83 protein-coding genes (1 of these 83 running past the window's edge) are annotated in these 91,996 nt (G+C 68.5%); 34 read left to right on the plus strand and 49 right to left on the minus strand.

Going from position 1 to position 91,996, the window contains the following annotated elements; all coding sequences use genetic code 11:
- From V9K99_RS39495 to gcvT, 3 genes are all read right to left on the minus strand, one after another.
- Positions 1-587: the 5' portion of an ABC transporter permease gene (locus tag V9K99_RS39495; protein WP_337009718.1), read on the minus strand. 421 nt of this gene lie to the left of the window's left edge; the window shows 587 of its 1,008 coding nt (coding positions 1-587); the start codon lies at positions 585-587; its stop codon lies beyond the left edge, outside the window.
- A gap of 349 nt (positions 588-936) precedes the next feature.
- Positions 937-3,798 carry an AfsR/SARP family transcriptional regulator gene (locus tag V9K99_RS39500; RefSeq protein WP_337009720.1) on the minus strand — a complete coding sequence of 954 codons (2,862 nt, stop codon included), beginning with the start codon at positions 3,796-3,798 and terminating at the stop codon, positions 937-939.
- Between the two features lie 149 nt (positions 3,799-3,947).
- Complete coding sequence (gene gcvT / locus V9K99_RS39505; protein ID WP_337009722.1) at positions 3,948-5,066, minus strand: glycine cleavage system aminomethyltransferase GcvT; 1,119 nt, start codon at positions 5,064-5,066, stop codon at positions 3,948-3,950.
- Between the two features lie 97 nt (positions 5,067-5,163).
- Between gcvT and V9K99_RS39510 the strand changes: the two genes are divergently transcribed.
- Positions 5,164-6,660 carry a leucyl aminopeptidase gene (locus V9K99_RS39510; RefSeq protein WP_337009724.1) on the plus strand — a complete coding sequence of 499 codons (1,497 nt, stop codon included), beginning with the start codon at positions 5,164-5,166 and terminating at the stop codon, positions 6,658-6,660.
- On the opposite strand, the gene V9K99_RS39515 is transcribed toward V9K99_RS39510, so the two are convergent.
- Entirely contained in the window at positions 6,649-6,978 is a 330-nt protein-coding gene (locus tag V9K99_RS39515; protein WP_337009726.1) for a cupin domain-containing protein, read from the minus strand. The genes V9K99_RS39510 and V9K99_RS39515 overlap by 12 nt on opposite strands.
- Before the next feature lie 3 nt (positions 6,979-6,981).
- Complete coding sequence (locus tag V9K99_RS39520) at positions 6,982-7,659, minus strand: DUF2848 domain-containing protein (protein WP_337009728.1); 678 nt, start codon at positions 7,657-7,659, stop codon at positions 6,982-6,984.
- A gap of 93 nt (positions 7,660-7,752) precedes the next feature.
- Here V9K99_RS39520 and V9K99_RS39525 point away from each other — a divergent pair, with 93 nt between their 5' ends.
- Positions 7,753-9,054, plus strand: a complete 1,302-nt coding sequence (locus tag V9K99_RS39525) for an MFS transporter (protein WP_337009730.1) — start codon at positions 7,753-7,755, stop codon at positions 9,052-9,054.
- Here V9K99_RS39525 and V9K99_RS39530 read toward each other — a convergent pair.
- Entirely contained in the window at positions 9,041-9,679 is a 639-nt protein-coding gene (locus V9K99_RS39530) for a GntR family transcriptional regulator (protein WP_337009732.1), read from the minus strand. The two genes, V9K99_RS39525 and V9K99_RS39530, sit on opposite strands and share 14 nt — an antisense overlap.
- A 29-nt stretch (positions 9,680-9,708) precedes the next feature.
- On the opposite strand from V9K99_RS39530, the gene V9K99_RS39535 reads away from it, so the two are divergent.
- Positions 9,709-10,479 carry a carbon-nitrogen hydrolase family protein gene (locus tag V9K99_RS39535; RefSeq protein ID WP_337009734.1) on the plus strand — a complete coding sequence of 257 codons (771 nt, stop codon included), beginning with the start codon at positions 9,709-9,711 and terminating at the stop codon, positions 10,477-10,479.
- Here the strand turns inward: V9K99_RS39535 and V9K99_RS39540 are convergent.
- Positions 10,476-10,793 (minus strand): hypothetical protein, encoded by a 318-nt coding sequence (locus V9K99_RS39540; protein ID WP_132207099.1) that lies wholly within the window; start codon positions 10,791-10,793, stop codon positions 10,476-10,478. The two genes, V9K99_RS39535 and V9K99_RS39540, sit on opposite strands and share 4 nt — an antisense overlap.
- 315 nt (positions 10,794-11,108) lie before the next feature.
- On the opposite strand from V9K99_RS39540, the gene lpdA reads away from it, so the two are divergent.
- The 3 genes from lpdA to V9K99_RS39555 all read left to right on the plus strand — a co-directional run bounded on the left by lpdA (position 11,109) and on the right by V9K99_RS39555 (position 15,536).
- The gene (gene lpdA / locus V9K99_RS39545) at positions 11,109-12,488 is read left to right on the plus strand and encodes a dihydrolipoyl dehydrogenase (protein WP_337009739.1); all 1,380 of its coding nucleotides are present in this window, start codon (positions 11,109-11,111) and stop codon (positions 12,486-12,488) included.
- Positions 12,489-12,620: 132 nt separating this feature from the next.
- Positions 12,621-14,537, plus strand: a complete 1,917-nt coding sequence (sucB, locus tag V9K99_RS39550; protein ID WP_337009741.1) for a 2-oxoglutarate dehydrogenase, E2 component, dihydrolipoamide succinyltransferase — start codon at positions 12,621-12,623, stop codon at positions 14,535-14,537.
- A gap of 108 nt (positions 14,538-14,645) precedes the next feature.
- A complete protein-coding gene (locus V9K99_RS39555; protein WP_337009743.1) occupies positions 14,646-15,536 on the plus strand; it encodes a TIGR01777 family oxidoreductase in 891 nt (296 codons plus the stop codon).
- Positions 15,537-15,837: 301 nt separating this feature from the next.
- Here the strand turns inward: V9K99_RS39555 and V9K99_RS39560 are convergent, their stop codons facing one another.
- The gene (locus V9K99_RS39560) at positions 15,838-17,451 is read right to left on the minus strand and encodes a protein kinase domain-containing protein (protein WP_337009745.1); all 1,614 of its coding nucleotides are present in this window, start codon (positions 17,449-17,451) and stop codon (positions 15,838-15,840) included.
- Positions 17,452-17,583: 132 nt separating this feature from the next.
- Here V9K99_RS39560 and lipB point away from each other — a divergent pair, with 132 nt between their 5' ends.
- Entirely contained in the window at positions 17,584-18,297 is a 714-nt protein-coding gene (gene lipB, locus V9K99_RS39565; RefSeq protein ID WP_337009747.1) for a lipoyl(octanoyl) transferase LipB, read from the plus strand.
- 125 nt (positions 18,298-18,422) lie between these two features.
- Positions 18,423-19,781, plus strand: coding sequence for a hypothetical protein (locus tag V9K99_RS39570; RefSeq protein ID WP_337009749.1), 1,359 nt, complete (start codon positions 18,423-18,425; stop codon positions 19,779-19,781).
- A gap of 3 nt (positions 19,782-19,784) precedes the next feature.
- Here V9K99_RS39570 and V9K99_RS39575 read toward each other — a convergent pair whose 3' ends face one another.
- The 5 genes from V9K99_RS39575 to V9K99_RS39595 all read right to left on the minus strand — a co-directional run bounded on the left by V9K99_RS39575 (position 19,785) and on the right by V9K99_RS39595 (position 24,256).
- Positions 19,785-20,750, minus strand: coding sequence for a LysR family transcriptional regulator (locus tag V9K99_RS39575; RefSeq protein WP_337009751.1), 966 nt, complete (start codon positions 20,748-20,750; stop codon positions 19,785-19,787).
- 375 nt (positions 20,751-21,125) lie between these two features.
- Positions 21,126-22,289, minus strand: coding sequence for an ABC transporter permease (locus tag V9K99_RS39580; RefSeq protein ID WP_337009753.1), 1,164 nt, complete (start codon positions 22,287-22,289; stop codon positions 21,126-21,128).
- The gene (locus V9K99_RS39585; RefSeq protein WP_337009755.1) at positions 22,286-23,167 is read right to left on the minus strand and encodes an ABC transporter ATP-binding protein; all 882 of its coding nucleotides are present in this window, start codon (positions 23,165-23,167) and stop codon (positions 22,286-22,288) included. The genes V9K99_RS39580 and V9K99_RS39585 overlap by 4 nt, the downstream gene beginning before the upstream one ends.
- 157 nt (positions 23,168-23,324) lie before the next feature.
- Positions 23,325-23,531 carry a hypothetical protein gene (locus V9K99_RS39590; protein ID WP_337009757.1) on the minus strand — a complete coding sequence of 69 codons (207 nt, stop codon included), beginning with the start codon at positions 23,529-23,531 and terminating at the stop codon, positions 23,325-23,327.
- Complete coding sequence (locus tag V9K99_RS39595) at positions 23,516-24,256, minus strand: SDR family oxidoreductase (RefSeq protein ID WP_337009759.1); 741 nt, start codon at positions 24,254-24,256, stop codon at positions 23,516-23,518. Before V9K99_RS39595 ends, V9K99_RS39590 begins: the two co-directional genes overlap by 16 nt.
- 167 nt (positions 24,257-24,423) lie before the next feature.
- Here V9K99_RS39595 and V9K99_RS39600 point away from each other — a divergent pair, with 167 nt between their 5' ends.
- The gene (locus tag V9K99_RS39600; RefSeq protein ID WP_337009761.1) at positions 24,424-25,575 is read left to right on the plus strand and encodes a low temperature requirement protein A; all 1,152 of its coding nucleotides are present in this window, start codon (positions 24,424-24,426) and stop codon (positions 25,573-25,575) included.
- On the opposite strand, the gene V9K99_RS39605 is transcribed toward V9K99_RS39600, so the two are convergent.
- Entirely contained in the window at positions 25,533-26,207 is a 675-nt protein-coding gene (locus V9K99_RS39605; RefSeq protein WP_337009762.1) for a response regulator transcription factor, read from the minus strand. The two genes, V9K99_RS39600 and V9K99_RS39605, sit on opposite strands and share 43 nt — an antisense overlap.
- A 76-nt stretch (positions 26,208-26,283) precedes the next feature.
- Positions 26,284-27,666 carry a sensor histidine kinase gene (locus tag V9K99_RS39610; protein ID WP_337009764.1) on the minus strand — a complete coding sequence of 461 codons (1,383 nt, stop codon included), beginning with the start codon at positions 27,664-27,666 and terminating at the stop codon, positions 26,284-26,286.
- Positions 27,667-27,723: 57 nt separating this feature from the next.
- Here V9K99_RS39610 and lipA point away from each other — a divergent pair, with 57 nt between their 5' ends.
- The 3 genes from lipA (at position 27,724) to V9K99_RS39625 (ending at position 30,838) form a co-directional block, all read left to right on the plus strand.
- On the plus strand, positions 27,724-28,668 hold the full coding sequence (lipA, locus tag V9K99_RS39615) for a lipoyl synthase (protein WP_337009767.1): 945 nt from the start codon (positions 27,724-27,726) through the stop codon (positions 28,666-28,668).
- A 30-nt stretch (positions 28,669-28,698) separates the two neighbouring features.
- On the plus strand, positions 28,699-29,394 hold the full coding sequence (locus tag V9K99_RS39620; RefSeq protein ID WP_337009769.1) for a DUF4191 domain-containing protein: 696 nt from the start codon (positions 28,699-28,701) through the stop codon (positions 29,392-29,394).
- 196 nt (positions 29,395-29,590) lie between these two features.
- Positions 29,591-30,838 (plus strand): cyclopropane-fatty-acyl-phospholipid synthase family protein, encoded by a 1,248-nt coding sequence (locus V9K99_RS39625; protein ID WP_337009771.1) that lies wholly within the window; start codon positions 29,591-29,593, stop codon positions 30,836-30,838.
- 15 nt (positions 30,839-30,853) lie between these two features.
- Here V9K99_RS39625 and V9K99_RS39630 read toward each other — a convergent pair whose 3' ends face one another.
- Complete coding sequence (locus V9K99_RS39630) at positions 30,854-31,318, minus strand: RDD family protein (protein ID WP_337009773.1); 465 nt, start codon at positions 31,316-31,318, stop codon at positions 30,854-30,856.
- Between the two features lie 201 nt (positions 31,319-31,519).
- Here V9K99_RS39630 and glnA (V9K99_RS39635) point away from each other — a divergent pair, with 201 nt between their 5' ends.
- The gene (gene glnA, locus V9K99_RS39635; protein WP_337009775.1) at positions 31,520-32,944 is read left to right on the plus strand and encodes a type I glutamate--ammonia ligase; all 1,425 of its coding nucleotides are present in this window, start codon (positions 31,520-31,522) and stop codon (positions 32,942-32,944) included.
- Between the two features lie 314 nt (positions 32,945-33,258).
- The gene (locus tag V9K99_RS39640) at positions 33,259-34,920 is read left to right on the plus strand and encodes a hypothetical protein (RefSeq protein WP_337009776.1); all 1,662 of its coding nucleotides are present in this window, start codon (positions 33,259-33,261) and stop codon (positions 34,918-34,920) included.
- Positions 34,921-34,977: 57 nt separating this feature from the next.
- On the opposite strand, the gene V9K99_RS39645 is transcribed toward V9K99_RS39640, so the two are convergent.
- Complete coding sequence (locus tag V9K99_RS39645; protein ID WP_337009778.1) at positions 34,978-35,487, minus strand: MmpS family transport accessory protein; 510 nt, start codon at positions 35,485-35,487, stop codon at positions 34,978-34,980.
- Between the two features lie 221 nt (positions 35,488-35,708).
- Between V9K99_RS39645 and V9K99_RS39650 the strand changes: the two genes are divergently transcribed.
- Complete coding sequence (locus tag V9K99_RS39650) at positions 35,709-36,773, plus strand: LLM class flavin-dependent oxidoreductase (protein WP_337009780.1); 1,065 nt, start codon at positions 35,709-35,711, stop codon at positions 36,771-36,773.
- A 148-nt stretch (positions 36,774-36,921) separates the two neighbouring features.
- Complete coding sequence (locus V9K99_RS39655) at positions 36,922-37,869, plus strand: hypothetical protein (protein WP_337009782.1); 948 nt, start codon at positions 36,922-36,924, stop codon at positions 37,867-37,869.
- Positions 37,870-37,879: 10 nt separating this feature from the next.
- On the opposite strand, the gene V9K99_RS39660 is transcribed toward V9K99_RS39655, so the two are convergent.
- Entirely contained in the window at positions 37,880-38,785 is a 906-nt protein-coding gene (locus V9K99_RS39660; RefSeq protein WP_337009784.1) for a hypothetical protein, read from the minus strand.
- Positions 38,786-38,825: 40 nt separating this feature from the next.
- Between V9K99_RS39660 and V9K99_RS39665 the strand changes: the two genes are divergently transcribed.
- On the plus strand, positions 38,826-39,131 hold the full coding sequence (locus V9K99_RS39665) for a pyrophosphatase (protein ID WP_337009786.1): 306 nt from the start codon (positions 38,826-38,828) through the stop codon (positions 39,129-39,131).
- A 9-nt stretch (positions 39,132-39,140) separates the two neighbouring features.
- Here V9K99_RS39665 and V9K99_RS39670 read toward each other — a convergent pair whose 3' ends face one another.
- Genes V9K99_RS39670 through V9K99_RS39680 form a run of 3 tightly spaced genes read right to left on the minus strand, consistent with a single transcriptional unit; the run spans position 39,141 to position 41,961 of the window.
- A complete protein-coding gene (locus tag V9K99_RS39670) occupies positions 39,141-40,691 on the minus strand; it encodes a DUF6297 family protein (protein WP_337009788.1) in 1,551 nt (516 codons plus the stop codon).
- Positions 40,688-41,329, minus strand: a complete 642-nt coding sequence (locus tag V9K99_RS39675; protein WP_337009790.1) for an ABC transporter ATP-binding protein — start codon at positions 41,327-41,329, stop codon at positions 40,688-40,690. The genes V9K99_RS39670 and V9K99_RS39675 overlap by 4 nt, the downstream gene beginning before the upstream one ends.
- Complete coding sequence (locus tag V9K99_RS39680; protein WP_337009792.1) at positions 41,326-41,961, minus strand: O-methyltransferase; 636 nt, start codon at positions 41,959-41,961, stop codon at positions 41,326-41,328. Before V9K99_RS39680 ends, V9K99_RS39675 begins: the two co-directional genes overlap by 4 nt.
- A gap of 91 nt (positions 41,962-42,052) precedes the next feature.
- Here V9K99_RS39680 and V9K99_RS39685 point away from each other — a divergent pair, with 91 nt between their 5' ends.
- Positions 42,053-43,033: a carbohydrate kinase family protein gene (locus tag V9K99_RS39685; protein WP_337009794.1), complete on the plus strand. Its 981-nt coding sequence runs from the start codon at positions 42,053-42,055 to the stop codon at positions 43,031-43,033.
- 916 nt (positions 43,034-43,949) lie between these two features.
- Here the strand turns inward: V9K99_RS39685 and V9K99_RS39690 are convergent.
- The 10 genes from V9K99_RS39690 to V9K99_RS39735 all read right to left on the minus strand — a co-directional run bounded on the left by V9K99_RS39690 (position 43,950) and on the right by V9K99_RS39735 (position 57,179).
- Positions 43,950-44,636, minus strand: a complete 687-nt coding sequence (locus tag V9K99_RS39690; protein ID WP_337009796.1) for a GntR family transcriptional regulator — start codon at positions 44,634-44,636, stop codon at positions 43,950-43,952.
- A gap of 63 nt (positions 44,637-44,699) precedes the next feature.
- Entirely contained in the window at positions 44,700-45,983 is a 1,284-nt protein-coding gene (locus V9K99_RS39695; protein WP_337009798.1) for an alpha/beta fold hydrolase, read from the minus strand.
- Entirely contained in the window at positions 45,980-46,804 is an 825-nt protein-coding gene (locus V9K99_RS39700; RefSeq protein ID WP_337009800.1) for an ATP-binding cassette domain-containing protein, read from the minus strand. Before V9K99_RS39700 ends, V9K99_RS39695 begins: the two co-directional genes overlap by 4 nt.
- On the minus strand, positions 46,801-47,604 hold the full coding sequence (locus tag V9K99_RS39705) for an ABC transporter ATP-binding protein (RefSeq protein WP_337009802.1): 804 nt from the start codon (positions 47,602-47,604) through the stop codon (positions 46,801-46,803). Before V9K99_RS39705 ends, V9K99_RS39700 begins: the two co-directional genes overlap by 4 nt.
- A complete protein-coding gene (locus V9K99_RS39710) occupies positions 47,601-48,584 on the minus strand; it encodes an ABC transporter permease (RefSeq protein WP_337009804.1) in 984 nt (327 codons plus the stop codon). The genes V9K99_RS39705 and V9K99_RS39710 overlap by 4 nt, the downstream gene beginning before the upstream one ends.
- Positions 48,581-49,537: an ABC transporter permease gene (locus V9K99_RS39715; protein WP_337009806.1), complete on the minus strand. Its 957-nt coding sequence runs from the start codon at positions 49,535-49,537 to the stop codon at positions 48,581-48,583. The genes V9K99_RS39710 and V9K99_RS39715 overlap by 4 nt, the downstream gene beginning before the upstream one ends.
- 3 nt (positions 49,538-49,540) lie before the next feature.
- Positions 49,541-51,235, minus strand: a complete 1,695-nt coding sequence (locus V9K99_RS39720; RefSeq protein WP_337009808.1) for an ABC transporter substrate-binding protein — start codon at positions 51,233-51,235, stop codon at positions 49,541-49,543.
- Positions 51,236-51,252: 17 nt separating this feature from the next.
- Positions 51,253-53,136 (minus strand): glycoside hydrolase family 127 protein, encoded by a 1,884-nt coding sequence (locus V9K99_RS39725; protein ID WP_337009810.1) that lies wholly within the window; start codon positions 53,134-53,136, stop codon positions 51,253-51,255.
- A gap of 105 nt (positions 53,137-53,241) precedes the next feature.
- Entirely contained in the window at positions 53,242-55,767 is a 2,526-nt protein-coding gene (locus tag V9K99_RS39730; protein WP_337009812.1) for a polynucleotide kinase-phosphatase, read from the minus strand.
- Positions 55,767-57,179: a 3' terminal RNA ribose 2'-O-methyltransferase Hen1 gene (locus V9K99_RS39735; RefSeq protein WP_337009814.1), complete on the minus strand. Its 1,413-nt coding sequence runs from the start codon at positions 57,177-57,179 to the stop codon at positions 55,767-55,769. Before V9K99_RS39735 ends, V9K99_RS39730 begins: the two co-directional genes overlap by 1 nt.
- 283 nt (positions 57,180-57,462) lie before the next feature.
- Here V9K99_RS39735 and V9K99_RS39740 point away from each other — a divergent pair, with 283 nt between their 5' ends.
- Positions 57,463-57,789: a hypothetical protein gene (locus V9K99_RS39740; protein WP_337009816.1), complete on the plus strand. Its 327-nt coding sequence runs from the start codon at positions 57,463-57,465 to the stop codon at positions 57,787-57,789.
- Position 57,790: 1 nt separating this feature from the next.
- Here the strand turns inward: V9K99_RS39740 and folE are convergent, their stop codons facing one another.
- On the minus strand, positions 57,791-58,402 hold the full coding sequence (folE, locus tag V9K99_RS39745) for a GTP cyclohydrolase I FolE (RefSeq protein WP_337009818.1): 612 nt from the start codon (positions 58,400-58,402) through the stop codon (positions 57,791-57,793).
- Between the two features lie 74 nt (positions 58,403-58,476).
- Between folE and V9K99_RS39750 the strand changes: the two genes are divergently transcribed.
- Both V9K99_RS39750 and ybaK read left to right on the plus strand, forming a co-directional pair.
- Complete coding sequence (locus tag V9K99_RS39750; protein ID WP_337009820.1) at positions 58,477-59,157, plus strand: helix-turn-helix transcriptional regulator; 681 nt, start codon at positions 58,477-58,479, stop codon at positions 59,155-59,157.
- Complete coding sequence (gene ybaK / locus V9K99_RS39755) at positions 59,150-59,638, plus strand: Cys-tRNA(Pro) deacylase (RefSeq protein WP_337009822.1); 489 nt, start codon at positions 59,150-59,152, stop codon at positions 59,636-59,638. Before V9K99_RS39750 ends, ybaK begins: the two co-directional genes overlap by 8 nt.
- Before the next feature lie 15 nt (positions 59,639-59,653).
- Here the strand turns inward: ybaK and V9K99_RS39760 are convergent, their stop codons facing one another.
- The 3 genes from V9K99_RS39760 to V9K99_RS39770 are packed head-to-tail and all read right to left on the minus strand — an operon-like array spanning position 59,654 to position 62,605.
- Complete coding sequence (locus tag V9K99_RS39760) at positions 59,654-60,469, minus strand: ATP-binding cassette domain-containing protein (RefSeq protein ID WP_337009824.1); 816 nt, start codon at positions 60,467-60,469, stop codon at positions 59,654-59,656.
- A complete protein-coding gene (locus V9K99_RS39765; RefSeq protein ID WP_337009826.1) occupies positions 60,466-61,497 on the minus strand; it encodes an ABC transporter permease in 1,032 nt (343 codons plus the stop codon). Before V9K99_RS39765 ends, V9K99_RS39760 begins: the two co-directional genes overlap by 4 nt.
- Positions 61,498-61,528: 31 nt before the next feature.
- A complete protein-coding gene (locus V9K99_RS39770) occupies positions 61,529-62,605 on the minus strand; it encodes a substrate-binding domain-containing protein (protein WP_337009828.1) in 1,077 nt (358 codons plus the stop codon).
- Between the two features lie 114 nt (positions 62,606-62,719).
- Here V9K99_RS39770 and V9K99_RS39775 point away from each other — a divergent pair, with 114 nt between their 5' ends.
- On the plus strand, positions 62,720-63,784 hold the full coding sequence (locus tag V9K99_RS39775) for a LacI family DNA-binding transcriptional regulator (protein ID WP_337009830.1): 1,065 nt from the start codon (positions 62,720-62,722) through the stop codon (positions 63,782-63,784).
- Here V9K99_RS39775 and V9K99_RS39780 read toward each other — a convergent pair.
- On the minus strand, positions 63,774-65,849 hold the full coding sequence (locus tag V9K99_RS39780) for a phosphocholine-specific phospholipase C (RefSeq protein ID WP_337009832.1): 2,076 nt from the start codon (positions 65,847-65,849) through the stop codon (positions 63,774-63,776). The genes V9K99_RS39775 and V9K99_RS39780 overlap by 11 nt on opposite strands.
- Positions 65,850-65,903: 54 nt before the next feature.
- On the minus strand, positions 65,904-66,983 hold the full coding sequence (locus tag V9K99_RS39785) for a 3-deoxy-7-phosphoheptulonate synthase (RefSeq protein ID WP_337009834.1): 1,080 nt from the start codon (positions 66,981-66,983) through the stop codon (positions 65,904-65,906).
- Positions 66,984-67,322: 339 nt separating this feature from the next.
- Here V9K99_RS39785 and V9K99_RS39790 point away from each other — a divergent pair, with 339 nt between their 5' ends.
- From V9K99_RS39790 to V9K99_RS39810, 5 genes are all read left to right on the plus strand, one after another.
- A complete protein-coding gene (locus tag V9K99_RS39790) occupies positions 67,323-67,652 on the plus strand; it encodes a hypothetical protein (RefSeq protein ID WP_337009836.1) in 330 nt (109 codons plus the stop codon).
- Between the two features lie 3 nt (positions 67,653-67,655).
- Positions 67,656-68,210, plus strand: coding sequence for a histidine phosphatase family protein (locus V9K99_RS39795; RefSeq protein ID WP_442914763.1), 555 nt, complete (start codon positions 67,656-67,658; stop codon positions 68,208-68,210).
- Entirely contained in the window at positions 68,203-68,601 is a 399-nt protein-coding gene (crcB, locus tag V9K99_RS39800) for a fluoride efflux transporter CrcB (protein ID WP_337009840.1), read from the plus strand. Before V9K99_RS39795 ends, crcB (V9K99_RS39800) begins: the two co-directional genes overlap by 8 nt.
- On the plus strand, positions 68,598-68,960 hold the full coding sequence (gene crcB / locus V9K99_RS39805; protein WP_337009842.1) for a fluoride efflux transporter CrcB: 363 nt from the start codon (positions 68,598-68,600) through the stop codon (positions 68,958-68,960). Before crcB (V9K99_RS39800) ends, crcB (V9K99_RS39805) begins: the two co-directional genes overlap by 4 nt.
- 201 nt (positions 68,961-69,161) lie before the next feature.
- On the plus strand, positions 69,162-69,452 hold the full coding sequence (locus V9K99_RS39810; protein WP_337009844.1) for a WhiB family transcriptional regulator: 291 nt from the start codon (positions 69,162-69,164) through the stop codon (positions 69,450-69,452).
- Positions 69,453-69,511: 59 nt separating this feature from the next.
- On the opposite strand, the gene V9K99_RS39815 is transcribed toward V9K99_RS39810, so the two are convergent.
- The 6 genes from V9K99_RS39815 to V9K99_RS42840 form a co-directional block, all read right to left on the minus strand.
- A complete protein-coding gene (locus V9K99_RS39815; RefSeq protein WP_337009846.1) occupies positions 69,512-69,940 on the minus strand; it encodes a PLD nuclease N-terminal domain-containing protein in 429 nt (142 codons plus the stop codon).
- A gap of 71 nt (positions 69,941-70,011) precedes the next feature.
- Positions 70,012-70,890: an ABC transporter permease gene (locus V9K99_RS39820; protein ID WP_337009847.1), complete on the minus strand. Its 879-nt coding sequence runs from the start codon at positions 70,888-70,890 to the stop codon at positions 70,012-70,014.
- Positions 70,877-71,671 (minus strand): ABC transporter ATP-binding protein, encoded by a 795-nt coding sequence (locus V9K99_RS39825; RefSeq protein ID WP_337009849.1) that lies wholly within the window; start codon positions 71,669-71,671, stop codon positions 70,877-70,879. The genes V9K99_RS39820 and V9K99_RS39825 overlap by 14 nt, the downstream gene beginning before the upstream one ends.
- Positions 71,672-71,686: 15 nt before the next feature.
- Positions 71,687-72,739 carry an ABC transporter substrate-binding protein gene (locus tag V9K99_RS39830; protein ID WP_337009851.1) on the minus strand — a complete coding sequence of 351 codons (1,053 nt, stop codon included), beginning with the start codon at positions 72,737-72,739 and terminating at the stop codon, positions 71,687-71,689.
- 79 nt (positions 72,740-72,818) lie between these two features.
- A complete protein-coding gene (locus tag V9K99_RS39835; RefSeq protein ID WP_337009852.1) occupies positions 72,819-73,733 on the minus strand; it encodes a sulfite exporter TauE/SafE family protein in 915 nt (304 codons plus the stop codon).
- Between the two features lie 58 nt (positions 73,734-73,791).
- Positions 73,792-73,878 (minus strand): putative leader peptide, encoded by an 87-nt coding sequence (locus V9K99_RS42840; RefSeq protein WP_360521122.1) that lies wholly within the window; start codon positions 73,876-73,878, stop codon positions 73,792-73,794.
- Between the two features lie 164 nt (positions 73,879-74,042).
- On the opposite strand from V9K99_RS42840, the gene V9K99_RS39840 reads away from it, so the two are divergent.
- Positions 74,043-76,661 carry a family 78 glycoside hydrolase catalytic domain gene (locus V9K99_RS39840; RefSeq protein ID WP_337009854.1) on the plus strand — a complete coding sequence of 873 codons (2,619 nt, stop codon included), beginning with the start codon at positions 74,043-74,045 and terminating at the stop codon, positions 76,659-76,661.
- Here V9K99_RS39840 and trmB read toward each other — a convergent pair.
- Together trmB and V9K99_RS39850 are read right to left on the minus strand one after the other, a co-directional pair.
- Entirely contained in the window at positions 76,642-77,289 is a 648-nt protein-coding gene (gene trmB / locus V9K99_RS39845; RefSeq protein ID WP_337009856.1) for a tRNA (guanosine(46)-N7)-methyltransferase TrmB, read from the minus strand. The two genes, V9K99_RS39840 and trmB, sit on opposite strands and share 20 nt — an antisense overlap.
- 73 nt (positions 77,290-77,362) lie before the next feature.
- Positions 77,363-80,350: a bifunctional [glutamine synthetase] adenylyltransferase/[glutamine synthetase]-adenylyl-L-tyrosine phosphorylase gene (locus V9K99_RS39850; protein WP_337009858.1), complete on the minus strand. Its 2,988-nt coding sequence runs from the start codon at positions 80,348-80,350 to the stop codon at positions 77,363-77,365.
- 215 nt (positions 80,351-80,565) lie between these two features.
- Between V9K99_RS39850 and V9K99_RS39855 the strand changes: the two genes are divergently transcribed.
- Together V9K99_RS39855 and V9K99_RS39860 are read left to right on the plus strand one after the other, a co-directional pair.
- Positions 80,566-80,976 (plus strand): hypothetical protein, encoded by a 411-nt coding sequence (locus V9K99_RS39855; RefSeq protein ID WP_337009860.1) that lies wholly within the window; start codon positions 80,566-80,568, stop codon positions 80,974-80,976.
- 45 nt (positions 80,977-81,021) lie between these two features.
- Positions 81,022-81,642, plus strand: coding sequence for a peptidylprolyl isomerase (locus V9K99_RS39860; RefSeq protein ID WP_337009862.1), 621 nt, complete (start codon positions 81,022-81,024; stop codon positions 81,640-81,642).
- Between the two features lie 497 nt (positions 81,643-82,139).
- Here V9K99_RS39860 and glnA (V9K99_RS39865) read toward each other — a convergent pair whose 3' ends face one another.
- Positions 82,140-83,480 carry a type I glutamate--ammonia ligase gene (glnA, locus tag V9K99_RS39865; RefSeq protein WP_337009864.1) on the minus strand — a complete coding sequence of 447 codons (1,341 nt, stop codon included), beginning with the start codon at positions 83,478-83,480 and terminating at the stop codon, positions 82,140-82,142.
- A gap of 124 nt (positions 83,481-83,604) precedes the next feature.
- Here glnA (V9K99_RS39865) and V9K99_RS39870 point away from each other — a divergent pair, with 124 nt between their 5' ends.
- On the plus strand, positions 83,605-84,012 hold the full coding sequence (locus V9K99_RS39870; RefSeq protein WP_337009866.1) for a hypothetical protein: 408 nt from the start codon (positions 83,605-83,607) through the stop codon (positions 84,010-84,012).
- Here V9K99_RS39870 and V9K99_RS39875 read toward each other — a convergent pair.
- Positions 83,938-84,849: an HTTM domain-containing protein gene (locus V9K99_RS39875; protein WP_337009868.1), complete on the minus strand. Its 912-nt coding sequence runs from the start codon at positions 84,847-84,849 to the stop codon at positions 83,938-83,940. The genes V9K99_RS39870 and V9K99_RS39875 overlap by 75 nt on opposite strands.
- Complete coding sequence (locus V9K99_RS39880) at positions 84,846-85,328, minus strand: hypothetical protein (RefSeq protein ID WP_442914764.1); 483 nt, start codon at positions 85,326-85,328, stop codon at positions 84,846-84,848. Before V9K99_RS39880 ends, V9K99_RS39875 begins: the two co-directional genes overlap by 4 nt.
- Before the next feature lie 97 nt (positions 85,329-85,425).
- Here V9K99_RS39880 and V9K99_RS39885 point away from each other — a divergent pair, with 97 nt between their 5' ends.
- A complete protein-coding gene (locus V9K99_RS39885) occupies positions 85,426-86,061 on the plus strand; it encodes a peptidoglycan recognition protein family protein (protein WP_337009872.1) in 636 nt (211 codons plus the stop codon).
- Here the strand turns inward: V9K99_RS39885 and V9K99_RS39890 are convergent.
- Entirely contained in the window at positions 86,010-87,194 is a 1,185-nt protein-coding gene (locus tag V9K99_RS39890; protein ID WP_337009874.1) for a DUF418 domain-containing protein, read from the minus strand. The genes V9K99_RS39885 and V9K99_RS39890 overlap by 52 nt on opposite strands.
- 137 nt (positions 87,195-87,331) lie before the next feature.
- On the opposite strand from V9K99_RS39890, the gene V9K99_RS39895 reads away from it, so the two are divergent.
- Positions 87,332-89,194 (plus strand): NAD+ synthase, encoded by a 1,863-nt coding sequence (locus V9K99_RS39895; RefSeq protein ID WP_337009877.1) that lies wholly within the window; start codon positions 87,332-87,334, stop codon positions 89,192-89,194.
- A 148-nt stretch (positions 89,195-89,342) separates the two neighbouring features.
- On the plus strand, positions 89,343-91,397 hold the full coding sequence (panB, locus tag V9K99_RS39900; protein WP_337009879.1) for a 3-methyl-2-oxobutanoate hydroxymethyltransferase: 2,055 nt from the start codon (positions 89,343-89,345) through the stop codon (positions 91,395-91,397).
- The last annotated feature ends 599 nt before the right edge of the window (positions 91,398-91,996 follow it).

A 91,996-nucleotide genomic window follows, 5' to 3' on the forward strand; every position in this document is an offset into this window, starting at 1 on the left:
AACCGGGTCGACGCCTGTTGCTCCGGCGACAGGTTGAACGAACCGCCGCGCCACGACTCGACGATCGGAACCATCGCGATCGCGAACAGCAGGTACGGCAGGCTGAGGACGAAGTCGATGACCCACGAGATCACCCGGTCCACCCAGCCGCCGAGGAAGCCGGCCAGCAGACCCATCACGACCCCGACCACCGTGCCGAACAGGGTCGCGGTGAACGCGACGATCAACGACGGACGCGCGCCGTATACCCAGCGGGCGAAGTTGTCCCGGCCGGTCTTCGGCTCGACACCGAACCAGTGCGTGCCGGTCGGCCCGCTGATCGGGAAGCCGAACTCGTCGACCAGGTCGGTGTGGAACGTGCCGTAGTCCTGGCCTTCCAGCTTGGCCAGCAGCGGCGCGAACACGGCGAGCAGGATGAACAGCAGCACGACGACGGCGCAGGTGACCGCCACCTTGTCCTTGCGCAACCGGTCCATCGCGATCCGGGTCGGGGACTTGCCATGCGCAACCGCGGCTCCACGTACGGGTTCCGCCGACGCCGGGTGTTCCTCGACACCGACCGCCGAGTCCGGGGGACCAATTGTCATTCGCGCTCCGTCAGCTCTGTCAGCCAGATTCGGTTCGTATGATCCGGCAGCAATCGGGTGGATCGTGCCGGGCCTTTGCTGTGTGGAGGGCTTGCGTCAAATCCCCTTGACACCAGCGATCCCCCACAACCGCGCGCTAGCCTGCCTGACACTGTGACACCAAACCAGCGGTGCTAGGCAGCAGTGCACAAATCGTTACCGGAACGGGTACCGGACCGGAACATTTGACCGAAATCGTCACCCTTCGCGATCAATCCTTCGCAAAACGCGTCGGCACAGCACCGACAGTGGCCAATTTGTGCCACATTATGACGCTATGTGATGGAAGGACACATTCTGTGTCTGGTTGCTAACTGTGACCGGAACCCAGTCCGAGCACCCTCAGCTGGTGCTCCAGCTCCAGGACCGCGAAGGCATCCGAGGGGGCCTCGCGGATCGCGGTCTCGAGGATGTGACGGGCCTCCTCGGGCCGGCCTCGGGCGACGTTCAGCCGGGCCCGGCCGATCGCGTTCGCGCCTTCCCCCGACTCGTCCGGCCGCCGGACCAGCACCTCCGCCGCGCGCCGCAGCAGAGCTTCCGCACCGTCCAGGTCTCCGGTCACGATCATCAGCTGAGCCTCGGTGTTGTCGACGTGCGCGATCCCGAGTTCGTCACCGATCCGCTCCACGATCTCCCGCGCCTCGGCGAGCACAGCCGTCAGCTCGGGGACATGGGACGCACCGAGATCGGAATCGGCCAGCAACGCCTCGGACAGCAGCACCAGACGGATGGCGTGCAGCCGGGTTCCCGGCGGACTGAGCCGGGCGGCCTCCCGGCGACGCGCCTGGCTCTCGGCGACGCGGCCGACGGCGAACAGCCCTCCGCCCACCTGGTCCAAGGCCCTTGCCCGCGACGACTCGGCCTCAGGGTTCGCCTCGACCAGGGCGAGCATCTTTTCGCCCATCTGCAGCATCCCCTGGCCATCGCCTGTCGTGGAGACTGCCCATCCGACCTGGCCGAGCGCGGCGATCCGCAGCGCCACTGAACCCGAGCGTTCGGCTGACTCGAGTCCCCGATTCGCCTGCCGGAGCAGTTCGTCCGTCGATGCGTCACCCTGCGCCATCGCACCGAACAGACAGCGGTCGAGCTCGGCCTCCAGCTCCGCCTCACCGGCTCGAGCGGCGGCATCCCTGGCCGTCCGCATCACTTCCTGCCGGACCTCACGATCGTCGCGTACGGCGAGGTAGCCGGTGAACCGCAAGGCGAGCGTGCCGGCCAGGCGTGGCCAGTTCCGCACCGCCAGCCCGACGGCCGCGCGCACCACCGGTGCCTCGATGTCCAGCCACGTCGCTCCGGCCGCCGCCGCCGCGCCGGTCACCGGGAGGTCTGCGGCACGTCCACGGTCCAGATCGATGATCATCGATCCGTGGTCGACCTGCTCGTCGGCGATCGTCAGCAGGCCGAGCACGGTTTCGAGGTAACGCTGTTCGAGTTCGGTGTTGTCCGTCGTACCGGAAAGCTCGACGGCGAGTGCGCGGACCAGGCCGTGCATGCCGTAGCGGGGTGGCTGCGCGCGTCGGAGCTGGACGAGACCCAGTGAGATGAGGCCGTCGAAGACGCTCTGAGCGTGGCCCTCGGCCACGTCGAGCAGCGGCGCCGCGACCCAGGAGCCGAACTCGTCAGCACCGACCAGAGCGAGGCGGGCGAAGAGCTCCCGCGCTGGAGCCGACGCGACGCTGAGGGTGAGGTCAAGGCTGGCCCGCACGGCCCGGTCACCGGCCACCAGGTAATCCAGCCGCTGCGACTCATCAGCAAGCGTCTGTACGACGTCCGCGACGTCCTCACGAATCAGGGCCAGCCGGGCACCCACGATGCGCAACGCCAGCGGCAGTCCGGCGCAGTGTGGAACCACGTCCGCGACCATGGCTGCGCCGAGACCTGACAGAGCCCCCAGTAACTCAGCACTCGTCTCGTCCGGCAACGGCTGGAGCTCCCGGTGCGTGGCGTCCTCGAGACCGAGCATGGGCTGCCGCGAGGTGACGATCACGCCGCAGCGACCGCCCGCCGGCAGCAACGGCCGGAGCTGCCCCGCGTCGATCGCGTCATCGAACACCAACAGCACTGTCTTGTCCGCCAGCCGGCTCCGCAGCAGCGCTGACCGCTCCTCGACGCTCTCCGGGATCTCCGAGCCGTCGACGCCCAGCGACCGCAGCACCTGACCGAGAACCGTCCGGGGCTCGATCCTCCGCCCGCCGACGTCCTGCAGCCTGACGAACAACTGCCCGTCCGGATACTGCTCAGCCAACTGATGCGCCAACCGCACCGCCGCAGCCGACTTACCGGTCCCAGCCGCGCCGTATAGACAGACAACGGCCGGTACGCCGGAGGGCCGCCCTGGACTGAGTAGTACGTCGGCCAGTTCCCGCAGTACTTCGTCCCGCCCGACCAGAATGCTCACGTCGGCCGGAAGCTCCCGTGGCACCGCCGACGGGGCAGCCAGCTCCAGCGACGGATCCTGCCGAAGGATCGCGACCTGCAAGTCCCGCACCTCAGCACCCGGCTCGACGCCCAGCTCGTCATCGAGATGCCGCACCAGCTCGGCATACGCGGCCAGTGCATCAGCTTGGCGGCCGGATCGATATAAAGCCAGCATCGACGCGGCGGCGAACGTCTCCCGCGCCGGCTGGGCCACGGTCAGCCGCGCCAGCTCGGGCAACAGCTCCTGATGGTGGCCGAGGTCGAGCTCAGTGGTCAGCCGCAGCTCCTCGGCCGCCCATCGCGACTCCTCGAGGCCAGCGCACAACCTTCGCCGTACGTCTTCCGTGGTGACGTCAGCCAGCGCCGGGCCGCGCCACAGGGACAGCGCGTCGACCAGCAGCTTGCACCGGTGCTCGAGATCGTCCGTCCGCCGGGCCTGCGCGACCAGACCGTTGAACTGCTCGATATCCGTCCGGCCGGCCGGCGCCTGTACGGCATACCCCTCCGAACCACTGGTGAGGTGTACGTCGCCGGCCAGCACGGACCGCAGCCGGGACATATAAACCTGGAGAGCCCGCTTCGGGTTGTCCGGCATGGCCTCTGGCCACAGCAGGTCGATCAGCCGCTCGGCTGGCACTGCCTTCCCGGGCTCCAGCAGCAGTACGGCGAGGACCAACCGCTCCTGCCGTCGCTTCAGAGCTACCTGGATGCCACCGGACCAGATCTGCACTGGACCGAGCAGCCGGAACTCCACGGCGCCAGCATAGTGGTAAGCGTGCGGTAACAGCGGCGGCCGAGGATCCGGGCATCAATCGACTGATGCAAGGGGACCCGATGACGCGCCGAGGCTGGGACTGGGGCTGACAACGTGTGGGGGCAGCACAACCTGCCCCCACCGGTTTGTCAGCTCTCGCGGACGTGGACGGTGACGAACGGGGGCTTGACCACGTCGAAGGTCTCCTGGCGGCCGCGGATGTCGACGGTGACCTGATCGCCTTCCTTGATCGTCGCGTCGAGCAGCGCCAGCGCGACACCCTTTTTCAGCGTCGGCGAGAAGGTGCCGGAGGTGACCTCGCCGAGAGCGGTGCCGGACGTGTCGAGCACTGTCATGTGCGGGCGCGGGATGCCGCGACCGACCGCACGCAGACCGCGCAGGATCCGGGCCGGGCCGCGCTCCTTCTCCGCCCGCAGCGCCTCGTCGCCCCAGAAGTGCTCCTTCTTCCAGCCGACCGCCCAGCCGGACCGCGCCTGGACCGGCGTGATGTCCGGGGAGATGTCCTGACCGTGCAGCGGGTAGCCCATCTCGGTCCGCAGCGTGTCCCGCGCCCCCAGCCCGGCCGGCACGATCCCATACGGCGCTCCGGCCTCGAGCAACGCGTCGAACACCGCGACCGCGCCCTCGTTCGGTACGACGAGCTCGTACCCGCGCTCACCGGTGTAACCGGTCCGGCAGACGACGACCGGCGTACCGGAGAAGTCCGCCGTCGTGAACGACATGTAGTCGTGTCCGGTCGGCAGCCCGATCGCCTTCAGTACGTCGTCGCTGTTCGTGCCCTGGACGGCGAGGATCGCGTAGGCGTCGTGGGTGTTGGTCACCACCACGCCCTCCGGCGCGTCCGCCTGCAGCAGCCGGACCACCTCGGCGGTGTTGGCCGCGTTCGGGATCAGGAACACGTCGTCGTCGGCGTGCAGGTAGGCGATCAGGTCGTCGACCACTCCCCCGCGCTCGTTGCAGCACAGCGTGTACTGCGCCTGGCCCGGGCCGATCTTGCCCAGGTCGTTGGTCAGGCAGGAGTTCACGTACGCCGCCGCGCCCGGTCCCTTGACCGTCGCCTTGCCCAGGTGACTGACGTCGAAGACACCGACGGACGTCCGGACCGCGGTGTGCTCCGCGACCACTCCGCCGTACTCCAGTGGCATCTCCCAACCACCGAACTCGGCGAACTTGGCTCCGAGGGCGACATGGCGCTCGTGCAGCGGCGACTTCTTCAACTCCGGCGACGATGATGCAGACGTGGTCATGGAGCGGAACTTACCCGACGCGTAGCATGCGGAGGCAGCATTCACGTACCGTCACGACCGGCCGTCTGCCCGCCGGTCAAGGAGGACTGAGATTTTCGTGAGCACCATCACCCTGAGCAAGTCGGATGCGGCCGGTGTCCGAACCGACGCCGTGGTCATCGGCGTGGTCAAGGTCGGCGGCGGTGTCGCCCTGCCGGCCGGCACCGAGTCGCTGAACGCCGCGTACGGCGGGAAGCTGGTCGAGGTGCTGTCGGGTCTCGGCGCCACCGGCAAGGCCAGCGAGGTCACCAAGGTGCCCGGGCCGAATCCGGGCAAGTCGGCCAACCTGATCGCGGTCGGTCTCGGCGAGGCGCCCGACGGTGCACTGAAGACCGAGGACCTGCGGACCGCGGCCGGCACCGGCGTCCGGGCCGCCAAGACCACCCAGTCCGTCGCCTTCGCGCTGCCGACGCCGGATGCCGACTGCATCCGCGCGATCGCCGAGGGCGCCCTGCTCGGCCGCTACTCGTTCACGGCGTACAAGTCCGCCGAAGGCGCCACCGAGGCGCCCGGCACCCTGACGGTGCTGACCGACCTGTCCCGGAACAAGGAGGCCAAGGCCCAGCTCGAGCGGGCCGAGGTGACCGCCGCCGCGGTCCACCAGGTGCGCGACTGGGTGAACACGCCGCCCTCGGACCTGAACCCGGTCGACTTCGCCGCGCAGGCGGTCAAGCTGGGCAAGGAGTACGGCGTCAAGGTCGAGGTGATGGACGAGAAGGCCCTGGCCAAGGGCGGGTACGGCGGCATCCTCGGCGTCGGCCAGGGGTCGAGCAACCCGCCCCGGCTGATCCGGATCAGCTACACGCCGAAGAAGCCGGTCACCCACCTGGCCTTCGTCGGCAAGGGCATCACCTTCGACTCCGGCGGCCTGTCGCTGAAGACGGCCAGCGGGATGATCAGCATGAAGGCCGACATGGCCGGTGCCGCCGCGGTGATCGGCGCCACGCTCGCGATCGCCCGGCTCGGCCTGCCGGTCCAGGTGACCACGTACGCCGCGATGGCCGAGAACATGCCGTCCGGGTCGGCGGCCCGGCCGTCCGACGTGCTGACCATGTACGGCGGCAAGACCGTCGAGGTGCTGAACACCGACGCCGAGGGCCGGCTCGTCCTCGGTGACGCCCTGGTCCGGGCGTCCGAGGACCAGCCGGACCTGATCGTCGACGTGGCCACCCTGACCGGTGCCTGTGTCGTTGCCCTGGGCACCAAGGTGGCCGGCGCGTTCGCGAACACCGACACCGCCCGGGACCGGGTGGTGGACGCCGCCATCGCGGCCGGTGAGGCGATGTGGCCGCTGCCGATCCCGGCCGAGATGCTGGACAAGCTGAAGTCGCACTCGAAGGTCGCCGACCTGGCCAACATCACCGGCGAGCCGTGGGGCGGCGCGCTCGCCGCGGCCGCGTTCCTCGGCGACTTCGTTGCCGAGGGCATCGACTGGGTCCACCTCGACGTGGCCGGGCCGGCCTTCAACGAGGGCGGCGCGAGCGGTTACACCCCGGCCGGCGGCACCGGGTACGCCGTCCGCACCCTGGTGGAACTGGCCGCCTCAGCGAGCTGAGTAGCGGATCTCCAGCATCGTGCAACCGCCGGCCGTGACATACGGACCGTGCGGCATCCCCGGCGGCCGGCAGGCATAGTCGCCGGGGCCGAACGTCTGCCCGAGGGTGAGGTCGGTCAACTCACCTTCGAGCAGGTAGACCTCTTCGACGTACTCGTGCCTGATGACCTGGTCGCCCGTCGTCCCGGGCGCCCAGCGGGCGATTCTCGTCAGGGTGCCGTCGGCGGGATCCTCGCTGAGGATGCGTTGGGCGATCCCGTCGCCCGCGTCGGTCCAGGCCAGGTCTTGGGTGCTGAAGAACTCTCGCTCCTGTTTCATGAGTCAGTCCCACGCCGGGGCGAGTTCTTCGACCGTGTAGTGGATGCGGCTGGTGAGGCCGCGGGGATCGGTGAGCTCGACCCGCCAGGCGTCGGCGAACTGGTCGACACCGGCGATCATCGGGATCGTCCCGCTCAGCAACACCGTGCCCGGGACGATCCGGTCGCCGAGCTCCTTCAGCCAGTACGACGGCGGCAGCAACTGCGCGAGGGTGCCGTCCTGGATCAGCTGCTCGGTGTCGCCGTGCCGGACCCACGCCTTCAGCGTGAACCGGTCCAGTTCATCCTCGATCTCCGCAAGCGGCCAAGCCACGTCGCCGAGCACGTCCGGTGCGGACTGCTTGCTCCAGGCAACACCGTGCACCTCGAGCGCCCGGTCGGTGTGATCGCACGCGACCGTCAGCAGCACATCGTTCTCCCCCACGACCAGCGCCCACTCCGCCTCGCCGGACGTCTTCGCGTGCGCGACCTGCACAACCTCGGGGCGCCCGACGAGTGATGCGGACAGCGGGTACAGCGTGGGAATGCGGCGCGGCGCCGGTACGCCGAGCTCGGCCAACTCGTCCACGTGGTGCTGGACCTGCTCGGTGTCGCGGCCGGCGTACCCCGCGTTCAGGGCGTAGCGGACGGTGATCTCCCGCTCGCTGCCGTCGGGCAGGGTGAAGCGCAGGGTCTGGGTCATCGGTACGAGCCTCCGGAAATTTCTGCAATTGGCGCTTGCGTGAACACGTCGTATACAACGAGTATGGAGCATCCCCCCAAGGAGGTCCACCCGATGTCCAGCTCTCCCCCCGTTGTTGTCGGCGAGCGCCGTGGTCTGTACAAGGCGTTCGCCGCCAGCCTGTCCGGCACCTCGCTGGAGTGGTACGACTTCGCCGTCTACAGCTCCGCCGCCGCCCTCGTCTTCGGTGACCTGTTCTTCCCCGGCAGCGACCCGCTCACCGGTACGTTGCAGGCCTTCGCGACGTACGCGGTCGGGTACGTCGCCCGTCCGCTGGGCGGCATCTTCTTCGGCCGGCTCGGCGATGTGATCGGCCGCAAGCGGGTCCTGGTCGCCACGCTGCTGCTGATCGGCGTGGCCACGTTCTTCATCGGCCTGCTGCCGACACACGCACAGGCCGGAGCGATCGCACCGACGTTGCTGGTCGTACTGCGCTTCGCACAGGGCGTCGGCGTGGGCGGTGAATGGGGTGGAGCCGTTCTACTGAGTAGTGAGTTCAGCAAGGCGGGTGAGCGAGGCTTCTGGGCTTCAGCGGCTCAGGTCGGGCCGCCACTCGGCACGTTGATGGCGAACGGCGTACTCGCTGTTCTGGCCGGCGCTCTGTCCGAGGAGGCGTTCCTCAGCTGGGGTTGGCGGGTCGCCTTCCTGCTGTCCGCCGTACTCGTGGCCTTCGGTCTGCTGATCAGGACGAAGCTGGAGGAGACGCCGGTGTTCCGCGAGTTGGAGGCGCGTGGCGATCGGCCGACAGCACCGGTCTCGGAGGTACTGCGGACGCAGACCCGGCCGTTGATCGCGGCCATCCTGGCCAGGGTCGGGCCGGACGTGCTCTACGCGATGTTCGCGGTGTTCGTGCTCACCTATGCGACCAAGGAGTTGGGGATGAGTCGTGGGGAGGCCGTCACCGCCGTGCTGGTCGGCTCCGCGTTCCAGGTCGGGCTGATCCCCTTGTCCGGTTGGCTTTCGGACCGGTATGGACGTCGTACTGTCTATGCGATCGGTGCGGTCGGTGGAGCGCTGTGGTCGGTGGTGTTCTTCGCTATGGCGTCGTCGCTGGCGACTGTGCTGCCTGGTGTGGTGATCGGGCTGCTGTTCCACTCGTTGATGTACGGACCGCAGGCTGCCTTCGTGTCGGAGCAGTTCACCGCGCGGTTGCGGTACACGGGGAGTTCGCTGGCCTACACCTTCGCCGGCGTGATCGGCGGAGCGCTGGCGCCGCTGGCGTTCACGTACTTCCTGGCGAAGGCCGGCACCGGGTACGTGATCGCGGCGTACATCGTGGTGGCGTGCGTGATCACGCTGGTCGGCCTGCGGCTAGGCCAGGCCGTCGAGGATGACGTCGCGGTCAGCCCTGCATGAGCAGGGAGCCGGTGCTGTCGAGGTGGCTGAGGATCGCTTTCTCAGCCGCCTCCGGCTTGCCCGAAGCCAGGCCGTCGACGATGGCCTGGTGCTCGTCGAGCACCTCCTGCCGGCGGGTGGCGCTGCGCTGCAGGGCGACGACCCCGAGCAGCACGTGCTTGGCCCGAAGGTTGTCGTACAGCCGGCCGAGCACCGAGTTGCCGGCGGCATCGACCAGGAGAGCGTGGAACTGGCTGTCCAGCTCGATGAACTCCTTCGCATCACCGTTGTCGACAATCGACCGCTGCTGCTCGAGTACGGCGGACATCGCCGCGACCGGGGCGTCACCGGACGCGAGCGAGGTGGTCGCCGCCCAGGTCTCGATCACCCCGCGGGCCTGCATCATCTCCGCGATCTCCCGGCCCGGCACCGGCGCCACGAACGCACCCCGGTGCGGCACCAACTGGACCAGGTCCTCGGCTGCGAGCATCAGCAGTGCCTCGCGGACGGGGGTCCGGGAGATGCCGACCTCGGTCGCCACCGCCTGCTCGTTGATGAACGTCCCCGATACCGCGGGGTCGCTCAGGACCGTCCCGCGCAGGTATTGATAGGCGCGATCCCGGCCGGAGTCCCCACTCAATCGCATACTCAATGTATACAGCCTTGGAGGGTTAGATGACACTTTTGCGAGTCGCCGCCGCTCAGGTCACGGCCGGTCCGGATCCGGTCGCGAACCTGGCCACTGCGACGGACGCGGTACGTCGAGCCGCCGCCGACGGAGCGTCGTTGGTCGCGCTGCCCGAGGCCGTGCTGGCCTGCTTCGGCACCGACCTCGGCTCGGTCGCGGAACCACTCGACGGTCCGTTCGCGACCGGTCTGCGCAAGGTGGCCGCGGACCTCGGGGTCGTGGTCGTGGCCGGTCTGTTCGAGCCGGCCGACGACGGGCGGGTGCACAACACCTTGCTCGTCACCGGTCCGGGCGTGGAGACGTCGTACCGGAAGATCCATCTGTACGACGCCTTCGGATCGCGCGAGTCGGACACCGTTGCTCCGGGCAATGAGTTGGTCACGTTCGTCTTCCGGGACGTGACGATCGGGCTGGCGACGTGTTACGACCTTCGCTTCGCGGACCAGTTCACCGCACTCGGCCGGCTGGGTGCGGAGTTGATCGTCGTACCGGCGTCCTGGGGTGCGGGTCCGGGCAAGGAAGAGCAGTGGGACCTGCTGACGCGGGCGCGGGCAGCGGACGCGCAGGCCTGGTTGCTGGCCTGCGACCAGGCGTACGTACCGCCGGTCGGCACCGATCCGCTGGGCGTCGGGCGGAGCAGTCTGACCACTCCCCTCGGGCAGACGGCTGCTCGACTCGGCGCGGGCGCCGACATCCTGCACGCGACCGTCGACAGTTCTCTCGTCGAGACCGTGCGGGGGCGTGTCCCGATCCTCTAGGCCAGGCCGTTCTTCTTCATCCGGGCGTTGTACTCGCGCATGCGGGGCGGGTAGCCGACCACTGCGGCGTCGTACGACGGGATGCCCAGCCCGTTGGCGAACTTGTGCGCCCACTCGACCGACGGGACCCGGCGCCGGGTCCACTCGCCGTCGATGGCGACCAGCAGCAGGGTGTACTCCGTCACCGCCGTCCGTGGCTCGACGAAACCCTCGACGCCTTGGCGGGTTTGGGCGAACTCCCGCAGGTGTGCCTGGTCGGGATTGTCCGACCGGCGCATCGTGCCCGGCTTCTGCCGGCGACCGAACCACTTCATGGGGCAAGTGTCCCCTATCCGGGCAACTCTCCGCAGAAATCCTGCATAACGGTTGCCGGAGGGTACCAATTCCCTGCAGTCGCGAGCAGGTGCTCGGCGGAGTGCAGCGCAAGGCGGAGGGCGAGGCTCGGAGTGGGGTTCTCCGTGCCTCGCCCTCCAATGCCGCGATGTGCCCGCCGAGTGCCGCGCAGCACGCAGGGAATTGGGAGACGTGCCCTAGCCCGGGGGTGGCGTGCGGCGGCATCGGTGAAAAGATGACGCCGGGCCGCAACCGCGATCCGGGGCCGCCCGCCGACCAGACCCACGGAGGAACCTGTGACTGAGAGTGGTACGACGTACGACCTGGTGATTCTCGGTGGCGGCAGTGGTGGTTACGCCGCCGCACTGCGCGCCGCGACCCTCGGACTGTCCGTCGCCCTGGTGGAGAAGGACAAGGTCGGCGGCACCTGCCTGCACCGCGGCTGCATCCCCACCAAGGCGCTGCTGCACGCCGCCGAGGTGGCCGACTCGGCCCGCGAGGGTGAGCAGTTCGGTGTCCGGACGACGCTCGAGGGCGTCGACATGGGCGGTGTGAACAAGTACAAGGACGGCGTCGTCGACCGGCTCTTCAAGGGCCTCCAGGGTCAGCTCAAGGCCCGTGGCATCACCGTGATCGAGGGCGAGGGGCGGCTCACCTCCCCGACCACGGTCGAGGTGGGCGGTACGTCGTACACGGGTAAGAACGTCATCCTCGCGTCGGGTTCGTACTCGCGCTCGCTGCCTGGGCTGGAGCTGGACGGCCAGCGAGTGATCGCCAGTGAGCACGCGCTGACGCTGGACCGGGTGCCGGAGTCCGCAGTGGTGCTCGGCGGCGGCGTGATCGGCGTCGAGTTCGCCAGCGCGTGGACCTCGTTCGGCACCAAGGTGACCATCGTCGAGGCGCTGCCGCGTTTGGTCCCGGCCGAGGACGCCGACTGCAGCAAGACGCTGGAGCGGGCGTTCCGGAAGCGGAAGATCGCCTTCAAGACGGGTACGGCGTTCGAGTCGGTGTCGTCGACGGAGTCCGGGGTGCGCGTCACCGTCGCCGGTGGCGAGGTGATCGAGGCCGAGCTGCTGCTGGTCGCGGTCGGCCGCGGCCCGAACACGTCCGGCCTGGGGTACGAGGAGGTCGGAGTCGCGCTCGACCGGGGGTTCGTGACCGTCGACTCGACGCTTCAGACGAGCGTGCCGGGCGTCTATGCGGTCGGCGACATCGTGCCGGGGCTGCAGCTCGCGCACCGCGGGTTCCAGCAGGGCATCTTCGTCGCCGAGCACATCGCCGGACTGAACCCGACCCCGATCGACGAGGCCGGCATCCCGCGGGTGACCTACTCCGAGCCGGAGGTCGCGTCGGTCGGCCTGACCGAGGAGCAGGCCCGGGAGAAGTACGGCGACGTCGACATCCTCAACTACAACCTCGGCGGGAACGGCAAGAGCCAGATCCTGAAGACCGCCGGGTTCGTCAAGCTGGTCCGGGCCAAGGACGGCGCCGTCGTCGGCCTGCACATGGTCGGCTCGCGCGTCGGCGAACTGATCGGCGAGGCCCAGCTGATCTACAACTGGGAGGCGTACCCGGCCGACGTCGCGCCGCTCGTGCACGCCCACCCGACCCAGAACGAGGCCCTCGGCGAAGCCCACCTGGCCCTCGCCGGGAAGCCACTGCATTTCCATGATTGAGATGCTCGAGCGGACCGCTGGCCCGTCCGAGTAGGTTTGAGGCCGCCGGAGGAGCTCCTGACCCGGATCCTGCTCCCTCCGGCGGCACCGTAGGCTGACCTCGACCGATCAGACGAAGGAGCAACGACCGTCATGCCGACCTCTGTATCCCTGCCGGCCCTCGGGGAGAGCGTCACCGAAGGAACCGTCACCCGCTGGCTCAAGCAGGTCGGCGACACGGTTGCCGTCGACGAGCCCCTGCTGGAGGTCTCGACCGACAAGGTCGACACCGAGATCCCCTCGCCGGTGGCCGGCACCCTGCTCGAGATCAAGGCCGCCGAGGACGAGACTGTCGAGGTCGGCGCCGAACTCGCCGTGATCGGCGACGCCGGCGAAAGCTCCGGCTCCGCCCCAGCCGAGGCCCCCGCCGAGCAGGCCCCAGCTGAGCAGGCCGCGCCTGCCCAGGAGGCTCCCGCCGCCGAGGCTGCCCCGGCTCAGCAGGCTCCGGCCGCCGAAGCCGCACCGGCCCAGCAGGCCCCAGCCGCGGAAGCCGCACCCGCTCAGGACGCTCCAGCTTCTGCTCCGGCCGAAGCGGCCGCATCGGCACCCACCGGTGGTGGCTCGGGTACGCCGGTCACCCTTCCGGCACTGGGTGAGAGCGTCACCGAGGGAACAGTCACCCGCTGGCTCAAGCAGGTAGGCGACGACGTAGCAGTCGACGAGCCCCTCCTCGAGGTCTCCACCGACAAGGTAGACACCGAGATCCCCTCGCCGATCGCCGGCAAGCTCCTCGAAATCAAGGTCGCCGAAGACGAAACCGTCGAGGTAGGCGCCGAACTGGCCATCGTCGGCTCCGCCGACGCCGCCCCAGCCTCCGCCCCCGCGGCACCCGCCGAAGCTCCCGCTGCCGCCCCAGCCGCACAGGCCGCACCCGCCGAAGCTCCGGCCGCCCCCGCGGAGGCCCCGGCAGCCGCCCCGGCTCCGCAGGCTGCACCAGCCCCGGCCCAGGCTCCGGCCGCTGCCCCGGCTCAGGCTCCGGCCGCCGCTCAGGCTCCGGCCCCACAAGCCGCGCCCGCACAGGCCCCCGCCCCCTCCCAGGCACCCTCGGCCCCGGCGGCTTCCCCCAACGGCTCCTCCTCCGAGGGCCCGAACTACGTCACCCCGCTGGTCCGCAAGCTCGCCGCCGAGCACCAGGTCGACCTCAACGCCGTCCAGGGCACCGGCGTCGGCGGCCGGATCCGCAAGCAGGACGTCATCGCCGCCGCCGAGGCCCAGAAGGCCGCCGCGGCAGCAGCCCCCGCCGCGGCTCCGGCAGCTGCCTCCGCACCGGCCGCCGCCAAGCCGGCGACGATCAGCCCGCTGCGCGGCACCACCGAGAAGATGAGCCGGATCCGCAAGGCGATCGCCAGCCACATGGTCAACTCGCTGAAGGTCTCGGCCCAGCTGACCACCGTGGTCGAGGTCGACGTCACCGAGATCGCCAAGCTGCGGAACGCGAAGAAGGCCGAGTTCGAGGCCCGCGAGGGCGTCAAGCTGTCCTTCCTGCCGTTCTTCGCCCTGGCCGCGGTCGACGCGCTGAAGCAGTACCCGAAGCTGAACGCGTCGATCGACGACGAGGCCGGCGAGATCACCTACCACGCAGCCGAGCACCTCGGCATCGCCGTGGACGTGGAGAAGGGCCTGATGGTCCCGGTCGTGCACAACGCCGGCGACCTGAACATCGCGGGCCTGGCCAAGAAGATCGCCGACCTGGCCGAGCGCACCCGGACCAACAAGGTGCTCCCGGACGAGATGGCCGGCGGAACCTTCACCATCACCAACACCGGCAGCCGCGGCGCGCTGTTCGACACGCCGATCCTGAACCAGCCGCAGGTCGGCATGCTCGGGACCGGCGCCGTGGTCAAGCGCCCGGTCGTGATCACCCACCCGGAGCTCGGCGAGACGATCGCGATCCGGCAGATGGTGTACCTGGCGCTCACCTACGACCACCGCCTGGTCGACGGCGCCGACGCGGCCCGCTACCTGACCGCCGTCAAGCAGCGCCTCGAAGAGGCTCAGTTCGACGTCTGATCCGAACACCGGCGCCGGCGTCCGTCCACCTTTCCGTGACGGGCCCGGCGCCGTTTTCGTTTCCGCCCGGGCACAGCGTCGGCAGATGATCCTCAAGGAGCAAGCAGGATGAAGTACGTGCTGGCCGGCGCCTCCGGCTTCCTCGGTACGGCGCTCGCCCGCGACCTGACCGCCGACGGCCACGAGGTCGTCCGCCTGGTACGTCGTACGCCCACCAAGCCGGACGAAGTCCGCTGGGACCCGGCCCGCGGTGACCTCGATCCGGCCGCCCTCGGCGAGCCCGATGTCCTGGTCAACCTGGCCGGCGCGAACATCGGCCGCCCGTGGACCCCGACGTACCGGTCGGTGCTTCGCGAAAGCCGGGTCAGCACGACGAGCACCCTGGCGAACGCCGCCGCCCAGCTCGAGGGACGGCCGACGGTGATCACCCAGAGCGGCATCGGCGGATACGGCCTGGACTGCGGCGACCGCATCCTCACCGAAGACTCGGAACTCGGCGACGGCTTCCTCGCCGAGGTGGTCCGCGTCTGGGAAGGCGCCCTCGAACCGGCCCGCGCAGCCGGCTGCCGCGTCGCCTCCGTCCGCACCGGCGTCGTCCTCGACCGCAAGGCCCCGGCGTTCCAGTTGCTGGTCCTCCCCTTCCGCCTCGGTCTCGGCGGCCGCATGGGCCCCGGCACCCAGTACTTCCCGCTCCTCTCCCTCACCGATTGGCTCCGCGGCGTCCGCTTCATCGCCGAACACGACACCCTCAGCGGGCCGATCAACCTCGTCATCCCGCACCCGGCCACCAACCAGGAATTCACCGAGGCCGTCGCCACCGCCCTTCACCGCCCGGCGTTCGTCCCCATCCCGGCCTTCGCCATGAAGGCAGTCCTCGGCGAATTCGCCTGGGAGCTCCTCGGCAGCAACCGAGCCCTCCCCACCCGCCTCCAAGCCCAAGGCTTCACCTTCCACCACCCCACCGCCCAATCAGCCGTCTCCGCCGCCCTGACCTCCTGACTCACCGCGACCGACCAGGCCGGCGGCATCACGCAATGAGGGCCAGGCCGCCTGGTCTCACGGCCGCATCTTCGGAAGGAAATTGCCACCAGTTGGCACTGATCTTCCGAAAAGCAACCTCAGCTCCCGCGCGGCAGACGGAGTCTGGCCGGTACCGCGTTGGACGGGCAGGCACAGGTGATCGCCGCTCGGTTGCGGCGACAGGTGCGCCGCAGGCGCGACCAGGCCGAGCTCTGGCTGGGCGCAGCGGCTGCCAACTCGAGCGCTCCACGGGTTGGCACGTCAAGCGCACATCCGGCTGTCAGGCGGTGGTTATGGAGGCTATTCGCCAAGGGGTGGTGGTTGGGCGTGGATGGGATTTGGTGAGGGTGATTCGGCGGGTTGTGGGGGTGGCGGGTGGGAGGCGGGTTGTGGTGCCGGTGGGGTCCATGGCTTGGCCTGCTGTCAGGTGGTCGACTGTTCTGAGGACGACGGTTGACTGGGTTTGGCTTTCAACGGTGGTTTTGTCGATGCGGATCTTGAGGCCGCGGACACGGATCTGGTGTTTGCGGTAGGTCGTCAGGAGGGCTCGATCGGCTGTCCAGGGCTCGGAGCCGGGCACGTAGATGGTGTCGAGCAGGGCGAGATCGAGTGTCCAGAACGCTTGTGCGCGTTGGGTGTCGAGAGCTTGTAGCGTTCGCGTCCACTCCCCCGTGTCCACACGTGCCGGCTGCTTTGACGCGGTCGGGCGTTGTGGGGTTGGAGATTGTGATGGTTCGGTGCGGTCGGCGGCTGCCGCTGTTCCAGCTGGGTTGTCGAGGACACCGACTGTCAGCAGCCCGAGGATGAGCACGACCACCGCCCCGAATCCGACAGCGGCCAGCACGCCGTACGCCGGGTGAGCTGGGCGCATCGACCGCTTCCAGCGCGCGTTCCTTCGGTGCCACGGACGACGACGGCGCCGCGACGGCCTGCCCGGCGGCGTGGCGGCGGCCTGCGAGCCAGAGCTGACGGAGGTGCCTGAGGTGAGGCGCGTCAGGGGGTTGATGGGCGTGGGAGTCCGGCGGGTGACTTTGGGCAGGAAGGACTTGCGGCGTTTGCGTTTGGTGGTTGCGCGAGGTGGCTTGGGCGAGGGTGGTTGGGGCGGGGTGGGTTGAGGGGTGGCTGCGGTCGACGGTGTTGTTGGGAGTGGGGTCAGGGGCACGCGGGCGCGTTCGATCGGATCGTCTGTAGTTGGCGGCTTTGTGGTTGGGCGCGGGCGGGGTGGGGTCGTGGAGGTCGACCCGCTGCTCGTTGGGTCGCCACCTGTGCCTTTGGTGAAGGCGAGGTCGATGGGGATAGGGGTCGTGAGAGCCAGCAGCTCGTGAGGGTCGGTCGTGGCGAAGAGGTCAGGGGTGAAGACGGTGGGGTCGCCGCCTGACTGGTGGGCGACGGCGGCCAGGGCGGTCAGATCGTCAGTAGGTGTGGTGGGGCGCTCGTGGATGTGGAGCACCGCGTCGGTGAGGACGGGCCGCCCATCCGCGTCGAACATGATGTTGGCGGGAGTGACCCGGCCGTGGGCGAGGCCGGTGCGGTGGAGGTGATCGAGGGCTTCGGCGAGTGGGCTCAGGAGCGTGACGAGTTCGCCTGCGGTCAACGGTCCGCGGCGACTGAGTAATGCGGTCAGCGTGCCGGCGACGACGTACTGGCTGAACAGGAGCCACTCGGTGCCAGTCTCGCGGACCACCTGGAGGTGTGCGAGGTGGGGGTGGTCGATGCGTTGCAGGATGGTGAGGTCCTCACGGAGCTCCTCCGGGTGTGAGATCGCTGTGGTCGGGACGCGTTTGAGCACGGCGTTGCGGCCGGAAGCGCGGTCGCGAACGAGCCAGACAGTGCCGGCCGATCCGGACCCGAGCTTCCGGCGCAGGCTGTAGCCGGCGATGTCTTCGAGTGCCATGCCCTAGAGAGTGCACGAATCGCGACCACCGCCCCCGAAGTTATCCACAGGCCGCCGCGTGCGACCGGCGTACGACGGTGGGCTGTGGACGGCGGCGTACGACGGGTCGAAGGGCCGCATACACTCGGGGGCGTGAGGGACATCAGGTATGTGGAGGCCGGGTTCGGTGCCGGCGCGGTGGACTACGAGACCGCGTGGGCCGAGCAGCGGCGCCTGCACGCTGAAGTTGCCGAGGGCACCGGTGCGGACACGGTCATCCTGCTCGAGCACCCACCGGTGTACACGGCAGGCAAGCGGACCGAGCCGCACGAGCGGCCGGTCGACGGGACGCCGGTGGTGGACGTCGACCGCGGCGGGAAGATCACCTGGCACGGTCCGGGCCAGCTGGTGGGCTACCCGATCGTGAAACTCGCCTCACATGTGTACGTGGTCGACTACGTACGGCGGCTGGAGGAAGCGCTGATCGCGGTCTGCGCCGAGCTCGGCGTGAAGACCGGGCGGGTCAAGGGGCGCAGCGGGGTCTGGGTGGCGTCGGACGATCGCGGCCGGGAGCGGAAGATCGCGGCGATCGGGATCCGGGTCGCCCAGGGCGTGACGATGCACGGGTTCGCGCTGAACTGCGACAACGACCTGGGCTGGTTCGACCGGATCGTGCCGTGTGGCATCTCGGACGCCGATGTGACCACGCTCTCCAAGGAACTCGGGCGGGACGTGCCGGTGACGGAAGTGCTCGAGCCGGTACGGCGGCATGTCGACCGGATGCTGGCCTGGGACGAGTACGAGCGGACTCCGGACATCGGCCACGAGGAAGAGCCGACGGCGATTACTTACGGGCTGACCGTCTGAGACGTTGCTGCCCTGCCAGGAGGGGTTCGGCCAGGAAGCGTTTGCCTGTGGGCGCCCTCCGCGCCTTCTGACGGGTTGCGAAGTGTCTGCGGGGTGTGACGCCAAAACGTCGCTACCTTGGGGTTGTGTCCAAATTTCTTGGGTTCTTGCTCGGGGTAGCCGTCGCGCTGGCCGGGCCGGCGGTGTTCGGAGTTCTCGCTGCCCCGGGGGGTATCGAGCTCAATGCGAAGGGGATGGCGCTTGCCTTCGGCATCGGCGCGCTGATCTTCTGGACCGTGGTGTCGTACTTCTCCGGTGCCGGTGCGCTCGGTGCGTTCGCCGCGTTCGGCACGCTGATCTACTGCTGGCTTTGGATCCCGAACCGGACCACGAACTTCCTCAACGACGTGCCCGGGGTGACCACCGGGATGATCGAGGGGTCCAAGCAGTACACGCTGAACGGCGTCGTACCGATCCTCACGGTGATCTCGCTGGTCTACGCGATCCAGCTCATCGTGCAGAGTGTGCAGCGCCGGCGGCGCGAGCGCGCGGAGGCCGAGCGGCTGCAGCGCGAGCAGGAAGCCGCGCAGGCGCAGCAGGAGGCCGAGGCGGCCGCGCTCTACCCGGTTGCCGGGAGCACCTATCCGGCCGAGGGCGGCGGGTACGCCGGTTCGTTCGGGAACAGCAACCGGTACGACGATCTGTTCGACGAGGACCCGGAGCCGGTCCGGCCGCGGAGTCAGGCGGACGAGCAGACCTCGCAGTTCCCGGTCTCGGCGCCGGAACAGACCGCACAGTTCCCGGGTCCCGACGCAGCCGACGACGATGCCCAGGGCAACGACTACAGCGACGACACCGTGCTGGTGCCGACCGACCGCGACGAGACGACACAGGTACCGGTCGAGACCGACGAGACCGTGCAGGCGCAGACCGCTCCCCCACAGCCCGCCGCCGAAGAGCAGCCGACCGTCGCGGCAGAGCAGAAGCCGACGCCGCAAGAGCAGCCGACCGCCAAGCCGGATGACGAGCAGACCGTCGCTGCACCCGTCGCGACGGCCGGGCAGCCAACCGCCGAGCCCGATGACGAGCAGACCGTTGTCGCACCCGTTGGGGCGGACCAGCCGACAGTTGCCGCGCCGGTCGCGGCGGATGAGCAGCCGACCGTGGCAGCACCCGTTGAGCCTGCGGCCGCGGCTCCGGTGGAGACCGAGCAGCCGACTGTGGTGGCTGAGAAGCCGGACGAGCCTCGGCAGGAGAAGAAGGACGCTGACGGTGGTCAGCAGGCCATGGTGGCTGCGCCGGTGACGTACTCCAAGGACCAGGCTGCACCAGTGGTGGAGGCCAAGGAGCAGGCTGCACCCACGAAGGCGGCGGCGCCTGTGACTCAGGAGCAGATGGGGCAGCAGTATCGGGAGCGGATGGAGGACCCGGAGGACACCGGGGAGTTCTTCATCAGTGCGTTCGAGAACCCGAACCAGGTGAGCATCCGGCCGGCTGGAGCTTGAGCCTCACGCGACGTGCATGCGCTGGACCTGATCGCGGCGGGCGTGCTCGGCGAAGGCTTCGTCGTACGCCGCGGTCGCCATCTGCAGCACGTCCGAGGCCATCTGCGCCCGCGGCGACTCGGTACTCCAGGCCAGCATCAGCTTCCGGTGGATCGGGTCGCCGACCAGCGTGCGGGTGGTGACGTCGCTGGAGAGCATCCGGTACGACGTCGGTGAGATCAGCGCAACGCCCTGACCGCTGGTCACGAACCCCATCAGCACCGAGGTGTCCACCGAGTGGTGCTCCACCTTCGGCTGGAACCCGGCCTGCTCGCACGCGGCCCGGAACAGGACGTGGAACCCGCTGTCGTCCGGCGGCTCCCCGATCCACTCCTCCGCCGACAACGCGGACAGCTCGATCTCACCGCGATGCCGCGACGCGATTGCCAACGGGTGGTCGGCGGCCATCACGACGTACGCCGATTCGGACTCGACGACCGTGCAGAACTCGACCCCGCCCGGCAGCCGCAGCTCGAACCCGGGGAACTCCCGCAACAGCGCGAAATCGAGCCGGCCGCTCTCCAGCTGCTGCAGCAGCACGCTGGTGGACCACTCGACCTCGATGCTCACCTGCTCGATCTCACCGTGCTCGCGCAGCCGCGAAGCGATCCCGGACATCGGCGCGGTCGGGAATCCACCGAGCCGTACGGCGCTGGACTCGACCGCGGTCATCGCGGACACGGTCGCCGACAGGTGATCGACGTCGACCAGGATCGCCCGGGCGCGATCGACGGCGTAACGGCCGAGTGCGGTCGGGGTGACGCCGGTGCGGGAGCGTTCGAACAGCTCACCGCCGAACGCGGCCTCGATCCGCTTGAGCTGGGCGGTCAGGCTCGGCTGGCTGACCTTGAGCCAGCGGGCGGCCCGTCCCACGGACCCCGCTTCAGCCACCAGGACCACCACCCGCAGATGGCGCAGCTCGACGTTCATGCGTTGGATGGCGTGGAAGCCCCACTGTTGAGGGCGGCGAGGAACGCCATCTCCCTCCCTTCAGATTCTGTCGGTTGGGTCGGGTAGCGTCTTCACCGGTTGCGATAGCCAAGCAACCGGCAACTTGCAGGACCAGCAACAACCGCGGCCGGGCGGGCCGTGGCAGCGCGGGGAGCCTTCTTGCGCAGTAAGGCACGGCTGTGAACCGCGAACCTCAACCCGCAAGGGTTGGAATCCCCTGCCCTCAGGCGGTGGGAGGACGTCAAGCGTTGAGACCGTAGTCCAGATCAACGCACAGCACACAGGTATTGCACATTGCGGTTTCGTCACAGCCCGGCCGAATCCTGTAACGCTCGACCGGGCTGTGACGATGAATCACCCAGCCTCGAGGGCCAATGCCTCTCGGTAGCCGAGGCGGCGGCCGGTCTGGAGCAGCGTGCGCTCGTAGAGGCGGGCGCCGAGGCGGACGATCAGCACGGTCGCGGCGAGCAGGATCGCGATCGCCAGCAGCGGCTGCCAGATCGGCACCTTTTCGGTAAGCATCCGCCCCGGCATCGCCATCGACGACGCGACCGGCACGAACGACGCGATCGTCTTGGCGGACGACCCGGCGAACACCGAGAAGAAGAACGGGATCATCAGGATCATCTGGCCGGGCAGCGTGGTCGACCCGAGATCCTCCTGCCGGGTGGCCAGCGATCCGGCCACCGCCCACAGCCCGGCGAGCGCGACGAACCCGAGGACGAAGAGCACCACGAACCAGCCGGCCACCGGCGCGACCACCTGCAGGATGTCGAGCTGGTCGGTCGCGACCAGGCCGATCACCGACGCCCCCGCGATCACCACGATCTGCGAGAGCGCGAGCGCGGTGTTGCCGAGCACCTTGCCCCACAGCAGTGCCCGGATCGGTACGGCGGCGGCCAGGATCTCGACGACCCGGCTCTCCTTCTCCTGGACGACGCTCTGCGCGATCATCATGCCGAAGCCGAGCGCGGTCATGTAGAACACCAGCGCGAGCCCGATGTTGACGAAGTCGGCCACGACATCCGGCAACGGTCCCGGCTTCAGCAGCTCCAGCTGGACCTGCGTGCCAGCGCGAAGCTGCTCAGGCGTGAGACCGGCGCGCGCCGCGTTCTGCTCCATCCCGAGGTTGGCCGCGGCTTCGCGCAGTGCGCGCTCCAGTCCGGAGTCGACCCGGTCCTTGCCGAGGACGACGTACCCGTCGGTGCCGGGCAGTAGCGCCGCCTTGACGTCGCCAGCGGTGACGAGTTTCTCGGCCGCCGGGCGATCGGCCGCGCGGGTGACCTCGAAGCCGTCGTCGCTCTTCGCCTGCTGGACCACCTGAGCCCCGGCGTCGTCGATCACGGCGACCTTGTCGGGGCCGCCGTTCCCCGCGAGCAGCGCCGGGATGATCACCGCGGCCAGGACCAGGACGAGCATCACCGCGGTCGAGACGAGGAACGTCTTGTCCCGCAGCTTGGTGGTGATCTCGCGCTCTGCGATCAGCATCCAGGGACGGTCGAGAGTACGGTCGTTCATCGGGTCGCCTCCCGGAAGACGTCGCTCAGTGCCACTCGTTCGGGACCGAACTCGAGGACCGGCCCACGGGTGATCGACTGCTGGAGCACCTGCTGCGCCACCGCTTCGTCCTCGACGTCGAAGAGCGCCGTACCGCCGGCGACGTCGCGCACCTCGATGCCGCGCACGTCGCGCAACCAGCCCGCGTCGCCGTCGACCACCAGCTTGTAGGTCAGGGACGGCCCGGCGGCCAGGTCGGCAACGGGGCCGGCGGCAACGACCTTGCCGCGGGACAGTACGACGAGGTCGTCGCAGAGCCGCTCGACCAGGTCGAGCTGGTGGCTGGAGAACAGCACCGGAACCTCGGTCGTCACCTCTTCGCGGAGCAGGTCGACCATCGCGTCGACCGCGAGCGGGTCGAGACCGCTGAACGGCTCGTCCAGGACCAGCGCGATCGGCTCGTGCACCAGCGCCGCCGCGATCTGCACCCGCTGCTGGTTGCCGAGCGACAGCGTCTCCAGTACGTCGGTCGCCCGCTCACCGAGCCCGAGTCGCTCGAGCAGTTTGTCGACGCGCTCGCCCGCCCGGATCGGGTCGAGCCCGTGCAGCCGGCCGAAGAACACCAGTTGGTCGCGGATCTTCATCTTCGGGTACAGCCCGCGCTCCTCCGGCATGTAACCGAAGTCACGCCGGGTCGCCTGGGTCAGCGGCCCGTCGTTCCAGCGCACCTCGCCCGCGGTCGCGGCGAGGACGCCGAGGATGATCCGCATCGCCGTCGTCTTACCGGCGCCGTTGGCTCCGACGAACCCGGTCATCCGTCCCGGTACGACGTCGAAACTCACGTCGTCCAGCGCCAGCTGTTCCCCGAACCGCCGGGTCAATCCAGCCACGCTCAGCATCCGTCACCGTTCCATTCACCTCGGCCCCCTCGGCCAGGCCCACGCCTAACCGCTTTCAAAGTTAGTGAAACGGTGCCCACTCAGACGTCGGCCCCCAGGGTGATCACGCAGGTCATCCGTGCGGCGGACCTGGTCACCACCTGAGGGCCTGGCCTGGCTATTTCAAGGTGTCGGAGTCACCTTCCATCGCTTCGACCGCGCCGAGCAGGCTGCGCAGTCCGATCTCCTCCCGCTCGACGTCGGCCGGATCCTCGGTCCACTCGCTCGCCGGCAGTACGGCGTGACTGGACTGGACCATGGTCAGATCGGCCTCGACCTCGGTCTCGAGCTCATGCAGGAAGTCGCCGCTCACGACGGGTTCCACTCGCCGTAGTGGATCCGGCCGAGGGTGGCCTCGCCGGTCGGGACCAGCGAGTCCTCGACCAGTTCGGAGCCGAAGTAGGTCGCCTTCGGGTCGGTGATCACCTGGCGCGGGTCGCCGAGCTCGGCGAGTGCCTTCCGGAAGAACTCGTCCATCCGGTAACGGTCCGGCCCGGCGATGTCCTTGCGGCCGTTCAGCGGCTCGCCGACCGCGACCTTGGCGACCTGGTCGGCGACGTCGTCACCGGCCATCGGCTGCCAGGCCACCGGCGCGACGTGCACCCCGTCCGCCTGGGCCGAAGTGTCCGCGATGGCCTTGACGAACTCGAAGAACTGGGTCGCGTGCACCAGCGAGAACGGGACCCCGGACTCCTTGATCAGGTTCTCCTGGGCGATCTTGGCCGCGAAGTAGCCGTTGTCCGGCATCCGCTCGGTGCCCACGATCGACACCGCGACGTGGTGTCCGACCCCGGCCTCCTTCTCCGCGGCGAGCTGGTTCGAGGTGGACGTGGTGAAGAAGTCCATCACCGCCTGCGGCTCGAACGACGGCGAGTTCGATACGTCGACCACCACCGAGGCGCCCGCCACCGCCTCGGCCAGGCCCTCGCCGGTGAGGGTGTTCACCCCGGTGTTCGGCGACGCCGCGACGACCTCGTGTCCGTGCGCCTCGAACCGCCGTACCAGCTTCGAACCGATCAGCCCCGTGCCACCGATCACCACGATCTTCACAGCCACTCTCCTGTCCCCGGGCACCCCACTGGCGACCCGTCGCCAGCTAAGACAGGACAGCCCCCGGTCTTGTGACCGTCACAAATCGCGGGGCTGCGCTGTCTTGGCTGGAGACCGCACGACCGGGAGGACAAGGAACGTTGCCCACTAGCCGCTTCAGGATCCGGATGACGGCCCGGCCGATCGACGAGCCGCACCGGACCGCGAGCCCGCTGGAACTGCTGTTCGACCTCACCTTCGTGGTGGCGGTCGCCGCGGTGACGGCCGAGCTCGCGCACAGCATCGCCGACGGTCACCCCGGCGTGGTCGAGTTCCTGCAGGTGTTGTTCGCGATCTGGTGGGCCTGGATGAACTTCACCTGGTTCGCCTCGTCGTACGACACCGACGACGTCCCGTACCGGCTGCTCACGATGGTCCAGATGGCCGGTGTGCTGGTCTTGGCCGCCGGAGTCCCCGCTGCGGCGGCCGAGTCCGACTACAGGGCCGTTCTGTTCGGGTACCTGATCATGCGGATCGGTCTGGTCGGGCAGTGGCTACGCGCCGCCTACGAAGACCCGGACCGTCGTCGTACGGCGCTTCGCTACGCCAGTGGGATCGCGATCCTCCAGGTTGGGTGGCTGCTAGCGGTATTCCTCGCCGACCTGGCCCTGCCGTTGTTCGTCGTACTGGTCGTGCTGGAGCTCGCAGTACCGCTGTGGGCCGAGCGAGTCCGGCACACGAACTGGCATCCGCATCACATCGCCGAGCGGTACGGCCTGTTCGTGATCATCCTGCTCGGTGAGAGCGTGCTCGCCGCCAGCCGAGGCGTCCAGAAAGCCATCGCCGACGGTGAGGTCGGCAGCGCCTTCATCCTGGTGTCCGGCGCCGGACTGGTCCTGCTCTTCGCACTCTGGTGGCTGTACTTCCTGCACCCCGCCGGCGACGGCCTGAGCGAGCGCCGGGCCTACTCGTATCGGTGGGGCTACGGTCATTACCTCCTCTTCGCCGCCCTGGCCGCCGTCGGCGCCGGGCTCGAGGTCGCCGTCGAGGAGGCCGCCCATCACACAACCTCGACGGCCGTCGGCTATGCGGTCGCGATCCCGGTCGCGGTGTTCCTGCTCATGCTCTGGCTGGTGCACGCGCCGATCCTCGAGCCGCCGGTCACCAAGCCGGCCATGATCCTGGGCAGCGTCGCGCTCGTGCTGCTGTTGCCGTTGGTACTTCCGCCGGTCGCTGTCGTCGCGGCAGTCGCGGGCGTCGCCGTACTGATCGTCGCCGTCGTGCTCGCCCGCGGGAATCAGCTGGCGTCGTCGCCCGGGGTCACCAGGCCGCATTCGTAGGCGAAGACGACGGCCTGGACTCGGTCTCGCAGGCCGAGCTTGAGCAGCACCCGGGAGACGTGGGTCTTGACGGTGGCTTCGCCGACGTACAGCTGGTTGGCGATCTCGGTGTTGGTGAGGCCGCGGGCGATCAGGCCGAGGACCTCGCGTTCGCGGTCGGTCAGTTCCTCGAGCAGGTCGGGGCGATAGACGCGCTCGCCGCCACCGGTGAACCGCTTGATGACACGCCTGGTCACCTCAGGGGCGAGCAGGGCGTGACCGTGGTGCACCACTTGGATCGCGTCGACCAGGTCCTCCGGCGCCGTGTTCTTCAGCAGGAACCCGCTGGCCCCGGCGCCGAGTGACTCGAACAGGTAGTCGTCCCGGTCGAACGTGGTCAGGATGACGACCTTGCCGGCGTCCGCCGCGACGATCCGCTGGGTCGCGGTGATCCCGTCCATCCCGGGCATCTGGACATCCATCAGTACGACGTCCGGCCGCAGCGCGAGAGCGAGTTCGATCGCCTTCTCACCGTCCGATGCCTCACCGACCACCTCGATGTCCGGCTCGACCGACAGGATCATCCGGAACCCGGCCCGGACCAGATCCTGGTCGTCCACCAACAGCACGCGCATCGGGGCGGTCCCACTCATCGACGTCCTCGCTTCGCTCCGGGCGCCGATGAGGCACAAGTCAGACTGCGCTTGATGGTGAACTCGCTGCGCTCGTTCACTTGTCTCCTCCGGTCAAGGGGCGGTTCTGCGGGTCGAGCGGGATCCGGACGCGGACCCGGAAGCCGCCGACCGGGCGAGGGCCGATCTCGGTCTCGCCGCCGAGGAGACCGACCCTCTCACGGATCCCGACGTGGCCGAGCCGGCTCCCGACCGGCGCGTGCTTCGGCCGGCCGTCGTCGATCACCTCGAGCTCGACCGACTCACCGAGATAGCGCAGTGTGATGTGTGCGCTACGGGCGGTCGAGTGCCGTCGTACGTTGGTCAACGCCTCCTGGGCGATCCGGTAGACCGAGACCGAGACTGTCTCCGGCAGCTGGACCGGGTGGCCGATCTGGTGGAACCCGACCGACAGGCCCTCACCGTTCACGTCCGCGATGAGCGCGGGCAGCCGGTCGGCGCCGGCTTGCGGGGCCTTGCCGGCCGGGGACTCGAGGTCGAGGTCGGGATCGGCCGCGCGGAGCATGCCGAGGAGCTGGCGCATCTCGTTCACCGCGGTGCGGCTCGAGTCCTCGATCACGCTGAGCGCGTTCTTGGCGGCCTCCGGGTCGGTCTCCATCACTCGGCGGGCACCGCCGGCCTGGACGCCGATGCTGCTGATGTGGTGCGCCACGACGTCGTGCAGCTCACGCGAGATCCGGAGCCGCTCGTCGATCACCGCGCGCCGCGCGTTGGCCTGCTGCTGAGCGGCGAGCTCGATCGCCTGCTGCTCCAACTCGTACCGCTGCCGTGCGGTCCCCCACGCCGTACGTCCCCAGAAGTAGGCGCCGAAGAAGTAGAGCACGTTGAGCGCGAGCGTCAGCACGACGCCGGAGATGTACGGCGACAGCACGCCGTCGTTCGGGCCTTGCATCTCGTCGTTCCGCAAGGCCCGGATGAACCCGATCACGAGCCAGCTGAACATCCCGATGAAGACCACGCCGACAGTGGCCTTCATCAGCCGCCGGTCCCGCGCCCAGGCGACCGCCGCGTAGATCGCCATGAACTGGGTCGCCTGGGTGACCAGGTTGCTGGCGAAGGAGAAGGTCGCCCGTTCGCCGTTGACGACGAACAGGACGGACACCACGAGCAGTACCGGGATCGGCCAGCGGCGCCGGAAGCACAGCGGCAGCGCGACGGCCGCGCTCAGCACGTAGGGCTCGACGCCGCCGATGCCGAGATCGACCTGGTTCGGCGCCACGCCGCGGGCCAGCTCGGTGCCGATCACGCCCACGACCGCCATGCCCAGTCCGAGCAGGACGTCGTACTTCTGCTCCTTGGCCGTCGGTCCCGGCCTGACCCAGCCCCGGACGGTCGTCCCGGTCGCCGGCGGTGTGCCAGGTTCGGACACCGTTTCCTCCCCGGTACGACGTTCCGGCGGGGACTCGGCCGTGGTCGACATAGTCCATCAGCCTAAGGCCTGATCGCTGCTGTCCGAGGGACGCGTACCCTTGAGGGCGTGACGATCGCCCCAGAAGGACGGAAACTGCTCAGGCTCGAGGTGCGCAACGCGGAGACCCCGATCGAGCGCAAACCCGAGTGGATCAAGACCCGGGCGAAGATGGGCCCGGAATACCAGGCACTGCAGAAGCTGGTGAAATCCGAACAGCTGCACACGGTGTGCCAGGAAGCCGGTTGCCCGAACATCTTCGAATGCTGGGAGGACCGTGAGGCCACCTTCCTGATCGGTGGCGACCAGTGCACCCGGCGCTGTGACTTCTGCCAGATCGACACCGGCAAGCCGGAGGCGCTGGACCGCGACGAGCCGCGTCGGGTCGCCGAGTCGGTCCGGACCATGGGCCTGCGCTACGCGACCGTGACCGGCGTGGCCCGCGACGACCTCGACGACGGCGGCGCCTGGCTGTACGCCGAGACGATCCGCCAGATCCACGAGCTCAACCCGGGCACCGGCGTCGAGATGCTCGCGCCCGATTTCAACGCCGTACCCGAGCAACTGGCCGAGGTGTTCTCGTCAAAGCCCGAGGTGTTCGCGCACAACGTGGAGACGGTGCCGCGGATCTTCCGCCGGATCCGGCCCGGGTTCCGCTACGAGCGCTCCCTGAACGTGATCACCCAGGCCCGCGACTACGGCCTGGTGACCAAGTCAAACCTGATCCTCGGCATGGGCGAGACCCGCGAGGAGGTCAGCCAGGCGCTCCGCGACCTGTACGACGCCGGCTGCGAGATCATCACCATCACCCAGTACCTGCGCCCCTCGGTGCGGCACCACCCGGTCGAGCGGTGGGTCCGGCCCGAGGAGTTCGTGGAACTGAACGACGAGGCCGAGCAGATCGGCTTCGCCGGAGTCATGTCCGGGCCGCTCGTGCGTTCGTCGTACCGGGCCGGTCGGCTGTACCGTCAGGCTGTGGAGTCGCGGATGAACGCCGCGAACCAGACCGCGTAGGACCACAAGGGAACACGGACAAAGGTAGAGATGGCCAAGAACGACGCGCCCGCCGAGAAGACCAGCCGGCTCAAGCAGATCCGGTCGGCGTACCAGCTGACCAAGAAGTCCGACCCGAAGGTCGGACTGGTGCTCGCCGGGATCTTCCTCGGCATCGTCGCCGTGTTCGTCGCGCTCGCCATCCTGGTCGGGCCGTTGCTGGTCTGGCTGCCGCTGGGTATCGCGCTCGGCTTCCTGGCCGCCACCATCGTCTTCGGCCGCAAGGTGGAGAAGGCGGCGTACAGCCAGATCGAGGGCCAGGCCGGCGCGGCCGCGTCCGCGCTGCAGACGCTGCGCCGGGGCTGGAACGTGACGCCCGCGGTCGCGGTCACCAAGAATGCCGACATCGTGCACCGGGTGGTCGGCCGGCCGGGCATCGTGCTGGTCGGTGAGGGCCAGGCGAGCCGGGTGAAGAACCTGCTCCAGGCCGAAGGCAAGAAGCACACCCGGGTCGCGGGGGGCGCGCCGGTGATCCAGATCGTCGCCGGTCAGGGCGAGGACGAGATCGACATCCGCAAGCTGACCAAGCACGTGATGAAGCTGCCGGCCGCGCTGCAGCCGTCCGAGATCACCGACCTGCTGCAGCGGCTGAAGGCGCTGGACGCCGTCCGCCCGCAGGTGCCGATGCCGAAGGGCCCGGTCCCGTCGAGTCTCAAGGGTGCCCGGCAGGCCATGAAGGGCCGCTGAGGGGCGCTGAGCCCTCTCTCTGGGTGAGACGCCGGTAACCCGGCGGGCGCTCAGCAGTTGATCTGTCGTGACGTGGCACGAGTGTGCCTTCGTGTCGCGCTGTGGGGTGGGGGTCGGGCCTTAAGGTGCGACCAGGACAGATCGAGACACGAGGTAGACGTTTATGACGGATCTTTTGCCGAGGGTGCACCAGCCGGTGGCTGACACGTGGCCCTCGCTGGCCCGGCCGCGGTCGAACCCGGTCCGCCGGGCCGGCGCGATGGCCGCGATCCGTCTGATCGCCAAGGATCTGCCGGCCACGATCCACCTGGACAACAACCGCTCGTACGGCCTGGGCGGCCCGGCGATGCGGGTGCACCGGAGCGCCGCCTTCCTCGACCGGCTCGGCCAGGACGCCGGGTCCGGCTTCGGCGAGGCGTACCTGGCCGGCGACTGGGATCCCGAGCCGGGCACCGACCTGGCCGACCTGCTGGTCCCGTTCGCCGAGCGGTTCAGCAACGAGGAGACCCGGCACCTGCTGCCGAAGTGGGCCCAGTCGCTGCGCTGGCTGGTGACCCGGTCACAGCCGGGCGACCAGGAGAACGACCGGGCCGGCGCCCGGGAGAACGTCAGCCGCCACTACGACCTGAGCAACTCGATGTTCTCCGAGTTCCTCGACCCGACCCTGACCTACTCGGCCGCGTACTTCGGTGACGCTGCCACGGCCGACCTTGCGACCGCGTCGTACGACGAACTGACCCAAGCGCAGCTGAACAAGCTCGACTCGATTCTCGACGCGGCCGGGGTGGTGTCCGGATCGCGGGTGCTCGACATCGGCTGTGGCTGGGCGAGCCTCGCGATCCGCGCGGCCCAGCGTGGTGCCTGGGTCACCGCGATCACGATCGCGTCGCAGCAGGCGTTGCTGGCGCAGCGCAAGATCGCCGAGGCCGGGGTGAGCGACCGGGTACAGGTCGCGCTGCGCGACTACCGCGACCAGATCGGCGAGTTCGACGCCGTACTGAGTGTGGAGATGATCGAGGCGGTCGGCGAGAAGTACTGGCCGGTGTACTTCGACGCGATCGAGCGGCGACTCGCGCCCGGCGGGGTCGGCGTGGTGCAGGCGATCGTGATGCCGCACGAGCGGATGCTGGCCACCCGGAACACCTTCACCTGGGTGCAGAAGTACATCTTCCCCGGCGGCCTGATCCCGTCGATCAAGGTGATCGAGGACATCACCGCCGAGCACACCGGTCTACGCGTCGACGTGATCCGGCACCTCGGCGCCGACTACGCCCGGACGCTGCGGATCTGGCGCAACCGCTTCAACGATCGCTGGGACGCCATCGGCGACCTCGGTTTCGACCACACCTTCCGCCGGATGTGGGAGTTCTACCTCGCGTACTCTGAGGCCGGCTTCCGCACCAACTACCTCGACGACGTCCAGCTCCGCCTCACCAGGCGCTGACCCCGGTACGACGCTCTATCGGCGTACGACGACTGTGTTCGCTGCCCGGTCGTGCAGGCCTCGGCGGTCGCGGTCGTAGACGACGGCGGGGATGAGCAGGCAGATCAGCAGAGACCGGATCACGCCTGCGAGTAGGCCGGGCTGGGTCGTGTAACCGGCGCTGCCGGGGCGGACCGCGATGACCCGGATACCGCAGACCCGGTGACCGATCGTGCTGCCGGCCAGGCCGGTCAGGATCGCGGTCATCGCGAAGAAGGTGACCAGCTGGGCGGTGCTGTAATCGCTGCCGCCGGCCCACATCGGCTTGGACGTGATCGCGGACGCGACCAGGCCGGCGATCACCCAGTCCAGGAACAGCGCGAGCACCCGGCGGCCCCAGCCCGAGACCGAGCCCGGACCGTCCTCGGGCAGCCCCAGCCGATTGCCCGGAAACCGGAATTCTTCGGAGGGTCCTGTGCCGGGCTTTGCCGATGATGCCATGATGGCTAGCCTACGGAAGCGGCCACGGCCCCGGTCAGGTGGATCACAGCGACCCGCCGAGATCTCAGGGCGTAGCCGCCGTACACCAGTGGGTCAGCGCGGACACGCTGGGCGTAACATCCGCGAAACATCAGGGTCACGACCGAGTAATCGGGAGGACCTACGTTCAGATGAATCTCTGAGCCACCCCGAGGAGTACGTATGTTTTCCAGCGCTGAGGAGCTGCTCGCCTACGTCAAGGACGAGGGCATCGAAATCATCGATGTCCGGTTCTCTGACCTGCCGGGCATCATGCAGCACTTCACCGTCCCGGTGTCGTCGTTCGGCCCTGAGGTCTTCGAAGAGGGCCTGATGTTCGACGGTTCGTCGGTCCGCGGGTTCCAGCAGATCCACGAGTCCGACATGAAGCTGCTGCCCGACCCGACCACCGCCTTCCTCGACACGTTCCGTGGGACGAAGACGCTGGCGATCAACTTCTTCGTGCACGACCCGCTGACCGGCGAGGCCTACAGCCGCGACCCGCGCAACATCGCCCGCAAGGCGCAGGAGTACCTGAAGTCGACCGGGATCGCGGACACCGCGTTCTTCGCGCCCGAGGCCGAGTTCTACGTCTTCGACGACGTCCGGTTCGAGACCAAGTCGAACTCCGGCTACTACTCGATCGACTCGGTCGCCGGCGCCTGGAACACCGGCCGGGTCGAGGACGGCGGCAACCGCGGCTACAAGGTCCGCTACAAGGGCGGCTACTTCCCGGTCGCGCCGACCGACCACTTCGGCGACCTGCGCGACGACATCACGCTGAACCTGGAGAAGGCCGGCCTGCTGGTCGAGCGCGCCCACCACGAGGTCGGCACCGCGGGCCAGGCGGAGATCAACTTCCGCTTCGACGAGCTGCTGAAGACCGCGGACAACCTGCAGAAGTTCAAGTACATCGTCAAGAACACCGCCTGGGCGGCCGGCAAGACCGCGACCTTCATGCCGAAGCCGATCTTCGGTGACAACGGTTCGGGTATGCACTGCCACCAGTCGCTGTTCTCCAACGGCGAGGCGCTGTTCTACGACGAGGCCGGCTACGGCGGCCTGTCCGACGTGGCCCGCTGGTACATCGGCGGCCTGCTCAAGCACGCCCCGTCGCTGCTGGCCTTCACCAACCCGACGGTGAACTCCTACCACCGCCTGGTCCCGGGCTTCGAGGCGCCGGTCAACCTGGTCTACTCGCAGCGCAACCGGTCCGCCTGCATCCGGATCCCGATCACCGGGTCGAACCCGAAGGCGAAGCGGATCGAGTTCCGTTGCCCCGACCCGTCCGCCAACCCGTACCTGGCCTTCTCGGCCCAGCTGCTGGCCGGCCTGGACGGTATCCGCAACAAGATCGAGCCGGCCGACCCGGTCGACAAGGACCTGTACGAGCTGCCGCCGGAGGAGCACGCCGGTATCGCCCAGGTGCCGACCTCGCTGCCGGCCGTGATCGACTCGCTCGAGGCCGACCACGCCTTCCTGCTCGAGGGTGACGTGTTCACCTCCGACCTGATCGAGACCTGGGTCGACCTGAAGCGCGAGCAGGAGATCGCCCCGATCCAGCTCCGCCCGCACCCGCACGAGTTCGAGCTCTACTACGACGTCTGAGTTCCCGAACTCCCCGAGAGCCGCACCCACACCAGTGGGTGCGGCTCTCGCCGTTTCCATCCGGGCCACCGCACCAACGGGTGGAACCACTCCCGGCTGCCGAAATCCCCCGCCCGAACCCCAAGAGTTGCCGGTACGCCGTTCTGCTCATACCTCAACGAGTTCCGGCGCAGCTGTTGACCCGGCGTAGCGCTGATGCTACGGAGGTGAGTGGTACGTCGTCGACGCACCCGTGGCCGCTCCCGGGGTGCGACTGACTTGGGGGGGTCGCGTGGGGACCGGTCGCGCTCGCACGTGCACCGGAAGGAAGCCCAATGCGCAGCGTGTCATCGATCTCCGGCCACCGCCGAGGCCTTGCCGTCGCCATCAGCGTGGCGGTACTCGTCGCACCAGCACTATTCGTCAGCGGCGCCGCCGGCGCCGCCGAGCCGCCAGCACGCCAGGGTGATGCCAAACCCAGGGTGTCGAAGGTGGCCGCGTTCGACCGGACGAAGCCGTTGCGGGATCTCCCCGCGGTCTCGCCACGCACGACCGGCAAGGCGCCTACCGAGCGTGGCGCCGTCCCGCGCGACACCGGTTTCACCGGCGATGCCGCCGTACAGACCGTCGCAGCTCCAGGTGAGGCGCCGACGCTGATCCAGTCCTTCGAGGGGGTGCCGAACATCCAGCAGGTGTCACCGCCCGACCCCGTCGGAGACGTGGGGCCGAACCACTACGTCGAGATGGTCAACCTCAGCTTCGCGATCTACAACAAGTTCGGCACGAAGCTCTTCGGGCCGGCTGACCTCGGTACGTTGTGGCAGGGCTTCGCCGTACCGCATTGCTCGGACAGCGCGGGCGACCCGATCGTGCTGCACGACCAGTTCGCGGATCGCTGGATCCTCACCCAGTTCACCGCCCTCGGACCGAACTACTGGAACTGCATCGCGGTGTCGCAGACGTCCGACCCGTTGGGTGCCTACTTCCGGTACGCCGTGCCGACCGGGCTGAACTTCCCCGATTACCCCAAGTACGGCGTCTGGCCGGACGGCCTGTACATCAGCACCCGGGAGTTCGACCCGGACGACAACTTCGCGGGCAACGGCGCCTACGTCGTGAACAAGGACCAGTTGTACGCCGGCAACCCGAACGCGGCCGTGGTGAGCTTCCTGAACCCGCCTGGGACCACGCCCTGGCTGCAGGGCGACGGCCTGCTCCCGACTGACCTGGACGGCAACCAGCCGCCGCCCGCCGACACGCCCAACTTCTTCGTCGGTTCGATGGACGACGGAGCGCAGTACGGGGCGCCGTCCGATGCGCTGAATGTGTTCGAGTTCCACGTCGACTGGGCCACGCCGGCCGCGTCGACCTTCACCTTCACCGGATCGTTGCCGGTGGCACCGTTCGACTCGATCTTCCCGTGCCGCGGCAGCAACTCCCGCGCGTGTATCCCGCAGCCGGGAACCAAGAACCTCATCGACGTACTGTCGTATCGGCAGCGACCGATCTGGCGGCTGGCCTACCGCAACTTCGGCACGCATCAGGCCATGGTGACCAACCAATCCGTCGAGGCCCAGCCGAAGCTCGCCGGCACCCGCTGGTACGAGCTGCGCGACACCGGCTCCGGCTGGAGCGTTCACCAGCAGGGCACCTACTCCCCCGCGGACAAGGTGCACCGCTGGATGGGCAGCGTCGCGATGGACGAGAAGGGCAACATGGCGCTCGGTTACAGCGTCTCCAGCCAACAGGTGTTCCCCGGAGTCCGCTTCACCGGCCGCCTCGCCACAGCCCCACTCGGGACGATGCAGGCCGAGGCGAGCATGATCGCCGGCACCGGATCGCAGCTGGTCAGCAACCGTTGGGGCGACTACACCTCGATGAATGTCGACCCGGTCGATGACTGCACCTTCTGGTACGTCAACCAGTACTACCGCAACTCATCCAACAACGGCTGGCAGACAAGAATCGGATCCTTCGCCTTCCCCGGCTGCAGCTGACACAACGAGTCAGGCGGATCCATCAGCCACCACAGTGGATCCGCCTGCCCCGTCCGGTCAGGGCATGTAGTCGCAGGTGGCGATTGCGCCCGCACCGGATGCGGTGGCTGTCTTGGTGACCTTGCCGTCGACCATGATCATGCAGCTCACCGTGCCCTTCTGGCCGGCGCCGTTCTGGGCGATCACCTGGTAGATCGGGAACAGTCCCTTGATCTGCACGGACTTCGACCACGGCAGCTTCGTGGAGGCGATCTGCGCCGTCGCCGTATCGCCGTCCGTGGAGTAGACGACCGAGGCCGCCTTGCTCGTGCCGGTCACCTTGTACACGACCGTGTGCACTTCGTTGGCCTGCTTGTTCACCTCGTTGCCGACCAGGACGGCGACGGCCGTACACCCTCCGATGCCGAGGAAGGTCAGCACGCCGAGCACGATGAACACGTTCCGGACGGTGTGCGACTGCTTCGGCGGTTGCTGCGGCTGATACGGCGCCGGCGGCAGGAACTGCGGCTGAAACTGCGCCGGCTGCTGCGGGTACTGCCCCGGCGGCGGCTCCCAGTACTGGTTCATAGCTGAACTCCCCCTCCATGTGACCTTCGGGCGATCGTCGGCACCTGTAGTCCGCACGGCAGGTCGCACACTTCCCCGTGAGTCCCCCGCTCCCCCTTGCCGCTACATCGGGTTGCCGTCACGAAGCGTTACATCGGTCAAGGCTTGAGACGGCTCATGTCTAGTAAGTCAGGTGGAATACAGTCTTTTGGTCGCGTACCTCCGCCGGAAGGGTCTTGCTGATGAGTCTCGAGTTTCTCTGGTACATCCCGAATCAGGTCGAGGCCGGGCATCGGGGAGATGACGCGGTCGAGGGACACAACAGTCTGGAGCGGTTGACGGAGCTGGCTCGGTTGACCGAGGAGCATGGGTGGGGTGGGGCTCTCCTGGGGACGGGGTGGGGGCGGCCGGACACGTTCACGGTCGCTGCGGCGTTGGCCGCGCGTACGACGACCTTCCAGCCACTGATCGCGATCCGGCCCGGATACTGGCGGCCGGCGCACTTCGCGTCGGCGGCGAGCACGCTCGACCAGCTGACCGGCGGCCGCGTGCTGGTGAACATCGTGTCCGGGCAGGACAACCTGGCGGCGTACGGCGACAGCGAGGGCGACCAGCCGCAGCGGTACGCCCGCACGAAGCAGTTCCTCCAGCTGGTACGGCGGTTGTGGACCGAGGAGGACGTCACCTACCAGGGCGAGTACTTCTCGGTCGCCGGGTCCACGGTGGCGACGCGTCCCGTCGTACGCGAGGGAAGGCTTCACCCGCGGCTGTACTTCGGTGGTGCGTCCGATGCCGCTCAGCGGGTCGCGGCGACCGAGGCGGATGTGCAGCTGTTCTGGGGTGAGCCGCTGGACGGGGTCGCCGAACGCATCAGCACGCTGCGGCGACTGGAGGCCGAGTTGGGGCGTGAGCACGCGCCGCTCGAGTTCGGGCTGCGCATCACCACGCTCGTCCGCGACACCACCGAGGAGGCCTGGGCCGACGCGGAGGCGAAGGTCGCGAGGATGGCCGAGGCGCAGGGGTCCCGTGATCGCCGGTGGTTCAAGGCGGTCGGCCAGCAACGGCTGCTGGACCTGGCCGAGCGGGGCGAGGTGCTCGACGACAACCTCTACACCGCACCCGGCAAGTACGGCGGCGGAGGCGCCGGTACGACGTGGCTCGTCGGCTCGGCCGACGACGTCGCGAAGTCGCTCCGCAAGTACCAGGACCTCGGCATCACGCACTTCGTCCTCTCGGACACGCCGTACCGCGAAGAGATCATCCGCGTCGGCGACCAGCTCCTCCCACTGCTGCGGACCGAATCCTGACCCTCCGGCCGGTAGGGTGCTGCCTCTTGGGACGAACCTCGTGCGGCAGGGTGATTTCCCTTGACGATCGCATGCCGATTGTGATCGGTTGATTACCGAGCGCCAGCGCTGGGTAAGCGGTGCTCGTGAGGCATGTGAGGAGCAGGTAATGGTCACATATTTGCCGCGGTCTGCCTGGAACGCGCGGCCGCCGAACGGAGGGCCGGGCAACCTGACGGTCTCCAGCGTCCAGGGCGCGGTGATCCACTGGCCCGGGACCGGGACGACCACCGGTATTCACAGCCAGGCGGCGGTGGCGTCGGCGTTGCGTGGCTGGCAGAACTACCACATGGACGACCGCGGCTGGTCGGACATCGCCTACCAGATCGCGGTCGACCAGGCCGGCCGGGCCTGGACGCTGCGCGGACTGCGCACCCAATCCGGTGCCAACGGCAACAACGATCTCAACGAGCGGTACGGAGCGATCCTGCTGATCCTCGTCACCGGCGAGCAGCCGACCGCCGCCATGAAGGCCACCACCCGCGGAGTGATCGCCGACTTCCGCAGGATCTTTTCCCGCGGTACGGCGATCCGGCCGCACTCCGCGGTCCGGCCGGACGGTACCGACTGTCCCGGCCCGGCCGCCCGGGCCGCGATCGCCCGCGGCGACTTCACCCCATCTTCCTCGGAGGACGACATGACTCCCGCCCAGATGCAGGAACTGAAGAACTTCATCGAGGCCCGCAGCCAGGCCTACGCGCTCTGGGTGCACCGGCAGTTGCGCAAGGACCTGTCGGCGGTGGTGAAGGCCTACGCCCTCGACATCAAGAACTACGAGCGCCAGACCGACGCGGCCGACGCCCAGCGCGCCGCCGCCGCGGTCTGGGCGTCGGCCCCGGACAACTTCCCGAACAACACCGAACCAAAGCCCGTCGGAGACCCGGCGCCGGCGCCGGACCCCGCAGCGGAGCCCTACTTGCTGCTCCCCGAGCCCGAGCCGATGCCGGCCGTCGACACAACCCCCGACGGAAGCGCCCCCGCGGACGCAGCGACAACGGATGCGCAGCAGCCTGAGTCGGGTGCCGACCCCGAGCCCAACCCCGACCCGAAGCAGTAACAGCTGACCGTCAGCGCCCTGCGGCCTTGAGCACCCGCAGGGCGTTGAGGGTGATCATCTCGTTCGGCCCGCTGCGTCCCCAGTCGACGACTTCCGGCGTACGTTCGCTGCCCGGCGGATTCCACCACTGCGCCCCTGCATGCCAGCGACCGTCCGGTTTCCGCAGCTGCTCCAACTCGTCCAGCGCGTCGCCGGCACGCTCGTCCCGCACCAGTCCGAGCCGCGACAACACCAGCAGCGCTTGCAGGATGTCGTAGTGCCAGTACGGCGGATAGCTCGGCCGCAGCCACCTCTTGTTGATGACCTCGCCCGTCGACAGGCTGCGGAACACCCGGTGCTCCAGGAACAACTCCCCAGCCCGTACGGCGGCATCACGCGCAGCCGTGTCGCCGGTCGCCTCCGAGTACTCGTGCAGCCCCCACGCCGCCGCATGCGTCTCGTGGAACGACGAACGCCGGCCCGACGCCTTGCGGTCGCAGTTCCAGCCACCATCAGGCCACTGCCACTCCAGCAGCCCCTCCGCGAGCTGCTGCACGCGCGGATCACCGGCCATCCCCAGCCGACTGCACGCCCCGAGTGTGTTGCCCTCGATCGACCCACACCGCCGTACCAGTCCGTCGACAACATTCACGCCGTACCGCAGCGACCGCATCAACTCGGCCAGGTCGTACTCCGCGGCCGCCACCGCCCGCGGCTCCCCCGCCGGCACCTCCAACTCAACCAGCGCCACGATCCGCCAGTGCGCCCCGGTCCACTTCCGATAGGCCCGCTTGTCGTCACACGCCCCATCGAGCAAGGCCCGCACCTTGGGCCCCTTCAGCACATCCTCCGCATGTGGCCGGCCGAGCAGGTCCCGCCGAGTCATCCCCCGCACCGCCGGCTCCTCGGACTCCAGCAACCACGCCACCGCATCCATCCGTCCATTCTGTGTCGGTGGCTCCTGGTTGGGTAGCCGCGTGGACATCACAGAGCTGTCGGAGCGGTTGGAGAAGCTGTCGGTGCGGTACGGCGAAGTGCTCGGGTTCGAGCGTGATCCAGACTGGTTCCTGCTGAAGCTGCAGGAGGAGATGGGCGAGCTGACCCAGGCCTACCTCCAGCACACCGGCCGCGCCCGTGCCAAGGGCAGCACTCCTGATCAGATCCGCGCCGGCTTCCACCAGGAATTCGCCGACGTCTTCTGCCAGCTTCTCCTCTTCGCCCGCCACCACAACGTCGACCTCCCCGCAGAGATCGACCGCAAATGGCTCGCCCACGAGCTCTAGCGGCGGAGGTCAGTCGGTTTTGGGGCGGATGGCGAACATCACGGCCAGGACGAAGGCCGGGATGGCGAGGATCCAGGTTGAGCTGAGGCCGAGGAGGACCGGGGCCAGGCAGAGCAGGAGTAGGTCGAAGCCGCGGATGGGTTGGGAGAACATCCCGGGCGGGATGGCGCCCATGGGTGACGCGACCAGGGGGCCTGCGTACGACGGGGGTCGCGCGGAGGCTTGGCGGACGGCACCGGAGATGATGCCCGCGGCAACGGCGAAGGTGACCGCTCCGTTGCCCAGGGCAGGCAGCGCCAGGACGCACCAGAGCGCGGTGAAGCCGGCCGGGACGACGGCCATGATGACCCGGAGTTCGCGCAGGTCCATGCCGAGCGCGCGGACCAGGCCGGTGGACCGGCAGACCGACCTCAACCCGTCCATCAGCGGCCGGATCGCGACGAACCCGGCGAACCCGGCGGCGATGGGGACCAGGATGTCGAGTCCGGTTCCGGCGACGGCGTACGGTACGACGAGCAGCGCGAAGCCGATGATCAGCCGCCGCGGCCACCGAAGGATCCGGAGGAACTCGCGGTGCACGAGGGCCGCGCCACGCGAGCCGCGCCCCCGCCGAGAAGGCACCCGGCCCTTCAACCGCCAGTGCCGCCCGGCGACCACGTCGGCGAGCATGCTGATATCCAGACTGCTAGCTGCCCCAGCAAGACCGGCCAACAACTCCCCGCCGGCGATCACCGTGGTCCGCGTCAGCTTGTCGAGGGTCTGCGCGGTGACGATCACCATTGCCAGTACGACGACCAGCGAGACCAACCCGATCACCAACAGGCGGACCTGATCCGTCGACAGCAATGGCTCGGGCTGCACCTGTCCGAAGCTCAGCACCGGATAGCCGACGACGTCCTGCTGCCTGGCATCCGCTCGGGTGGCCAGCCAGACGGCCGGTACAGCGGCAACGATCAGTAGGAAGTCGGCGACCCGAAGCGTCCACTTCGAGCGCACGGCCGACTGCTGCGCCCACACCGTCACGCACGCGGCACACACCAGCAGTGACGCAGTCAGCACCGACGCCTCACCGATCGACCGCAACTGCGCGCCCAGTAGCGCCCACGCGATGACCGAGACGAGCGCACCGCCGACCGCAACGCTCGCGATCATCCACCAGTACGACGGCCGCAGCAGCGCCGAACGGTTCACCGGAGTGGCAAGCAACCAGAAACCCGCGGCACGCGACGTCGACACCGGCCCGACACTCAGCAGCACCCGCAGCGTCGTTGCCACCAGCAACGGCACGAGGATCCAGGGCAGGTAGTAGGCCAGATCCAGACAGGCCGTCGACGTACAGCGCGAGGCGTTTGCGTTCAGGTGGCGGACGACGTTGCCGCCGGTCGCGCCGAGCATGGCGAGGGTGAAGACGACCAGGTAGGCGTTCTCGAACGCCTGCCAGAACGAGCGGTCCGCGCGACGGCGCCGGGTCTTGCGCATCCAGGCCCGCAGCGCCCGCGGAGCCGGGATCGCACCGAAGTCGGCCGGATCGAAGACGACCGGCCCGTCGGTTGAGCTCATGGCAGCGGAGTCAGGGTGACGACGGAGTCGGCGACGGCTTCGACCAGGGCCGGGTCGTGGCTGGCGAAGAGGATCGCCGTACCGGACTTCTTCTCCTCGATCAGGCGGTCCGACAACCACTGCACGCCGCCGGTGTCCAGCCGCGCCTCGGGCTCGTCCAGCACCATCAGCGTGCGCGGCCGGACCAGCGCCGTCGCCAACGCGAGGCGACGGCGCTGACCCGAGGAGAGCGATCCGGGCAACTGGTCGGCCGCCGGCAGCAGGCCGATGTCGTCGAGCAGCGTGTCGACCAGATCCTCCGGCTCCGCGTTGCCGTGGGCACGGGCGAGCAGGTCGAGGTGTTCGGCCGCGGTCAGGTCCGGGAAGAAGTCGAGGTCGTCGAGCAGTGTGGCGACATCGCGTCGTACCGCGTCGGCACGCTCGTCGATCGGCAGGCCGTCGAGCAGGATCGTGCCCGCCGCCGGTTCGGCCGAGCCGACGATGCACTTGAGCACGGTCGTCTTGCCGGCGCCGTTCGGCCCGACCAGCGCGATCGCCTGACCGGCGGCCAGGGTGAAGGTCAGACCTTCGATCACCGGCCGGTCGCCGTACTTGTGCTGCAACTCCTTCACGCTCAACCGAGCCGCGGCCTTGCTCACTTCTTGCGGACCAGGGTGAGCCCGTCGCCGATACCGAGCATGACCACGTCGACCCGGTCGTCCTTCGCGATGTACGCGTTGAACTCCTTGCGGTCCGCCGGACCGTCCGGGTCGACCACCCGGCCGCCGGCCAGCGTGTTGTCGAACAGCAGCAGCCCGTTGGACCGCATCAGCGGCACCAACCGCTCGAAGTAGTCGATGTACCCCGGCTTGTCCGCGTCCACGAAGGCCAGGTCGAACGAGCCGTCCAGCGCGGCGGCCAGCTCGTGCCCGTCGCCGATCCGCAGCTCGATCTTCGCGTCGACGCCGGCCCGCTCCCAGTACTTGCGGCCGATCGAGGTCCACTCCTCGCTCGCGTCCAGGCAGATCAGCTGCCCGTCGGCCGGCAGCCCGCGGGAGATCGCCAGCGCGGAGAACCCGGTGAAGGTGCCGATCTCGACCGCGCGGCGGGCGGAGATCAGTCGGGTCAGCGTGGTCAGCAGCGCCGCCTGGTCGGCCGTGGTCAGCATCCCGGCCGCGTCCCCGAGCTGCTGGGTCTCGGCCACCAGCTCGGTCGCGATCTCGTCGAGCGGCATTCCGTGCGCGACCATGTAGTCGTGCAGTTCTTCGGTCACCTGTACCTGACTGCCCATGAATTCCGCCCTCCATGTATTAGATCGGTCGCCTGTAGTCTCTATGGGTTGCCCGAACGCCGCACAACCACCCCACCGAGGAGCACCCCGTATGCGCATCGCCGTCGCCGGATCGATCGCGACCGACATCCTGATGACGTTCCCGGGCCGGTTCAAGGACCAGTTCCTCGAGGAACAAATGCACAAGGTCTCCCTGTCGTTCCTGGTCGACGAGCTGGTCGTCCACCGCGGCGGCGTCGGCGCGAACATCTGCTACGGGATGGCCCAGCTCGGCCAGCCCTCGCTGCTGGTCGGCTCGGTCGGCGCCGACTTCGCCGAGTACGGCGCCGCCCTCACCGAAGCCGGCGTGGACGTGTCCCATGTGCGCGTGTGCGAGAACGTACACACCGCCCGGTTCACCTGTACGACGGACCTGGACGCGAACCAGATCGCCTCGTTCTACACCGGCGCGATGGCCGAGGCGCGCGAGCTCGACCTGGGCGCCATCCACGCCGCGTCCGGCGGGATCGACCTGGTGCTGATCGGCGCCGACGACCCCGACGGCATGCTGAAGCACACCGAGCTGGCCAAGGCCAACGGGATCGCGGTGGCCGCGGACCCGTCGCAGCAGCTGGCCCGGATGGAGGGCGAGGCGATCAGGCAGCTCATCGACGGCGCGGAGTACCTGTTCAGCAACGAGTACGAGGCCGGCCTGATGGTGCAGAAGACCGGCTGGAGCCACGAGGAGATCCTGCAGCGGGTCGGCGTCCGCGTCAGCACCCACGGCGGCGACGGCGTGGTGATCGAGAACGCCGACGGCATCTTGGCCAAGGTCCCGGCCGTCCCGGCCCCGAACCTGGTGGACCCCACCGGCGGCGGCGACGCCTTCCGGGCCGGCTACCTCACCGGCCGTGCGGCCGGCCTCGACCACGAAGCCGCCGCCCAGATCGGCTGCACCCTCGCCACCACGGTCCTCGAGACCGTCGGCACCCAGGAGTACACCCTCGACCGTCCGTCGTTCCTGGCCCGCCTCGCCTCCGCCTACGGCTCCCCCGCCGCAGCCGCCACCGCCCAGGCCCTCAACCTCAAGTAGCCGCTCACCACCGGTACGACGGTGCGGTTGGGGACTGTGGTTGTTACTTGTTCCGGTAAGGCGGGATGTAGTTGTCGCGAGCCGCAGTAAGACGGGACGTGATTGTCGCTGCTTCGGGCTGCTCGATCGTGCTGGAAGGACGCAGCTGTCCCGGAGCAGCTCACCCGAATGGTCACAGTCCCCCGGGTGGACACGGGAGCAGATCGTGGAGCCGGGGTGGCGTGGTGGCCGGTCGAGTTGGTGACCGGGGAGGGTTTTGTCGCGTCAGCGGGGTATATCCCTCCCCGATCCGGCGGTCAGGGGCCACGCGCCCGGCATCTGAGCGGATTCGTCCGCATCCCGGGACGCCCGCCCGGATCATCGAGGGCTGGGACAAGAAAACGGGACCTCGGACACCGCATCAGATGTCCGAGGCCCCCATTACCTGTCCCAACCCGCCTCCAACACCTGCATCGCCCAGCATCCGGACGAATCCGACCACCCACCGGACCACCCCGAATCCGTACACCGAGTCGTGGATTTCGGCTCCCCCGCGACCCGATCCACAACAAACATCCACGACTCGACACACCCCGCCAACCACACCGCACCCACCACCTCCCCGACCCACCCCAAACCACCCAAATCCCGTGCCCCGCACCGCATCCACACCGGCAACGCGACCACTCGGGTGAGCAGCTCCGGGACAGCTGCGTCCTTCCCTGGTCGGGGTGGTGTGGGTCAAGGGGCGAACTTGTTCGATCCGCGCAGCGGACGCCGAAGGCGCCCTTGACGCACACCACCCCGACTAGCACGATCACGCATCCCGGAGCCGCGCCACCACGTGCAGTCTTACCGAGCAACCGACCCACATCCGCCGTACTCGAGCACGCACCCACACATCCGCCCTACTCGGAGCACGGCTCCGCGCGGTGGTCTAGTCCTCGGGGTTGCGGGCCCACAGCCCGCGCACGTGGCCGATGTGGCGCCGCATGGCCTGCTCGGCTCCCTCGGCGTCGCGGGCCTCGACCAGGTCCATCAGCTCGTGATGCTCGGCGGCCGACTGCACCAGTCGGCCGCTCTCGACCAGCGGCGTGAGCCCGAGCAGCCGGGTTTGCGACCGCAGGTCCGACACGACGTCGACCAGCTTCTGGTTGCCCGAGTACGCCAGCAGGGTGACGTGGAAGACCCGGTCCGCCTCGATGTAGGCGATCAGGTCCCCCGCCTCGGCCGCCACCACGATCTCCTCGGCCAGCGCCCGCAGCCGGGGAAAGTCGTCGGCCGGGATCACCGGTACGACGTCCCGGATCGTCGGCGGCTCGATCAGCTGCCGCAGCGACGCCAGGTTGTCCAGGTCGGCGTCCGACATCTCGGTGACCCGGAAGCCCTTGTTCCGCAGCGAGATCACCAGACCCTCGCGGACCAGGTCCAGCATCGCCTCCCGCACCGGCGTGGCGGACACCCCGAACCGCGCCCCGAGCATCGGCGCCGAGTACACCTCTCCCGGAACCAGCTCGCCGGAGATCACCGCTGCCCGCAGCGCGTTGGCCACGCTGTCGCGCAGGTTCTCCCGTTGTTGCAGCCGCCGCACGCTCGGCAACGGCCCGATCGAATCGGCCGACATCCGCACCCTCCCTCGCCGCATCGTCGGGGCCCATTGTGAGGCACCCGCCTGGGAACAGACCGCTCAACCCGCCCGTACGCCGCCGCCCACCGACCGGACCAGCTCGGTCAGCCGGTTGAACACCCGCTCCGACGAGAGCCCGTCGTGTTCGTACTCGTTCGTCACCCACGCCTGCAGGTTCCCCACCCGCCCGGCGGTGTCCAGTTGCAGCCCGGAGTCGACGTACATGTCGTCGTAGTACACCGCCGCGGCCACCGGTACGTCGTTCGCCGCCAGCCGATCCAGGTCGTACAACGATGGCCACTGCTCGCGGGACGCCAGCGTCTCCACGGCAGCCTGGAAAGGACGCAGTACGCGGATCTCCGCGAACATCCAGGGGTACATCATCTCGCCGGTGAACAGCAGCGGCCGCGCGTCCTCGGCGAACTCCGGATGCAGCGCCCGCTCGGCCTCGGCCGCCCAGCCTGTGGCACCGTCCCCGGACCCGTAGATCGCCTCCTGCAACGCCGCGAACAACGGCCCGCCGGCGTACGACGACCGGTCCATCACCTGACTCAGGAACGTGTCCGACAGTTCGTCTCCGTCGAACGCCTCGTCGATCAGCCAGTGCATCCGCTCGTACCCGGGCTTCATCCCGAAATCGATCCCGAGCGACTGGAACCGCCGTACCGTCAGCCGATCACCATCCGGCAGGAGTACGTCGGAAGCCGCCAGCCGATCCGCGATCGCGCCGATCCGCTCCACGTTGTGCGGGTAGCGCCGGTAGAACTCGCGGTTCTTCGCGGCCACCCGGGGATACGTCCGCCGATAGACCTCCGACGCCGACGGATCGATCGAGGCCAGGCCGCCGGTGACGTAGCACGCCGTCAACGCCTCAGGCGCCTGCGAGAGATACGTCAGCGTGAGGAACCCGCCGTAGCTCTGGCCGAGCGTCGACCACTTGACGCCGCCGAAGACCGTCGTACGCAGGTACTCGGCGTCGCGCACGATCGAGTCACCCCGGAAGCACGCTAGGTAGTCGGCGCCCTCCTCGGCGGTGGCGAACGAGGCCATCCGCCGCCCGGAGATCGGCGTACTCCGACCTGTGCCCCTCTGGTCGAACAGGATCACCCGATAGGTCTTCAGGGCCTGCCCGATCCACCCCGACGGCTCGGTCGGCCGCGGCGACTTGCCACCGGGCCCGCCCTGCAGGAACAGCAGCAGTGGCAGGTCGTCGTCCCGCCGCACCGGGTCGACGAGCTCGCGGGCGAACACGCTGATCCGTTCCCCGTCGGCCGCAGACCAGTCCAGCGGCACGTCGACCGTGTGCTCCCGGACGTGCATCCCCGGGATCGTGTAGCTGATCATGAAGCCTCCTTTGCCCGACGCCGCCGATCCCACTCGGGATTGATCCGCGGTACCGCGGCCAGCAACGTCTTCGTGTAGTCGTCGCGGGGCGCACCGAACACCTGGTCCCGCGACCCCAGCTCCACGATTCTGCCCTTGTTCATCACCGCGACCCGCTGCGAGATCTGCCGTACGACGGCCAGGTCGTGTGCGATGAAGATGTAGCTGAACCCGCTCTCCCGCTGCAGCCGCATCAGCAACTCCAGCACCTGCGCCTGGATCGACACGTCGAGCGCCGACACCGCCTCGTCGCAGATCACCAGCTTCGGGTTCACCGCGAGTGCCCGGGCGATCCCGATCCGCTGTGCCTGACCGCCGGAGAACTGGGCCGGGTACCGCTGGCAGTGGTCCGGGTCCAGCCCAACCCGCGCCATCAGCTCCTGCGCGAACGCCCGCCGGCCACCGGGTGGCGCGATCCCTTGGTAGGTCAGCGGCGCGGTGATGATCCGCTCGACCGTGTACCGCGGGTTCAGCGACGAGAACGGATCCTGGAACACCACCTGCACGTTGTTCCGGAACCGGGCCAGTTCCTTGCCACTGGCATGTGTCACGTCCGCACCGTCGAACTCGACCGTCCCGCTGGTCGGCTCCAGCAACCGGGCCGCGATCCGCGCGGTGGTCGACTTCCCACTGCCCGACTCCCCCACGATCGCCAGCGTCTCGCCCAGCTCGACGTCGAAGCTGACCTTGTCCACCGCGGTGAACGCCGCCTTCCGCGACATCACCCCTTCGCCCCGGGTGACGAACTGCTTGGTCACCTCACGCACCTTGAGCAACGTCATACCGTCACCTCGTCGTCAATCCTCGGTACGGCGTCCAGCAGCGTCCGCGTGTAGTCATGTTGCGGATCCGAGAACACCTGCTCGGCCGTGCCGTACTCGACCGGGTCGCCGGCACACATCACCAGCACCCGTTTGGCGATCGAGCTGATCACCGCGAGGTCGTGGGTGATGAAGATCATCCCGGTTCCGGTGGTCGACTGCAGCTCGGCCATCAGCTCCAGGATCTGCGCCTGCACAGTGACGTCGAGGGCGGTCGTCGGCTCGTCCGCGATCAGCAGCGACGGCGAACAGCACAACGCCATCGCGATCATGATCCGTTGCCGTTGGCCACCAGAGAACTGGTGCGGATAATGGTCGACCCGCCGACCCGGATCAGGAATGCTGACCCGTTCCAGCGCCTCGATCGCCACCCGCCGGGCCGCTCGGCGCGAACCACCGCGATGCGCCCGGTACATCTCCTCGATCTGCAATCCCACTGTGTAATAGGGATTCAGCGACGACAACGGATCCTGGAACACCATCGAGATCAGGTTGCCGCGCACCGACTGCAGCTCCCGATCGGACTGCCCGAGCAACTCCGCGCCGTCCAGCCGGATGCTCCCGGTGGTCCGCGCGCCCCGCGGAAGCAGCCCGAGTACGGCGAGCGCAGTCATCGACTTGCCCGACCCGGACTCGCCCACGATGCCGAGCGTGTCGTCGCGACCGACCGTGAACGACACGTTCTTCACCACATCCACCGGCCCACGCCCGGTCGGCAGTGTGACCGTCAGGTCCTCCACCACGAACAGGTCATCGGTCATGACGAAACCACTCTCACTCTTGGGTCGAGGGCGGTGTAGACGAGGTCGACGACGACGTTGCCGATGACAACGAAGAACGCGGCCAGCAGCGTGACCGCCATGATCACCGGCTGGTCGTTCTTGGCGATCGAGTCGGCCGCCATCTTGCCGATCCCGTTCAGCCCGAACACGGTCTCGGTGATCAGCGCACCACCGAGCAGGCCGGCAAAGTCCATCCCGAAGATCGTGGTGATCGGGGTCAGGGCCGGCCGGAGTGCATGCCGGCGCAGGATCAGCGGCCGGCTCAGTCCTTTGGCCCGGGCGGTCCGGTAGTAGTTCTCGGACAGCGTGTCGATCACGTTCGATCGGGTCAACCGCGCGTACAGACAGGCATAACCGACGGCCAGGACGGTCCACGGCATGATGTACGACTCGAACCACAGCATCGGGTTGTCCGCGAATGCCGGCGCCGACGGAAACGGCAGCACCTGCAGCTTCACCACCAGCACGAACTGAAGCACCAGCGCCAGCACGTAGTTCGGCACACTCACCCCACCGAGAGCGAGTGCCATCGCCGTACGGTCCCACCACGTGCCCTGCTTGATCGCGCTGATCAGACCGCCGATCACACCGGCAAGCAGCCACAGTACGGCGGCGCCGACAGCGACCGTGATGCTGACCGGGAGCCGCGCGGTGATCATCGTCCACACCGACTCGTTGGTCTGGAAGCTGTAGCCCAGACACGGCGCCGAGCAGTGCACCGACCCGTAGTCACGGCCGACGAAGATGCCCTGCAGGAACTCCGAGAACTGGGTCAGGATCGGCTGGTTCAGACCGAGTACGTCGCGGATCGAGTCGATGCGTTCCGGCGTACAGGTCTTGCCACAGATCATCACCGCGGGATCCGGGGACAGCTTGAAGAAGATCAGGTAGGTGAACAGGCAGACCGCCAGCAGGATGAACACCACCCCGCCGAGCCGGCCGATGACATACCGGGTCATGCGGCCTCTCCTTGGTCGACGACCGAGCGGATCTTGTCGCCGAGAACGGTCAGCGAGAGCACGGTGAGGAACAGGAACGTACCGGGGATGGCGAAGAACATCGGGTCGACCGAGTACCAGCTCACCGAGCTCGAGATCATCTGGCCCCAGGACGCGGTCGGCGGCGAGACACCGACGCCGAGGAAGGACAGTCCGGCCTCGGTGCCGATGTAACCGGGGATGGCCAGCGTCGTCATCACGATGATCGAGCCGCGCAGGTTCGGCAGGATCTCCCGGAACACGACCTGGACGTCCTTCGCCCCGGAAGCCCGGGCCGCCTCGACGAACTCGCGGTTGGCCAGCGTCATCGTCTGGCCGCGGATCACCCGGGCCAGGTACGGCCAGCCGAACGCGCTGATCACGATCACCAGCAGCACCGGGCGGTTCCCGGCCGGCAGCGAGGACAGGATCGCGATCATGAAGATCAGCGCCGGGAACGCCATCAGGAAGTCCATCAGCCGCGAGATCACCTGGTCGACCCAGCCGCGGTAGAACCCGGCCAGCATGCCGAGCACGACCCCGAGGATCCCGGTCAGCAGGGTCGCCGACAGCGAGATCGTGATCGACACGCGAGCGCCGTACACGATCCGGGCGAACAGGTCACGGCCGTTCTGCGGCTCGACGCCGAACCAGTGGCTGCCGCTGATCCCGCCGAGCGCGCCGTGCGGTACGCCGCCGAGATCGGAGTTGACCGCCGCGGAGTCGAACTCGTACGGCCCCCAGCCGCTGAGCTTGGTGATCAGCGGCGCGGCGATCGCCATCAGGACCACGATCGCCAGGAACAGCAGGCACGCCAGCGCACCCTTGTCCCGGGTGATTCTGGTCAGGATCCGCCGGGTCGAAGTCGGGGGACCCCCGGCCGGAGCCGGGGTCCCCACTTCTTCGACCTCGAGCAGTGCCGGGGTCGCGGTCATCGGCTACTTCCCGGCGTCCGCGAGACCGACCGAGACCAGGTCGATCCCACCGGAGAACCCGTCGTGCAGGTAGGCACCGGCGATGTTGCTGCCGACCAGCATCAGCACCTTCTCGTACAGCAGCGGGACGACCGGGGCGAGCGCCATGATCTGCTTGTCCAGTTCGCCGTACGCCGCGTTCGCCGCGGTCACGTCGGTCAGCTTGGCGATCTCGTCGATCTTCGCGTTGACGCCCTTGTCGTTCAGCTGAGAGAGGTTCGAGTTGCCCTTGGCGGTGATGTTGCGGCCGTCGAACAGCGGCGGCAGGAAGGTCGCACCGGACGGCCAGTCCGGGCACCAGCCGGTGATCGCCATGTCCTTCTGCTGCGACGGCGTACCGATCACCTCGTAGTACGTCGAGGTGTCGATCGGGTTGATCTTGACGGTGATCTTCAGCGGCTCCAGCGCCTGCTGGATCGCCACCGCCATCGCCTGCATCTTCGGCTGGGTCCGGCTGTCGAGCGTCACGGTGAAGCCGTTCGCGACCCCTGCCTCGGTGAGCAGGGCACGGGCCTTCTCGATGTCACCCTTGTGGTCCGGGCTCGGGTACGGGTCGTAGTCCACCCGGCCGGCCACGGTCGGCGGCTGGATGCTGGTCGCGATGTCGGCGAGAGTCGAGCCGCCGACCGCGTCCCGCACGGTCTGCTTGTTCACCGCGAGGTTGATCGCCTGCCGGACGCGGACGTCGTTCAACGGCTTCTTCGTGGTGTTCAGACCCATGTACGTCGTACAGCCGCCGAGGCCGGACATCGTGCGCTGCTTGAGCTGCGGGGTCTGGATCCGGGCCACGCTGGCGGCCTGGATGGTGCCCGCGATCGCGTCGATGTCGGTGCCCTGGCCGGCGATCATCCGCTCGTCGATGGTGGCCGGGTCGAGACCGAAGGTCCACTGGAACGCGTCCGGGTTCGCCGACCGGACCTCATCGGTCTTCTTGTCCCACTTGTCGTTGCGGACCAGCTTCAGCGACGCACCCGGCTTGTACTCGGCCAGCTTGTACGGTCCGGACGAGATCGGCTTGCTGTCCAGCGAGTTCCCCGCGCCCTGGCCCTTCGGCACCGGTACGAAGGTGTTCTGCGCGACCACGCTGCCGAAGTCGGCGTACGGCTTCTTCAGGTGGAAGACGATGGTCTTCGCGTCCGGCGTCGCGATCGTCGGCAGGTCACCCGACTTGTACGGCCCCTGGTAGCTCGCCGGCGCGTCGATGATCTGCTTCGCGTACGGCGATCCGATCCCGAGCTCGGGGTCCCAGGCCCGGGACACGCCCCACTTCACGTCCGCACTGGTGATCGGCGCACCGGTCTCGAAGAACAGCCCGTCCTTCAGCGTGAAGGTCCAGGTCTTGCCGCCGTCGGACGGCTTGCCGGTGTCGGTCGCCAGGTCGGGGACGATCTTGGTGCCGTCGGCACCAGGTGCGGCGCCCTGGGTGGTCAGGGTGCGGTAGATCAGCCGATAGAAGTTGTTGACACCACCATCGAACCCGCGGGCCGGGTCGAGGTGGGAGAAACCCGCGTTCGCGAGCACCTGGAGTGTTCCGCCCTGCGCGGCCTTGCCGCCCGGACCGGCCGACGAGTCGGCGGCACCGGTCGTGCCGCCGCCGGAGCAGGCACTGAGCACCAGCACCCCGGAGAGCACGAGCCCCACCAGCATGGATCTCTTCATCTTTGCCTTCTCTTCTTTCAGTTCGCGGCGCGCAGCCACACACGCATGGCCAGGGCCTGACGGTTCCCCCAGAGGAAGTACGGGACGAACGTCGCCGGCACTTCGCTGATGGCGGTCTGGGGTTCGTGATCGGTGATCACGGGATAGAGCTCTTGAGGCGGTGTCGGCGCGACACCAGCCGTGACTTCGAGGACTACGGCTTCTGATACGCCATCCACCACTGCCTGCTGCTGTGTTGTCGCAGCAGCCACGGCAGCAGGCGTCAGCACCAGGTCGTCGACGGGTGCGAGTACGTCTTGTTGCTCAACGCAATAGACAAGCGGGCCCCGGGCAACTGCGATCGCACCACGGGTCGCATCCAAGTAGGGGTGGGATCCGTGCGCCCTCGGTGCCATCGGCAATGTCAGCCGAACGATGTCCCCGGCAACGAATCGCCGGCGCACGGTCGCCCAGCCGTCGTTCACCACCGCACCCTCGATCTCGGCTCCGGTGGACCACGCCGGGATCCGCAGCGCGATCGCCTGCTCGGTGTCCGGTGCATTGTCGACAGTGATGGTGACTTCGCCGTCCCACGGGTAGTTGGTCCGGACCGTGACGGCGAGTGTGTCGGTGCTGATGCGTGCATCGGCGTACAGACCGAGGTAGAGCGTGTCTGCGTTCTGCGCCGCGATGTGGTCCTGGAGTTCAGACATCCAGCGGACGATGTTCGGCGGGCAGCACGGGCAGCCGAACCACGACCGCCTGAGTGGCTCCCCGCCGCTCTCGGCTCCTGACCGCTGCTCGTGATCCGGCCGGCGCTGCAACGGGTTGTCGTAGAAGAACGCCGTACCGTCGGCCGAAAGCCCAACGGCATAAGCGTTGTAGAGCACGGTCTCGTAGACATCGAGGTACGACGCCTTGCCCGTCGCGAGGAACATCCGCCACGCCCACTGCATCGTCGCGATCGCGGCACACGTCTCCGTGTACGCACGCTCCGACGGCAGCTCGTACCGATCCCCGATCGCCTCATCGGAGTGCCGGCTCCCCAGTCCGCCGGTGAAGTACAGCTTGGTCGCGACCATGTCGTCCCACAGCCGCTCCAGCGCCGCGAGCAGCGTCGGGTCCCCGGTCTCGAGGTGCACGTCCGCGGCGCCGGCGGCGAGATACGCCATCCGTACGGCGTGACCGGTGACCGACGGGAGCTCGCGGAACGGTGCGTTGTCCTGGAAGTACTCGGCCGGGAAGATCGTGTGCTTCAGCTTCCCCTGGCCGCGGCGGTCGACGAACAACTGCGCCTGGGTGAGGTAGGCCTCGGTGCCGGTTTCTCGATACAACTCGACGAGCGCCATCTCGACCTCGGGATGCCCGTCGACGACCTCCTCACCGTCCTTGCCGTACTTCCGGACGACGAGATCCGCGAACCGGCCGGCGATTGTCAACAATCTGCCATCGCCCAGTTGACGATTCGCCGTGACGGCGGCCTGGATCAGGTGACCGAGGTTGTAGAGCTCGTGCCCCCAGCCGAGATCGGACCAGGGTTGCTTGGGCTGGTCCGGGTCCTGGAAGAAGGAGTTCAGGTAGCCGTCCTCGGCCTGCGCCTGCTCGAGCAGCCCGACCACCTCGTCGAAGAACTCCCGCGTCCCGGCCGGCGCATCGTCCCGGCCGATCTCGTAGGCGAGCCCTTCGAGCGTCTTGTAGAGATCGGTGTCGAGGAACGGGTAGCGCCCCCGGTACGCCCCGATCGACGGATCGGCCAGCCGCCGGAGATTCTCCAGGTTCCCTGCCTTCCGCAACTCCGCGATCGCGTGCGGAACCGTCGCCTCCCGATTCCGCCGCTGCCAGTCCGCCAGCAGCCCGCCGGTCAGCTCAACCGCACCCACGGGCACGACAGCCCCGCGCATCGCCCGCACCGCTCCACTCATCCACCGACTCCAGTACCGTGTGACATTGCACAGACCCTAAGTGCAATGTCACACCTTGCCAAGAGAAACCGAAAGACGTTTACACGCCGGACACAACTCCCCCGCTCAGAGGCGGGGGTCGACCGGTTCGGATTCGAGCGCCAGGACGGCGAAGACGCATTCGTGGATGCGCCAGAGGGGTTCGCCGCGGGCGGCTCGGTCGAGGGCCTCCAGGCCGAGGGCGTACTCGCGGAGGGCCAGCGATCGTTTGTGGCCGAGGTTGCGGTCGCGGAGGCGCTCGAAGTTGGCCGGCTCGGTGTAGTCCGGGCCGTAGATGAGCCGCAGGTACTCCTGCCCGCGCACCTTCAGCCCCGGTTGGGCCAGCCCCTTGGCCGTCCGCGTCAGGTTGGCGGCCGGCTTCACCACCATCCCCTCCCCTCCCGCGCCGGTGAGCTCCTCCCACCACGCGATCCCGGCGTCCCAGTTGCCGGCATCAACGAAGAGTCGCCGGGTCGGCGTGATCAGCGACGGTCCGGCGGCGACCAGACGGTCCGCGATCCCGAGGTGCCACGCGTGCGGCCTCTCCTGGTACGTCGTACCCTCCGAAGCCAGCACCTGGAACGGCGCCAGCCGAACGCCGTCGAGCCCGGCAGTCGGCCAGCAGTACCGCCGATAGGCCTCGGTGAACAGTGAGGCGTTCGTCGTACGACGCTTGATCCGGGCCAGCTGGTCACCCACGTCGAGCCCGGCCGCGAGGGCCGACTCCAGCGCTGCGGTTGCTGCTGGCAACGACGTACGAGAGGCCGCGCCGACGGCGGCGTACTGGTTCCGGAGCAGGTCCTCGGCCTTGGCGCTCCACGGCAGCAGCTCGGCGTCGAGCAGCAACCAGGAGGTGTCGAGCTCGTCGAAGATCCCGGCCTCGGCGACGACCGTCCGCAGCCGGAGCAGGAGTTCGTCAGTCAGGTCACCATCGAAGAACGACCGGCCGGTCCGCGTGTGGATCGCGCCGCGGCCAGCCAGGCCGAAGCGCTTCTCCGCGATGTCGTCGTCGCGCGTCAGCAGCACGACCGCGCGCGAGCCCATGTGCTTCTCCTCGCACACCAACTCGGTCACGCCCTGCCCGCGGTAGGTCTCGAAGGCCTGCAGCGGATGCTCGAGCAGCCCCGGTTCCGGGGACGTGGTGACCGGGCTCATCGTCGGCGGGAGATAGAGCAGGAAGCGCGGGTCGATCGCGAACCGGCTCATCACCTCCAGCGCGGCCCCGGCCTGCTCCGCGCGGATGCTGAGCCGGCCGTGCGTCGACGTCTCGATGACCCGCCGACCGGTGACGTCGGTGAGCTCGAGTACGTCGGGCTCACGCGCCGGCGCGGTTGCCACATGCAACGGTTTGGCCGGCGCGTAGTACTCCTCGGCCGCCTGCACCGAGACCAGCTCGCGCTCGGGATAGCGCAGCGCGGTGAGCGATCCGCCGAAGACGCAGCCGGTGTCGAGGCAGATCGTGTTGTTGATCCACTCCGGCTCTGGCGTCGGGGTGTGACCGTAGACGACCATCGCGCGACCGCGGTACTCGTTCGCCCACGGGTACCGCACCGGCAGCCCGAACTCGTCGGTCTCGCCGGTCGTCTCGCCGTACAGGCAGAAGGAACGGACCCGGCCGGACGCGCGGCCATGCATCCGCTCGACCAGGCCGGCGTGGGACACGACCAGCCGGCCGCCGTCGAAGACGTAGTGCGAGATCAGCCCGTCGATGAAGGTCTCGACGGTTTCGCGGAACTCCGGCGACTCGTCGGCCAGCTGTTCCAGCGTCGTCTCCAGCCCGTGGCTGACCTTGACGTTGCGGCCTCTGAGTGCCCTGAGCAACTTGTCCTCGTGGTTGCCGGGGACGCAGTACGCGTGGCCGTTGGCAACCATCCCCATGACGAGCCGCAGTACGCCGGGCGTGTCCGGCCCACGGTCGACCAGGTCACCGACGAACACAGCGCGACGCTCCGCGTGTACGGCGTCGATCGCCCGGCCGGCCTCGTCGCGGGTCACCACGTAACCGAGTTGCGTGAGCAGCGTCTCCAGCTCAGCCCGGCAGCCGTGGATGTCGCCGATGATGTCGAACGGGCCGGTCTGATCAGTCAGATCGTTGAACAGCCGGGTCCGTTCGATGCTGACGGCATCGATTTCCTCGACACTGTCGAGCACGTGCACGGTGCGGAAACCCTCGCGCTTGAGGCTGCGCAGACCGCGCTTCAGCTGCGACCGCTGCCGGGTGACCACCTTTGCACCGAACTGCCGGTCCGGCCGCTGTTCGTTGCGCTCGACACACACCCGCTCGGGCGGATCGAGAACGATTGCCACCGGCAACACGTCGTACGCACGGGCGAGCTCGACCAGCTCCTTGCGCGCCTCCGGCTGGACGTTGGTCGCGTCGATCACGGTGAGCCGACCGGCCGCCAGTCGCTTGCCGGCGATGAAGTTCAGCACCTCGAAGGCATCCTTGGACGCCGCCTGGTCGTTCTCGTCGTCGGACACCAGCCCACGACAGAAGTCGCTGGAGATCACCTCGGTCGCTTTGAAGTGCGTCCGAGCAAAGGTCGATTTCCCCGACCCACTCGCACCCACCAGCACCACCAGAGAAAGCGCCGGGATCTGAAGTGCGGTCATCAGCTCGCCACCTTCTCCCGGAGTTTGAAGAGCGCGAGTTGCGTCGGCGGACCCACTTCAGGATCCACCGGACCTACCGGACGAAACTCCACCGAATAGCCGTACGACTCAGACACCTGCGTCGCCCACTGCGTGAACTCCGCGCGGGTCCATTCGAAGCGGTGGTCGGGGTGACGGAAGTCGCCGGCGGGGAGCGACTCGAAGCGGACGTTGTACTCGCTGTTCGGGGTGGTGACGACGACAGCAGCGGGCCGGGCTGCCTGGAAGACGGCCTTGGCCAGGGCCGGCAGTCGTGGCGGGTCGACGTGCTCGATCACTTCCATCAGTACGGCGGCATCCAGTCCGTCCAGCCGGTGGTCGGCGTACGTCACCGACGACTGCAGGAACTGCAGCCGCTCCCGCTGCCGATCCGGCAGGTCGTCGTAGTGCAGCCGCCTCTTCGCGCCGATCAGCGCCCGCGCCGAGACATCGGTCGCGAACAGTTCCGCGATCATCGGGTCCTTCAGCAGCTCACCGACCAGCGCACCCTCGCCGCAGCCGAGGTCCGCGATCCTTCCTGCCCCGAGCTCCTTCAGTACGGCGGCAACCGTCGTACGGCGCTCGACAGCAAGGGACACCGGGCCTTCCGGGTCGTCCGGATCCGCCTCCGGCTCGACCAGCCCGTCGGCCTCGGCGAGCCGCTCCAGGGCACTGTCGGCGAGATAGCGACGGTGGGCCAGATAGCGGCGAGAGATCAGATCCTTCTCCGGGTGCGCGCCGAGCCAGCCCTCGCCGGCCCGGACCAGCTTGTCGACCTCGTCGGTCCCGACCCAGTAGTGCTTCGCGTCATCCAGGACCGGGAGCAGCACGTAGAGGTGGTTGAGTGCATCGGCCAGCCGGAGGACGCCGGTCAATCGCAGGTCGACGTACCGGGAATCGCCCCAGGAGGGGATCTCGGGGTCGAGCGGCACGGGCTTCGCGTCGACGGTCCAGCCGAGTGGTCCGAACATCCGCTCGGCCAGCTCGGCGCCGCCGCGGCACGGGAGCGCCGGGACGTGGATCTCGAGCGGGATCGGGTTGGCGGCGAGCTCGGGACGGGCGTCGCAGCGGCCGTTCATCGCCGTACGGAAGAGCTTTCCGAGGGCGACGGCGAGCAGGCTGGAGGCGGCGTACGGGCGGTCGTTCACGTACTGCCCGAGAGTGAATCCCTCCGACGCTTTCCCGCGGCCGGATCGAACCAGCGCGATCGGGTCGATCTCGAGCAGCACGGCCGCCGTACAACGATCGTTTGTTGCGACCGGATAGAAGACGTGCGCCGATCCGCCGGTGATCTCGATCGCCTGCGGTCGCGCCGGGTTCTTGTGCAACAGGAACCCGAAGTCACTGGCAGGTGCGTCGATCCCGGCAAGGTCGGTGGCAAGCGTCAGAAACACTTCCGTATTCGATCACGCCGGACGGCCGCGAACCCACGTATTTGCGCCCGGGAAGGATCGAACGTTGAGACACGCTGCCAAGGGTCTGGCGTGTTGGCCGGAATGGTTCTAGCTTGTTTTGCAGAAGATGAGTCGCTACAGACCGTCCTTCCCCGCTGACAGTCGGTATTGTCCCCGGTTTGTGGCGAGCGCCCAGCCACGCCGACCACGGGGAAAGGACCATGGCAGCACCCTCCGACAGACCCAGTTCCCACAACGCACGTCATCCCGGCGAGGTCCGCCGGTGAAGCCCCAGACATTCGAACTCGTGCGTTACACCGACATCAGCGGAGTCTCCGGTACCGGCATCGTCGCGGAAGGGTGCGTCTTCACCGACGGCTCGGTCGCGCTGCGCTGGCACGGCGCGAACCCGTCGACGGCCGTCTGGCCCGACCTCGACTCCATCCTCGCCGTTCACGGCCACTGTGGAGCGACCGTCGTCCGCTGGCTCGACGTCTCCGAGATGGAGCCGGTCCCCGGTACGGACCTGCTCCCCGGCGAGGTGGCCCACATCCTCGCGACCGGACGCCACACCCATCACCACCACCCGCCGGCGGTGGCAACGGCCTGAGTCAGGGTGTCAGACCGGTCAGGGCGAAAAACTCCTGGCGGGAGCTGAGGTTCTCCCTGAGGATGCCGTGCAGGGACGATGTCACTGTGCGGGAGCCGGTGGCACGGACACCACGCAACGACATGCACTGGTGCTCGGCCTCGATCACCACACCGACGCCCTTCGGCTCGAGGTGATCCTGGAGCCAGTCGGCGACCTGCTTGGTCAATCGCTCCTGCACCTGGAAGTCGCGCGCGAACAGCTCGACCACGCGGGCCAGCTTGGACAGCCCGAGGATCCGATCCCCCGGCAGGTACCCGACGTGTGCGACGCCGTGGAACGGCAGCAGGTGGTGCTCGCACAGCGACTGCACCGGGATGTCCTTGGCCAGGACGAGCTCGTCGTACCCCTCGTCGTTCGGGAACGTGGTCAGCTCGAACTCGCGCGGCGTGAGCATCTCGGCGTACGCGTTGGCGACCCGGCGCGGGGTGTCCGCCAGGTGCGCGTTGTGCGGGTCCCGCCCGAGCGCCACCAGCAGATCGGAGACCGCCCGCTGGGCGGCAGGGAGATCGATCTCCGCACGACCCGCGACGATGCGGAGGGGGACGGACTCGAGATCAGCCGAAATCGCCATCAACACTCCCTGAGTACTCAACGAACTGCCATCATAACTGTTTCATCAACCGATGTTGGCGATAGAATCAGTCCGTGGACACGTCCTGGGACGCACAGGTTCAGGCGGTCGCCGTGCTCGAGGAGCCGACCCGGCGCCGCCTCTACGAGTACGTCGTCACGCAGCCGACGCCGGTGGGTCGCGACGAAGCCGCCGCCGCGCTCGGCATCCCCCGGACGACGGCCGCGTTCCACCTCGACAAACTGACCGAGGAAGGCCTGCTCGCCACCTGCTTCGAACGCCGAAGCGGCCGCACCGGACCCGGCGCCGGGCGGCCGGCGAAGCTCTATCACCGGTCGGAGCGTGAGATCGACCTCACCCTTCCCGAGCGCCAGTACGCCGTCGCCGGCCGACTCCTCGCCGCTGCGGTCGTGGACGCCGAGGAGTCCGGCGGCTCACCCCGCGAGGCCGTCAATCGTCGAGCCCGGGAGTACGGCGAGTCGCTCGGCCGGACCGCGGGCGAAGGGTCCGTGGACCAGATCCTCAAAGCCCACGGTTTCGAGCCGCGTCCCGACAAGGACGGCATCGCGCTCACCAACTGCCCGTTCCAACGCATCGCCAAAGACCAGCCGCAGCTGGTCTGCGGAATGAACCTGCACCTGCTGGCCGGGCTTCTCAGCACCCTCGACATCCCTTACGAAGCGCGTCTCGAACCAACTCCCGGCAACTGCTGCGTCCGGCTGGTGCCGGCCGGTTTAAGCTCGGCGGGTGGCTAAGAGCAAGCAGAGTCAGGGCACGCCGGCGACGGTGGCGCTGACGAAGGCGAAGGTCGAGTTCACCGCGCACACCTACGACCACGACCCGGGCGCGAAGTCGTACGGGCTGGAGGCGGCCGAAGCGCTGGGCCTCGCCCCGGAGCAGGTGTTCAAGACGCTGCTCGTCGAGGTCGACGGGAAGCTGACCGTCGGCGTCGTACCGGTCGACAAGCAGCTCGATCTGAAGGCGATCGCGGCCGCGGCCGGTGGGAAGAAGGCGGTGATGGCCGACCCGGCCGCCGCCGAACGCACCACCGGGTACGTGGTCGGCGGCATCAGCCCGATCGGCCAGAAGCGGGCCCTCCCGACCGTCATCGACGCGACCGCCACCGACCACGACACCGTGTACGTCTCCGGCGGCCGCCGCGGCCTCGACATCGGCTTGGCCCCGGCCGACCTGATCACTGTTACCAGGGCCCGTACGGCGGCCATCGCTCGCTGACGGCCGCCGTACGGATCAGTCCATCGGCGCGGCGTCCGGCAGGTTGGTCGCACCCGTCATGATCGCCACACCCTCGTTCATGGTGTGCGACTCCGGGGTGACGACTCCGGCGCATCTGCCCAGCCGCTGGATGTGGATCCGGTCGGCGACATCCCACACATGCGGCATGTTGTGACTGATCAGGATGACCGGAAGGCCCCGTTCCCGCAGGCCTTTGATCATCTCGAGCACCTGGTTCGATTCCTTCACACCGAGCGCGGCCGTCGGCTCGTCGAGGACGACGACCTTGCTGCCGAAGGCGGCGGCTCTGGCCACCGCGACAGCCTGCCGCTGGCCACCCGACAAGGTCTCCACCGGCTGCTGGATGTTCTGGATCGTCTGGATGCCGAGGTCACGCACCGCGGTCGACGCGCGTTCGCGCATGCCACGGTGATCGAGCATCCGGAAGACCGAGCCGAGAACGCCTCGTCGTCGCTCCTCGCGGCCCAGGTACAGGTTGCTGGCGATGTCCAGCGCCGGTGCGACCGCCAGGGTCTGATAGACGGTCTCGATACCGGCGGCGCGAGCGTCCTGCGGCCGCCGGAACGTCACCGGCTGTTCCTCCAGCAGGAGCTGACCGGCGTCCGGGACCAGCGCGCCGGTCAGGCACTTGATCAGGGTGGACTTTCCCGCACCGTTGTCGCCGATGACCGCGAGCACCTCACCGGGGTACAGGTCGAGGTCGACCCCGTCCAGACCGATGACCCGCCCGAACGTCTTGACCAGACCGCGCGCGGACAGGACAGGTGACCGCAACTGGGTGTCTTGCGGGCGATTGACCGTCGCCGTCATGAGCGCACCTTCCTGATCCACTGGTCGACCGACACCGCCACGATGACCAGGATCCCCACGGCCAGCAAGCGGTACTGCGCGTCGACACCGGCCAGGGACAGACCGACGGTGAAGGCCTGCACGATGAGAGCGCCGAGGAGCGTTCCCAACAGGCCACCGCGGCCGCCGAACAGGCTGGTTCCGCCGATCACCACGGCCGTGATGCTGTCGAGGTTGGCGTCGACGATCGCGTTCGGACTCGCCGCACCGGCCCGGCCGATCAGGATCCAGCCGGCGATCCCGTAGATCAGCCCCGCGACGGCGTAGACGCTGAACAGCACCCGGCCTGAGCGGATACCGCTGAGGCGTGCCGCCTCCGGATCGTCGCCGACGGCGTACACATGCCGGCCCCAGGCGGTCTGGCTGAGTGCGTAGCCCAGCACGAGATACAGGGCGATGACGAGCACGACCCCGGTCGTGATCCGGAACCGGCCGATCGCGAAGCCTTCGCCGGTCCAGTTGAGCAGCGCGGGCAGCCGGTTGTTCTGGATGCTCTGACCGCTCGAGTAGAGCAGCGCGATCGCCGTGAAGATGCTCAGCGTGCCCAGCGTCACGATGAAGGGCGGTAGTCCGATCCGGGTCACCAGGATCCCGTTCAGCGCGCCGGCGGCCAGGCCGAGGACGATGCCCACGGCCAGGGCGGGGACGGCCGGCCAGCCGTTCTCGGCCGCCAGCGTGGCCATCACCATCGTCGACAAGATGGTGATGGCCCCGACCGACAGATCGATCCCCGCGGTCAGGATGATCAGCGTCTGCCCGACCGCCAGCGCGGCCACCACGGCGGTCTGCTGGACCAGCAGGGACAGCGCCGCCGGATTCGAGAACCGGCTGTTGACCGCGGTGAAGCAGATCACCGTGAGCAGCAGGATGATGGCCGGACTGAGCGCCGGATGCTGGTGCAACAGGTGCTGGATCCGCTGGCTGAGCGTGTGCTCGCGACGTGCGAGCTCCTGCGCGGCGGCACCCGGTGTCGTACTTTGAACGGTCATCGGGTCACCCACCGGTCCGGCGATTCAGTGATCAGCCCCAGCACAACGACGTTCCCTTCGTGGTGTCGATGCTGGCGACGCCGTCAGCGCCCTTGTCGGTGACCAGTGCGACACCGGTGTTGAAGAAGTCCAGGCCCTCACTGTTCTTCGGCTTCTCACCACCGCGGGCGATCTTCGCGATCGCCTCGACACCGAGCGAGGCCATCTTCAGCGGGTACTGCTGCGACGTCGCCCCGATCACGCCGTCCTTGACCGACTTCACCCCGGCACAACCGCCGTCGACGGAGACGATGATGACGCCGCTCGCCTTCCCGGCCGCCTTCAATGCGTTGTATGCGCCGATCGCCGCCGGCTCGTTGATCGTGTAGACGACGTTGATGTTCGAGTTCTTGGTCAGGCAGTTCTCCATCGCGGACCGGCCGCCGTCCTCGGCGCCCTGGGTCGGCTCGTTGCACGCGATCGAGTACGAGCCGCCGGAATACTGTCCGGACTTGTCCTCGTCACCGTTCTTCTTGGCGTCCTTGACGTCGACGCCCAGGCCGGTGAGGAAGCCCTGGTCGCGGTTGTAGTCGACCGACACGACCTTGTCGTTGAACAGGTCGAGCAGCGCGATCGTGGCCGGCTTGCCGGCCAGTTGCTTGGCGGTCCACTGGCCGATCAGCTTCCCGGCCTCGAAGTTGTCGGTGGCGAAGGTGATGTCGACGGTGTCCGCGGGGTCCGGTGGGGTGTCCAGCGCGATCACGTACAGGCCGGCGTCGCGCGCCTTCTTGATCGCCGAGTTGACTCCAGGGCCGTTCGGCGTGATGAGGATGCCCTTCTGACCTTGGGCGATGGCGTTCTCGATCGCCTGAACCTGGCCCTGCTCGTCGCCGTCGGCTTTGCCGGAGGCCACGGTCAGCTCCACGTTGTTCTTGGCGGCGTCCTCCTTCGCGCCCTTCTGCATGGCGACGAAGAACGGATTCGTCGAGTCCTTGGTGATGAGCGAGACGCCGACCTTGTCGGTCGAGGAGGCCGACTGGTCGTCTGAGCCGCAGGCCGCCAGTGCGAGCAGGCCTGCCGTCGCGGCGACGGCGACGCCCATGCGCGCCGTACGGGTGTTGAGGTGCATGTCCGGGTCCCTCTCCAAGCAGCGAGACTTTGTTCTTACGTCAACGTTGACGTAGCGCAAGACAACATCCGGATGGGCTTGTAGTCAAGGCCTCGATGGGAAACACTGCGCCTTGTGACGACAACGATGACGCAACCCGATTCGGAGGGCCCGAGACCGGCTCGGGCCACGATGAAGGACGTCGCCCGGCTGGCCGGAGTCAGCGTGAAGACGGTGTCGCGCGTCGTCAACGGAGAGCCGGGCGCGTCCGCCGCCGTCCGGCAGCGGGTACTGAACGCCGCCGAACGGCTCGACTACCGGCACAACCTCGGCGCCAGCACCTTGCGCCGCAAGGACGCCCGGTCCGGCATCGTCGGCGCACTGCTCCAGGACGTCGGGAACAGCTACTCCGCCGGGCTTCTTCGTGCGCTCGAGGACGCGCTGCGGCCGGCCGGCCTGTCGGTGCTGGCCGCGAGTCTGGACGAGGAGCCGGAGCGGGAACGCGACATCGTCTCCGATCTGGTCGCTCGCCGTGCGGACGGCCTGGTGCTGATGCCGGCCACCCATCGGCACGAGTACCTGATCAGCGAGCGCCGGGCCGGACTGCCGATGGTCTTCGTCGACCGTCGGCCCCACGGCCTCGACTGTGACTCCGTGACCGTCGACAACCATGGCGGTGCGAAGCTGGCCACCACCCATCTGCTGTCCGGCGGACACCGGCGCATCGCCATGCTCAGCGACCTCGAAGATATCGAGACAGCCGTCGAGCGCCGGGCCGGATACCGCGCGGCGCTGGACGATGCGGGCGTCGAGTTCGCCCCCGAACTTCTCGTCCACAGCGTCCGCGGCGAGCTGGAGGCCGCCCGCACCGTGACGGCGTTGCTCCACCTGGCCGACCCGCCGACCGCCATCCTTGCCGGGCGCAACATCATCACCGTCGGAACGGTCCGCGCACTGCGGGCGGCGGGCGCGCAGCGGGAGATCGCCGTGGTCGGGTTCGATGACTTTCCGCTGGCGGATCTGGTCGAGCCGGCGCTCACCGTCATCCGGCAGGACGTGCAACGCATCGGTGCCGAGGTCGGCCGGATCCTGCTGGACCGGCTCAACGGAGAGGGTGGGCCACCCCGACATCTCGTCATCGAGCCCACCCTCGTTCAGCGCGGCAGCGGCGAGATCCCGCCGCAACAGGTCAGCCGGTGACGCTCGGCTTCCCCGTCTCCAGGTGCCCGGTGAGGCGGCGGCGGTACGACGTGTCCTCAGCGGCCGTGATCTCGACGTCGTACCAGCCGTGGTCGGTCGGCCAGGGCAGCTCGCGGGTCTGCTTGCCGCGCAGTTCCACGATCACCGTCTTGCTGCCGTAACCGCGGGCTTTCGCCTTCAACGTCAACGGCTTCCGCGACGTGTTCACCAACTCCAGCTCTAGTGAAGATCCGTGCTGCTTGACGCGAACGTCCAGACCGGCCGCGGCGCCGTCGGCCGAGCCGGCCAGCTCGACCCAGAACCGGTTCGGCCCCTGGACGGCGAGCTCGTACGGTCCGTCGACCGCGATCGCCTCGACGCGTTCCCGCCGTACGTCGACATGCTCGGGGGCGGGCAGTTCACCGCCGTACGAATAGATCGCGAAGTGCGCGGCCTCGGTGCCTTTGTTGCCGAGGGCCAACGTCAGCTTGCCATCAGCAACGAGGCCGGAAACCGACGGCTGGTAAGGCAATGCGCGGGCCGGACGGTGACCCGGCTCCTGCTGCGGCACAACCTGGTCGGCCGGCGGAGTCGGCTTCCAGCGCTCGATCGGAGCGGGCACCGGACCGGGCGCGTCCACCGACGGCTGCCGGTAGCTGCGATCGAAGTCGAACGCCGAAGTGAGGTCACCACAGGCGGTCCGTCGCCAGCTGCTGATGTTCGGTTCGCGGACGCCGGTCCAGCGTTCGAGGAACCGGATCACCGAGGTGTGGTCGAACACCTGCGAGTTCACGTGCCCGCCGACCGACCACGGTGAGACGACGGTCATCGGTACCCGCGGGCCGAGGCCGATCGGCTGACCGGCGTACCAGTCGTCGCCGTTGCCCGAGTCCGGCCGCGGCGCGACCGGCGGCGGGACGTGGTCGAAGTACCCGTCGTTCTCGTCGAAGTTGATCAGCAAGACGGTCTTGGACCAGGTCTCCGGGTCCGAGGCGATCGCGTCGAGCAGGTCGTAGACGAGGTTCGCGCTGCCGACCGGCGTGGACGAGCCAGGGTGCTCGGAGTCGATCGCGGACGGCACGAGCCAGCTCACCTGCGGGAGCTTGCCCGCCTTGATGTCGGCCCGCAACCGCGGGATCAGCGACTCCGGCTCGGACCGGTACATCGCCTGGTAGAACAGCTTCTGGTCCTCGGCGGGCTGCTTGGCGACCGCGGCCTGCAACTGCTTCAGCGCCTCGGCCTGCTCGGCCGGCGTCTTCGCGAAGAGCTTGTCGTAGAACTCCTCGGTGGTGCGGTAACCACCCGGCACGGAGGCGAGGATCCGGTGCCCGAGTTCCTTGAAGGTCTTGAAGTACTCGACCGCATTGTCGGTGAAGTTGTCCCACTCCTGGTAGATCTGCCACGAGACCCCGGCCTGCTCGAGCCGTTCCGGGTACGACGTCCAGTCGTAGCCCGTGTGGTCGTAGGAGTACGCCGCGTTGGTCACCGCGCGTTGCGTCGTACCGGGCTCGTATCCCGTCGTACCGGACCAGAGGTAGTTGCGGTTCGGGTTGGTGGATCCGTTGACGGAGCAGTGGTAGGCGTCGCAGATCGTGAAGGTCTCGGCGAGTTCGTACTGCAGCGGGATGTCACGCCGGTCGTAGTGGGTCATCGTGGCCGCGGTCTTGGCCTGGACCCAGTCGTCGTTCCAGCCGTTGCCCCAGGCCTGGGTGGCGTCGCTGTACCCGTGCGGCAGGGCGCCGAGGTACTGGATGTCGTCCGCCTTCCGGCCGGCGTCCGCCGCGGCCTTGCGGATCGAGAACGGCAGCACCTCGCCGCCACCGGCCTTCGGCTGGTGGAACACGCTCTTGCCGTTGCGCAGCCGCAGCGGCTGCCGGTCCCCGAACCCGCGCACGCCGCGCAGCGTCCCGTAGTAGTGGTCGAACGAGCGGTTCTCCTGCATCAGCACGATCACGTGCTCCACCGCGCGCAGACCACCGCGCCTCACCGGTTGCGCCATCGCCGTGTGCAGCGACGGAGGGAGCAGCGATGCCGCCACTCCCCCCGCCGCCGAGCCCAGCACCAGACGCCGCGAAATCTCAGTCATGCCCCGGACAGTAGGCGTGCCCTGTAGCCGCAGGACAGCGAGAAGATGAACAGCTCATCCGCGTCGTGCGACGGCGGCGTCCCGGAGCGTCGCCAGGACGGCCTCCGTGGTCTCCCAGCCCATGCAGGCATCCGTGACGGACTGGCCGTAGGTCAGCTCGCGGGTGGGGTCGAGGTTCTGCCGGCCCTCCTGCAGGAACGACTCGAGCATGACGCCGACGATCGCGTGGTTACCGGCCGCCACCTGTTGGCCGATCTCGTCTGCGACCACCGGCTGACGGTGGTGGTCCTTGCGGCTGTTGCCGTGGCTCGCGTCGATGACGGCACGCTCCCGGAGCCCGGCCTTGGTCAGCAGCTCCATCGCGCCCGCCACGGAGTCCGCGTCGTAGTTGGGTCCGCTGTCGGATCCCCGCAGTACCAGGTGACAGTCGGGATTGCCGCGGGTGTGCAGGATCGCGGGGGCGCCGTCGTGGTCGATACCGGTGAACACGTGCGGTACGGCGGCGGCCTTGATCGCGTCGACCGCCGTACCGATGCTGCCGTCGGGGCGGTTCTTCATACCGATCGGCATCGACAGGCCGGAGGACAGCTGGCGGTGCACCTGGCTCTCGACCGTCCGCGCGCCGATCGCACCCCACCCGACGGTGTCGGCGATGTACTGCGGCGTGATCGGGTCGAGGAACTCACAGCCGACCGGAAGGCCGAGTTCGAGGACCTGGAGCAGCAACTGCCGCGCCGTACGCAGGCCACGGTTCACGTCGCCGGAGCCGTCGAGACCCGGGTCGTTGATCAGGCCCTTCCAGCCCAGGGTCGATCGAGGCTTCTCGAAGTACACGCGCATCACCACGAGCAGACCATCGGAGAGTCGCTCGGCGACCGGTCGAAGACGTTCGGCGTACTCCAGGGCCGCCTTCGCGTCGTGCACCGAGCACGGGCCGACCACGACCAGGAGGCGGTCGTCGACGCCGTTCAGTACGTCGGTGACGGCCTGGCGACCGTCGACCACGGTCTGGGCGAGGGCGTCGCTGAGGGGCAACTCGTCGTGCAGCGCCTGCGGCGTGATCAGCGGAACGGTCTTCTCGATCCGTCTGTCGACGACCGCGATCTGATCCGTCTGCCTCGGGAGGGTGTTCATCTGCTGAGACCTTTCTGCCGGCAGACGACATCGGGTCGCAGCGCCGGCGGGAACGAGAAAAGGCAAGGACGGATGTCCTTGCCTTCGAGCCGGCTCTGGTGTGTTCGGTGGGGCGTCAGCAGGCGGCTGAGTCGCTCGGCACCAGGGCCGGCCACTCAAAAAATCGCCAATAGCTGCGCTTCACGGGAACGACGATACCACCGCCGGGATGAGTAACCACGGGTGGTCCGGGCTCGTTGAGGGCTGCAACACGGCCTAGAGGATGAGGGGTGCAGTGACGGTGGCAGGTCCGCTCGGGGTACAGGTTCTGCTCGGTGACCGCCCGCACGGGGCCGGACGGTGAGGCCGCGGACCTTCGAACTGGTTCGTTACCGCGATCCCAGCGGCGTCTCCGGCACCGGAGTGGTGGCCGAGGGCTGTGAGTTCAGCGACGGCTCCGTGGCGCTGCGCTGGTGTGGCAACAACCCCGCGACGGCGGTGTGGCCGGACATCGACTCCGTGCTCGCCGTGCACGGCCACCAGGGCGCCACTGAGGTGCGCTGGATCGAGCAGCAACCCAAGTCGAACCTCTTCGACGAGCTCCACCAGGTACGTCCGCCCACCTCGATCGCCGACCCACTGCCGGGCAGCCACGCCCGCGGATGGGCGGGCGCTCGCCATCTCAGGTAGAACATGCCCGTGACGCAGATCTACCTGGTCCGGCATGGCGAGCCGGACTACGAGCCGGTCGACTCCCGGGGCCTCCCCGGGATCGCGGCCGACACCGCCCCACTCACCCCGGTCGGCGCCAAGCAGGCCCAGGAGCTCGCAGACCTACTCAGCGGCATCGGAGCGACGTACCTGGTCAGCTCACCGTTCACCCGGGCGCTGCACAGTGCCGCGATCATCGGTCACCGGCTGGCCCTCGGCGTACGGGTCGACTACGACCTGCGCGACTGGCTGCCGGACCACACCGGCTCGTGGCGCGGCGTGGCCGACGTACGGGCCGCTCAGGCCGAGTTGGACGCGTACGGCGGGGAATGGCCCGAAGGCATCCAACGACCCTGGGAGCCGCTGTCCCGGGTCCGTGAGCGCGCTCGGGCCGCACTGGGCCGGCACAGCGCGAGCACCGACGGACCGGTGCTGGCGATCACCCATGCGATGGTGATCCGCGCACTCACCGGCGAGACGGGTACGGAGCACGGCGCGCACGAGTACTACCGCTACGATCCAGCGGACGATGTCTGACGTTGGATTACCGCGCGTCCTAGGTGTGGTGGCGCTTGGCGGGATCATCGGCTCACTGGCCCGCTACGGGCTCGCTGAGGCGTTTCCGCACGGCCCCGGTGAGTTTCCCTGGGCAACCTTCGCCACGAACGTGCTCGGCTGTTTCGCGATCGGCGTCCTGCTGGCGCGGTTGACGCCACGATCACACCCGTTGCTCCGGCCGTTCCTCGGCACCGGGATCCTCGGCGGCTTCACGACCTTCTCGACGTTTGCCGTTGACACCGAGAAGCTGCTGCACGAGCACGTGGTCGTTGCCCTGGTCTACTTCTTCGGCACCGTCACAGCGGCGTTGCTCGCGGCACTGATCGGCGAGTGGGGCCGACTGGGCGGACTGAACGGGCGGTCCCGGTGAACGTGCTGCTCGTTGCCCTCGGCGCGGCCATCGGCGCTCCCCTGCGGTTCCTCGTCGACAAGCACATGGTCGGCCGGTTGTTGCTCAGCAGCCGGATCCAGACTCCGTTGCCGTGGGGAACCTTCACCGTCAACGTCCTGGGCAGCTTCGTCCTCGGACTGCTCACCGGAGTGACCGACCGGACCACGACTCTGCTCGTCGGCGTCGGGTTCTGCGGCGCGTTCACGACGTACAGCACCTTCGCCGCCGAGACGACCGCGTTGGCCGCTTCGGGGCATCGCGGGAAGGCGTTGCTGAACGTCGTACTCAACCTCGGGGCCGGGCTGCTGGCCGCCGTACTGGGTGCTCTCGTCGCCTGAAGCAAGTGAGTGACTCATGTCACACCTGGTGATGACGTGAACACGCTTACCGCGTGAGCCGGGCTTGATCACGGCCTGCGACGCCACCTGCCGATAACGAATGGACCGAAGTTCGAGACAACAAGGGTTGAACTCGCGGTGAGTTGAGCATAGTTTTCACCGAGCGCCCGTCCGCGCTTACGGTGAGTCAAGGAGGTTGCCATGTCGAGAGGGATGCCTCGCCTGCCCCGCCCGCTCATGGATCTGTGGGACTGGCAGTCGCAAGCCGCGTGCCGCGACGTCAACCCGGAGTTGTTCTTCTCGCCAGAATCGGAGCGTGGCGTCCGCAAAAGGGCCCGCGAGATGGTGGCGAAGTCGCTCTGCGGGACCTGCCCGGTTCAGCCCGAATGCCGTCAGCACGCGCTCTCTGTCGGAGAGCCGTACGGCGTCTGGGGCGGCACCACGGAGTCCGAGCGCGACAACAACCTCCTGCCCGAGCGAAAGTCGGCGTGACGGAGCTGCTACTTCACCACTGATCACCAGCCGACGCCGGTGAGGCCTGTGCGAAAAGCTCAGGCCTTACCGTCGTCGGACTCTGACGGTGTCTCGTCCTCGGCCTTCGGCTTGGGCTTCCGGTCCGGTTCGTCCGGCTCGGCGGCGGCCTCCGGCTCCGGCGGCGGTGGCGTCTGGTCCTCGGGCGGCTTCACGGTCGTGCGCGGGTCGCGATAGCGGTCCAGCGACTTGAGGAAGTCCGGATCGTCGTCCGGCGCGACCGGCCGGGTGCCGGGCTTCGGCGGCCGGACCTCGCGATCGCGACGGCCGAGCTGCATGCGCAGCATCAGCAGCCAGACGATCGGCCCGACGAACGGGACGAACACGATCAGGACGATCCACACCAGCTTGGGCAGGTGCGGCACGTCCTCGTCGGGGGTCTGGATGCAGGAGAACAGCGCGTACACGCTGAGCGCCAGGCTGATCAGGAACGGCAGAAATCGAACCACGCTCCAACAGTACGGCGCGACGCCGAATGCGCCGCACCGCCGGTGCCGTCAGTCGCCAACCCGTAACCGGGTCAGCGGGCCGTGACGGTCAGTCCACGCGCCCGCAGGACCGAGTTCTCCAGCGGCCGGAACACGAGCAGTTCGATCCCGACGCCGACGACGAAGATCAGCAGGATGCCGGCGAACACCATCGAGATGTCCGACAGCGACATCCCGTTGTGCAGGAACTGACCGAGCCCCTCGCCGAGCTCTGGCGAGGTCGCGATCAGCTCCGCGGCCATCAGCGACCGCCACGAGAACGCCCAGCCCTGCTTCAACCCGCCCAGGAACCCGGGCAGAGCGGCCGGCAGCAGGATGTACCGGATCCCGCCGAGCCGGCCGGCACCGAGCGCCTTGCCGACCCGCGGCAGGATCGGCGGCACCTGGTCCAGACCGGACACCAGCCCGTTCGCGATCGACGGTACGGCGCCCAGCAGCACGACCCAGTAGATCGCCCGGTCGTTCAACCCGAACCACAGGATCGCCGCCGGTACCCAGGCCACCGACGGCAGGCTCTGCAGCCCCGACACCAGCGGACCGATCCCCCGCCGTACGACCGAGATGTTCGCGATCGCCAGCCCCAGCGGTACGGCGATCAGCAGCGAGATCGCGAACCCGATCACGGCCCGGTGCACGGACACCCAGAACAGCTCGAGGATCTCGCCGGTCGTCACCAGCTGCCAGATCTGGCCCCACACGTCGACCGGCGCCGGCAGCTTGAACTCCGGCCAGAACGCGGCCGCCCACAACGCCTGCCACACCGCAACGAGCAGTGCGATCGCGACAACGGGCGGCAGCACCTTTCCAGCGATCCGCCGAGCCAGTGAGCCTTCGCTGGCGTTGACGGGTGTGTCCAGCGCGTCCAGGCCGGCTTCGACCGACTCAGCGTCGTACAGGTCAGGCTGCGGCATGACTGCTGATCACCTTCCGCAGCGCCGCGTTGATCTCGTCCACGGCACCGGCCTCGTCCGCACCACTCAGACCGTCCACGTCCCACTGCCGCACGACCCGGCCGGGCCGCGACGACAGCAGTACGACGCGCTGCCCGAGCCGCACCGCCTCGCGTACGTCGTGCGTGACGAACAGGATCGCCGTACCGGTGGCACGCCAGATCCGCAGCAGCTCCCCCTGCAGCACGTCCCGTGTGATCGCGTCCAGCGCCGAGAACGGCTCGTCCATCAGCAGCAACGACGGCTTACCCGCGCTGGCACCGGTGTTGTCGTCGGTCGACGCGAGAGCGCGTGCCAACGCGACCCGCTGTCGCATACCGCCGGACAGCTCGTGCGGCCGCTTGTCACCGAGTCCTGCCAGCCTGACGAGCTCCAGCAACTCAGCAGCCTTCGCACGACGCGCAGCCTTCGGTACGCCGGCCATCCGCAGCGGCAACTCGACGTTCCCGGCGGCCGTCAGCCACGGCATCAGTGCGGCCTCCTGGAAGACGACCGCGGGCCGCGACGAGCTCAGCTCGATCCGCCCGTTGGTCGGCTTGTCTAGACCGGCCACCAGGTTGAGCAGCGTGGTCTTGCCACAGCCGGACGCACCAAGCAGGCAGACGAACTCACCCGCCGTGACGTCGAGGTCGACCCCTTCCAGCGCCACGACCGCGTTGCGGCCATGACCGAACGCCTTGCCGACCTGATGGAACCGCACCGGCCGCACCACGCTCTGCTCAACCTCGATTGTCGCGGTCATGGTCTGCCTCCTGAGTTACTTCGTGTCCAGACCGGCCGCGTCGACGGTCGGCTTTCCTGCCTTGGTGAGTACGTCGTTCAGCGGCCCGAGGTCGGCGAACCCGGCAACCGCCGGTGCTTCCTTGGCGATCCCGGCGGTGACCTGGTCCTTGGCCAGCTGCGGGAACGTCGAGGCGATCGGATCCGCGGTGATCTGGATGTTCGCGAACGCGCGGTCGATGACGGCCGGCTTCAGCGCCTTGCCGGTCAGCTCCTTGAGCTGCGCGTTGACCTCGGTCTTCGCGGCGGCCTTGTCGGTGTTGGCGAAGTCGATCGACGCGACCAGACCGGTGAGCAGCGCCTTCACCGTCTCCGGGTGTTCCTGCAGGAACTGGGTCCGGACGATCAGCACGGTGGTCGGGAACTTGCCGTCCGGCCACAGGGTCTTCTCATCCAGCAGCACCTTGGCGCCGGCGTCGAGGACGAGCCGCGACGACCAGGGCTCCGGCAGCCAGGCCGCGTCCACATCACCCTTCTTGAACGCGTCGAGCGTCTGCGCGTTCTCCAGGTTGGTGACCTTGACCTTGCCGGTCAGGTTCTTCTCGGCCAGCCACTTCTTCAGCGAGACGTCCTGGGTGTTGCCGAGCTGCGGGGTGACGACGGTCTTGCCGACCAAGTCCTCGGGCTTGGTGATCGTCGGCTTCACCACGAGCTGCGCGCCGCCGGACGTCGCACCAGCGATCAGGCGGACGGCCTCGCCGTTGGACTTGGCGTAGGCGTTGATCGCGGGGCCGGAGCCGATGAAGGAGGCGTCCAATGAGCCGCCGAGCAATGCGCCGACGGCTTCCGGGCCTGCGTTGAACTTGGTCGGCACCAGCTTGGTGCTGCCGAGCTCCTTGGTGAACAAGCCTTTGTCCAGGCCGACCAGCGCGGCGGCGTGGGTGACGTTCGGGAAGTAGCCGAGCCGTAGCTCGGTCGCCGGACCCTTGCCGGTCGAGGCGGCCGGGGTGTCATTGCCCTCCGCGCGGGAGCAGCCGGCGGCTGCGACGACCAGGGAAAGGGCAGCGGCGAGGAGACGAATTCTGGGCATGCTTGAAGAAACCTTTGTGGTGCGGGCGGGCCGCGAGCGGCCGCAGGCGGACGGAACAGCAGGAAAGTGGTGACCGCGGTCAGACGGTCTCGAGCTCGCGTTCATGCTCATGCTCACGCTCACGCTCGACTCGGGCGTCGGCCCGGCGGCCGGTGGTGCGGACGCTGTGGGCGACGACCGCGGCCCAGCCGAGGACCAAGGCGCCGTACACGAGGTAGCGCGGGCCTTCGGCGACGCCGATGCCCTTCAGCAGCGTGCGGGCGTTGGTCAGGATCAGCACCAGGCCGACACCGACGCCGAGCCAGCGGGTCGCCAGCCGCGACACCAGCCAGGCGGCCACCGGCGCCGCGAGGACGCCGCCGACGAGCAGCGCGCCGACGATGCCGAGCGGCAGGTTCTCCTTGCCGAGCCCGAACAGGAAGCCGATGCTGGCGGCGATCGAGACGATGAACTCGGCCGCACTCACCGAACCGACTGTCCGGCGCGGCTCCAGCTTGCCGCTGCTGAGCAGTGACGAGGTCGCGACCGGACCCCAGCCGCCACCGCCGGTGGCGTCGATGAACCCGGCCGCCAGGCCGAGCGGGCCGAGGAACTTGCCGGCCGGCCGGCCCTCCATCACGGCCCGCACCTTCCCGGTGGCGAACCGGGCCACGATGTAGACACCGAGCAGCAGCAGGAGAGCAGCGACCCAGACCCCGGCCGACTCGGTCGACAGGCTGGACAGGAAGGTCGCCCCGGCGAAGGCACCGATACCGCCCGGGATGCCGATCAGCGCGACCACGCGCCAGTCGACGTTGCCGAACCGCCAGTGCGCCACGCCAGAGGCGAGCGTGGTGCCCACCTCGGCGAGGTGGACGGAGGCCGAGGCGACGGCGGGCGTGATGCCGGTGATCAGCAGGGCCGTACTGGCGGTGACGCCGTAGGCCATGCCGAGGGTGCCGTCGACGAGCTGGGCGACGGAACCCAGCAAGGCGATCAGGATGAGACGACGCACGGAGCTGTTCCTTCGGGCGAGGAATGGGCTGGACGGGACCGATGTGGTGCGCCGAAGGTCAACAGCAGGCGGAATTTACCCGCAGCAGGTCGACATGCCGACGACGCGTGAGGGCGTCGCCGGGTGCGTTCGTGGTGACCTGCATGCCTCCATGAAAGCGGACAAAGTCGAGCAAGATGCTCAGGTTTCACGATGTGGGACAACAAATCTCTATGTGAGACAGGCGACCACATCTGGTCACGATGTTGAAAGGGCGGCTCAGGCCTGCCTACGGTCCTCACGGTGCCGACGAGCCTGAGGAGCCGCCTGATGCACGCACTGCCGGACGGGTGGACGCCTGGTGGTCCACTGAACGCCGAGGCACTGAAGACCGAGTACGCCGTCCGCCTCTTGGGCACCGATGTCCGGCGACCACGGTTCAGCTGGGTCGCCACCGCTCCCGGGTACGACGCGACCCAGACGGCGTACCAAATCCTGCTCGGGTCCGCGCCGGCAACGAGCGACGTGTGGGACTCCGGGAAAGTGCTGTCGTCGCGGACCTTCGGCATCGAGTACGACGGCCCGTCGTTGGCGCCCCGCACCCGGTACTACTGGACCGTCCGACTCTGGGACGGCCTGGACCGCGAAGGACCCTTGTCCGACCCCGAGTGGTTCGAGACGGCACTCCTCGAGGAAGGGTTCGCCGCGGCGCGCTGGATCGGCGGCGCGACCGACAGCGCTCCCCTCCTCCGCCGAGCCTTCGCCGTCGACGGCACGGTCAAGCGGGCCCGGCTGTACGCCAGCGGTCTCGGGTACGCCGACCTCCGGCTGAACGGTCAGCGGGTGAGCGACGCCGTACTCGATCCCGGCTTCACCGACTACGACCACACCGTGCTCTATGTCACACACGACGTCACCGACCTGCTGCGGTCGGGCGACAATGTGGTCGGCGCCGAGCTCGGTCGCGGGTTCTTCGGACTGACGACCCCCAACGCCTGGCGCTGGCACCAGGCGCCCTGGACCGCCGAGCCCCGGCTGCTCGCCCGCCTGGTGATCGAGTACGACGACGACCGCACGGCCGAGGTGGTGACGGACGAGTCCTGGCGCATCACCGACGGCCCGACCATCTCGAACGACCTCTACACCGGCGAGACGTACGACGCCCGTCGCGCCCTCCCCGGTTGGGACACAGCCGGCTACGACGACGCTCCTTGGTCGACGGCCACCGTCGTGGACCCGCCGAAGGGTGCGCTTCAGGCCCAGGCCCACGAGCCGATCCGCGTCGTCGAGACGATCGAGCCCACAGATCTCACCGAGGTCCGGCCCGGCGTCTGGATCGTCGACTTCGGTCGAACGACGGCCGGCTGGACCAAGCTCACCGTGACCGCCGAGGCCGGCACCGTGATCAGCCTGACCCATGGCGAGACGGTTGCTGACGGCAACGTGGTCGCGGTCAACGTGCACGTCGAGAGCGATCGGATCCAGTGCGACGAATACATTGCCGCTGGCAACGGTGTCGAGGAGTGGGAACCGCGCTTCTCCTACAAGGGCTTCCGTTACGTGCAGGTCGAAGGGATGACCAGCCGGCCTGACGTGCTGATGCGGGTCGCGCATTCCGACGTTCGGGACGTGACCCGGTTCTCCTCGACGCAGCCGTCGTATGGACAGTTCGACCAGGCGATGCGTCGTACTGTCCTGAACAATCTGCATGGCATCCCGACCGACACACCGTTCATGGAGAAGAACGGGTGGACCGGTGATGCGCAGGTGGGCGGACCGACGATGCTGGCGACGCTCGATCTGGCCCGGTTCTTCACCAAGTGGCTGGGCGACATCCGCGACAGCCAGGCCGAGTCCGGGCAACTGCCGGTGATCGTCCCGACCAGCGGATGGGGTTTCACCGACCTGTCCCCCGCGACCGAGTGGCCGACGGTGTACCCGTTCCTGCTCCGGGAGATGTATCGCTGGTACGGCGATGAGCGGCTGCTCCGCGACCATTGGGACTCACTGACCCGCTACCTGGCCTGGGAGCTGGACCGGGTCGAGGACGGCCTGTCCGTCAGCGTGCTCGGCGACTGGCTCCCACCCGGCTTCGGCAGCGGCCCGGCCCCGGAGGACCGCCGGCTCACCGGTACGGCGTACCTCTGTCGAGCGCTGATCGCCGCAGCCGAGATCGGCGACCTCATCGGTCAGGCAAGCGACTACCGGAAGGCCGCGGCCGAGCTCAAAGACGGTCTCAACCGCGCCTTCCTCGATCGGGAGGCCGCGGTCTACAAGTCGGGCGACGACCCGGACTACCGGCAGACGTCGAACGCGGTCCCGCTGGCCTTCGGCATGGTTCCGGAGGAGCTCGTCCAGAAGGTGGCCGCCAACCTGGCCGCGGACGTCGAGGCGCGCGGGTTCCACCTCAACACCGGCTGCCTCGGCGTCGGGGTCCTGCTGCCGGTGCTGACCGCGCACGGGTACGCCGAAGCGGCGACGAAGATCGCGTTGCAGCGGACGTACCCGAGCTGGGGCTACTGGTTCGACCTCGGCGCCGACACGATGTGGGAGAAGTGGGAGGAGGACTCGCGGTCACGCAACCACTACTTCCAGGGCACCGTCGTGCAGTGGGTGTTCGAGAACGTCGCAGGTCTGCGGAACCTCGACGCCGGTTGGCAGCGGATCCTGGTCCGGCCGGACGCGCGGGCCGAAGTGAAGTCGGCCTCGATCCGCACCGACACGATCCGCGGCCGGGTGAGTGTGGCCTGGAAGCAGGTGAGCCGCGTGCTGTCGCTGGACGTCCAGGTTCCCGTAGGTGCGACGGCCGAAGTGCACGTACCGTCCGCGGCCGCCTCGGACGTCACCGCCGTACCGGCTCCGTTCGCGGGTGAGGCGTCGTACGAGGACGGTTACACCATCTACACGGTGCCGGCCGGGCTGTGGAACTTCACGAGTCGGACGGCGTGACCCTGGTGTAGAGGAGGTCGCGGCACACGCGGCCCTCGGCCTGCGCCCGCGACTCGAACTTGGTGACCGGACGCCACTCGGGTCGCGGAGCCCAGCTGTCGTACTGGTTGCGCAGCAGCGGCTCGGCCTCGCAGATCTCGAGCATCCGCTCCGCGTAGTCCGCCCAGTCGGTTGCCAGGTGCAACGTTCCGCCGGGCTGCAGCCGGGACGCGACCAGCGCGACGAACGGCGGCGTGACGAGGCGCCGTTTGTGGTGCCGCTTCTTCGGCCACGGGTCCGGGAAGTAGATCCGTACGCCGGCCAGCGCGCCGGGCGCGACGTGGTCGCGGAGGAAGTCGAGCGCGTCGCCCTGCAGCAGCCGGACGTTGTCGAGGTCGTACTTCTCCACCCACAACATCAGCTGGCCCAGACCGGCCGGATACACCTCGGCCGCGAGGTGGTTCACCTCCGGCGCCGCCACCGCGAGCTGAGCGGTCGCGTCACCCATCCCGGATCCGATCTCCAGCACGGTCGGCGCGTCCCGCCCGAACCACTCGGCCAGATCCACCGGACCCGGCGGCAGCTCCTCCAGCTTCCGCCCGAGGGACGCCCAGTCCGTCTCCCAGACGCGCTTCTGCCCAACCGTCATCCGGACACTCCGCCGAACGTGGCTGAAAACGCCCGCCTGCCTGACCTGATCCACCGTTTCCACCAGCACGAGTTTATTCGTCGTCCCAGAAGAGGTGAGCGACGGTGTTGTGGGCCCGGCGGGTGATGCGGAGGTAATCGTCGGAGAAGCGGCTCGATTCGCCCGCCGGGTAGCCGCAGATGTGGGCGACGGCGGCCAGGTCGCGGGGATCCCTCGGCAGCGAGTCGCCGGGGCGGGCGCGGACCAACATGATCGCGTTGCGGATCCGGGTCGCCATCTCCCACGCGACCCGCAAGGTGTCGGCGTCCGCGGCTTCGACCAGCCCGGCCTCGACGGCGGCGTGCAGTGCCCCGAGGGTGCGCGTCGTACGCAGCGCAGGGACCCGGTGGGCCTCGCGCAACTGCAGCAGTTGGACGGTCCACTCGATATCGGCCAGACCGCCCCGGCCGAGCTTGGTGTGGGTGCTCCGATCGGCGCCACGCGGCAGGCGTTCGGCGTCCACCCGCGCCTTGATCCGGCGGATCTCCATCACGTCCCGGTCGCTGACGCCGTTCGCCGGGTAACGCAGCGGGTCGATCAACCCACGGAACGCCTCACACAGGTCGGCGTCCCCGCACAACGGATCGGCCCGCAGCAACGCCTGCGCTTCCCACACCGCCGACCAGCGCGCGTAGTAGGAGGCGTACGACGCCAGCGTCCGGACCAACGGGCCCTGCCGACCCTCCGGACGCAGATCCGCGTCGACCTGAACGGCCGGATCCGCGCCGGGCAGGGCGAGCAGCCGCCGGAACTCGGTCGCGGTCTGGGTGGCGAAATCGGTCGCGGCCTTCTCGTCGGCACCCGGCACCGGATCGTGGACGAACATCACGTCCGCGTCGCTGCCGTACCCGAGCTCGTGCCCACCGAACCGGCCCATCGCGACGATCGACATCCGGGTCGGCTCGGACTGCCCCTTGGCGATCGCCCGCCGGGCCACCTCGAGCGCGGTGGTCAACGTCCCGACCGAGATTGTCGTCAGTGCGTCCCCGACCGCCTCGACATCGAGCAGGCCGGACAGGTCCGCCGCGGCCACCCGGAACAGCTCGCGCCGCCGGACCGCCCGGATCGCGGCCACCGCCGCCTCCGGCTGCTCCTGCCGGCTCGCCGCCGCGGACATCTCGGAGAGCAGGCCGTCCTGCGTCCGTGGGACGAGCTCGCGTTCGTCGGCCAGCATCGCGGTCGCCTCGGGTGCTCGCTGCAGCAGGTCGACGGCGTACCGGCCGCTCGCGAGCAGGTGGGCGAGCCGCTCGGCCGACGCCCCCTCGTCGCGCAGCTGGCGCAGGTACCACGGCGTCGAGCCGAGTGTGTCCGAGATGGTCCGGAACGCGAGCAGCCCGGCATCGGCATCCGGCGATTCCGCGAACCAGCCGAGCATCGCCGGGAGCAGCGCCTTCTGGATCGCCGATCGACGCGACACCCCTTCGGACAGCGCCTCGATGTGCCGCAGCGCCGACGACGGATCGGCGTACCCGAGGGCGGTCAGTCGCTGTTTGGCGGCCTCCGGAGTCAGCCGCACCTCGACGCCGGGGATCCGCGCGACGGCTGCGAGCAGTGGCCGGTAGAAGAGCTTCTCGTGCAGGCGTCGTACCTCGAGAGCGTGCTTCTTCCAGGCCGTGGTCAGGTCGGCGACCGGGTTCTTCGTGAACCCGAGCGACCGGCCGAGCCGGCGCAGATCGGCTTCGTCGTCCGGGACCTGATGGGTACGACGCAACCGGTACAGCTGGATGCGGTGTTCCATCAACCGAAGGAATCGGTACGCGTCGGCCAGGACAGCGCCATCGCGGCGACCGACGTACCCGTTGGCGGTGAGCGACTCCAGCGCGACGAGCGTCGTACCGCTGTGGACCGCGTCGTCGCTGCGGCCGTGGACGAGTTGCAGGAGCTGTACGGCGAACTCCACGTCCCGCAGCCCGCCGGGACCGAGTTTGAGCTGGCGATCGACGTCGGCCGCCGGGATGTGGTCGATCACGCGACGCCGCATCGCCTGCACGTCGTCGACGAACCCGGGCCGGTCCGCCGCCGACCACACCAGCTCGCCCATCTTCTCGGCGTACCGCTGACCGAGCTTCGCGTCACCCGCGACCGGGCGCGCCTTGAGGAGCGCCTGGAACTCCCACGTCTTGGCCCAGCGCTGGTAGTAGGCGAAGTGGCTCTCGAGGCTGCGGACGAGCGGACCCGACTTGCCCTCGGGACGCAGCGCGGCGTCGACCGGCCAGAGCGTGCCTTCGGCGGTGTGGGCCGAGCAGATCCGCATCGCGGCGGCGGCGAGCTGGGTCGCGGTCTTGAGCGCGGGTGCTTCGGGCTCGCCGTCGAGCGGTTCGGCGACGAACAGGACGTCGACGTCACTGACGTAGTTCAGTTCGCGACCGCCGCATTTGCCCATGGCAATGATCGCGAGCCGGCAGTCGGCGGCACCCGGGTGCGCGGCGAAGTACTCGTTGCGCGCGATGTGCAGCGCGGTCTCGAGCGCTCCCCCGGCGAGATCAGCCAGTACGGCGGCCACCTCGTCGACCAGGAGTCCTTCGGCGAGATCCCGCGCCGCAAGCCTGACCAGCAGCCGCCGGTACTCGACCCGCAGCGCATCGACCGGGTTGGGAGCGTCAACAGCGGTAGCGAGTTTGGCCGCGACATCCTCGGCTGACGGACGTACGCCGGCCAACGCCGGATCGGCCAGGTCGTACCAGTGCCTCGGGTGGACGCCGAGATGCCGGCCGAGCGCCTCACTCGCGCCGAGCACGAACACGAGCCGGCGACGGAAGTCGTCGTCCACCTCGAGCGTGCGCGCGAACGCGGGAAGGTCGTACTGGTTGCGGTGCAGCGCCTCTGCCAACCCGCAGAGCCCGTGCAGGGCGAGATCCGGATCAGCTGACTCCGACAGCGTGGTGATCAACGCCTCGGTGACCATCGGACTGCGCGAATCCAGCCGGTCCACATGTTCCAGGGTCACGCCGGCCCGCTGCGGATCCGCGAAGCCCAGCCGAGCCAGCCGCCCTTCCCAGGATCCCCTACGCACCTCGGCCACGCCTGCAGGCTACCCAAGGCTGCCACTTCCAGGCATGCCGCCCCGGTGCCACACTCAAGATCTCGGACGCATCGCAGGGAGATTGCGGTGAATACACGGTGTCGTGTAGCGGATTCGCTCAGTAGTCGGCATGATGGCTTCTCATGGTCATGATGACGGGGTCGCTCGCTGTTCGGGGGTCGGTGGTCTGGTTGACGCCCCAGCAGGGTGGGCGAGTGTCGGGTCCGCCTGAGCCGGACTACGACTACGACTACACAGCCACCGCTTACCTCCCACCGCGCACGGCGGAGGACGGTCAGGCGGGGATCGCATTACGCCGCTTCGCGCCAGGTGCCTGGCGCACCCAGGCCGAGGGGATTCTCGTGCCGGCGAAGGGGAATCGCGCCCAGCAGGTGATCCCCGGCTGCCTCGTGGTGATCACCGAAGGGACCCGCCCGGTCGGCGTGCTCACGGTCGAAGAGGTGCACGCCCTCGCGCCCGACGGATCACCGATCCTGCCGCCGGCGCCCGCCGACTTCACCGCGCCCACGTCCCCGCCGCCGGACGATCCGCCGTACCGGCACTCGACCGCGGCCGCGCGCTGGACCTCGAAGCACGCCTCCGACGACCAACTCGCCAACCTCTGAACACACTCTGTTGCATTACGCCTACTCAGTGTTACCTTCAGAGACATGCGTCGCTGGAAACGGATTGTCGCAGTCCTGCTGGTAGCCGCTGTCGCCCTGATCCTGGAGGGCTGGGCCGCCAGCGCTCAGGCCGCACCGGCGTTGTTCAAGAAATGCACCTACACGCGTACGGCGGACGGCCCGATCAGACCGCCGTACTCGCTGGCTCCGCTGGTCGGCGTCGTGAAGGTGACGGTCGAGACCAACCACGGCACGCTCGTCCTGCGACTCGACCGGCGTAACGCCCCCTGCGCCGTACACAGCTTCACACACCTGGCTCTGGCCCGGTTCTACAACGAGACCCCGTGCCCGCGCCTCACCCGGGCGATCCTCGAGTGCGGCGCGGGCCGGCCTGGCTACCGATTCACCCCGGAACTGACCGGCAAGGAGACCTACCACCGCAGCGTAATTGCCCTAAGCAACAACGGCACAAACAGCAGCGATTTCTTCTTCGTACACACGACAACGGACCTCCCGAAGACCTCCACCATCATCGGTGCCATCAGCAACGGCCTCCCGGTCCTGGACGGCATCACCGCCACTCCGCAGCACCGATCCGCATCCTCAGCGTGCCGGTCGGTTCGGGGGTTGACCCCTCAGGTTGTGGGTTGCCCCCTCAGATTTTGAGGGGGCAACCCGCCAGTTCAGGGGTCAACCCCTCAACTGGCCGCCTCAACTGAAGGCCGGTGGCGGCGTCGCGGTGGTGTGCCCGGATGGGGCTGTCGTCGTGATCTGGGGAGGGTTTCCCACCGATAAGGGGGGACAACCCTCCCCGGTCCCGGCCACCCGGACCCGGATCCGGATCCGGCGACGTCACACCCCTGCGACTGCCATCACCAAAGGCATCCACCCCGACCCTGGCTACACCTCTCCGCGGGATCCGTGTAGCTGCGTCCTTCCCTGGTCGGGGCGGTGAGTGTCAAGGGGCGAAGCTCCCGTAGGGACGCCGACGAAGGAGGCCCCTTGTACGTCGTCCTTCGAGGCAGCCGTGATCAGCGCGGACGCATGCCGCACCGACTAGCACCATCACGCAGCGGAGCCCGCGGAACCACAGTCGCTCTGGCAACCCTCGGAACCACAGTCCCTCGGACGGCCCGCGATACGCACTCGGACAGTGGGAGCGACTACAGGACCGGTAGGAGTTTGTTCAGTTCGAAGGGGGTTACCTGGCGGCGGTAGTCCTGCCATTCGGCGCGTTTGTTGCGGAGGAAGAAGTCGAAGACGTGCTCGCCGAGGGTTTCGGCGACCAGTTCGCTGTCCTCCATTGCGCTGATGGCTTCGGCCAGGCTGCTCGGCAGCGGCTTGATGCCGAGGGCCTTGCGTTCGCGGGACGTCAGCGACCAGACGTCGTCCTCGACCTCCCGGGGCAGCTCGTACCCCTCCTCGATGCCCTTCAGGCCGGCGGCCAGCATCAGCGCGAAAGCGAGGTACGGGTTCGCCGCCGAGTCCAGCGACCGGAACTCGACCCGCGAGGACTGCCCCTTGTGCGGCTTGTACATCGGCACCCGGACCAGCGCGGACCGGTTGTTGTGACCCCAGGAGATGAACGACGGTGCCTCGTCGCCGACGGCGAGCCGCTTGTAGGAGTTCACCCACTGGTTCGTCACCGCGGTGATCTCGGCCGCGTGGTGCAGCAGGCCGGCGATGAAGGCGCGGCCGGTCTTGGACAGCTGGTACTGCGCGCCGCCCTCGAAGAACGCGTTCCGGTCACCCTCGAACAGCGACATGTGAGTGTGCATCCCGGACCCGGGCTGGTCGCTCAGCGGCTTGGGCATGAACGAGGCGTAGATGCCCTGGCTCAGCGCCACCTCCTTCACCACCACCCGGAACGTCATGATGTTGTCCGCGGTGGTGAGCGCGTCGGCGTACCGCAGGTCGATCTCCTGCTGGCCCGGCCCGCCCTCGTGGTGGCTGAACTCGACCGAGATGCCCATCGACTCCAGCATCGTGATCGCCTCGCGGCGGAAGTCGTTGCCGATGCCCTGCGGGGTGTGGTCGAAGTACCCGGAGGAGTCGACCGGCTCGAGCTTCGTCCCGGGATCGCCTGTCAGCGACTTGAACAGGTAGAACTCGATCTCGGGGTGGGTGTAGAAGGTGAACCCGAGGTCGGCCGCCTTCGACAGCGTCCGCTTCAGCACGTACCGCGGGTCGGCGAACGAAGCGGCCCCGTCCGGCATGTTGATGTCGCAGAACATCCGCGCGGTGCCCATCGTCTCGCCCCGCCAGGGCAGGATCTGGAACGTCGACGGGTCCGGCTTGGCCAGCATGTCCGCCTCGGTCACCCGGGCGAACCCCTCGATCGCGGAACCGTCGAACCCGATCCCCTCGGCGAACGCGCCCTCCAGCTCGGCCGGCGCCACCGCCACCGACTTCAAGAACCCGAGTACGTCGGTGAACCAGAGCCGCACGAACCGTACGTCGCGCTCCTCGAGCGCGCGCAGCACGAACTCCTGCTGCTTGTCCATCGGCCAGTCCACCTCTCACTCAGCATCGACCTCAGAGGGCCCTCACACAGTCTGCCTCTGCTCTGTTAAGCAGACGTTACGTGCTGGTGGTGAGATCGCACCTATCAGGGCCTACCGTTGCTGCGTGCAGACGATCTTTCGTGCCGCCCTCCTCGTGGCCGCGATCCTCTGCGTCGCCGACCTGTTGCTCAGCACTGGCCGGTTCGTCCAGTCGGTCCGGGGCAGGCGGCCCGCCGAGCGGGACGTCCTGGGCCGGCGCTGGCTGCCGGTCCCGGAGCTCGGGTTCGGTATGTGCGCCTTCAGCTGCACCGGCCTGGTCACGCTCGGCCTGACCCACCACAACGCCGACGACCTGCCGACCAAGCAGATCCTGCTCGCCGCCCTGGTCTTCGGGTACGCCGGAGCCGTGCTGTCCCGCGTGGTCCGGACACCAGGCCCGGGCGGCCGCCGGTTCCGGCTACGCGCCGGCCTGCTCCTTGGCCTGCCGGCCTTCTTCGGCCTCTTCTTCGGCCTCTCCGGCGTCGCGGTCTGACTCACGCCGGCGCTTGAACCAGGGCACCACCCGCTCCAGCGGCGCGAATGCCAGCCAGCAGACGACCGTCGGCAGGAAGTGGATCAGCAGGATCGCCGTGTTCGCCGCGTGGAACCCCAGGAAGAACAGCGCCCCGAGCAACTGCCACCGCCCCTTGAGCCACAGGATCACCGGTGACAGGAACTCCGCGATGATCCCGACCCACTGCATCACCTGCAGCATCCACGGGTGGTGCAGCAACCACTCTCCGACCGGGTGCGGCCGCCGTACGATCGCCCAGGTCAGGACGGCGCTGCCCGGCCAGGTCAGGGCCCACCCGGCACTCCGCAGCTTCGCAACCGCGGACAGGAAGTACGTCGCGATCACGCAGATCTGCACGCACCGGATCGCCCAGCCGGCCGCCTCGGAGCGGGTTTGATCTCCGTACGACGCCAGGCCGCGCTTGCCGGCCTTGACGGTCGGGAGCACCCAGAGCGCGATCACCAGGGCGAGGTGGTCGTGGTCGACCTTGCCGTCACTCATCCCGATCAGCACCCACCAGGTGAACGCCGGCGCCACGATCCAGCCGGCGATCCGCGGGAAGTAGTTCGTCGCGCCGATCAGGCAGGCCACGATCAGGACGACGTACAGGGTGGTCGTGTTCGCCACCGACGGCTTGGGCAGGTCGAAGATGCGGGCCAGCAGCAACGGCTGGTAGAGGCCGGGATGCTCGCCCTTGAGCCGGGTGTCGCGGACGAACGCGTGCATGTCGAGGATGACGAACAGATAGAGAACGGTCCGCAACCACGCGACCCGGGCAAGCGCGATCGCCGGCGTGAACCAGTTGACGACCCTCACCGCCGTACCTCCCAGGTCGCCAGGACCTCGGGCGTCGGCGGGCCTTCGACCCGGCCCTTCACGAGCTGGGTGGTGTCACGGATCAGCTCGAGCTTCACGTACTTCGGCTTGTCCGGGTGCTTCCTCGCCCACCCGTCCGCGACCTGTTGCAGCAGCGACGGGTCCTTGACGATCTCCCCGGTCCGCGCCTCGATCTCGGCCCGCGCGACGCCGGCACCCTCGATGTTCAGCGGTACGTCGACCGTCGTACCGGCATCGGTCTGGGCGCTGATCCGGGTGTAGGTGATCGACGCGTCGTCCGGCACAGACATCGCGTACTGCGACATCGGACCGAACGGCCAGGCGTCGTCACTGGCTCGCACCGACCCGTTGATCAGCAGTCCGATCCCGACCACGGCAACGAGGACTCGCAGCCCCTTGCCGACCCGCCCTAGCCGGACGTCCCCCGCCGCCCCCTGCCCACTCGTCACGACCGCCATTAGACACCACTCCCGACCGCCGACCGCGGTTTCATCGGACTCGTTGTAGGGAATTTTCTACAACATGACCGCCCCAGAAAGTTTCCAACCTGCCCGGATGTCCCGGCGTACCCTCCTGCGCGGCGCGGCCGCCGGCGGCGTACTGCTCGGTGGCATCACCCTGCCGACCACAACAGCGCACGCCGCACCGGCACCGCGCTGCTACACCCGCACCGAGTGGTCCGCCCGGCCACCCCGGTCCGCCACCCAGGTGATCGCCAAACCCGATCACATCGTCATCCACCACACCGCGAGCCCGAACGTCACCGACTACTCGCTCTCGGCGGCGTACAAGGTCTCGCACTGGATCCAGGACCTGCACATGGACAAGAACGGCTGGATCGATGCCGGCCAGCAACTCACCATCAGCCGCGGCGGCTACCTGATGGAGGGCCGCAGCAAGTCGCTGTCGTCGATCAACAACGGCCAAAACGTCCTCGGCGCCCAGACGGCCAACCACAACAGCCACACCATCGGCATCGAGCACGAGGGCCTCTACACCAGCGTCGACGTACCGACCGCGCTGTTCGACATGTCCGTCCTCACGTGCGCCTGGCTGTGTACGACGTACGGCCTCGATCCGCATGCGGCGATCGTCGGCCACCGCGACTACAACGCGACCCAGTGCCCCGGCAACGTCTTCTACGCCCGGCTGCCCGAACTGCGCGACCGGGTGGCCGCCGTCCTGGGTTGATAGGTGAACCGCCGGATCAGGATCTCGAACGGTCCCCGATAGGCGGCCCGCCGCATCCGCTCGGCCAGCAGAACGGTCGCCAGCCAGGTCGCGACGGCGAGCAGCGCCGTCGTGGTCGTGCTGAGCGTCCGGGACAGATCGAGCAGGTACGGCGTGAAGACGACGGCCCAGACCACTGACTGGGCCAGATAACAGGTCAAGGAGCGCTGACCGACCGCGGCGATCGCCAGGGTGATCCGGCCCTGGCGATTGCCGAGGCGGTGCGCGATCAGCACGATCAGAGCGGCGTACCCGAATCCTCCGATGACGCCGGACGCGTCGTGCAACGGGCCGACGATGGAGAGCGTGTGATCGCTCGGCCGGTCGATCCAGCCGCCGACGACGAGCGACACCGGCAGGGCACCCACGACCGTGACGGTGAGGCCGATGATCGTGGTCGAGCGGAGCAGGGTGAGGTGCTCGGCCGGGCGTTCGAGGATGCGCCGGCGGCCGGCCCACAGTCCGATCAGGAACGGCGTGATGAACCCGATCGGGCCGAGCAGCGCGATGAACGGATGGACGACGATCCGGTCGGCGAACTGGTCGAGCAGGTTCTGCGGCAGCATCGAGGGATCGGGCGGGTCGGTCGCCGTCGACAGCGAATCGCCGCTCGGCAGCGACGAGACCACCAGCACGAACGCGGCCACGATGAACAGCCAGCGGTCCTTCCAGCGCAGCGCCCAGACGCCGAGGAAGAGGAGTACGCCGTACGCCGCGAGGATGTCGCCGACGTACAGCAGCATCGCGTGCAGGAAGCCGAGGGCGACCAGCACCAGGCTGCGTCGCCGGAGCAGCTTCCGGATCGGCTTCCACTCCTTCCCGGACTCGCGCTGCCGGCGGACGATCTGCGCGACGCCGTACCCGAACAGCAGCCCGAACATCGGGAAGGCCCGCCCGTCGACCAATGTCGAGATCAGGAACCCGACCACCCGGTCGACCACCGAACCGTCCATCGGGAATCCACCGAAGATCGAGGCGCCCTGGACGAAGTAGTGCGAATTCGCCAGCGCGATGAACAGGAGCATGAACCCCCGCGCCAGGTCAGGCCCCAGCGCCCGCTCGGTCAACCCCGTCGGCCCACCCTGATCAGTCATGTTCCCCAGTGAATCGGCCGCTCGGGCCTGTCACATCCACCGAAAGTCAGCAACCTGGGCAACCTTGGTCGTGTCCTGATTTGATCAACGAGTACATCGAGCGTGGATTAGAGCCAGGGAACCAGTAATGTGCTCCCGTGCCTCAGCTTCGGGTTGCCCTCGCTCAGCTCAATGTGACCGTCGGTGACATCGACGGGAACGCTGAGAAGATCGTCGCGTGGACCCGCAACGCCGTCGAGCGGGGTGCGCACGTGGTGGCCTTCCCGGAGCTCGCGCTGACCGGCTACCCGGTCGAGGACCTGGCGCTGCGGGCCTCGTTCGTGGACGCCTCGCAGGCCCGCATCCACGACCTCGCCACCCGGCTGGCCGACGAAGGTCTCGGCGACATCGTGGTCGTCTGCGGCTACCTCGACCGCGCCACCGGTACGGCGATGGGCGTCGACCGACTCGGCCGTCCCAAGGGCTCCCCCACCAACAGCGCGGCGGTGATCCACCAGGGTCGCGTCGTCACCAGTGCGGTCAAGCACCACCTGCCGAACTACGGCGTCTTCGACGAGTTCCGGCACTTCGTCCCCGGCAGCACCCTCCAGGTGATCCGGATCCACGGTGTCGACGTCGCCTTGGTCATCTGCGAGGACCTCTGGCAGGACGGCGGCCCGGTCGCGGTGACCAAAGCCGCCGGCGCCGGACTACTTCTGGTTGTGAACAGTTCGCCGTACGAGGCCAACAAGGACGACGTCCGCGGCGAGCTGGTCAGCCGCCGGGCCCGCGAGGCCGGCTGCCCGCTGGCCTACGTCAACCTGGTGGGCGGACAGGACGAGCTGGTCTTCGACGGCGACTCGCTGATCGCCGATGCCGAGGGCGCGGTGTTCGCCCGCGCCCCGCAGTTCGAGCAGGGCAGCATGGTGGTCGACCTCGACCTGCCCGCCCCGGCCGGTACGCCGTCCGGTTCGCATGAAGGCATCGACATCGTCCACACCGTGATCCACGAGGACGCGCTGGCGCCGTACGAACCGATCGCCGCGGCCGTCGCGCCCCGGCTCGCCGACGAGGCCGAGATGTACGGCGCGATCGTGACCGGACTGCGCGACTACGTGCAGAAGAACGGCTTCAAGTCGGTCCTGCTCGGGCTGTCCGGCGGCATCGACTCGTCGCTGGTCGCCGCGATCGCTTGTGACGCCGTCGGGTCCGAGCATGTCTTCGGCATCTCCAACCCGAGTGTGTACTCCAGCGAACACTCCCGCGACGACGCCGCCGAGCTCGCCGCACGGACCGGCTTGAACTATCGGGTGGTGCCGATCCAGCCAATGGTGCAGCCGTTCATCGACACACTCGGCCTGACCGGTCTGGCCGAGGAGAACCTGCAGGCGCGGGTCCGGGCGGTGATCTGGATGGGCCTGTCGAACGCCGACGGCCACCTGGTGCTTGCCTGTGGCAACAAGTCCGAGCTGTCCGTCGGCTACTCGACCATCTACGGCGACGCGGTCGGCGGGTACGCACCGCTGAAGGACGTCCCGAAGACGCTGGTGTGGCGGCTGGCGAAGTGGCGCAACGCGGACGCGAAGGCGCGCGGGCAGCAGCCGCCGATCCCGGAGAACTCGATCGCCAAGCCGCCGTCGGCGGAGCTGCGGCCCGGTCAGCAGGACACCGACTCGCTGCCGCCGTACGACCTGCTCGACGACATGCTGGACGACTACGTCGAGCAGGACCGGGGCAGTGCCGAGCTGGTCGCGGCCGGGTTCGAGACCGAGCTGGTCAGTAAGGTGATCCAGCTGGTCGACCGGGCGGAGTACAAACGGCGGCAGTACCCGCCGGGCCCGAAGATCACTCACAAGGCTTTCGGCCGGGACCGCCGGCTGCCGATCACGAACGCCTGGCGTGAAGACGCCCGCAAGGCGGCACACGTGACCGCGGACGACGGTCCGGCGACACCGGTGACAGATGAGGCTGTCCCGGTGACTGGTGAGGAGGCACGGAAGGTGGCGGAGAGCACTGACTGATCCCTGGCGGTACCGCCCGACCTCCGACAGTCCGTGGGGCTCCACCGAGGAGCACACGGACCGCTCCGGCCTGCCCGCGGACGATGTGAGCGATCGCTCAACCGCAGCCGGTAGCGCTCACCCTCCGCAACGGTGGGACGATGAAGGCATGGTTGACAACTTCACGTCGGCCGGTACCCAGGACGACGACGAGCTGCCCTCGCCGTACGGGACCGGACCGAAGAACCGGACAACCGAGGAGCATCGCCGCTCGGACTACGGCGAAGACAGTTGGCGGGACCGCGGCAACGGCCTCGGTCTCGACCCGTCGCCGTCACTGCCGAACGCCCCCAGGTCGTACGAACGCGGCCCGGTGCCCCAGCAGCCGTACGTCCCGAAGCCTCCGTACCTGCCGGCATCACCTCCGCCGCCACCCGTGCAGCAACCACAGCAGCCGCGGTACGGCGATCAGCAGCCGCCCCGCCCGTACGGCGACCAACCGCAGGGACGCGCGCCCGGCGACCAGCGGCCCGAGCACTACGGTGAGCAGGGGCAGGCTCGTGGGGACGAGTCGCCGTTCGGTCAGTTCCAGGAGCAGAGCCCGTTCCGGCCGCAGCAGCCGCAGACACCGATCGGCCCTCGGCCACAGCAGGGTCGGCCGAGCCCGTTCGGCCCGGGTAGTAACGGCGTACCGCCGAACCGGCCGCAGCAGCCGCCGAGCGCACCTGCAGCGCAGCAGCAGCCGCAGCGCCCGCCTGCTCCTCCGCATGCCGGCAACAACGGTCTGACTCAGCACGCGCCCGCACCGCACGGCTCCAACGGGACCAGCAATGCGAGCTGGAGCGGTCCCGCTCCTGCGCCTGCTGCGCAGAACGGAGTGCCTGCACACAACAACGGCGTCACTCCGCAGCCGCCGCAGAGCGGGCCGAGCCAGGCACCTCCACCGGCTCCTCCGCGGCAGCAGAACCAGCAGCCGCCGCAGCGGCCCGTGTCGCCTCCGGCTCCGGCTCCGGGCAACTACCCGGTCGACACCCCGACCATCACGGCGTACCTGCCGGAGATGCTGGAGGGCAAGTACGGGCAGGAGTCCGGCGGTCAGTCGGACAACGGCTACCCGTCCGACCCGAGTGCGGAGTACGAGAGCAACGCGCCGGTGAGCGAGGAGCCCAAGCGTCTCGGCGCACGGCGACGTGCGGGCGTCCAGCAGGACGCACCGAGCCAGGTGTCGAACGAGCACACCGGTTCACACCGTGCCCGGCGGGCTCAGGCCGGCGGGGGCGAGGCTGGCGATGCTCCCGAACCGACGGCTGCAGATGCTCCCGCGCCGGCAACGGCACAGGTGAGCGGTCCTGCACAGGCTCAGGCCTCCACCGGGTCTTCGAGTTCGAGTGGGGCGTCGGCGGCAGGTCCGAGCGAGGGCAGTAAACGACCGCGCCGGTACCGCATCCACCACCTCCGCGACATGAAGAACCGTGGCGAGAAGTGGGCGATGCTGACGGCGTACGACCAGTACACCGCCGAGATCTTCGACCAGGCCGGCATCCCGGTCCTGCTGGTCGGCGACTCCGCCGCGAACAACGTCTTCGGCTACGAGACGACCCTGCGGGTCACCGTCGACGAGCTGATCCCGCTGGCCCGCGCGGTCGCCGGTGCCGTCGACCGCGCACTGGTCGTCGCCGATCTGCCGTTCGGCTCGTACCAGGCGTCACCAGAGCAGGCCTTCCACACCGCCGTACGGTTCATGAAGGAAGCCGGCGTACACGCGGTCAAGCTCGAGGGCGGGCGGACCGTCGTACCGATGGTGGAGAAACTGACCCAGTCCGGAATCCCGGTGATGGCGCACATCGGCTTCACGCCACAGAGCGAACACAGCATCGGCGGATACCGGGTCCAGGGTCGCGGCGACCAAGCGGCCGGCTTGATCGACGACGCGATCGCCCTGGCCGACGCCGGCGCGTTCTCCGTCGTCCTCGAAATGGTGCCGGGCGACGTCGCAGCGGAGATCACCAAGCGCGTCACCATCCCGACCATCGGCATCGGCGCCGGCCGCGACACCGACGCCCAGGTCCTGGTCTGGCAAGACATGGCCGGCATGCGCTCCGGAACCATGCCCCGCTTCGTCAAGCAGTACGCCGACCTCCGCGGCATCCTCACCACAGCAGCCACCACCTACGCCGCCGAAGTAGCCACCGGCACCTTCCCCACCGACGAACACACCTTCTAGGAGATCACCCAGGCGCGCCATGCGGGCACTCCTGCGTCACGCCCGCTCCGCGCGCTCCCACCGAGTTCCTCGCGGGCGTAGCGCCCACGACCTACCCCCTCCTACCTCGCGCGACCGCCGGGCAGGCGACCGTCCGCATAGGCGCGGGTAACCACCGCAGCCGACAGGCCGACCCCCCGGCGACGTCGCCTACCTGAATACCGGCGAAGGATGCCCGTATCTGGCACTAACAGCCGCCATCCCCACAGGGCCCACCCAACTGTCCAGAACCCTTGGCACAGACCACTTGTGTGCTGTCGCCCGCGCCTTGCTGGCTGCTCGCCCGCGACTTGCGCACGCCCGCGTCGCGTGCGGCCCCAGGCGGCCTGGCACCAACTGCGGCCCGACGCGCTTACCACTTTCCGCAGCTCATCCTGTGTGACGTTTCCCCTTGTGGATAAGGGATTCTGCCACCTCTTGGAGTTGGCCGATCCCGTGAGGTGACCTAAACTAGAACACATGTTCGACGGAGATCTGACCACGCTCTCGACGACCGACCTGCTGGCCTCGGCCGCCGACCACCGCGCCGAGGCCAACCGGGCCGACGCCCGGCTCCTCGT

The organism is Kribbella sp. CCNWLW201 (assembly GCF_037203805.1).
Classification (GTDB): domain Bacteria; phylum Actinomycetota; class Actinomycetes; order Propionibacteriales; family Kribbellaceae; genus Kribbella.

What these genes read in the sequence shown, in the direction of transcription:
- V9K99_RS39535 (WP_337009734.1), top strand. Translation starts at nt 9,709, where the DNA reads ATGACACTTTTGCGAGTCGCCGCCGCTCAGGTCACGGCCGGTCCGGAT.
- folE (WP_337009818.1), bottom strand. Translation starts at nt 58,402, where the DNA reads ATGGCGATTTCGGCTGATCTCGAGTCCGTCCCCCTCCGCATCGTCGCG.
- V9K99_RS39650 (WP_337009780.1), top strand. Translation starts at nt 35,709, where the DNA reads ATGAGTCTCGAGTTTCTCTGGTACATCCCGAATCAGGTCGAGGCCGGG.
- V9K99_RS39880 (WP_442914764.1), bottom strand. Translation starts at nt 85,328, where the DNA reads ATGGCGGTCGTGACGAGTGGGCAGGGGGCGGCGGGGGACGTCCGGCTA.
- V9K99_RS39540 (WP_132207099.1), bottom strand. Translation starts at nt 10,793, where the DNA reads ATGAAGTGGTTCGGTCGCCGGCAGAAGCCGGGCACGATGCGCCGGTCG.
- V9K99_RS39885 (WP_337009872.1), top strand. Translation starts at nt 85,426, where the DNA reads ATGTCCCGGCGTACCCTCCTGCGCGGCGCGGCCGCCGGCGGCGTACTG.
- V9K99_RS39860 (WP_337009862.1), top strand. Translation starts at nt 81,022, where the DNA reads ATGCGTCGCTGGAAACGGATTGTCGCAGTCCTGCTGGTAGCCGCTGTC.
- V9K99_RS39840 (WP_337009854.1), top strand. Translation starts at nt 74,043, where the DNA reads ATGCACGCACTGCCGGACGGGTGGACGCCTGGTGGTCCACTGAACGCC.
- V9K99_RS39720 (WP_337009808.1), bottom strand. Translation starts at nt 51,235, where the DNA reads ATGAAGAGATCCATGCTGGTGGGGCTCGTGCTCTCCGGGGTGCTGGTG.
- V9K99_RS39560 (WP_337009745.1), bottom strand. Translation starts at nt 17,451, where the DNA reads ATGGCACTCGAAGACATCGCCGGCTACAGCCTGCGCCGGAAGCTCGGG.
- V9K99_RS39690 (WP_337009796.1), bottom strand. Translation starts at nt 44,636, where the DNA reads ATGTCGGCCGATTCGATCGGGCCGTTGCCGAGCGTGCGGCGGCTGCAA.
- V9K99_RS39520 (WP_337009728.1), bottom strand. Translation starts at nt 7,659, where the DNA reads ATGACCCAGACCCTGCGCTTCACCCTGCCCGACGGCAGCGAGCGGGAG.
- V9K99_RS39715 (WP_337009806.1), bottom strand. Translation starts at nt 49,537, where the DNA reads ATGACCGCGACCCCGGCACTGCTCGAGGTCGAAGAAGTGGGGACCCCG.
- V9K99_RS39645 (WP_337009778.1), bottom strand. Translation starts at nt 35,487, where the DNA reads ATGAACCAGTACTGGGAGCCGCCGCCGGGGCAGTACCCGCAGCAGCCG.
- V9K99_RS39700 (WP_337009800.1), bottom strand. Translation starts at nt 46,804, where the DNA reads ATGACGTTGCTCAAGGTGCGTGAGGTGACCAAGCAGTTCGTCACCCGG.
- trmB (WP_337009856.1), bottom strand. Translation starts at nt 77,289, where the DNA reads ATGACGGTTGGGCAGAAGCGCGTCTGGGAGACGGACTGGGCGTCCCTC.
- V9K99_RS39630 (WP_337009773.1), bottom strand. Translation starts at nt 31,318, where the DNA reads ATGGCATCATCGGCAAAGCCCGGCACAGGACCCTCCGAAGAATTCCGG.
- sucB (WP_337009741.1), top strand. Translation starts at nt 12,621, where the DNA reads ATGCCGACCTCTGTATCCCTGCCGGCCCTCGGGGAGAGCGTCACCGAA.
- V9K99_RS39890 (WP_337009874.1), bottom strand. Translation starts at nt 87,194, where the DNA reads ATGACTGATCAGGGTGGGCCGACGGGGTTGACCGAGCGGGCGCTGGGG.
- V9K99_RS39830 (WP_337009851.1), bottom strand. Translation starts at nt 72,739, where the DNA reads ATGCCCAGAATTCGTCTCCTCGCCGCTGCCCTTTCCCTGGTCGTCGCA.
- V9K99_RS39575 (WP_337009751.1), bottom strand. Translation starts at nt 20,750, where the DNA reads ATGAACGTCGAGCTGCGCCATCTGCGGGTGGTGGTCCTGGTGGCTGAA.
- V9K99_RS39760 (WP_337009824.1), bottom strand. Translation starts at nt 60,469, where the DNA reads ATGACGGCGACGGTCAATCGCCCGCAAGACACCCAGTTGCGGTCACCT.
- V9K99_RS39605 (WP_337009762.1), bottom strand. Translation starts at nt 26,207, where the DNA reads ATGAGTGGGACCGCCCCGATGCGCGTGCTGTTGGTGGACGACCAGGAT.
- V9K99_RS39795 (WP_442914763.1), top strand. Translation starts at nt 67,656, where the DNA reads ATGCCCGTGACGCAGATCTACCTGGTCCGGCATGGCGAGCCGGACTAC.
- V9K99_RS39530 (WP_337009732.1), bottom strand. Translation starts at nt 9,679, where the DNA reads ATGCGATTGAGTGGGGACTCCGGCCGGGATCGCGCCTATCAATACCTG.
- V9K99_RS39710 (WP_337009804.1), bottom strand. Translation starts at nt 48,584, where the DNA reads ATGACCCGGTATGTCATCGGCCGGCTCGGCGGGGTGGTGTTCATCCTG.
- V9K99_RS39820 (WP_337009847.1), bottom strand. Translation starts at nt 70,890, where the DNA reads ATGCCGCAGCCTGACCTGTACGACGCTGAGTCGGTCGAAGCCGGCCTG.
- V9K99_RS39685 (WP_337009794.1), top strand. Translation starts at nt 42,053, where the DNA reads ATGCGCATCGCCGTCGCCGGATCGATCGCGACCGACATCCTGATGACG.
- V9K99_RS39610 (WP_337009764.1), bottom strand. Translation starts at nt 27,666, where the DNA reads ATGTCGACCACGGCCGAGTCCCCGCCGGAACGTCGTACCGGGGAGGAA.
- V9K99_RS39765 (WP_337009826.1), bottom strand. Translation starts at nt 61,497, where the DNA reads ATGACCGTTCAAAGTACGACACCGGGTGCCGCCGCGCAGGAGCTCGCA.
- V9K99_RS39695 (WP_337009798.1), bottom strand. Translation starts at nt 45,983, where the DNA reads ATGATCAGCTACACGATCCCGGGGATGCACGTCCGGGAGCACACGGTC.
- V9K99_RS39730 (WP_337009812.1), bottom strand. Translation starts at nt 55,767, where the DNA reads ATGACCGCACTTCAGATCCCGGCGCTTTCTCTGGTGGTGCTGGTGGGT.
- V9K99_RS39705 (WP_337009802.1), bottom strand. Translation starts at nt 47,604, where the DNA reads ATGACCGATGACCTGTTCGTGGTGGAGGACCTGACGGTCACACTGCCG.
- V9K99_RS39580 (WP_337009753.1), bottom strand. Translation starts at nt 22,289, where the DNA reads ATGAACGACCGTACTCTCGACCGTCCCTGGATGCTGATCGCAGAGCGC.
- V9K99_RS39655 (WP_337009782.1), top strand. Translation starts at nt 36,922, where the DNA reads ATGGTCACATATTTGCCGCGGTCTGCCTGGAACGCGCGGCCGCCGAAC.
- V9K99_RS42840 (WP_360521122.1), bottom strand. Translation starts at nt 73,878, where the DNA reads ATGCAGGTCACCACGAACGCACCCGGCGACGCCCTCACGCGTCGTCGG.
- V9K99_RS39825 (WP_337009849.1), bottom strand. Translation starts at nt 71,671, where the DNA reads ATGACCGCGACAATCGAGGTTGAGCAGAGCGTGGTGCGGCCGGTGCGG.
- V9K99_RS39620 (WP_337009769.1), top strand. Translation starts at nt 28,699, where the DNA reads ATGGCCAAGAACGACGCGCCCGCCGAGAAGACCAGCCGGCTCAAGCAG.
- V9K99_RS39660 (WP_337009784.1), bottom strand. Translation starts at nt 38,785, where the DNA reads ATGGATGCGGTGGCGTGGTTGCTGGAGTCCGAGGAGCCGGCGGTGCGG.
- V9K99_RS39600 (WP_337009761.1), top strand. Translation starts at nt 24,424, where the DNA reads ATGACGGCCCGGCCGATCGACGAGCCGCACCGGACCGCGAGCCCGCTG.
- V9K99_RS39770 (WP_337009828.1), bottom strand. Translation starts at nt 62,605, where the DNA reads ATGCACCTCAACACCCGTACGGCGCGCATGGGCGTCGCCGTCGCCGCG.
- V9K99_RS39525 (WP_337009730.1), top strand. Translation starts at nt 7,753, where the DNA reads ATGTCCAGCTCTCCCCCCGTTGTTGTCGGCGAGCGCCGTGGTCTGTAC.
- V9K99_RS39670 (WP_337009788.1), bottom strand. Translation starts at nt 40,691, where the DNA reads ATGAGCTCAACCGACGGGCCGGTCGTCTTCGATCCGGCCGACTTCGGT.
- crcB (WP_337009840.1), top strand. Translation starts at nt 68,203, where the DNA reads ATGTCTGACGTTGGATTACCGCGCGTCCTAGGTGTGGTGGCGCTTGGC.
- V9K99_RS39640 (WP_337009776.1), top strand. Translation starts at nt 33,259, where the DNA reads ATGCGCAGCGTGTCATCGATCTCCGGCCACCGCCGAGGCCTTGCCGTC.
- V9K99_RS39780 (WP_337009832.1), bottom strand. Translation starts at nt 65,849, where the DNA reads ATGACTGAGATTTCGCGGCGTCTGGTGCTGGGCTCGGCGGCGGGGGGA.
- glnA (WP_337009775.1), top strand. Translation starts at nt 31,520, where the DNA reads ATGTTTTCCAGCGCTGAGGAGCTGCTCGCCTACGTCAAGGACGAGGGC.
- V9K99_RS39680 (WP_337009792.1), bottom strand. Translation starts at nt 41,961, where the DNA reads ATGGGCAGTCAGGTACAGGTGACCGAAGAACTGCACGACTACATGGTC.
- glnA (WP_337009864.1), bottom strand. Translation starts at nt 83,480, where the DNA reads ATGGACAAGCAGCAGGAGTTCGTGCTGCGCGCGCTCGAGGAGCGCGAC.
- V9K99_RS39725 (WP_337009810.1), bottom strand. Translation starts at nt 53,136, where the DNA reads ATGAGTGGAGCGGTGCGGGCGATGCGCGGGGCTGTCGTGCCCGTGGGT.
- V9K99_RS39585 (WP_337009755.1), bottom strand. Translation starts at nt 23,167, where the DNA reads ATGCTGAGCGTGGCTGGATTGACCCGGCGGTTCGGGGAACAGCTGGCG.
- V9K99_RS39810 (WP_337009844.1), top strand. Translation starts at nt 69,162, where the DNA reads ATGTCGAGAGGGATGCCTCGCCTGCCCCGCCCGCTCATGGATCTGTGG.
- V9K99_RS39785 (WP_337009834.1), bottom strand. Translation starts at nt 66,983, where the DNA reads ATGAACACCCTCCCGAGGCAGACGGATCAGATCGCGGTCGTCGACAGA.
- panB (WP_337009879.1), top strand. Translation starts at nt 89,343, where the DNA reads ATGGTTGACAACTTCACGTCGGCCGGTACCCAGGACGACGACGAGCTG.
- V9K99_RS39515 (WP_337009726.1), bottom strand. Translation starts at nt 6,978, where the DNA reads ATGAAACAGGAGCGAGAGTTCTTCAGCACCCAAGACCTGGCCTGGACC.
- V9K99_RS39555 (WP_337009743.1), top strand. Translation starts at nt 14,646, where the DNA reads ATGAAGTACGTGCTGGCCGGCGCCTCCGGCTTCCTCGGTACGGCGCTC.
- gcvT (WP_337009722.1), bottom strand. Translation starts at nt 5,066, where the DNA reads ATGACCACGTCTGCATCATCGTCGCCGGAGTTGAAGAAGTCGCCGCTG.